This is a genomic window from Leucobacter komagatae (assembly GCF_000834055.1).
In the GTDB taxonomy this organism is placed as follows: domain Bacteria; phylum Actinomycetota; class Actinomycetes; order Actinomycetales; family Microbacteriaceae; genus Leucobacter; species Leucobacter komagatae_A.
Window position 1 is genome coordinate 1 of the sequence record NZ_JXSQ01000002.1, and the last position, 114,997, is coordinate 114,997.

Genomic DNA, 114,997 nt, shown 5'->3' on the forward strand with positions numbered 1-114,997 from the left:
GTGGCGGGCGACCGAGCGGCGGTTGGAGCGGCTCAAACGGCGGCTTCACCGGCGGCTGGGGCGGTGGCGGATCCATTGGCGGTGGATCGGGCGGCGGACGCCGCGGCGGGGGCGGCCGCTTTTAAAGCCGCAGCCGAACGAGACTTCGCGAACCCAACCGGGGGAGCGACAACACCTCCTCCGAGCTGATTCGGTGGAACATAAGGAAAGGAAGCCGACATGGCAAAGCAGTCCATCCTTGGCCGTATTACGCAGCTCGCCAAGGCAAACATTAACGCGCTCCTCGATTCCGCCGAGGATCCCGAAAAGATGCTCAACCAGATGGAACGCGACTACAAGAACAGCATCGTTGATGCTGAGAGCTCCGTCGCGCAAACCATCGGGAACCTTCGACTAATGGAGGCAGACCTTGTCGAAGACCAGAAGGCCATCGTCGAGTGGGGCAGCAAGGCGAGCGCCGCTTCGAAGCAGGCCGAGACGCTGCGCGCGTCCGGCGACACCGCTGGTGCGGACAAGTTCGACAGTCTCGCACGCGTCGCGCTCTCGAAGCAGATCGCGTTTGAGAAGGAAGTTGCTGCTGCCGAACCGAGCGTGAAGGCGCAGCAGCAGGTCGTCGACCAGCTCAAGGCTGGCCTGCAGACGATGCGGGAGAAGCTCGTGCAGCTGCAGGCGAAGCGCGACGAGCTCGTGTCACGTGGCAAGGTCGCCGACGCGCAGTCTCAGGTGCAGGACGCTGTCAAGAACCTCGATGTGCTCGACCCGACGAGCGAGCTCGGTCGTTTCGAGGAGAAGGTCAAGCGCCAGGAGGCGATGGTTCGCGGTCAGGCAGAGCTTGCGGCGTCAACGCTCGACGCACAGTTCAACGAGCTTGACGACCTCGGGTCGCTCAGCGAGGTCGACGCCAGGCTGCAGGCGCTGAAGTCGGGCGGCGCGGGCGCGTAACACACCTGCGTTTGCACAGATGGGCCGTCGGCTCACTGCGACCCGATAGAATTGCGGAGTCTACATATTGTCTCCGAAGGGAACCGCAGTGGCCGACGGCTTTTCACTGTTCACTGACCGTTCCGTTGTCGCCATGCGCGTCAACGGTGAACTCCGCGATCTCGCGTGGGAGGTTACTGACACAGACACAGTCGAGCCTGTCACGATCGACTCGGCTGACGGCCTGAACATCCTCCGCCACTCGGCCGCGCACGTGCTCGCACAGGCCGTGCAGCGCGTCAACCCTGAGGCGAAGCTCGGCATCGGCCCGCCCATCACCGACGGCTTCTACTACGACTTCGACACCGACGAGCCGTTCACCCCGGAAGATCTCAAGGCGCTCGAAAAAGAGATGCAGAAGATCGTCAAGCAGGGCCAGCGTTTCGTGCGCCGCGTCGTGGGAGACGACGAGGCGACCGCTGAACTTGCGAGCGAGCCATACAAGCTCGAACTCATCGGGCTCAAGGGCGGCGCTGATGCAGGCTCCGACAACGAGAGCGTTGAGGTTGGCGGCGCAGAACTCACGATTTACGACAACGTCGACCCGAAGTCGGGCGAGGTGATGTGGAGCGACCTCTGCCGCGGCCCGCACCTGCCAAACACGAAAATGATCGGCAACGGCTGGGCACTCATGCGCTCGAGTGGCGCGTACTGGCGCGGCAGTGAAGCAAACCCTATGCTCCAGCGCGTGTACGGCACCGCGTGGCCAACGAAGGACGAGCTGCGCGCTCACCAGACTCGCCTCGAGGAGGCAGCGAAGCGCGACCACCGGAAGCTTGGCGTCGAGCTCGACCTGTTTTCGTTCCCCGACGAAATCGGCTCTGGCCTCGCGGTGTTCCATCCGCGCGGCGGCATCATCCGCCACGAGATCGAGAGCTTCATGAGCTCCGAGCTCGTCAAGAACGGCTACGAGGTCGTGAACAGCCCCCACATCACGAAGGGCACGCTGTTCGAGACGAGCCAGCACCTCAACTGGTACAAGGATGGGATGTTCCCCGCCATGCACCTCGACGAGGTCAAGGACGCTGAGGGCAACGTCACGAAGCAGGGCCAGGACTACTACCTGAAGCCCATGAACTGCCCGTTCCACAACCTCATTTTCCGGGCACGCGCGCGCAGTTACCGCGAGCTGCCGCTGCGCCTCGCCGAGTTCGGCACCGTCTACCGCTACGAGAAGTCGGGCACCCTCTCAGGCCTCACCCGCGTGCGCGGCCTCACGCAGGACGACGCCCATATCTACGTCACCGATGAGCAGGTCAAGGACGAGCTCAAGCGTCAGCTCGAGTTCGTGTTTGCCACGCTCCGCGCGTACGGTCTCGACGACTTCTACCTTGAACTCTCGACGCGCGATCCCGAGAAGTCGGTCGGCACCGAGCAGCAGTGGGCGGACGCCGAGCAGACGCTCCGCGAGGTCGGGGAAGAGTCGGGCCTTGAGCTCGTCGCCGATCCGGGTGGAGCCGCGTTCTACGGCCCGAAAATCTCCGTGCAGGCGCGCGACGCGATCGGGCGCACCTGGCAGCTCTCGACCGTGCAGCTCGACTTCAACCAGCCCGAACTGTTCGAACTCGAGTACGCGGCAGCCGACGGCACGCGCAAGCAGCCGATCATGATCCACCGCGCGCTGCTCGGCTCAATCGAGCGGTTCTTCGCGATCCTGCTCGAGCACTACGCCGGCGCGTTCCCCGTCTGGCTCGCCCCCGAGCAGGTCGTCGGCATCCCCGTCGCCGCGGAATATGGCGACTACCTTGAGGAGATCTTCTCGCGGCTCCGTGCCGAGGGCGTTCGCGCGCACGTCGACCACTCAGACGACCGCATGCCGAAGAAGATCCGCACGCACACGAAGATGAAGGTCCCATTCCAGCTCATCGCTGGCGAGGAGGATCGCGCTGCAGGCGCCGTGAGCTTCCGCTTCCGCGACGGCACCCAGCTCAACGGGGTACCAGTCGACGAGGCTATCGCGCGCATCACCGCCGCGATCAAGAGCCACGAGCAGGTGTCGACGGCGTGGGCCGAGTGAGCACGCGGACGGAGTAACGAACGTGGTCCAGGTAACTGACGAGCAGGCCGAGGCGCCAGGCGAGCGTGGAACCGTTGGGCTGCCAAGTGAGCTGCAGCGCCTGTGGGTGCCGCACCGCATGGCATACGTCACGGATCATCACCAGGCCGATCACACCGACTGCCCGTTCTGCGAGGCCCCGAAGCACGACGACGAATCCTCGCTCATCGTGCACCGCGGCAAGACTGCGTATGTGCTGCTCAACCTGTTCCCCTACAACAGCGGGCACATGCTCGTCTGCCCATACCGGCACGTCGCAGGCTACGACGAGGCGACCGATGAGGAAGTCGCGGAGATCGCGGCGCTCACGCAGGCTGGGATGCGCGCGGCGCGCGCGGCGCTCAACTGCGGGGGCTTCAACCTTGGAATGAATCAGGGCGAGATCGCCGGAGCCGGTGTCGCCGCACACCTCCACCAACACATTGTGCCGCGGTGGGCGTCTGATTCGAACTTTTTCCCCATCATTGGGCAGACGAAAGCGATGCCGCAGTTGCTCGGCGAGGTACGTGACCTTGTCGCCGCAGCGTGGGCGGATCCTCCCGACGCGTAGCGGGCGTTGCCGTTCTGCGGCGGCGCACATCAGCATAGGATTCAGGACACACATCGAATGAGGAAGAAGGAGCAACCGTGTCAGGACACTCCAAGTGGGCAACCACTAAGCACAAGAAGGCAATTCTCGATTCGCGTCGCGCAAAGGCGTTCGCGAAGTACATCAAGGTCATCGAGGTAGCAGCCCGCATCGGTGGGCCCGACATGGCGGGTAACCCTGCCCTGTCCGAGGCCGTGCACAAGGCGAAGAAGAACTCGGTTCCCGGGGACAACATTGACCGCGCCATCAAGCGCGGCGCTGGCCTTACCGGTGAGTCGGTCGAGTACTTCACGACGATGTATGAAGCGTACGGCCCGAACGGCGTCGCGCTCATGGTCGAGTGCCTTACCGACAATAAGAACCGCGCCGCGGCAGAGGTCCGCACCGCGCTCAGCCGCAACGGTGCAACGCTCGCCGACCCGGGCAGCGTCGCGTACAACTTCGAGCGCAAGGGCGTCATCACCGTGCCTGCCGAGGGGACAACCGAGGACGACGTGCTGATGGCGGTGCTCGAAGCAGGTGCTGAGGAGGTCAAGCCAACCCCGAACGGCGAGGCCTTCGAGGTCATCACCGAGGCATCCGATCTGACAGCTGCACGCGGTGCGCTTGTTGATGCAGGCATCGACTACGACTCCGCAGAAGCTGAGTTCGTGCCGAACCTCAAGGTTGAGATTGACGCGGAAACCGCACGCAAGGTGTTCCGCATTATCGATTCCCTCGAGGACAGCGACGACGTGCAGAACGTCTACGCAAACTTCGACCTCACCGAGGAAGTCCAGGCTGAACTCGCAAACGACGAGTAGCCTTGCGCGTCATCGGGATTGACCCAGGGCTCACGCGTCTCGGCATCGGGATCGTGAGCTCTGAGGGCTCCCGCAAGCTCACCTTCGAGCACGTGGAGGTGCTGACGAGCCCGGCTGGTGCGGAACTCCCCGCGAGGCTGCACCAGCTCGGCTCCTCCCTCGAGCGCCTATTCGACGGCGAGAAACCTGACGCTATCGCCATCGAGCGGGTGTTCGCGCAGCAGAACCTTCCGAGCGTGATGGGCGTCGCTCAGATCAGCGGCGTTGTGATGTACCTCGCGCAGGCGCGCGGCATTCCCGTGGCGATGTATACGCCAAACGAGGTGAAGGCCTCGGTTACGGGTTACGGTGCCGCCGACAAGGCGCAGGTGACGAACATGGTGACGCGCCTGCTGGGGCTTGCTGCTCCGCCCAGGCCTGCAGATGCCGCGGACGCGCTCGCGCTCGCGATTGTGCACGCGTGGCATCTCGGGCGCGGTGGCGCTCCTGACCGTCAACGTGCGAGCGCAGCGCCGACGGGAGAGACCGCGGCTCAGCGCGCCTGGCGTGAGGCTGAACAGAAGGGCGGACGGCGTCGGAGTGGCCCGCGCGGCTAGTCGCAGCTGCGCTCAGGGAAGCGCCCATCCAGGCCAATGTCTGTCGCGTGGGCGATAATAGGTGAGTGCCCCTTTACCGCGAACAAGGCGTCGTGCTTCGTACCCAGAAGCTCGGTGAAGCCGACCGTATCGTGACGATGCTCACGAGCGGGCGCGGCCTGCTCCGCGCTGTTGCAAAAGGCGTCAGGCGCACCTCCTCCAAGTTTGGTGCCAGGCTCGAGCCCTTTATGGTCGCCGACCTCCAGTGCTACGAAGGGCGAACCCTCGACACGATCACGCAGGCGGTAACGCTCGGCTCGTACGGCCCCGCAATCAGCGCAGACTACGACCGGTATCGCTCCGGCAGCGTGATGGTAGAGACCGCGGAGCGACTCGCCGAGGGCGGGCCATCGCGCGAACTCTATGCGCTGCTCATCGGTGCACTGCGCACGCTCGCCGGCGGCAAGATTCCGCCCGAGCTTGTGCGCGACGGCTACCTGCTGCGCGCGCTGGCGAGCGCCGGGTGGACCCCGGGTTTCGAGGACTGTGTTCGCTGCGGCGCGCCGGGGCCACACACGGCCGTTGCCGTGCAGCTCGGCGGGGTCGTGTGCGACAACTGTCGGCCGGCTGGGTCTCCCAGGCTCGACGCGAGCAGTATTGCGCTGCTGCGCGCGCTGCTCGCCGGCGACTGGGGTGCGACGCTGGAGAGCACCGAGCGCGACAGAGGGCAGGCGGCTGGCATCGCCGCGGCGTACACGCAGTGGCACCTTGAGCGCGGCCTGCGCTCGTTTACCATGCCACGGCTCTAGAATCGTTCTCATGTCACTGGATCCGAACACCCTCGTTCCCGTCGATTGGACGGGGGAGCAGCCGCCAGCATTTCCCGGTCCGGCACCGAAGCATGTCGCGATCGTCATGGATGGCAACGGCCGCTGGGCGAACCAGCGCGGGCTGCCCCGCGTCGAGGGTCACCGAATGGGCGAGCAGGTGCTGCTCGACGTCGTCGCTGGCGCAATCCAGGCAGGCGTCACCCACCTGAGCGTGTACGCGTTCTCCACCGAGAACTGGCGGCGCTCCCCGGACGAGGTGCGCTTCCTTATGGGCTTCAACCGCGACGTGCTGCGCCGCCGCAGGGAGCAGCTCAACGCCTGGAACGTGCGTATGCGGTGGGCAGGGAGGCGCCCCCGCCTCTGGGGGTCGGTCATCAAGGAGCTGAAGACGGCCGAGGCCTACACAGCGAACAACACCGGGCTCACGCTCACGATGTGTGTGAACTACGGCGGGCGCAACGAGATCACCGATGCGATGCGCAAGATCGCGGTCGAGGTCGCCTCGGGCAGGCTCTCTCCCAACGGCATCTCTGAGCGCGTCATCGAACGTCACCTGTACGTCCCTGAGCTCCCCAACGTTGACCTGTTCGTGCGAAGCTCTGGCGAGCAGCGAACAAGTAACTTCATGCTCTGGCAGTCTGCGTACGCCGAGATGGTGTTCCTCGATCAGCTGTGGCCGGATTTCTCCAGGCGCGACCTGTGGGAGGCGATTCAGATCTTCCACGACCGCGACCGCCGCTTCGGTGGGGCCGTAGATACGCCAACGAGCAGGTGAGGCGGCGCACCGCCCGAAATCTGCGAGAATAGACCGGTCATGACTACTTCAACGCTTCCCGGATCTCGCCTGAAGATCGGCCCCCTCGAGCTCGACGTTCCCGTTGTGCTCGCTCCGATGGCAGGCATCACGAACACCGCGTTCCGCAGGCTCTGCCGCGAGTACGGTGCCGGCCTCTACGTTAGCGAGATGATCACGAGCCGTGCGCTCGTCGAACGCACCCCGGGCTCGCTCCGCCTGATTAAGCACCACGAGAGCGAGACGCCGCGCTCGATTCAGCTTTACGGTGTGGATCCGAAGACCGTCGCTGAGGCGGTGCGCTTCCTTGTCGATCAAGACCTCGCCGACCACATCGATTTGAACTTCGGTTGCCCCGTACCGAAGGTGACCCGCAAGGGTGGGGGAGCAGCGCTCCCATGGAAGAGCGACCTGTTCGAGGCGATCGTCGAGGGCGCCGTAAAGGCTGCCGGCGAGATTCCGCTCACCGTGAAGATGCGCAAGGGCATCGATGCGGATCACCTGACGTTCCTCGACGCGGCCCGCGCCGCCGAGGGCGCTGGCGTCGCGGCGATCGCGCTGCACGGCCGCACCGCGAACGAGTTTTACTCTGGGCACGCAGACTGGTCAGCGATCGCCGAACTCAAGCAGGCGATCACGAGCGTGCCGATCCTCGGCAACGGCGACATCTGGGCCGCTGACGACGCGATCCGCATGGTGCGCGAGACAGGCTGCGACGGCGTCGTAGTCGGGCGCGGCTGCCTCGGCAGGCCGTGGCTGTTCGGCGATCTCGCTGCGGCCTTCAAGGCGGAACAGGGCGAGCTCACGCAGGAACAGGCGACCGCAGCAATCGCGAAGCCTGGGCTCGGTTTCGTGATGGACGCGATGCGCCGCCACGCCGAACTGCTCGTCGAATTCTTCGACGGTGAGGAGGCGCGCGCCTGCCGCGACATCCGCAAGCACGTTGCCTGGTACTACAAGGGCTACGGCGTTGGCGGCGACACTCGCCGCGCGCTCGCGATGGTCGAGACACTTGAACAGCTCGACGAGATCTACGAGACGATGGATCGCTCGCTGCCATACCCCGGCGAGGGCGCCGAGGGGCAGCGCGGCCGCGCGGGCAGCCCCAAGCAGCCAAAGCTGCCTGACGGCTGGCTCGACTCCCGCGACAGCGCCCACATCGACTACGCGGAGCTCGCCGAGGCGGAGCGGGACGACTCAGGTGGATAACCGCACCGCAGAGCGCGTCGGATCGCAGCCAGCGCGCGGCGACTATGAGCCGCGCGACGTCGAACGCTTCGTGCCAGAGATCCACAGCGGAGTGCGCAGCGACTTCGAGCGCGACCGAGCGCGCGTCATCCACTCGTCCGGGCTGCGCAAGCTCGCGGCGAAGACGCAGGTGCTCAGCCCCACCGCCGGCATTGATTTCGCGCGCAACCGGCTCACGCACTCGCTCGAGGTCGCGCAGATCGGCCGTGAGCTCGCGGCCTCCCTCGGTCTCGACCGCGATGTCGTCGATGCAGCCTGCCTCACCCACGACCTCGGGCACCCGCCATTCGGGCACAACGGCGAGCGCGCGCTCGCCGAGTGGGCGAAGGACGCAGGCGGCTTCGAGGGCAACGCGCAGACGCTGCGCATTCTCACGAGGCTTGAAGCGAAACGGTTCACTGAGGACGGCGCGAGTGCCGGGCTCAACCTCACGCGCGCGACGCTCGACGCGAGCTGCAAGTACCCGTGGAGCCTCGAGGAGGCGCCGGAGGGCAGCGGCAAGTTCGGGTACTACCCCGACGACGCCGAGATCTTCCACTGGGTCCGTGAGGGCGCGCCCGCACGGGTGAAGTGCGCCGAGGCGCAGACGATGGATCTTTCCGACGACATCGCCTACTCCGTGCACGACTTCGAGGACGCGATCGTCAGCGACCACATCGATCCACTGATTCTGACGAGCCGCTCCGGCCACGATTCGCTCATCGCGGACGTCGCCGCCTGGGCAGGCGGATCCTTCACGACCGACGAACTCTCTGCGGCGTACGAGCGGATCGCGGCGACACCCAACTGGCTCACCAGGTGGGACGGCTCGCGCGGGCACCAGGCGCAGCTGAAGAACTTCACGAGCGACATGATCGGTCATTTCGCCAGAGCCGCGATCTCCGCGACGATGGCGGCTGCCGGGTCAACGCAGCTCACCCGGTACGGTGCGAGCCTCGTCGTGCCGCAACACATTCACGCCGAAATCGCGGTGCTCAAAGGCATCGTTGCGGCGTTCGTCATGGCCAGTGGCCGCAGGCAGCCAACGTACCGCAGGCAGCGCGAGCTCCTCAGCGAGCTACTCGAGACGCTGTGGGCGTCGCAGGACGCCGACCTGGAGCCGGCCTTCCAGGCCGACTTCGCTGCGGCGAGCGATGAGGCAGCCGCGCGGCGTGTCATCGTCGATCAGGTTGCCTCCCTCACAGATCAGTCGGCGATCGCGTGGCACAGGAGGCTCTGCGAGATCCCACTCGTGTGACGCGCCCGGCCTCGCCCTCGTACGGCGAGTAGACTGATCGCTATGGCGGGGCGGATTAAGGCGAGTGACGTCGAAGAGGTGAAGCGGCGTACAAACATCGCTGATCTCGTCGGCGACTACGTCGCGCTCAAGAACGCGGGTATCGACTCGATGAAGGGGCTCTGCCCGTTCCACGACGAGCGCAGCCCGAGCTTCCACGTACGCCCAACGCTCGGCTACTTCCACTGCTTCGGTTGCAGCGAGTCGGGCGACGCGATCAGCTTCGTGCAGAAGATGGATCACCTCTCGTTCGCAGAGGCCGTTGAGCGGCTCGCCTCCCGCATCAGCTACCAGCTCACCTACGAAGAGGGCTTCGAGCGTCGCGAGGAGGGCCCAAACCGGGCCCGGCTCCTCGCAGCGAACCAGGCGGCGAGCGACTTTTATCGCGGCCAGCTCATGGGCGAAGAAGCAACGACCGCACGCACGTTCCTGTCCCAGCGCGGCTTCGACGAGGCCTCATGGGAGCTGTTCGGTGTCGGTTACGCGCCGCGCGGCTGGGACGGCCTCACAAGCCACCTCAGGAAGCAGGGGTTCACTCCGCAGGAGCTCGTGCAGGCCGGCCTCGTTTCCGAGGGTCAGCGGGGCATCTACGACCGCTTCCGTGGGCGCGTCGTGTGGCCCATTCGCGACACGAGCGGCCAGACCCTCGGCTTCGGCGCCCGGAAGCTCTACGACGACGATAACGGCCCGAAATATCTCAACACGCCCGAGACGCCTGTCTACCACAAATCGAGAGTGCTCTACGGGCTCGACCTCGCAAAGAAGGCGATCTCCCGGGGCCGCAGGGCCGTCATTGTCGAGGGCTACACCGACGTCATGGCGTGCCATCTCGCCGGTATCGACGATGCAATCGCGACCTGTGGAACGGCGTTCGGCAAGGACCACATCTCCATGCTGCGCCGGGTCATGGGTGACGACGCCGCAGCAGAGGTCATCTTCACGTTCGACCCTGACGAGGCAGGCCAAAAGGCCGCCCTGCGCGCCTTCGGCGAGGAGCAGCGCTTCACCGCGCAAACGTACGCTGCTGTCGCGCCCGACGGTTACGATCCGGCAGATCTCCGCCTCCACAAGGGCGACGAAGCGGTGCGTGAACTGTTCGACAAGAAGGTGCCGCTGTTCGAGTTCGCGCTCAGGCAGGCAATCGCACGCTTCGACCTCAACTCGGTCGAGGGCCGGGTGTCTGCGCTGCGTCAGGCTGCGCCCATCGTCGCAGGCATCAAGGATTCTGGGATGCGCCCGGGATACACGCGCGAACTTGCGCGCATGCTCGGTCTGGAGCTGCGCGAGGTGCAGCACGCCGTTCGGAACACACAGCGCCAGCCAGCCCCAGAGCCCGAATACGCCCCGCAAGAGGCGCAACGCGAACCAGAGCCACCGAGGGTGTCGCTGTCAACGCTCAGGCGAGACCCAGCCGTATGGCTCGAGCGTGACGCGATCATGGCGATGATCCAGCAGGGTCCATCCGTTGGGTCCGAGCTGCTCTCCCAAGCGGTTACCGCGCAGGTGACCGAGCCGCACCTCAGGGTCGTGAGAGACGCCCTCCACACGGCGCTCCCAAGCCTTGAGGGCGGAGCGTGGGTGGAATCGATCCTTGAGGCGACCCCGCCGTCGCACCAGGGCCTCGTGCGAGAGCTCGCAATCGCATCGATGCCACAGCGCGATCCTGCCCTCCTCCCCGAATACGCGCGGGAGGTCGTCATTTCGCTACTCGACAGGGATCTCGTCTCACTCAAGCAGGAGCTGCTCGCGCGGATGCAGCGCATCGGTGACCCAATGAGCGAGCAATCGCGGCGCGTGCAAGAACAGCTCGCCGCCCTCGAACACGCCAGGCGGGGTCTGCGTCACGACTAGTAAGGTGAGTTTGTGGCACATCCAAACCTCGAGGCAGACCCAGTCCTTTACACCTCTGACCTGTCCCTCCGCTATCCAGCGCACGCGGGCGGCAGGGCCTTTCAGGCCATCGAGGGGGTATCGGTCGAAGTGCCGCGTGGGGGAGTGCTCGCCGTACTTGGCGAGAGCGGATCGGGAAAGTCAACGCTTACCCGCTACCTCGCCGGACGCAGCACCGAGGGCGACAAGAACGCGAAGATCAAGTCCGCCGGGGGAGACGCCCGCGCGCTCGACCTTCCGCTCGAGCGCCTCTCGCGCCGAAATCGGGCGAGACTGACGGCGTACATCGGTCACCTTGCGCAGGACGCGGGAGCGACCCTCACCCCAGAACTCAACGTCGGCGACGTGCTCTTCGAGCCCATCGTCGAGCGCGTACGGAACTTCGATAGGGAACCGCTCGGCGAGGTCATCGCGGAAATGATGGACATCGTCGCGTTGCCGCTCGCGAAGCTGCAGGAGTACCCGTTTGAGCTCTCCAAGGGGCAGCGCCAGCGTGTCGCGGTGATGCGTTCGCTCATGCTCGATCCGTGCGTGCTCATCGTCGACGAGCCAACGCTCGGCGTCGACGCGAACAATCGCCCGAAGATCGTTGAGCTCCTCAAGTGGTACCGGGAGCGCACGGGCGCCGCCATGGTGCTCGTGAGCCACGATATCGGCATGCTTGAGGCGCTCGCCGAGGAAGTCGTCGTGCTGCAGCAGGGGCGAGTCGTGGGACGTGGGGAGATCAACACGATCTTCCGGAACACCGAACACGACTACGTCAAACGGCTCGCTGACGCTCTCCGATCCACTGCGTACGACGAGATCGCTGAAGAATAGACTCGCCGTGCGCGCCTGATTTGCAACGCGGCTGAGAGGCTTGCTACGCTAGTCGAGTTGCTGCGGCAATGATCCCCTGTAGCTCAGCTGGCAGAGCGCTTGACTGTTAATCAGGATGTCGTTGGTTCGAGCCCAACCGGGGGAGCAATTGGCCCTTACTCTAGGAGTAAGGGCCTTTTTGTTTACCCACCTCATTTTCTTGGCGACAGGGAGTCAGCGATGACACATCACCACGGACAGATCATCAGCGTCGAGCCATACGGCACGCCCGAGGTGCACGAGACAGCGTGGCTCGCGCCCGGGTCAATCATCGTCGGCAACGTCACCATCGGCGCCGGTTCGAGCATCTGGTACAACGCCGTCGTTCGGGGCGACTCCGACGCCGTGCACATCGGCGAGCGAAGTAACGCCCAGGACGGTGTCGTCATACACACCTTCCGCGGTCAGCCGACCGTGATCGGCGACGACGTCTCCATGGGGCACAACGCGGTCGTCCACGGCGCGACGGTCGAGAACGGCTGCCTCATCGGTATGAGTGCGACAGTGCTCAACGAGGCTGTGGTCGGGGAGGGGTCGCTCGTCGCAGCGGGGGCCCTCGTGCCTCAGGGGATGGTGATCCCGCCACACTCACTCGTTGCGGGAGTGCCAGCAAGGATTGTCCGTGAGCTGCGCGAAGCCGATCGGGAGGCCGTGCGGGCGAACGCGGAGGTGTACCTCGAGTACACCGCGAACCACAGATCCGCCACAGCCTCCTAGTCGCAGCGCAGAACGGTGACGTCCGGCGCGCGCGACCCCGGTGTGACGCGCCGGGGGTTGCGGCCCGTTCGCGGCGACGGTGCGAAATGCAGTATGCTCGATGAGTCGCGTTCAGCGGCCGGTCCACCCCGGTGGTCCGGGGATGTAGCTCAATGGTAGAGCCTCAGTCTTCCAAACTGATTACGCGGGTTCGATTCCCGTCATCCCCTCGGCAAAACCCCTCGTCATCGACGAGGGGTTTTCTGTTGCCAATGGCTTGCCCTTGCGAGACGCGCCGACCATTCGCTGACACGCCGAAATAATTTGCTCGGGTCGCCCTCCCCGAGTAGTGTCCTCTATGCACCACCCCGGGGATGTAGCTCAATGGTAGAGCGTCGGTCTTCCAGACTGATGACGCTGGTTCGACTCCCGCCGTCCCCTCTCATGCAGGGCCCCCGCCACTCGGCGGGGGCCCTGCGCGTTTCGGGGGCACTATGTGCGTCAGGGCTCCTGTCTCTTGCTCCTGTCTCCTGCTTCAGGGGCACTGGCTGCCGCCCCGGGGAGCAGTGCGTGCGACGGTTAGCGACCCTCGGCGCCGGACCGCCGTGTGTGGATCGCCTGCGAAACGCCTCTACGCGCGTTCGCTCACGGGAAATTCCGCCGCGCAACTTTGGCGGTTTTATGCGGATTTGCCCCCAAAACACGGCCGGGATTCCGTCGGGTGTGCTGAAAGCCCGTGGTTTGGACTAGGATTGGTCAGGTTGCGCACTGGCGGCGCAATGCGAGACCGAGAGTCTCGGGGCGTAGCTCAGCTTGGCTAGAGCGCCCGCTTTGGGAGCGGGAGGTCGCAGGTTCGAATCCTGTCGCCCCGACCAGGGTCGTTTGGCCCGACACAGGCTGATTGCAGCATTATCCGACGATGAGAGGCCAAATTGCCGAAGACGAAAGCTGAGAAGCTCACACCGACCCGCACGAAGCTGACCGTTACCGTCACTCAGGACGAGCTTGCTCCCTACCTGAAGACCGCTTACAAGACGATCGCTGAGCAGGTTTCGATCCCCGGCTTCCGCAAGGGCAAGGCTCCAGCGCAGATCATCGACCAGCGCTTCGGCCGCGATTCAGTCATCTCAGAGGCAGTCAACGGCTCGCTCGACGACTTCTACCAGTCGGCAGTTGCCGAGGCTGGCGTTCGCCCCATGGGCCGCCCCTCCGCAGACATCGAAAAGATGCCAGAGGCTGCAGACACGAAGAGCGAACTCGTGCTCCTCTTCGAGGTCGAGGTTCGCCCCGACTTCACGCTCCCGAACTACGAGGGCCTCGAGCTCACCGTTGATGAGGCTGAGATTGACGAGAGCGCGATCGAAGCAGAGCTCACCAGCCTGCGCGAGCGCTTCGGCACCCTCATCACCGTTGATCGCCCGGCGAAGACCGGCGACTTCGTTGAGCTCGACCTCACCGCGAAGGTTGACGGCGTCGAGGTAGACCAGGCAAGCGGCGTTTCCTACGAGATCGGCGCAGGCAACCTGCTCGCCGGCACCGACGAAGCAGTCGAGACCCTCACCGCAGGTGAGACCACCAACTTCACCTCGCAGCTGCTCGGCGGCGAATACGAGGGCCAGGACGCTGAGGTTGAGCTCACCGTCACCGCCGTCAAGGAGCGCGAGCTTCCCGAGGCTGACGACGAGTTCGCGCAGCTTGCGAGCGAGTTCGACACGATCGCAGAGCTCCGCGAGAGCCTCAAGGAGCAGGTCTCGCAGGCCTCGGTCTTCGCGCAGGGCCGCCAGGCACGCGATCTCTTCACCGAGACGCTCATTGAGCAGGCAGACATCCCCATCTCGGAGGAGCTCGTCGAGGAAGAGGTGCACCGTCACCTCGAGGGCGAAGGCCGCCTCGAAGACGACGAGCACCGCGCAGAGGTGCGCGTTGCGAGCGAGAAGCAGATCCAGATGGAACTCCTCCTCGACGCGATCGCTGAGAACGAGAACGTCACGCCGACCCAGGCTGAGCTTTCGGACTACATCTACCAGTCGGCGCAGCAGTACGGCATGGAGCCCACGCAGTTCCTCCAGGCCATCAGCCAGGGCAACCAGCTCCAGGTCATCCTCGGAGAGGTCACCCGCAACAAGGCACTCGCAGTTGCGCTCGGCAAGACCAAGGTCGTTGACAAGGCAGGCAAGGCAGTCGACCTTGGCGCATTTGTCGCGGTAGACACCGACGAAGAGGGCGACGAGGCTGCTGAGGCAGTCGAGGAGAAGCCAAAGAAGAAGGCTCCGGCGAAGAAGGCAGCAGCTGCGGACGAGGCCGAGAAGCCCGCCGCGAAGAAGCCTGCGGCCAAGAAGGCTGCAGCAGCCGAAGCTGGCGACGCTGACGAGGAGGCCAAGAAGGCCGCTCGCTCCGCCGCAGCAAAGAAGGCAGCAGCCACTCGCGCAGCGAAGAAGGCAGCAGCAGAAGAGAAGTAACACTCTTCGCAAGTACGAAGGATCCCCGGCCAATTGCGGCCGGGGATCCTTCGTTTACAGCGAACTTCCGTGCCGCGCGCAACGCCCACGGCGAACACGCCAGCGGTAGCGTTTCGCAGTCGATACGCTCGAATCAAGCAACTTACGAATGGAGCGCCGAATGGCTGAACAGTCGCCCGTGAACAGCGTGTTCGACCGCCTGCTGAAAGACCGAATCATCTGGCTCGGTTCCGAAGTGCGCGACGACAACGCAAACGAGATCTGCGCAAAGATCTTGCTCCTCGCGGCAGAGGATCCCGAGGCCGATATCTTCCTGTATGTGAACTCGCCTGGCGGTTCCATTACAGCGGGTATGGCCATCTACGACACGATGAGCTTCGTGCCGAACGACATTGTCACCGTTGGAATCGGCATGGCCGCTTCGATGGGACAGTTCCTGCTCACCGCAGGCACCAAGGGCAAGCGCTACATCACGCCGAACGCGCGCGTGCTGCTGCACCAGCCGCACGGTGGCTTCGGTGGAACAGCGAGCGACATCCAGACGCAGGCGCAGCTCATCGTCTCGATGAAGAACCGCCTCGCCGAGATCACGGCACGCCAGACCGGCAAGACCGTCGAGCAGATCAATGAGGACGGGGACCGCGATCGCTGGTTCACCGCCGAAGAGGCACTCGAGTACGGCTTCGTCGATTTCATCAGGGAGACCGCAACTGACGTCGTCGGCGGCGGCGGCACGAGCAAGTAGTCGATAGGAAGACACGAAATGACGAATCTCTACATGCCACAGGGCGGATCCGCAGACCGGATGATGCCTGACTCCCGCTACGTGCTCCCCACGTTCGAGGAGCGGACTGCGTACGGGTTTAAGCGCCAGGATCCCTACGCGAAGCTGTTCGAAGACCGCATCATCTTCCTCGGTGTGCAGGTTGATGACGCCTCCGCTGACGATGTGATGGCGCAGCTGCTCGTCCTCGAGAGCCAGGATCCCGAGCGCGACATCACGATGTACATCAACTCGCCAGGTGGTTCATTCACCGCGATGACCGCGATCTACGACACGATGCAGTATGTGCGCCCGCACATTCAGACCGTCTGCCTCGGCCAGGCTGCGTCTGCAGCAGCTGTGCTGCTCGCCGGCGGCACTCCAGGCAAGCGTCTCGCGCTGCCGAACGCACGCGTGCTCATCCACCAGCCGTCGAGCGGTCAGGGTGGCCACGGCCAGGCTTCGGACATCGAGATCCAGGCTCGCGAGATCCAGCGCATGCGTGACTGGCTCGAGGAGACGCTCTCGAAGCACTCGAAGCGGTCCGTCGAGGAGATCAACAAGGACATCGACCGTGACAAGATCTTGAGCGCCCAGGAGGCGTTCGAGTACGGTCTGGTCGACCAGGTGCTGACGAGCCGCAAGAACCCGCAGCCCGTCATCGGACAGTAACAGCGCTCGGCTGAGCGGCCCGCTCTGTAACAGAGTGATCACAAGCTGGCGGCGCGCGGCCCGAAAGGGCGGCGCGCCGTCAGTCTTTGTCTCAGGTCGCCACTAGGCTCGGAAGCGTACACGCGACGCGAGGAGGTTTCGGAATGGCACGTATTGGCGAAAGCAGTGAAGTGCTGAAGTGCTCGTTCTGTGGGAAGTCGCAGAAGCAGGTCGCGCAGCTCATCGCTGGGCCGCAGATCTACATCTGTGATGAGTGCGTCGCGCTCTGCAACGAGATCATCGAGGAGCGGCTCTCCGAACACCAGCCAGCCGAGCCCAACGACTTCACGCTGCACAAGCCGCGAGAGATCGCAGGCTTCCTTGACCAGTACGTCATCGGCCAAGACCGCGCGAAGCAGTCGCTTGCCGTCGCCGTGTACAACCACTACAAGCGGGTCCGCGCTTCGACCGCGATCACCAGCGCAGAGTTTGCGACCGAACAGGTCGAAATTGCGAAGTCGAACATCATGATGATCGGGCCGACAGGGTGCGGGAAGACCTACCTCGCACAGTCGCTCGCCCGCCAGCTCGGGGTGCCGTTCGCCGTCGCCGACGCGACGGCGCTCACCGAAGCAGGTTACGTCGGTGAAGATGTTGAGAACATCCTCCTCAAGCTCTTGCAGGCAGCAGACTTCGACGTGCAGCGTGCAGAAACCGGCATCATCTACATCGACGAGATCGACAAGATCACGCGCAAGGCAGAAAACCCGTCGATCACCCGAGATGTCTCGGGGGAGGGCGTGCAGCAGGCGCTGCTCAAGATCCTCGAGGGGACAGTCGCCTCGATTCCACCCCAGGGCGGCCGCAAGCACCCGAATCAGGAGTTCATTCAGCTTGACACGACGAACGTACTGTTCATCGTGGCCGGCGCATTCTCCGGGCTCGAAGAGATCATCGCCCAGCGCCTCGGCAAGGGTGGCATCGGTTTCGGTACGCCCATGGGCAGCAAGCGCAACGAGTCCGAACTCTTCGCCGAGGTCCAGCCAGAGGACCTGCACCGCTTCGGGCTCATCCCCGAGTTCATCGGCAGGCTCCCGGTCATTGCGACCGTCGACCCGCTCGACACCGAGGCGCTGCAGCGCATTCTCACGGAGCCGAAGAACGCGCTCGTGAAGCAGTTTCAGCGCATGTTCGAGCTTGACGACGTCGAGCTCGAGTTTGAGGACGCAGCGCTCGAAGAGATCGCAAACCTCGCCGTTGCGAGGAAAACGGGAGCACGCGGACTTCGCTCAATCCTCGAAACGGTTCTCGGCGCTGCAATGTTCGATGTGCCATCAAACGACGACATCTCGAAGGTGATCGTCACGAGGGAAGCTGTGCTCGAACAGGAAGCGCCACTTATGGTCACGGCTGAGAGCGGGCGCGAGAGCGCGTAGCGATCGGCGCCGCGCTCTCGGCAGCGGCTACGGAACGAACGACGTAATGTCGTAGCTCAGCAGCCGTTCGTCACCCTCGCCCTGCAGCGTCACCGCAGCGACGACGAGCTCCGACGAAGTGAGCGTCGCAGACCGGCCACCATCGCCGGTCTCTTCGTCGTCGGAAACGGTGAACCCACCGCTCGTCACAACCTCATCCCAAACAGCGGCTGCTGCCGCGACATCGGGGACACGCAGCACGACAAACCAGCTGCCGTGACCCCGCGACCCTGCATCGTCAATAGTCGCAGAATCGGGAATTGCGAATCCTGAGGGAAAATCCTCAGGCAGCTCGGCAGATTTTGCGAATGCTTCGTCTGGGTTTTCTTCCTGCCAGCTTCCGCCTTCGGGCTCAACCTTCTCGGTGAGGTCGGTGCCTTCCGGGTTGACCGATCCAGGCTCGGGTGCGCAGCCGGCGAGCGGCGCGACGAGCAGTCCAAGCGCGAGCAGGCTCGCAGCTCCGCGAAGGTTCCGGTTCATCTCAGTTCAACCAATCGTCGTCGTCATCGTCGGATCCTGAATCACTCGCGTCTCCGCCGCCGAGCGGTCGCCCGTCGCCGCCGTGAGTTGCGCCTTCAGCTGGGTCGCTGCCGGCAGTGACCCCCCTGGTAGTGACGCTGCCATCGGCAGCAACGCTGAGGTCAGCGAGCTCCTCGCCTGCCCCGCCAGTGAGTTCTACCCGCGGGCGGCCCTCAAGCCAGGTAAGCGTCCACGATGCGCCGGAGGCTGCGCCTGCGTGCGAGCGCGCAGCGGCTTCCGCGGCGGCGATCGCTTCGTGCAGCACGCCGGGAACGGCTGGGTGTGGGGCGTACCCGAACTGCCAACGTGAGCCAAGCTGCATACCGTCTCCTTTGTGAGCACTCGTGAGCCCCGCGGTGGGGCGGTGCGGGGAGCTGGGGCGCCGGGGAAGACCCCGGGCGCCCCAGCACTCAGTCTGCCGTCTCTACGGTGATCTCCGCCACCCGAACATCGGCGACGTCAGCCTGCTCAATGCGGAGCTCCACAATGCGCCCCACATCGGCGAGGTCGCTCGCTGCAAGCTGCAGGCGCGCCGCATCGTCCGCCGGCGCGTGCACAACCGCGAGCGTCACTGCGGTTCGCATGGACACCTTCGCGTCCGTCTTCGCGCCACGAACACCGATCAGCGCCGTGCCAACGAGGTCAAGCAGCCCCGCGTCGGCGTCCTCGCCCGCGAGCTCGGTGAGCTCGGTCGCAACGGGCCAGGCTGCGCGGTGCACGGAACCCTCCTGGAACCACGACCACACCTCCTCGGTTGCGTAGGGGAGGAATGGTGCGAACAGCCGAACGAATGTCGACAGAGCCGAGCGCAGCGCCGTGACGGCGGAGGCCTGAATCTGGCCGGTGCCATTGTGGGCGCGCTCCTTGACGAGCTCGAGGTAGTCGTCGCAGAACGTCCAGAAGAACGACTCGGTGATCTCGAGGGCGCGCTGGTGATCGTACGTCTCGAAGGCGCGTGTCGCGTCACTCACGACGCCAGCGAGCGTCGCGAGCATGGAGCGATCGAGCGCTTCGGTGACGGTCCCCGCGCCGCTCGCATCAAACGACAGCGTGAACTTCGCAGCGTTGAGCAGCTTGATCGCGAGCCGGCGCCCGATCTTGATCTGCGTCGGGTTCTGCGGGTCGAACGAAGCGTCGGTCCCGAGCTTTGCTGAGGCAGCCCAGTAACGAACGGCGTCGGAGCCGTGCTGGTCGAGCATCCCGGCTGGAGTGACGACGTTGCCCTTCGACTTCGACATCTTCTTGCGGTCCGGGTCAAGGATCCAACCCGAGATGCCTGCGTGCTTCCAAGGAAGCGTGCCTGACTCGAGCTCCGAACGCAGCAGCGTCGTGAAGAGCCAGGTGCGGATGATGTCCTGGCCCTGCGGGCGCAGGTCGAACGGGTAGACGAGGTCGTACAGTTCCTCGTCGCGCTCCCAGCCGCCCGCGAGCTGCGGGGTGAGGGAGGAGGTCGCCCAGGTGTCCATCACGTCGACCTCGCCCTGGAAGCCGCCCGCGACGCCGCGCTGCTCTGCCGTGTACCCCGCAGGCACGTCGCTCGACGGGTCGACGGGGAGCTGATCCTCGCTCGGCACGATCGGCTGGTCGAACACGGGGTTGCCGTCTGCGTCGAGCGGGTACCAGACGGGGATCGGCACGCCGAAGAAGCGCTGCCGCGAGATGAGCCAGTCGCCTGCGAGGCCCTCTACCCAGTTCTCGTAGCGCACGCGCATGAAGTCGGGGTGCCAGGTGAGTTCCTTGCCGTGCGCGAGGAGCCGCTCACGGAGGCCCTCGTCGCGGGCGCCGTTCTTGATGTACCACTGTCGGGTGGAAACGATCTCGAGCGGCTTGTCGCCCTTTTCGAAGAACTTCACCGGGTGGTTGATCTTGCGGATCTCGCCAGTCAGCTCGCCTGAGGCCTGCAGCAGTTCGACCATTGTCTGCTTCGCGCTGAAAACAGTCTTGCCGGCAATCTGGGCGAAGGCTTCGCGCCCAGCGTCGGAAGCGATCACGTCAGGCGCCTCAGAGATGATGCGGCCGTCGAAGCCGAGGATCGCCCGGTTCGGGAGGTCGAGCTCGCGCCACCAGATGACGTCGGTCACGTCGCCGAAGGTGCAGACCATCGCGATGCCGGTGCCCTTGTCCTGCTGCGCGAGGTGGTGCGCGACGATGGGAACCTCGACGCCGAAGATCGGGGTGGTGACGGTTGAACCGAACAGCGGCTTGAAGCGCTCGTCGTCCGGGTGCGCGACGAGCGCGACACACGCTGCGAGCAGCTCGGGGCGTGTGGTGTCGATGAGGATATCGCCACCGCCGTCGGTGCGGTGGAAGGAGAGCGTGTGGTACGCGCTCGGCTGCTCGCGATCCTCGAGCTCGGCCTGCGCTACGGCGGTGCGGAACGTTACATCCCAGAGCGTCGGCGCCTGCGCCTGGTACGCCTCACCGCGCTCAATGTTGCGGAGGAACGCGAGCTGCGAGGCGCGGAGCGAGTCGGCCCCGATGGTGCGGTAGCTCTGCTTCCAGTCGACCGAGAGGCCGAGGGTGCGCCAGAGCGCCTCGAACTGCTTCTCGTCCTCTACCGTGAGCTTTTCGCACAGGTCGATGAAGTTGCGGCGTGAGATCGCAACCTGGTCGCCAGGCTTGATCGTCTTGCCGCTCGTACCGTCGTGCGGAGGCACAAAGTCGGGGTCGAAGGGCAGCGAAGGGTCGCATCGTACGCCGTAGTAGTTCTGGACGCGGCGCTCGGTTGGGAGGCCGTTGTCGTCCCACCCCATCGGGTAGAACACTCGCTTACCGTTCATGCGCTTGTAGCGCGCGACGGTGTCGGTGTGCGTGTAGGAAAAAACGTGGCCTACGTGGAGTGAACCCGAAGCGGTTGGTGGGGGAGTGTCGATGCTGTAGACATCGTCGCGACTGATTCCGTCACGCTCGAACGCGTAGGTGCCTGTTTCTTCCCAGATCGCCCCCCACTTTGATTCGAGTCCCTCGAGTGCCGGCTTGTCGGGGATCGCGCTCATTACGTGGGCTCCGTTTTCTCGACTGTCCGCGCTGTTGCGCGCACCCGTCGGGTTCGATGTGGACGGCACCGCGTAAGCGAGGAGATCGAAGATCGGCTCTGGTGCCTGAAGGTTTCCAGAAAGTCTATCGCGCTCCGTGAACCGAATACTGGATGTGTTGTGCACAACCTATATAGACTGCTGGTTATGGTCGATCGGGCGCGTGACATCGAGCGGCAGATGCTTGGAGCATTTGCGACCGTAGCGCGTCAGTGGGGCGCGACGCCGCTTGAGGGGACCATCGCTGAAGACGTCGGGCTCGCGATCGAGGACAGCGAGATTCGGATCCTGTACGTGCTTGGGGCGCGAACCGAAGAGATGCGGCCGGGGGACATAGCCGTGCAGCTTGGCGTCACGCGGCCAACCCTCTCAAAATCACTCACTCGGCTGCGCACCGCACGGCTGGTCGAGAGTTCCGTCGCCGACGACGACAGGCGCTCCGTGTTCGTCACCCTCACACCCGAGGGACGGGACGCGTATGCGAGGCTCGTTGACTTTGGGATGGACATGATCCGCGGGGCTTGTGCTGGGCTCTCCAGGCAGGAGCTCGAGATCATCAGGGGCTTCCTTGGCCGGTTCGCTGATCGGCTCGGCGGACCGCCCCCCGTCGTCTTCCCCGCCGTCGCGCGCTAGCTGCGCCGCCGCACGGCCTCGAGCACCGCGGCACGCCGGTCTGGGGGCGAGTGGCGCTGAAAAACGCTGCAACATTTCTTCGCCGGTGTTGCGTGACCTCTAGCATGGAGGTGCCGCGGGAACCAGCTCCCGGGGCGGGAGGGAAACACTATGACAGATCGTATTGGGGGCCTGCCGGATCGCATCCGCGTCGGCATCGTCGGCTACGGAAACCTCGGTCGCGGCGTAGAGACTTCGATCGGCCTGAACCCCGATCTTGAACTTGTCGGCGTATTCAGCCGGCGTGATCCGGCTTCCGTTGAGACCCTGCGGCCAGAGACCCCCGTGTACGCCCTCGACGACATCGCCTCATTCGCTGACCGCGTCGATGTCCTCGTGCTGTGCGGTGGATCGAAGAGCGACCTGCCAGAGCAGACCCCGCTACTTGCGAAGCAGTTCACCGTCGTCGACAGCTTCGACACGCACGCGAAGGTGCCGGAGCATTTTGCAGCGGTTGACGCTGCCGCGCAGGCTGGCGACAACGTTGCCATCATTTCCACTGGCTGGGACCCGGGCCTGTTCTCGCTGAACAGGCTCTTCGGCGAGGCGATCCTGCCACAGGGCGAGACGTACACCTTCTGGGGCCGGGGACTCAGCCAGGGGCATTCTGACGCCCTCCGGCGCATCGCGGGCGTTGCTGGCGCCGTGCAGTACACGCTGCCGTCGGAGACCGCCATCGAGCGGGTCCGCGCGGGCGAGAACCCCGAGCTCTCGACGCGTGAGAAGCACGTTCGTGAGTGCTTCGTCGTGCTTGAGGACGGCGCAGACGCCGAGGCGATCCGCGAGGAGATCGTCACGATGCCCGACTACTTTGAGCCCTACGACACCAACGTGCACTTTATTTCGGCCGACGAGCTCGCACGCGACCACGCTGGAATGCCGCACGGCGGCTTCGTGATCCGCTCGGGGGAGACCTCACCCGGGGTATCGCAGACGATCGAGTACCGCCTCGCGCTTGACTCGAACCCAGAGTTCACCTCGAGCGTGCTTGTCGCGTACGCCCGTGCCGCTGCGCGGCTCGCAGCGCGGGGCGAGCGTGGAGCGCTCACCCCGTTCGATGTCGCCCCCGGGCTGCTCTCGCCGAAGTCGCCCGAGCAGCTGCGCGCCGAGCTCCTTTAGCCCGAAGGCGCCCGTGCCCGGCCGGCCGGAGCATATGGTTTCTGCAGGAGTACACGGTTTCTTCGCGTAGATATCTTGTACTCCCGTCGAAACCATGGGCTCTCGCGGGCTCCAGACACAGCAGCGGCCCCTCCGAATACTCGGAGGGGCCGCTGCTGGTTACGCGGCGTGAGCTGCGGGAACCCTAGGCGATGAGCCCTGGGTACGCGTCAGCGTTGTCCTTGAGCCACTCCTGGACTGCGCCCTGGCCGTCGCCCTTGAACTCGTCACTCGTCACCAGGCTCTCCAGCGCTGCGTACGCGGCGTCGTCAAGCTTGATGTTCTTGATGTAGTCGGCTGCCTCGGGGAACTCCTCCGAGAAGCCGTCGGTGCCGAGGAAGTGGAGCGCCTCGGGCTCACCCATTGCGCCCTTCGGATCCTTCAGATCCTTGACCGGGTAGGCGTCGTTAGCCCAGAACGGGCGCCACAGCGTGACGACGACGTCCTCTTCCTTGTCGACCTTGTCCTGCAGCGTTGCGAGCATCGCTGCGGTCGATGAGGTCACGAGCTTGTACTCGCTGTCGAGGCCGTACTCGGGCATCATCGTGTCCTGGGTCTGCGCAGTGAGGCCAGCACCCGGCTCGATGCCGATGATCTCGCCACCGAAGCGGTCAGCCTGGCCCTTGAGATCCTCGATCGAGTTCACATCGGTCATGTACTCGGGAACCGCGATCGTGAGAACCGCTCCCTCGTAGTAGCCGCCGAGATCCTCGATCTGGTCCTCGTACTTGTCCATGTAGTCAGCGTGCGTGACCTCTGGCCACGCAGAGGGGTACATGTCGAAGTCGCCGCCGGCGAGGCCGGCGTAGAGCACGCCGGCTTCCGTGAGCTCGGTCATCTCGACGTTGTAGCCGAGCTTGCCGAGCTGATCCTCGAGCAGGTACGCGGTGCTCAGACCGTCAGTCCACGCGGGGAGGAAGCCGAGCGTGATGGTGCCCTTGTCGTCGCCCTCGTTCGTGTTGCCGGCGTCGGTGTCGCCGTTGGTTGCGCAGCCCGCGAGTGCGAGGCTGGCTGCGGCCGCGAGGCCAATGACTCCTGTGAGGTGTCGCTTGTTCATGTGTTCCTTTCGTCCGCGCTGCGGCGCGGGTTGGGGTGGGTCAGTTAAGTCTGTGTAGTGGCTTTAGCCGGGAACCGCGGTGCCCTGCTGCGCCCGTGCCCGACTGCGCTCGCGCAGCAAGCTCAGGGCCGAATCCTTGAACGACTTCGGCTCGCCGAGCGCCGCGGTGACGCGGTCGAGGAAGACCGCGAGGAAGACGACGGACAGGCCAGCCTCGACGCCCTGGCCGATGTTCATCGTCGAGATTGCCGAGACAACCTGCTTGCCGAGCCCGTCAGCGCCGGCCATGCCAGCAACGACGGCCATCGAGAGCGCGAGCATGATGACCTGGTTGATGCCGGCGAGAATGGTCGGCATCGCGAGTGGTAGCTGGATGCCGCGAAGGATCTTGCCAGGGGTGGATCCGAACGCGTGACCAGCCTCGACGACCTCGGAATCGACGCCGCGAATGCCGAGCTCGGTGAATCGCACGCCCGGTGGCAGCGAGAACAGCACGGTTGCGAACACGCCGGGAACAAAGCCGATGCCAAAGAAGACGACGGCTGGGATGAGGTAGACCATCGCCGGCATCGTCTGCATGAAGTCGAGGATCGGGCGTATTGCAGCGCTAAAGGTGTCGTTGCGCGCCGCAAGGATTCCGACGGGAACAGCGATCACGATTGCGACGAGCGCCGCGATGAGCGTGAGTGAGAGCGTGAGCATCGCGTTCTCCCACTGGCCCATGAACACGATGAGTAGCATCGTGATGGCCGTGCCGACCGCGAGCTGCCAGGAGCGCAGCAGCCAGGCGACGAGCGCTAGCGCAAGGATAAGCACCGGGTAGGGGACGGCGATGAGCGCGTCTGACAGGCCATCAACGAGAAACTTGATGACTGTCGTGATGAGCGAGAGTAGCCAATCGAAGGTGTCATTGAACCAGTCGAGGCCTGTGGATACCCAATCGCCAACGGGGATGCGGTAGTTCACGAGGCACTCCCCTCGGTCACGGTGAGGCCTTCGTCTGGAGCCGCATTCCCGTCGGTTGTCGCGTCGAGTGTCGCGGTGATGATCGCGCGCGGCACGTCGGGCGTCGGTTCGATGATGGGGATCTCCGTCGTCATAGTTGGCAGGTTCGCGAGCGAGGCGAGGAGCGTCACGCGCGGTACGACGCCGATGAGGCGGTCCTGCTCGTCCACGACCGCAACGGGCAGTGGGCTCTCAACCGAGAGCTCGAAGAGCTCAGCGATGTACTGTTCGGGCGTGACGATCGAGGGCGTTGGCTTGAGCGCGTCGTTGATGTTCGCGCTGCCCTCGCGCACGAGGCGGAGCATGTCCTTGTCGCGCACGACGCCGACGAGCTTGCGTCCGCTCGAAATCACGAAGCAAGCGGACGTTTGCATGTCGCGCATCGTGCGGAGCGCTGCGCGCGGACCCGCGGATGCTGGAACGACGGCGCGCGGTGGCTCCATAACGTCGCCAGCGGTGAGAACGCGGGCGCGATCGACGTCCTGCACAAACTGCGCAACGTAGTCGTTCGCCGGGTCAGTGAGGATGTCGTTCGGGGTGCCCAGCTGCACGATCTTGCCGTCACGCATCACAGCGATGCGGTCGCCGAGGAACATTGCCTCGTTGAGATCGTGTGTGATGAAGACGATCGTCTTTCCCAGCTCCTGCTGGAGTTCGACGAGCAGCTCCTGCATTTCGCGTCGAATGAGCGGGTCCAGTGCAGAGAACGCCTCATCCATGAGCAGGATCTGAGTGTCGGCGGCGAATGCTCGTGCGAGTCCGACACGCTGCTGCATGCCTCCTGAGAGCTCCGAAGGGAGGGAATCGGCCCAACCCTTCAGGCCGACACGGTCCAACCATCCGCGGGCCCGCTCGCGGCGTTCCTCGAGCGGTACTCCCTTGATCTCAAGGCCGTACGCGGCGTTATCAAGCACGCTGCGGTGCGGGAGAAGTGCGAAGTGTTGAAACACCATCGCCATCCGTTCGCGCCGCACCTCGCGGAGTTCCGCGGCGCTCATTCCAACGATCTCGTCGCCAAAGACGCTGATGGAGCCGTCTGTGGTGTCGCCAAGCCCGTTGAGCAGTCTGATGAGTGTTGATTTTCCGGAGCCGGAGAGCCCCATGACGACGAAGATCTCTCCGACCTTCACGTCAAAGCTCGCGTCGATGACGGCGGCTGTTCCGTGCTGTTTCACGTCGTCGCGCGACGCTCCGGCTTGGAGGCGCTTTACGGCCTCCTTCGGGCGGCGCCCGAAAACTTTATATGCGTGGTCGACGGACAGTGCGATGTTTGCGTTCGCCCGTTCGTCGGCCTCCGAGTCGACTGTGTGGTCGACTTTCGAGTCAAGCATGTTCCTCCTGTGCGGTGTCTCCGCGGGTTTTTTGGCGCTCTAAATGCAGCCTCGGTGAAGCGGCTGATGAACCGAGAACCCTTCTTCGACGGTAGCCCTCATTCATCATCGCGTGTTCACATGCAAATCACAGGAAAGTGCTCGAATCCTGCCACCATCAGGGATAAGGCCATTTTACGGTTGTTACCGATTCGTTACCCAATGGCGTGCAAAACACGCCCATAATGTTTTCTCGCCTCTGTTCGGCCTCCGGCGAGACGCGAGCGAAGAACTCGGATACACTGGTGGTATTGACTGTGATCCGGCTATCACCGGGGAGTTTTCGGAAGAACAGCGCAACGCGCTCAGTAGAACCGGACGGGTGGCCCGTTATAGCTGAATGAAGTGGTGTTGCCTTCGGGGAACGCAAGCCGGGTGGTACCGCGGGTTGTGAATCAATTCACACACTCGCCCCAGCGTGAGATTCGCGTGATGAGAAGGTACCGACACCCATGAGCTATCCGAAGCAGTCAACTGGGAACCAGCACTCGACCGGCGAGGCAGCAGCCCCCGGCGCAGCGTTTGGTGTGAACCCGTCTCCGCGGCTCCCCGAGGTCGAACAGCGCGTGCTGTCGTTCTGGGACGCGGACGACACGTTCCGCACCTCTATTTCGCAGCGCGAGGGTCGCGAGGAATGGGTATTCAACGACGGCCCCCCGTTCGCGAACGGCCTCCCGCACTACGGCCACCTGCTCACCGGCTACGCCAAGGATGTCTTCCCGCGGTTCCAGACCATGCGCGGTAAGAAAGTTGAACGCCGCTTTGGCTGGGACACCCACGGCCTCCCCGCGGAGCTCGAGGCGATGAAGCAGCTCGGCATCACCGAGAAGCGTGAGATCGAGGAAATGGGCGTCGCCGCCTTCAACGCGAAGGCGCGCGAGTCAGTGCTCGAGTACACGGAGGAGTGGGAAGAGTACGTCACGCGTCAGGCGCGCTGGGTCGATTTCGAGAACGACTACAAGACGCTCAACCTCGATTACATGGAGAGCGTCATCTGGGCGTTCAAGCAGCTGTACGACAAGGGTCTCGCCTACGAGGGTCAGCGGATCCTGCCCTACTGCTGGCGCGACGAGACCCCGCTGTCGAACCACGAGCTCCGCATGGACGACGACGTGTACCAGGAGCGCCAGGATCCCTCGGTCACCGTGACCTTCCCGTTCACCGGGGAGCGCGCGGAGGAGCTCGGTCTCGGTGGCGTCCGCGCCCTGGCGTGGACGACCACGCCGTGGACCCTGCCGACGAATGCCGCACTCGCGGTCGGCCCCGACATCACCTACGCCGTAGTACCTGCCGGGCCAGCTGGCGCCTCCGACGGGGGTGCCGCCGGCGAGGTGAGCTACCTCATCGCAGCGGATCTCGCTGGCAACTACGCCGCGGATCTCGGCTACGAGTCAGCGGATGCCCTGCGGGAGGCGATCACCTCGACCGTTGCCGGGGCAGAGCTGCTGGGCGTGCGCTACGCGCCGCTCTTTGATTACTTCGCCGACGCCGAGGTGTGGGGGACGGAGAACTACTGGCAGGTGCTCGTTGACGGCTACGTCACGACCACCGATGGTACGGGCATCGTCCACCAGTCGCCGGCATACGGTGAGGACGACCACCGGCTCACGACGGCAGCCGGCATGCCGACGATCGTCAGCCTCGATGAGGGCGGCAAGTTCATCGCTTCCGTCACCGACGTCGCCGGCCAGCTGTGGATGGACGCGAACCGGCCGCTCATCCGCATGCTCAAGGCATCGGATCGCCTGCTCCGCGAGCAGAGCTACCTGCACTCGTACCCGCACTGCTGGCGCTGCCGCAACCCGCTCATCTACCGGGCGGTGTCGAGCTGGTTCGTGCGCGTTACGGAATTCAAGGACCGCATGCTCGAGATCAACGAGCAGATCGACTGGGTGCCGGCGAATGTGAAGCACGGCCAGTTCGGCAAGTGGCTCGAGGGCGCGCGCGACTGGTCGATCAGCCGTAACCGCTACTGGGGCAGCCCGATCCCCGTCTGGCAGAGCGACAACCCCGAGTTCCCGCGCGAGGACGTTTACGGCTCCGTAGCGGAGCTCGAGGCCGACTTCGGCGAGCTGCCGCGTAACGAGGCCGGCGAGATCGACCTCCACCGCCCATACATCGACTCGCTCACGCGCCCGAACCCAGACGATCCGAGCGGTAAGTCGACGATGCGCCGCATCGAGGACGTGCTCGACGTCTGGTTCGACTCCGGCTCCATGCCGTTCGCCCAGGCCCACTACCCGTTCGAGAACGTCGAGTGGTTTGAGAAGAGCCAGCCAGCCGACTTCATCGTCGAGTACATCGGGCAGACCCGCGGCTGGTTCTACGTGCAGCACGTCCTCGCGACCGCGCTGTTCGACCGGCCAGCATTCAAGAGCGTCATCAGCCACGGCATCGTGCTCGGCTCCGACGGCAACAAGATGTCGAAGAGCCTGCAGAACTATCCAGACGTGAACGAGGTCTTCGACCGCGACGGCTCCGACGCGATGCGCTGGTTCCTCATGGCGTCGCCAGTCGTGCGCGGCGGCAACCTTGTCGTCACGGAGGAGGGCATCCGGGAGGGCGTGCGCCAGTTCCTGCTGCCGCTCTGGAGCAGCTGGTACTTCTTCAGCCTGTACGCGAACGCCGATGGCATCGAAGCGGAGCGCCGCGTCGACTCCAGCGACCCGCTCGACCGCTACATCCTCGCGAAGACGGGCACGCTCGTTCGCGAGGTCGGCGACCATCTCGAGGGTCTCGACACAACCTCCGCCGCTGAGAAGCTTCGCGGCTTCGTTGAGGTGCTCACGAACTGGTACGTGCGCCGCTCGCGGGACCGCTTCTGGGAGGGCACGGCTGGCGAAAACGGCAAGGCGAGCAACAAGCAGGCCTTCGACACGCTCTTCACTGTGCTTGAGACGCTCACCCGCGTCGCCGCACCGATGGCACCGCTCGTCACGGAGGAGATCTGGCGGGGCCTGACCGGAGGTCGCTCCGTGCACCTCGCGGACTGGCCGGACGCCTCCGAGTTCCCGGTGGACGACGAGCTTGTCGCCGCGATGGATGAGGTGCGGCAGATCACGTCGCAGGCGCTCGCGCTGCGAAAGGCGAACAAGCTGCGCGTGCGGCTCCCGCTCGCCGAGCTCACCGTCGTGACCTCGCGCCCCGCAGCGCTTGAGCCGTTCGCCGATATCCTGCGTGACGAGCTCAACGTGAAGCATGTGCGGCTCGTCGAGGAGACCGAGACGAGCGCGGCCGACAACGGTATCGTGCAGACCCTCGCGGTGAACGCCAGGGCAGCTGGTCCGCGCCTCGGCAAGCAGGTGCAGTTCGCGATCAAGGCAGCGAAGGCAGGCGACTGGAGCGAGGAGAACGGCGTCGTCGTAGCCGGCGGCATCGCCCTCGAGCCGCACGAGTACGAGCTCACACTGCAGGCCGGAAGCGGTGCGGGGGAGTCGGGCCCGGCAATCGCCCTCATCCAGGGCGGTGGCTTCGCGCTGCTTGAGACCGCGACTACGCCCGAGCTCGAAGCTGAGGGCGTCGCCCGCGACGCGATCCGCGGCATCCAGGAAGCACGCAAGAAGGCGGAGCTTGAGGTCAGCGACCGCATCGAGCTGCTCCTCACCGCGGCGCCGGAGCACGCCTCCGCACTCGAGACCCACGCTGAACTCATCAAGAGCGAGACGCTCGCAACTGCGCTCGAGGTGACGGCAGTAGCCGATCCACACGCGGCGTCGGCGGCACCAGGCGCCTTCTCCACGCTGAGCGCAGCCCTGGGCGGCGAGAAGGCACCCCTCGCCATCACCGTCGTGCACCCCAACGCAACAGCCAACACCGATTCGAACGGAGCCTCACTGTGAGCCTCAACCAGCTGAGCGCCGCGGGCCAAGGCCCTGCCCAGCGCGTCTACGAGGCGCTCCTTGCCCGCGTGGGTGAGGCGAACCCTCGCCCGCGGATCGAGCCGGTGCGCCGTCTCGCGGAACTCGCCGGATCACCGCAGCTGTCGTACCCGGTCATTCAGGTGGCCGGTACGAACGGCAAGACATCGACGAGCCGTGCGATCGAGTCCCTGCTCCGCGCCCACGGGCTGCGCACGGGGCTGTTCACGAGCCCGCACCTCGTCGACTTCACCGAGCGGTTCCAGCTCGACGGTTCACCCATTGATGCCGCGGCGCTCGCTGACGCGTGGGCAGAGCTTGGGCACCCACTCGCAGTTGTGGACGCTGAGCTCGAAGCCGCAGGCAACAGCAAGATCACGTTCTTTGAGGCGCTTGCCGTGCTTGCTTTCTCGGCCTTTGCCGATGCCCCCGTGGATGTCGCAGTCATCGAGGTTGGGATGGGAGGCGAGTGGGACGCGACGAACATTGTCAACGCACAGGTTGCGGTGTTCACGCCAATCGGGCTCGACCACGTCGAGCATCTCGGGCCAGACACCCAGACCATCGCGCACACGAAGTCGCTCATCATCAAGCAGGGTTCCACCGTGGTGAGCGCTGACCAGGATGTCGACGCGCTCGGCGAGATCGCCGATACCGCTGCCCAGTTTGGCGCACGGCTCTACGTGCAGGGCCGCGATTTTCACCTTGCGGAAGACAGGCTCGCAGTCGGCGGACGACAGCTCGACGTCGTTGGCATCACTGGCAACGCATACGATCCAGCGTTCGTTCCCCTCTACGGGCAGCACCAGGCTGAGAACACGACCCTTGCTATCGCCGCGGTCGAAGCATTCTTCGGCGGCGAGCGCCCCATCCCCGAGGAAGTGCTCGACGAGGGCCTCGCCCAGCTCACCTCTCCGGGACGGCTCCAGCTCATCGGCACCGACCCCATCGTCTATGTTGATGCTGCCCACAACCCGCACGGCGCCGAGGCGCTCGTGCGCGCGGTCACCGAGTCATTCTCGTTCGACGAGATTGCGCTCGTCACGGGCGTGCTCGAAGACAAAGACGCGCACGGGTTGCTGCAGACCCTCGCGCCAATCGCACACCAGGTATTCGTAACCGTCGTTGATTCGCCGCGGTCGCTCCCGGTCGATGAGCTTGCATCGATCGCGGAATCCGCAATCCCCGATACGCCGATCGAGGAACTCGCATCACTCCCGCTTGCGCTCGAGCGCGCGCGGAGCTGGGCGAGCGGTGCGGGTAACCGGGCAGTGCTCGTCGTAGGGTCAGTGCTGCTCGCAGGCGAGGCCATCACCCAGTCACGCTCCGAACGTTGGGGCACAGCTTGAGCGAGGGGAACAGCATGAGTAATCAGCCAGCCAACCGGCCAGGTGCTTCGAGCGGCAACGACGACGAAGAGCTTGTGCTGTCGCCGTCGGAGGCCGCAGCGCACGACTCGGCGATGCGCATCTCAGGCGCGCGCAGCGGTGAGCGATCAACGCGCAAGGCGCTCGCATCCATCGTGCTCGGCTTCGAGCTGATTATCGTCGTGCTCATTGGGCTCACGATCTTCGGCCTCGGCATTACCGATCCACGTTGGCTTGGCCTCGTCATCGGTGGTGTGCTCGCACTGTTGTGCGTCGTGTCGCTCGGCACGATCCGCTTCGGTGAGGTCGGCATCTGGCTGGGCTGGGTCACGCACGTACTCATGCTCGCGACCGCGTTCATTTTGCCAGCCGCGCTCTTCGTTGGCGCAATCTTCACCGCGTTGTGGATCTACTGCATCGTGCGCGGCGCGAAGATTGACCGCGACAATGCGGCGCTCTGGGCGCAGGGCGCCTAAGCCATAACCCATTCACCGTGTGTCACTACACTGGTGACCGCAGTACTCACATCTCATACAGGAGCATTCATGTCGACCGAGCAAACCCTCATCCTTGTTAAGCCTGACGGAGTCGCCCGCGGCCTGAGCGGGGAGATCCTCCGCCGCATCGAGGCGAAGGGCTACCGCGTCACCGGGCTGCGAATGCTCACACCAACGCGTGAGCTCCTCGCGGCGCACTATGAAGAGCACGAGGGCAAGCCGTTCTACGAGCCGCTCATCGAGTTCATGAGCTCGGGGCCGGTCGTCGCGGTGCGCGCTGAGGGCGAGCGCGTCATCGAGGGCTTCCGCTCGATCGCGGGCGCGACCGACCCGACCGTTGCCGCCCCGGGAACCATCCGTGGCGATCTCGGCCGTGACTGGGGTCTCGCCGTGCAGCAGAACCTCGTCCATGGCTCGGACTCAACGCTTTCAGCCGAGCGCGAGCTTGGCCTCTGGTTCAGCTAGCCAGCTGACCTGCGCTCCGCGCATCGGCGCTTGCGCACGGCGACGGCCCGTACCCCCGGTGGGGTGCGGGCCGTCGCCGTTGTGTACCGGGCGCGTGCCGGGCTCGCGTGGCCGGGTGCGTGCCGGGCCAGCAGAGCGCCCGTTCGCTAGGGTGGAGACGTGCTCCAGCTTCGCGGCGTCTACGACGCTCTCACCGCCGATCTAGGCAGGCAGGCGTGGTGGCCGGCCGATACCCCGTTCGAGATGATGCTCGGCGCAATCCTCGTGCAAAACACGCGCTGGCACAACGTCACCCTCGCAGTCCCGCGCCTGGAAGCTGCCGGGCTACTTGAGGCTGCGCGCTGGCGTGACGCGAGCGACGCGACGGTGCTGGAGGCGATCCACCCATGCGGATTCCACCGCGCGAAGCTGCGTTCGACACGGGCGCTCGCAGACTGGTACGTCGCAGAGGGCGAGGCTGAGCTGCAGCGCCCCGAAACGTCCGACGGCGCGCTACGGGAACGGCTCCTGACGCTACCGGGGGTCGGGCACGAGACCGCCGACGCGATCCTGCTGTACGCCTTCGACAGGCCCGTGTTCGTCTACGACGCGTACGCCAGGCGGATGCTCGAAGCGCTCTGGGGCGTGCCGAACCGCACGTATGTTGCCGCTGAGCGCGCGCACGCCGAGCGGGTCGCGGCCGCGGCGTTCAGCCTTGACGAGCAGCAGCAGCTCCACGCCCTCATCGACGAATACGGCAAACTCGTCGCCGGCGGCGAGCGCCGCTGGGAGCAACTCGCTGGCGTCTGAGGGGCTTACGGCTGAAGTAGGCGGGCCGGGCTCGCTGCCTGACCCGCCCACTCGTTCGCGCGTTAGAACGTGTCCGGGATGACCCGCACGGCGCCCTTGTCCGCCGACTGCGCGAACGCGGCGTAGGCCCGGAGCGCGTCTGACACGACCCGCTCGCGGTTCTTCGGGCGGTAACCGGTGCCCGCCTCCAGCGCCGCGCGGCGGCGCGCGAGCTCCTCCTCGCCTACCTCGAGCGTGAGCGCACGGGTTGGGATATCGATCGAGATGATGTCGCCGTCCTCGACGAGCGCGATCACGCCACCGCTCGCTGCCTCGGGGGAGACGTGCCCGATCGAGAGGCCCGACGTGCCGCCGGAGAAGCGGCCGTCGGTGATGAGCGCGCACTGCTTGCCGAGGCCGCGGCCCTTGAGGAACGATGTCGGGTAGAGCATTTCCTGCATACCTGGCCCGCCCTTCGGGCCCTCGTAGCGGATCACGACGACGTCGCCGGCAGCGACCTGCTTGTTGAGGATCTTCTCGACGGCCTCGTCCTGTGACTCGCACACAACGGCAGGCCCCGAGAACGTCCAGATCGACTCGTCGACGCCTGCGGTCTTCACGACCGCGCCGTCGACGGCGATGTTCCCGCGAAGCACCGCGAGGCCGCCGTCCTTCGAGTAGGCGTGCTCGACCGAGTGGATGCAGCCGTTCGCCTGATCGAGGTCGAGCTCGCGCCAGCGCTCGGACTGGGAGAACGCGGTCGACGAGCGCACACCGCCAGGGGCCGCGTGCCAGAGCTCGAACGCCTCATCGGAGGCCTTGCCGCCGCGCACGTCCCACTCGTCGAGCCACTCACCGAGCGTCTGCGAGTGCACCGTGTGCACGTTCTCGTCGAGCAGCCCGCCCCGCCGCAGCTCACCGAGCAGCGCCGGGATGCCGCCTGCGCGGTGCACGTCCTCCATGTAGTAGGTCTTGCCGTTCGCAACGTTGGGTGCGACCTTCGCGAGGCACGGCACACGGCGCGACACCTCGTCGATCTCGTCGAGCCCGAAATTCACGCCCGCCTCGTGCGCGGCGGCGAGGAGGTGGAGGATCGTGTTCGTCGATCCACCCATCGCGATGTCGAGCGCCATCGCGTTGCCGAACGCCTCCGGCGTCGCAATGTTGCGGGGGAGGACGCTGTAGTCATCGTCGTCGTAGTGACGGCGCGTGATGTCGACGATCGTCTTGCCCGCGTTCTCGTAGAGCGCCTTGCGTGCGGTGTGTGTTGCGAGCGTCGAGCCGTTGCCCGGCAGCGCGAGCCCCATGGCCTCGGTGAGGCAGTTCATCGAGTTCGCGGTGAACATGCCCGAGCACGAGCCGCACGTCGGGCAGGCCGACTCCTCGATCTTGAGCATGTCCTCGTCTGAAATCTCGTCGTTGACGGCGTCGGAGATCGCGTCGACGAGGTCGAGCGTGCGCACCATGCCGTTCGCGAGCACCGCACGCCCCGACTCCATCGGCCCGCCAGAGACGAACACGGTCGGGATGTTGAGTCGGAGCGCCGCGAGCAGCATGCCCGGGGTGATCTTGTCGCAGTTCGAGATGCAGATGAGCGCGTCAGCACAGTGAGCGTTCACCATGTACTCGACCGAGTCCGCGATGAGGTCGCGCGAGGGCAGCGAGTAGAGCATGCCGCCGTGGCCCATCGCGATGCCGTCGTCGACCGCGATCGTGTTGAACTCGCGTGGGATCCCGCCAGCCTCGAGGATCGCGTCGGAGACGATCCGCCCGACAGGCGCGAGGTGCGTGTGGCCAGGCACGAACTCGGTGAAGGAGTTCGCGACGGCGATGATGGGCTTGCGACCGAGATCGGCACCGTTGACGCCGGCGGCCCGCAGCAGTGCGCGGGCTCCTGCCATGTTGCGTCCGTGGGTGACCGTGAATGAGCGATAGGTGGGCATGGTACCCATTCAGCCACATCGCGCACGCGCGTAACAGAGACCGTTAGTACTAGTACTCACGGTACTATGAACGAGTGATCCGACCCCGTACCGCAAGAGGCGAGCAGCTTGGCGAGTTCCTCACCGCGCGACGGCGCGCACAGCTTCGAGCCGAACTCGGTCTGCCACCAGGAAGCAGGCGGAGCGAGCGCGGGCTAAGCCGAGAAGAAGTCGCCACGCTCGCTGGCATCAGCGTGAGCTGGTACACCTGGCTCGAGCAGGGCCGGGACATCAACGCATCGCAGCAGGTGCTTGGTGCAATCGCGAGGGTGCTGAAACTCACGGAGTCGGAGGTTGACTACGTGTTCGCGCTTGCCGGGCCCGGGCGGGAGGTCACCCCGCAGTTGCCGGACACGCCCCCTGAGCACCTCCTCAACCTCATCCGAGCCATGAGCTTTCCCGCCTTCATCCTCGCGAGCGATTGGACGATCGTCGGGTGGAATGCCGGCTACGAGTGGCTCTACGGGCCAATCGCGACGACCGCACCGGAAGAACGCAACCTGCTCCGGCTCATCTATCTCGACGGCAGGATCCGCGCGCTGCTTCCGAACTGGGAGCGAGACAGCAGGAATTTCCTTGCCGAGTTCCGCGCGGAGTCGGGCGTTCGTCTGAGCTCGGAGCGGCACAGCGCGCTCGTCGGGGCCCTCATCGAGCAGAGCGACGACTTTCGCGAGCAGTGGGCGGAGCACGCGGTAGGGAGATTCACCTCGCGGAAGCGAACCTTCGTCCACCCCGTAGCCGGTGAGCTGGTGTTCGAGCACCACCGCCTCGTCCCAAGCGATGCGTCCGAGCTGCACGTCGTCATCTACGCACCGGTCACCCAGGTGGATTGAGCGAGCAACACACCCAAGCGCGCAGCCCCGTGTGGCGGCGCTGTCGGTGGGTGCCGGTAGCGTTGTCGCATGACTTCACGCGCAGCAGCACACCTCACCGCAGCCGAAGCACGCAGAGTCGCCCTCGCCGCGCAGGGCTTCGCAAACGCTCCGAAGCTTCGAGTGCGCAGGCCGTTCGATGGCGCGCTCGACGCGCTGCACGTGCTGCAGATCGATTCGGTGAACGTCTTCGCGCGCAGCCACTACATGCCGGTGTTCTCCAGGCACGGCGGTTACACCACGGAGCAGCTCGACCGGTTGCTCTGGAACAGCGGTGAGTACACGGAGTACTGGGCGCATGAGGCGGCGTTCATCCCAGTTGCGGATCGGCGGCTGTTTGGGTGGCGCATGGCCGACAGGCGCGACAAGCAGCGCGCAACGGGCGCAACCGAACGGTTCGCCGGGGCGATGGACGCAGTGCGGGCACGGCTCGCTGATGCCGGCCCACAGTTCGTGCGGGAGCTCGAGGAAGGGCCGCGGGAAAAGCGCGGGCCCTGGTGGGATTGGAGCGACACCAAGCGGGCGGTCGAGATGCTCTTCGCAACCGGCGAGGTCGTCTCCGCCGGCCGCGAGGGCTTCCAGCGCCGCTACGCCCTCACCGCGGATGTGATCAGCGACGAGCACCTCGTCGAGGTGGATCGCGCGACGGCGCAGCTCGAGCTCGTCGCACGTGCCGCCAGGTCCCTTGGCGTCGGGACGCTCGCCGACCTTGCGGACTACCACAGGCTTCGGGCGACTGAGGCGCAGGTCGCCGTCGAGACGCTCGAGGAATCAGGGGAGTTGCTACCGGTGACGGTGGAGGGGTGGCAGACCCGCACGGGAAAGACTGAGCGGGCGTGGCTGCACCGAGACGCGCGCGTGCCTGGCAGGCTCGCACCCAACGCGCTGTTGACGCCGTTCGACCCCGTTGTCTGGTTCCGCCCGCGCGCCGAGCGCATGTTTGATTTCCACTACCGAATCGAGATCTACACGCCGAAGGAGCAGCGCCAGTTTGGCTACTACTGCCTGCCGTTGCTCGTCGGGGGGAAACTTGCCGGTCGCATCGACCTGAAGGCCGATCGGGCGGGGGAGGCGCTGCTCGTACAGGCCGCTTGGCGTGAGCCTGGGGCGCCGTCGCAGACCGCAGAGGTTGCCGCTGACCTCTTGCAGCAGGCTGCGAGGTGGCAGGGCCTGAACAGCATCGCATTCAGCGGCGTTGGCAATCTTGCGCTGCCGCCAACACTCGACGCATAACCACCAGGCGAAATGTCCCCGAACCCACCCTCCCGACTCAATCCCGGCACGCGGTAGTGCGCTGTGCGCGGTGAGCAGTCACATGTGCGAAGTGCTGGGCTGCACTGTCACTGTGTGGGTTGCCCGCCACCCTGCAAGAGCCAGATTTGCCCGTCTGGCGCGGGGTGTGCCCGCTGATTGAGTCGGTACCGACTCGCCTGTGTGAAGTTGTTCGAATGCTCAGGTTGCTGTTGTTGCCGCCGATGCCGCCGTTGACGTCGCCGCTCGGCTAGTTTGCGACGAGGTCGTTCGACCAGTTCGCCTGCTGGATGTGGGCGTCGAGCTCGCGGAGCTCACGGGCGATGTCGTCAGCCTTGCCCCGCAGCTCAGGCACCTGGAGCGCAGTGACCTGGCGCAGCTCTGAGCGCAGCTGGCGAAACACTCCCTGATCCTGAGCGGCGTCGGCCGCGTCGCTGAGGATCGCGTGGCGCAGCCGCAGGCTATCGCGGCGAGCAAGCGCATCGGTCATCGTGAGCGTCGTTGCTGGCTCGGCGCCGTTCTGCTGCCTGCGTCGTCCGCCGCCAGCTGTCTTCGGGGCGGCGACATCGAGCTCGATCCGAGAGTTGGTTGCGTTGATCGAGCGCACAAGTGCCTCGAGTTCGCCCACTGCCAACTCGACTTCGGTGAGCAGCTGGCTCGCGTCTTCCGCGGGCGTGTCACCCTCCTGATAGCGCGCGTTCGCGACGATTCGCGACCTGAGCTGAGCGATCCGCTTCTGCGTATCGCCGCGGAGCGCAAGCGCTTCTGCGAGTTTCACCAGTGATCCCACTCTCATTCCATACCCGGATAGGACGGCCAGATTATCACGGCGGAAGCCACTGAGAATGAGGGCGGCTCAGGGGCACTCGCTACGCGCAGCACCGCACGGAACAGCGGGGTATTCCGATGAGTGGTCAAGAAAAGTCAGTGTATTTTCTGTGGCGAGGCGTAGCCTGATGGTGGACGCAGTTGCCGGGAATCTCACCGGTGTGCGCCGCTACCGAATGGGAGAAGTGAAATGCGTGCAGTGACCTACGTAAAGAACAACACCGTTGAACTGCGGGACAAGCCTGTGCCGGAGATCGGTTCAGACGAGGTGCTCATCAAGGTCGGCGGGGCTGGGCTCTGCCACTCAGACATTACGATCATCGGCATGGGTGACGACAACCCACTTATTGGCGGAACGCTCGGACACGAGGTCGCAGGCACGGTCGACAAGATCGGTGCTGATGTCGCAGGGTGGAGCGCCGGAGATCGCGCAATCGTTTCGCTGATCCTCGCGTGCGGGCAGTGCCGGGAGTGCCTTGCCGGGCGCGACAACCAGTGCGAAGTCGTTGCCCCTCGCGACGGCCTCGCGCCACTTTCTCCAGGCATCGGCAGCCCGGGAGGAATGGCTGACTACATCGCGGTCAAAGCCCGCCACCTCGACCCCATCGGCGACCTCGACCCGGTCCACGCTGCACCGTTGGCCGATGCTGCGCTCACCCCGATGCACGCCATCAACTCCGTCCGCGACCGCATGTCGGGAGACGCGACCGTCGTGACGATCGGCCTTGGCGGCCTTGGCCACATGGCCCTGCAGATTCTCGCCGCAACGACGGGTGCGCGGATCATCGCGCTCGACACTGACCAGGCGAAGCTTAAATTCGCAGAGGCGCACGGCGCGGACCTTGCGATCCCGAGCGATGGCGACGCAGCGGCCCGCATTCTCGCCGAGACCGGCGGCCGTGGCGCGGACGTCGTGTTCGACTTTGTTGGGGTGCAGCCGACCGTGAACCTCGCGATCGCTGTGGTGCGCAACGGCGGCGCGATCCGCTTTGTTGGCCTCGGTGGCGGCAGCTTCCCGTACACCGCTGGCGCTGGTGACGGGCTGCCGTGGGGTGTCAACATCGAGCGCTCCTACGGCGGGACTCGCGCCGACATGCGCGAGGTTATCGCGCTCGCCGAGGCGGGGAAGATCGCGGTTGAGGTCGTGCGGTACGACCTAGACGATGCGCTCCAGGCATTCGACGACCTCCACAACGGCAAGATCGCCGGGCGCGCGGTGCTCGTACCGTAGCCCGCATGCGGACCGCAGCCACCGGCCTGGCTGCGATGCCGCACGGTCTCCGAGGTGGAACGAGGGCAGTGGTCACCGGGTGGTGATCGCTGCCCTCAGTTGGCTCACATGCCCGGAACGCGGCGCCGTCCCACGGCGCTCCGGTGAGCACTTGGTGGACGGGCGACGCTAGCCGGGGCGGGAACACTGCCGGCCATCGTCCCAGCGCTGCGGCAGGTGCACACGGCAGGTGCACACTGCAGGTGCACACGGCAGGGGCGACCCTCCACGCCGCAGGCGAACAAAGTTTCGAATACAGCGTCGAAAGGTTTATCCTAGAAACCATGGAGACAACCCGCACTGTCCGCCCCTTCGAGGTTGTGAGCGAGTACGAGCCGAGTGGCGATCAGCCGCAGGCGATCGAGGAACTCTCGAGACGCATCAACGCTGGTGACACTGACGTTGTGCTGCTTGGTGCAACCGGTACGGGCAAGTCCGCGACAACGGCCTGGCTCATCGAGGCGGTGCAGCGCCCCACGCTCGTGCTCGCACACAACAAGACGCTCGCGGCGCAGCTCGCGACCGAGTTCAGGCAGCTCTTCCCGAACAATGCCGTCGAGTACTTCGTCTCCTACTACGACTACTACCAGCCAGAGGCCTACGTGCCGCAGACCGACACCTTCATCGAGAAAGACTCGTCAGTGAACGCGGAGGTCGAGCGCCTCCGCCACTCGACGACGAACTCGCTGCTCAGTCGGCGCGACGTGATCGTCGTGTCGACCGTCTCCTGCATCTACGGCCTCGGCAAGCCCGAGGAGTACTACGAGGCGATGGTGCCACTCGTCGTCGGTGACCGGCTCGACCGCGACGTGCTGCTCAGGCGCTTCGTCGACATGCAGTATCAGCGCAACGACATCGAGTTCGTGCGCGGCAACTTCCGCGTGCGCGGCGACACGGTTGAGATCATCCCGATGTACGAGGAGCTCGCGATCCGCATCGAGTTCTTCGGCGACGAAATCGAGGCGCTCTACTATCTTCACCCGGTGACGGGCGACGTCGTCAAACAGGTCGACTCGGTGTCCGTGTTCCCCGGTTCGCACTACGTTGCGAGCCGCGAGGTGATGAACCGGGCGATGGGGCAGATCACCGACGAGCTCGATGTTCGCACGAGAGAACTCAAGGAGCAGAACAAGCTCGTTGAGGAGCAGCGGCTGCGCATGCGCACAACTTTTGACCTCGAGATGATGGAGCAGATCGGCTTCTGCTCGGGCATCGAGAACTACTCGATGCACATGGATGGCCGCAAGCCAGGCGAGGCCCCGCACTGCCTGCTCGACTACTTCCCGGACGACTTCCTTGTGGTGATCGATGAGTCACACGTGACGGTTCCGCAGATCGGTGCGATGTACGAGGGTGACTCCTCGCGCAAGCGCACGCTCGTGGATCACGGCTTCCGCCTGCCGAGCGCGCTCGACAACCGGCCGCTGAAGTTCGGCGAGTTCAAGGAGCGGGTCGGCCAGACCGTCTACCTCTCGGCCACCCCGGGCAAGTACGAAATGGGCATTGCTGACGGTGTCGTCGAGCAGATCATTCGCCCGACGGGCCTCATCGATCCCGAGATCGTCGTGAAGCCCTCCGAGGGGCAGATCGATGACCTCCTCGAGGAGGTGCGCACCCGCGTTGAGCGCGAGGAGCGAGTCCTCGTCACGACGCTCACCAAGAAGATGGCCGAACAGCTGACCACGTTCATGGAGGAGGCAGGCGTCAGGGTGCGCTATCTCCACTCCGACGTGGACACCCTGCGCCGCGTCGAGCTGCTCACCGAGCTCCGCGCCGGTGTGTACGACGTTCTGGTCGGCATCAACCTGCTGCGTGAGGGGCTCGACCTCCCTGAGGTCTCGCTCGTCGCGATCCTCGACGCCGACAAGGAGGGCTTCCTGCGCTCCGCCACGTCGCTCATCCAGACGATCGGCCGCGCCGCGCGTAACGTGTCGGGCGAGGTACACATGTACGCCGACCGGATCACTCCGTCGATGAAGCTCGCGATTGACGAGACAACGCGTCGACGCGAGATCCAGGTGGAGTACAACACGAAGCACGGGATCGATCCACCCCCCTCCGCAAACAAATCGGCGACATCACCGAGATGCTCAACCGCGAGGCTGCCGATACCGAGGACGTGCTCGCGAGTCGAGTCGCAAAGCACGCCCAAAAGGGTTCACCGCAGCGCGCGAAGGGTAAGGCTGCGTCGCGTGCAGGCGCGATCGGTGCCGAGGGTGCTGGCAAGCTCGAGGAGCTCATCAGCGATCTCACCTCGCAGATGCTGCTCGCGGCTGAAGAACTCAAGTTCGAGCTCGCTGCCCGGCTGCGCGACGAGGTGTCCGAGCTGAAGCGCGAGCTGCGCAGCATGGACGCCGCGGGCCACATCTAGGCCTGGTCCGGCGCGGATTCCGGCGCCCGACGGTCTCGCCTGGCGTCGAAACCCAGAGTTCGTGTCAGTTTGGGCTGAAAAATGGGGCGATAGGCCCCCTGCGCTGCCCAAAGTGACATGGAGTTGGCGGAGCGAGGCGGGTGGCCGCGACCGCCGCGCTGGCCGCGACCGCCGGCAGCGCTGGCTGGCCGCGCCCGCTGGTTCGGCCGAGCGTGGGGGAGGTCGACCCCGGCGCGCCGGGCTAGTCCTGTGGCAGCGCGGCGTAGAGGTCGATCGCGTTTCCGTCAGGATCCATGACGGTCGCGTAGCGCTGGCCCCAGAACGCGTCCCAGGGTTCGACACGTGCCCGGTGGCCTGCGGCCGTCAGGCGCGCGAACACCGCATCAACCTCTGCGGGGGACTCGGCCTGAAACGCGAAGGCGACGCGGTGGCTTCCGCTCGGTTCTACGTATGCCTTGTCGAAGCTCTTGATGGTTTCCAGCGTGTCCCAGCCGATGCGGATACCGCTCGGCAGCAGCACTTCCACGTGTGGCTCTCGCTCGGCGCCTTCGGGGATATCGAGTCCGAGCTCGCGGTAGAACGCAAGCGAGGCTGCAAGGTCGCTCGTGACGATGCCAAAGAAGTCGAGTGAGAGGGTCATGGGGAAATCATACGAGGCTGTGGGCGAGAGGGGGAGCGCCAGGTGTGCCCGGCGCGAGGTGTGCCCGCCGCCACGGCTGCCCGGCGCGGCGGACCGTCAGTGTCCGTTAGACCTGACCGATGGGCTCCCGCTTTTCGGCCTGGAAGCGATCCTCACGCCGACCGTATGCCCAGTACGGGGAGAGCGAGAGCTGTGTGCGATCGACTCCACGCTCGTCGGTGAAGTATGGCCGCAGCGCCTTCATCGCGCTGCGCTCACCGTGCACGAATACCTGCACTTGGCCGGGCAGCCACTCGGCTGCGCGCACCGCGTCCACAAGCACGGTTGAGGTGCCGGCTGCGGCTTCGCCCCGGAACAGCCAGGTGATCTCCACGCCCGCAGGCGCGACGAGGTCGAGCACGTCGGCGTGCCCTGAGACCTCGATGAAGGCCCTGCCGCGAGCACCTGCGGGCATCGCCTCGAGGGCGGAGGCGATAGCGGGGATCGCCGACTCGTCACCGCCGAGCAGGTGCCAGTCCGCATCAGGGTTGGGTGAATAGCCGCCACCGATGCCCCGAAGCACGACGGGGTCGCCCGGCTTCGCGGTGTCCGCCCACGGCCCAGCGAGTCCCTCATCGCCGTGGACAACGAACTCAATCCACACTTCGCCGGCGTCGAGGTCGATGCGGCGGATCGTGTACGTCCGGGTCGTTGGGAGTTGTTCGGCCGGAAGCTCAGCCCTGAGCGCGTCGAGGTCGTAGGGTGGCGTGAGGTTGGTTCCTGGCTGCTGGAAGAGCATCTTGCTGTACGCATCGGTGTGTTCGCGAGCTTCGATGAGTGCCATTCCCTCGCCGCCGGCGACGATGCGCACGAGGTGGGGTGTGAGTTGCACACGCTCCTTCACCGTGAGCAGAATCTGCGGTCGCGCAGGTCGACTCGGGGCGGTGGGGGCTGGTGCAGACATTTCATACCTCATTCATCAGATGATTCCGGGCCAACCTCAAGCCTGGCATACGGCCAGCGCGAGCGCCACCGGCAAGCCGGTAGCCGCTCCAGCCTTTTTAGAACACACGTTCGAATTCTGCTGCGGGAGACGCTAAGCTGGGGGAGTGACTTCACAGAGCAAAACACCGATCCGCTCCTCTGCTGCGCACGCCCACATTAGTGTGCAAGGCGCCAGGGTGCACAACCTCAAGAATGTCGACCTCTCGATTCCGCGTGACTCGCTTGTCGTATTCACCGGGCTCTCCGGCAGCGGCAAGTCGAGCCTTGCGTTCGACACCATTTTCGCCGAGGGGCAGCGCCGCTACGTCGAGTCGCTGAGTGCCTACGCGCGGCAGTTCCTCGGCCAGGTGGATCGCCCAGACGTCGACTTCATCGAGGGTTTGAGCCCTGCGGTGTCGATCGACCAGAAGTCGACGAACCGCAACCCCCGCTCGACGGTCGGCACGATCACCGAGATCTACGACTACATGCGCCTGCTGTGGGCCCGCATCGGCATCCCGCACTGCGCGGTGTGCGGTGAGCGGATCGAGTCGCAGACCGTGCAGCAGATCGCGGATCGGCTCATGCAGCTCGAGGAGCGCACCCGGTTCCAGGTACTCGCCCCGGTCGTGAGCAAGAAGAAGGGCGAGTTCGTCGACCTCTTCCAGGAGCTCGCTGCGAGCGGTTACTCGCGCGCGATCGTTGACGGTGAGCTGATCCAGCTCAGTGACCCGCCGAAGCTCAAGAAGCAGGTCAAGCACGACATTTCCGTCGTGATCGACCGCCTCGTCGCGTCGGCTGAGGGCCTCGGCCGCCTCACCGATTCGCTCGAGACCGCGCTGCGTCTTGCCGACGGCACGGTCGAGATCGACTTTGTTGATCGCGACCAGAAGGCAAGCGACCGGGTCCAGCTGTTCTCCGAGCACCTCTCGTGCCCGAACCAGCACCCTGTGCAGCTCACGGAAATCGAGCCGCGCACGTTCTCGTTCAACGCGCCATTCGGTGCGTGCCCTACCTGTTCTGGTCTCGGAACGAGCATGTCGGTCGATGAGGATCTCGTGCTCGGTGACCCCGAGCTCTCGATCAGCGAGGGCGTCATTATCCCCTGGACGAGCCAGGGCAAGAGCCTCTACCAGTACTACGAGAAGCTCCTCGTCGGACTGTCGAAAGACCTGGAGTTCTCACTAAAGACTCCTTGGGGTGAGCTCGACGACGAGGTTAAAGAGGCCGTGCTCCGCGGCAACGACTTCAAGGTCAACGTGCGCTGGAAGAACCGCTTCGGCCGTGAGGTCAAGTACACGAGCGGCTTCGAGGGTGTCATCCCGTTCATCGAGCGACAGTACGAGGAAGCGGAGAGCGACAACCGGCGAGAGCGCTGGAGCGAGTTCCTGCGCGAGGTTCCCTGCCACGTCTGCCAGGGCCAGCGCCTGAAGCCAGAAGTGCTCGCGGTGACCGTTGACGACGAGTCGATCGCGAGCGTCGGCGAGTTCAGCCTGCTCGACGCGAAGAACTTCTTCGACGGCGTAGAGCTCAGCGAGCGCGACGCGAAGATCGCCGCGCAGGTGCTCCGCGAGATCCGCCTCCGCTTTGACTTCCTCATCGAGGTCGGGCTCGGCTACCTCACGCTCGCGCGCGCCGCGGGAACGCTCTCCGGCGGCGAGGCGCAGCGCATCCGGCTCGCAACGCAGATCGGCTCCGGGCTCACCGGGGTGCTGTACGTGCTCGACGAGCCGTCGATCGGCCTCCACCAGCGCGACAACCGCCGCCTCATCGAGACCCTCGTGAAGCTCCGCGACCTCGGCAACACGCTCATCGTCGTCGAGCACGACGAAGAGACGATCGAGGCCGCCGACTGGCTCGTCGACATCGGGCCTGGCGCGGGCGTTGAGGGCGGCACAGTCGTGCACTCCGGGCTGTTGCCCGAGCTGCGCGCAAACACGAACTCCGTGACGGGCGACTACCTCGCCGGTCGCCGGGCGATCGAGACGCCGAAGGCGCGCAGGAAGCTCGACAAGGGCCGCGAGCTCAAGGTCGTCGGTGCGCGCTCAAACAACCTGCAGAACGTCGACGCGACGTTCCCGCTCGGCGTGATGACCGCGGTCACCGGCGTCTCGGGTTCGGGCAAGTCCACGCTCGTGAACGACGTGCTCTACCGGGTGCTCGCGAACCAGCTCAACGGCGCCCGCATGGTGCCTGGCAAGCACACTCGCGTCACCGGCCTCGAGCACCTCGACAAGGTTGTGCACGTCGACCAGGCGCCGATCGGCCGTACGCCGCGCTCGAACCCTGCGACATACACCGGCGTGTTCGACAAGATCCGTAACCTGTTCGCCGAGACGCAGGAGTCGAAGACGCGCGGCTACCTTGCCGGTCGCTTCAGCTTCAACGTCAAGGGCGGGCGCTGCGAGGCGTGCTCGGGCGATGGCACGCTGAAAATCGAGATGAACTTCCTGCCAGACGTGTACGTCGCCTGCGAGGTGTGCGGCGGCAGCCGGTACAACCGTGAGACGCTGCAGGTGCAGTACAAGGGTAAGAACATCGCCGAGGTGCTGCAGATGCCCATCGCAGAGGCCGAGAAGTTCTTCGAGCCGATCTCGTCGATCCACCGCTTCATGAAGACGCTCGTCGACGTCGGCCTCGGCTACGTGCGCCTCGGGCAGAGCGCGACGACGCTCTCGGGTGGCGAGGCGCAGCGCGTGAAGCTCGCGACCGAGCTGCAGAAGCGCTCGAATGGCCGCAGCATCTACGTGCTCGACGAGCCGACGACCGGCCTGCACTTCGAGGACGTGCGGAAGCTCTTGCTCGTGCTCAACGGCCTCGTGGACAAGGGCAACACGGTCATTACGATCGAGCACAACCTCGACGTGATCCGCAGCGCGGACTGGGTCATCGACCTTGGGCCGGAGGGCGGATCGGGCGGTGGCACCATCCTCACCGTCGGAACCCCCGAGCAGGTTGCGAAGCACGAGGGCAGCCACACGGGGCAGTTCCTCGCGGAGGCGCTCGCGAAGGCACCGGTCGCGAAGACGGCGACGAGGATCACGGCGACCGTTGCCGCCCCCACTGCCCCCGCTGCGAAGAAGCCTGCAGGCAAGAAAGCAGCAACCAAGAAGACAGCGGTGAAGAAGCCAGCGGCAAAGCAGGCCGCGGCGAAGAGTCCGGCTGAGACGAAGCAGACGAAGTCGCGGGTTAAGGCCCCCGAGCAGGCCTCAGCATGAGCACCAGAACTGCTGCGAGGATGGCCACGTGACCGAGGATCCACTGCGAAGTAGCCTAGGCGCCGGGGACGACCCCGGCGCCTCAGGCGTCTCCGGTGTACCTGAGGACCCGCGTGACGCGTTTAAGCCGGCGCAGGGGGAGATCCCGACGAGCCCTGGCGTGTACCGGTTCTCGGACAGGCACGGCAGGGTGCTTTACATTGGCAAGGCGAAGAATCTGCGGGCGCGCCTGTCGAACTACTTCCAACCGATGCACTCGCTCATGCCGCGCACGCGCCGCATGCTCTCGCTCGCCGCGAACGTCGACTGGACCGTCGTTGCGAGCGATACCGAGTCGCTCGTGTTGGAACACACGTGGATCACGGAGTACAAGCCGCCGTTCAACGTGCAGTTCAGGGACGACAAGACGTACCCGTACCTCGCTGTGACCCTCGCCGAGGACGCACCGCGCCTCATCATCACCCGCAACGAACGCATCAAGGGCGCAAAGTACTTCGGCCCGTACCCGAAGGTATGGGCGATACGCGAGACGGCGTCGCTGCTGCAGCAGGCCTTCCCGATTCGCACGTGCAATGACGCGGACTACAAGCGCGCAATGTCGAGCGGCAAGCCGTGTCTTGCCGGCCAGATCGGACGCTGCGCTGGGCCGTGCTCGTTCACGGTGACGCTGGAGGAGCATCGGGAGCGCGTGACGGAGCTCGTCGCCTTTCTCGCCGGTAACTACCAGGCGCAGTTCAGGCGACTGCAACGCGAGATGAAGGATGCCGCGAGCGAGCAGCGTTACGAGGACGCGGCCAGGCTCCGCGACCAGGTCGCAGCGGTGGAGCACGTGATGGAGAAGAACGCGATCGTGCTCGGTCACGAGGTTGATGTTGACGCGTTCGGGCTGCGCACGGACGAGCTCTCCGCCGCACTGCACCAGTTCATCATCCGCGGCGGCCGCGTGCGCGGCGAGCGGAGTTGGATCGTCGATGTTGAGCTCGACGACTCGCCCGGCAGGCTACTCGAGCAGGTCTTGCAAACTGCATACGAGGGCGGTCACGAGCCGCCCCCTGAGGTGCTCGTTCCAGAGTTGCCGGACGGGCTGGCAGCGCTCGAGGAGACCCTGTCAAAGCTGCGCCCCCGCAAGGGAAAGGTGCGCATTCGCACGCCCGAGCGCGGCGACAAGGCCCAGCTCATGGACCGGGCGAAGCTCAACGCTGGCGAGAATCTCATGCGATACAAGCTCAAGCGCGCAGCGGACATCACGTCTCGCACCGATGCGCTCGCGGAATTGCAGCACGCGCTCGGGATGTCGGAGGCGCCGCTGCGGATCGAGTGCATCGACGTTTCGCACCTGCAGGGCACGGGCGTTGTCGCCTCGCTCGTCGTATTCGAAGACGGCCTGCCTGCGAAGAGCGAGTACCGGAAATATCGGATCGAAGAAACCACGGACGACACGGACTCGATTTATCAGATTGTGTCGCGCAGAGCAGCACAGTTGAATGCGGCGCGGGCAGCGGGGGAGCGCCCAACCGGCGCCTACCGTGCGCGCCCGCAGCTCATCATCGTCGACGGTGGTGAGCCGCAGGTCAAGGCCGCAAACCGCGCCCTACGCGAGGCGGGCATCACCGATATCGCGCTGTGCGGTATCGCCAAGCGGCTCGAGGAGCTGTGGCTGCCTGAGGACCCGTTCCCCGTTGTGTTGCCACGCACGAGCGAGGCGCTGTTCCTCGTGCAGCGTGCACGCGATGAGGCACACCGGTTCGCAATCACCTTCCAGCGTAAGCGCAGGAGCGAAGCGATCGCCTCACAGCTCGCTGACGTGCCAGGCCTTGGCCCCAAGCGCGTGCAGCAGATGCTGAGACATTTTGGTTCGGCGGCGAGGCTGAGAGCGGCTTCGGTCGCGGAACTCGCTGCGGTGCCCGGGATCGGTGAGCGAACGGCAGAACAGATTCTCGGCCACCTTACCCGACTCCGAAAGAGCTCGCCTGACGCTAAGATTGTCGATGCGCAGACAGACACGGAACCAGAGGGAGCAGACGATGAATGAGGTCGTAAACGATCAGGAGATTCTGATCGTTACCGGTATGTCCGGAGCAGGCCGCAGCACCGTCGCGAACACCCTCGAGGATCTCGGCTGGTACGTGGTTGACAACCTGCCACTGTCGATGGTGAAAACCCTCGCCGATATGGCTGACAAGTCCGGCGGCGCGCTGCCGCGGATTGCGGCTGTTGTCGATGTCCGTGGCCGTGATCTGTTCGCTGACATTCAGGAAACGGTGAAGGAGCTCAGGCTCACCGCAACCGTTCGTGTCGTGTTTCTTGATGCGGCGGACGATATTCTCGTGCGCCGCTACGAGAGCGTCCGCAGGCCGCACCCCTTGCAGGTTGAGGCCGGTGGGCTGCTTGAGGGGATCAGGCTGGAGCGCGAGCGCTCGCAGGAGCTCCGCGCGACGAGTGACGTCGTAGTCGACACATCGAACTACAACGTCCATCAGCTCACGACGGCCACCCGAGAGATGTTCTCCTCGGATGACGTCGCAGGCCTCCAGCTCACCGTGATGAGCTTCGGCTTTAAGTACGGTGCCCCGACCGACGTGGATCTCATGGCAGACATGCGATTCATCCCGAATCCGTTTTGGGAACCAGAGCTTCGTCCGCTCACAGGCGTCGACCCGGCGGTGAAGGACTACGTCCTCAGCCGCGAGGGAGCCACAGAGTTCATCGACGCCTACGTCGCCGCACTCGCCCCGGTGTTTGCCGGATTCCAGCGTGAGAATAAGCGGCACGCATCGCTCGCCGTCGGATGTACCGGCGGAAAGCACCGCTCAGTGGCTGTTGCCCGCGAGCTCGCAGACCGGCTTGCCAGCCTGCCAGGCGTGAGCGTTCAGCTCCGCCATCGCGACCTCGGTCGCGAGTAAACACGGGGTGATTCTCACCCTTCCATCACTGGGGGTGACGTTCGCCCCCTTTCAACACCACGGGTGATTGTCACCCCGACATATTTGCTATTCACCTGTTTCGAAAGGAATATCTGTGCCGAGTACCGCCGATGTCATGAGCGAGCTGGTGAAGCTCCCCGTGCAACGGACCGGGGAGCGAATGGCGGAACTCGCCACGATCCTGCGCTTGTCTGGCGGCCTTCACACGATCAATGGGCGGATCGCCCTTGAAGCTGAGCTGCATACCCCGCAGACAGTGCAGCGTGTGCGTAAAGACCTCGCGGAGCTGTACGGCGTACGCGCCGAAGCCCGCCAGTTGCCACCAACCAGCGTGCGCCCAGGCGCACCGCAGTTCCTCGTCAGGGTGATCGACGGCGAGACGCTTGCGCGTCAGCTGGGTCTCCTTGATCACCGCAGGCGTCCGATTCGGGGCCTCCCGAACCGCGTCACGACCGGAGACGCCAAGGAGCTCGCGGCCGCACTGCGGGGCGCGTTCCTCGCCCGGGGCAAGATCACGCCTCCCGGCCGTACCGTCAGCCTTGAGGTCGTGTGCCCGAGCAGCGAGACGTCGATGGCGCTCGTGGGAGCGGCCAGCCGGATCGGCGTCGACGCCAAGAGTCGCGATATCCGTGGCGTCTCGAAGTTGCTTGTGCGCGACGGCGAGGCCATCGGCACGCTGCTCGGGCTCATGGGCGCTGACGAATCTCGTTCGGCCTGGGACAACCTGCGCAAGGCGCGCGAGACGCGCGCCACCGCGAACCGGCTCGTGAACTTTGATGACGCGAACCTGCGCCGCTCAGCGGAAGCATCGGTTGCTGCGTGTGCGCGCGTAGAGCGTGCGCTCGAGATTCTCGGCGACGAGGTCCCGGATCACCTGAACTACGCCGGCCAGCTGCGTCTTTCGCACCGCGAGGCGAGCCTCGATGAGTTGGGTGCGCGCGCGGACCCGCCGCTCACGAAGGACGCGATCGCCGGGCGGATCCGCCGCTTGCTTGCGATGGCGGACAAATCCGCCGAGGATCGCGGGATTCCCGGCACCGAGGCGAGCGTTCCTGAAGAACTCGTGTGACCTCACCTGTGAAACCCTCGCTGAGCCAAGAGCGAACACTCGGCTCAGCGGGGGTTCCCGCAATAGACTGAGTCAAAGAAACTCTGTGTTGCATAGCAGACCGCGTTCGGTCCGCTACGTGGCGCAGAGCAACACTGAAGAGAAATGGAGCTGCAATGACCGCATACTCACTCCCCGAACTGCCGTACGACTACGCTGCCCTCGAGCCGCACATCAGCGGCAAGATCATGCAGTTGCATCACGACAAGCACCACCAGGCCTACGTCACGGGCGCGAACACGGCGCTTGAGCAGCTCGCAGAGGCACGCGATTCGGGCAATCTCGGCCCGGTAAACAAGCTCGAGAAGGATCTCGCCTTCAACCTCGGCGGGCACATCAACCACACCATCTTCTGGAACAACATGTCGCCTGAGGGCGGCGGCAAGCCCGAGGGTGAGCTCGCGTCTGCGATCGACGAGTTCTTCGGCGATTTCGAGAAGTTCCAGGCGCACTTCACGGCGACAGCGCTCGGCGTGCAGGGCTCGGGCTGGGCTGTACTCGCCTGGGATACCCTCGGCCAGCGCGCGAACATCGTGCAGATGTTCGACCAGCAGGGCAACCTGCCGGCAGGCACCGTTCCGCTGCTCATGCTCGATTGCTGGGAGCACGCCTACTACCTCGATTACCTCAACGTTCGCGCTGACTACGTGAAGGCGTTCTGGAACATCGCGAACTGGCAGGATGTCGCGAAGCGCCTCGAGGTTGCGCGCGGCCAGAGCACTGGCTTGATCTAGTCCTCAGCCCGTACTCACCAGCCCACTTCTAAGGAACCATGCGCACACTCGACACGCTCGGCCCGCTCGCCTCACGAACAGTTATTGTTCGGAGCGACCTCAACGTCCCGCTCGCAACAACCGCGAACGGGGACACAGAGATCACCGATGACGGGCGTATCCGCGCCTCGCTCACGACGATCCGCGAGCTGCGGGCTAGCGGTGCGAAGGTCGTGGTGATTAGCCATCTCGGACGCCCGGAGGGCGCCCCGGATGAGCGGTATTCACTGCGTCCGGTAGCCGTGCGCATGTCCGAGCTGCTCGGAGCGGAGGTTGGCTTCGTCGACGAAACCGTCGGGGAGGCCGCCTCCGCTGCCGTTGCGGCGCTGGGCGATGGTGACGTACTCCTGCTCGAGAATCTCCGCTTCAACCCGGGCGAAACAAGCAAGGACGAGACCGAGCGTCGCGCATTCGCGTCGCAGCTCGCTGCGTTCGGTGATGCCTGCGTTTCTGACGGCTTCGGAGTCGTCCACAGGAAGCAGGCGAGCGTCTACGAACTCGCTCAGCTGCTGCCGAGCGCAGCGGGCCGACTCGTGGCCGCTGAGCTCGAGGTGCTCGAGCGCCTCACCGAGAAGGCTGAACGCCCGTACTCGGTAGTCCTCGGTGGCTCAAAGGTCTCCGACAAGCTTGGCGTGATCGCACACCTCATCGAGCGCGTCGACACGCTCCTCATCGGTGGCGGGATGGTCTTCACGTTCCTCGCCGCGCAGGGACACGCTGTCGGATCAAGCCTCCTCGAGGAGGACCAGCTCGACACGGTCCGCGGATACCTCGCAAGCGCAGCAGAGCGCGGCGTGCGGATCGTGCTCCCCACTGACATCGTTGTGGCGGCAGCCTTCGCGGCAGACGCCGACCACGAAGTAGTGCCGGCCGACGCGATCGAATCAAGCAGTTTCGGCGCTGCTGGCCTCGGGCTCGATATCGGCCCAGACTCGGCTGAAGCGTTCGCGGAGGTCATTCGCGCGTCGGCTACGGTTTTCTGGAACGGCCCCATGGGCGTGTTCGAGATGGCTGCCTTCGCGGAGGGGACGCGAACCGTTGCTGGCGCCCTGACCGACACCGACGGATTCACCGTCGTTGGCGGCGGCGACTCAGCCGCTGCTGTCCGCGCCCTCGGGTTCGCGGATGAAGACTTTGGCCACATCTCGACTGGCGGAGGCGCGAGCCTCGAATTCCTTGAAGGCAAATCGTTGCCAGGACTGGAGGTCCTCGTATGAATGACGCGGTAGCACAGGCGGCCCCCGCCCCAACTCCCATCGTGAAGCGCACGCCGCTCATCGCCGGGAACTGGAAGATGAACTTCGACCATCTGCAGGCGATCGCTTTCGTGCAGAAGCTCGCGTGGAGCCTCAAGGACGCACAGCACAACTACGGTGAGGTTGAGGTTGCGGTGTTCCCCCCGTTCACCGACCTCCGCTCCGTTCAGACGCTGCTCGCGGCAGACAAGCTTGCGGTCGCGCTCGGTGCGCAGGACGTTTCGCCCCACGCCGCTGGCGCCTACACCGGTGACATCTCCGCAGCCATGCTCCAGAAGCTCGACACGCAGTATGTCATCGTCGGCCACTCGGAGCGACGCGGCGGCCACAACGAGTCGGATGAGACGGTTGGGCTGAAGGCCAGCGCAGCGAGCGCGGCTGGGATGGTTCCCGTGATCTGCGTCGGAGAGACCGCCGAGGATCTCGAGGCGCACGGCGCCGCGGCGATTCCCGTGCAGCAGCTTGTCGCAGCGCTGTCCAAGCTTCCGGCAGACGCCGAAATTGTGGTCGCATACGAGCCCGTGTGGGCGATCGGCAGCGGTGACCCGGCAACACCTGCACAGGCAGAAGAGGTCGGCAGGGCGCTGCGCGACGTGCTGCGTGCGGAGCGCGGCGACGCGATCGCCGACAGCACCCGCATCCTCTACGGCGGATCAGTTGCGAGTCAGAACGTTGCCTCCTACCTCAAGCAGCCGAATCTTGACGGCGCGCTGGTTGGTGGCGCGAGCTTGAAGGTCGACGAGTTCAGCCGGATCGCACAGTTCACCAAGCACGTCACCGTTTAACCGACGCTGCGCTTCCCGGCCTGAGCGGGCCTTTTCGAGTCCGATTTCGCGGGCCGGGTAGCGAAGCGGGTATACTAGAGGCTGACTTACTGCGCCTCGCTGCGAAAGGCATCTATTTTGCTCGTACTGAAGATCGTTCTGATCTCGCTCCTCGTGCTCACGAGTATGCTGCTCATCCTGTTCGTCCTGCTTCACAAGGGACGCGGCGGTGGCCTCTCTGACATGTTCGGAGGCGGTGTCACGTCGAGCCTCGGGTCGTCCGGTGTCGCAGAGCGCAACCTCAACCGCCTCACAGTGATCGTTTCGCTCGTGTGGTTTTTCTCGATCGTGGGCATCGGCCTCGTCGATCGTTTCACGCTTATCTAGTATTTTTCGAAAGCAGGTCATCCGTGGCAGGCAGTAACGCCATTCGCGGTGCACGCGTCGGATCCGGCCCTATGGGCGAAATGGATCACGGCGTGCGCGCAGAGCGCAAGAAGATCTCGTACTGGGACGCTCTCGGAAACGAGACCGTACGCTACTTTGCTGCGGACGTCTCAGACGAGGACATCCCTGAGCAGATTGATTCTCCCTCGACCGGCCTCCCGGCTGGCCAGGACCAGAAGAACCCGCCTGAGCTCGCAAAGAACGAGCCATACAAGACGCACCTCGCTTACGTGAAGGAGCGCCGCACGCCAGAGGAAGCTGAAGAGCTGCTCGAGGCTGCACTACTGAAGCTGCGGCAGCGCCGCGGCACAGCGAAGCTTTCCGCGTAACACACGCGTGACAGAACGAAACCCCCGGGGAATTATCCCCGGGGGTTTCGTGCGTCCGCGCTGCGCCACCTACTGAAAGAAGGAACCCCGCGCTGGGCGTGTGCCCGGGCTCCCGCGTCGGCTAGTAGCGCGCGAGGAGCGCGCGGACGAAGTCAAGCGGTGCGTCGGTGACGACCGTCACGACCGGCCTGCCGCGGCCATCGAGCACTCGCGCGTCGCCAGCTGCCTGAGCTGCCATGAGTTCGCCAAAGCTCTGCTCAGCGCCTGGGATCGCGACGTCGCGATCAGTGGCGCCAACGAGCTGGAGGAACACGGCCTTGCTCGGGCCGCCCTTGTGAAACTGGCCCGTCGAGTGCAGGTATCGCGGGCCGTACCCGACAGACACCGGCGCCCCAAGATCGGCGTTCAGCGCGGCTCTGAGCTCCTCGAGGGCCGCGCCAAGCGCTGCGTCGGTCGAGTCCACGTAGGCCTGGATCGCGACGTAACCGCCGTTCGAAACCGTGGCGCGCAGCCGCTCGCACACCTCGGCGGGGGAGAGCTCCGGCTGCGCGCTCGGGGCGCCGAGAGACTCTCTGGTCGCAGCCTTCGCGGCCTCGACATCTGGTTGATTGAACGGGTCGACGCGGAGCAGGAAGCCGAGGGCGGCGGTTACGACCTGCCACAGGAGAAGCTGGGCACCGAGGTCTGCGATGACGGCGAGGCCAGCGTGCGCGGTCTGGAGCGCTGGCTCGGCCGTGGGGCCTGCGCCAGTGTCCTGCACTGCTGCTGCATCGTGCAGTGTGCTGTCGCGGCCGAAAGAGACGCTGAGCGAGGCGGGCGTCTCACGCTGGTGATCGCCGAGGGGGAGCGCGATCGGGAGAACGCCCCGCCCGTCCTTACCTGTCGATTCGGCGACGAGCTGCTCGATCCACAACCCGAGATCGGCTGGGAGGGAACCGTCGGGGCGAAGCTCAAGCAGGAAGCGTTCTGGAAGCCCAACGCTGATCGCCGCGGCGAGAATGAGCGCCGGGTTGCCTGCGACGCAGGCGGTGAGCGCTGTGCGAGCAGCGACGGCTTGCGCGAGGATGCCGCGCATGTCGGCGCCGGCGAGTACCGATGGGACGATACCGAACGCCGTGAGCGCGGAAAAACGGCCACCAACGTTCGGGTCGGCGAGGAACACCCGCTTGCCGCTCTCCGTTGCGGAGACGGCCAGAGCGGATGCGGGATCGGTGACGACAACGATCCGGTCAGCCGGATCGATGCCAGCCCCGATGAACGCCGCCTCGAATGCTGCGAGGTGACTCAGCGTCTCCACCGTGCCGCCGGACTTCGAGCTCACCACGACCGCAGTGCGGGAGAGGTCGCCCTCGAGTGCGGCACGCACCGTCGCGGGATGCGTTGAGTCGAGAACGGTCAGCGAGGGCGCGATCACGAGGGGGGCGAGACTTGATCCGCCCATCCCGCAGAGCACAAAGCGGTCGACGCCAGCCGCACCGAACTCGGCGGCGAGCACTTCAGCCTCGCTGATCACCGACTCGGCGGTTTCGGCAAAGTCCGTCCAGCCGAGCCGCACCGCGGCCTCAGGCTCGGCGGCTTCGCCCCACAGCGTCGCGTCCTTCGCAAACAGTCTCGTCGGAAACTCGGCGTCCAGCAGTGAGCCGAGCGCACCGGTGAAGGCTGCGCTGCGGCTCACACCGGACACCGTGATTGTCACTTTGCCGCCTGCAGAGCGCCTGTCACTGTGTTGAGCAAATCGTCCCAGGAAGCGACGAACTTCGAGAGACCCTCGAGTTCGAGCTTCTCGGTGACCTCGACGTAGTCGATGCCCTGCGCGTCGACCGCGTTGAGCACCTGGTTCGCCTCGACATAGCTGCCGGAAACCGCGTCGCCGTCGACCTCGCCGTGATCGGCGAGCGCGTTGAGCGTCGCCTCCGGCATGGTGTTCACGGTGTTCGGTGCGGCGAGCTCGGTGACGTACAGCGTGTCTGGGAGCGCAGGATCCTTCACCCCGGTCGAGGCCCACAGCGGACGCTGGGCGTTCGCCCCGAGCCCGATGAGCATGCGGGCCCGCTCGCTCGCGAACGACTGCTCGTAGACCTCGTAGGCCAGCCGCGCGTTTGCCACGCCCGCCTGGCTCTTGAGCTCGAGCGCCTCAGGCGTGCCGATCGCGGTGAGCCTGGCGTCGATCTCGGTGTCGACGCGCGACACGAAGAACGAGGCGACCGAGTGGATCTTCGAAATGTCAACGCCGGCAGCACGGGCCTGCTCGATTCCGGTGAGGTACGCGTTGATGACCTGACGGTAACGCTCGAGGGAGAAGATCAGTGTGACGTTGACACTGATGCCGGCGGCGATCGTCGCCGTGATGGCTTCGAGGCCCTCGACGGTGGCGGGGATCTTGATCATCGCGTTTTCACGGTCGACCTTCGCCCACAGCTCTTTCGCCTGCGCGATGGTGCCTGCGGTGTCGCGGGCGAGCCCTGGCTCGACCTCGATGGAAACCCGGCCGTCTTGACCTGCGGTCGCCGCGTACACGCCTGCGAAGATGTCGCAGGCGTCGGCGACATCCGCCGTGGTGAGCTCAGTGATGGTCTGGGCCGCGTCGAGGCCGCGTTTCGCGCACTCGGCAATCCGGTCGCCGTACCCGATGCCAGAGCCGATTGCGTTCTGGAAGATCGTCGGGTTCGTGGTCACTCCGACCACGTTGACCGTGTCAATGAGCTGCTGGAGCTGTCCGCTCTCGATGCGCGTACGGGAGAGGTCGTCGAGCCAGATGCTCACGCCTGTGGCAGAAAGCGCCGCTGTGCGTTCGTTCGTCATGTTTGCCTTTCGTTGCCAGCGGGTTACTGCGCGAGCGTTTCGCGGGCTGCCGCGATGACTGCCTCGGTCGTGATGCCGAACTTCTCGAACAGCACCTCGTAGCTTGCGGACGCACCGAAGTGCTCGATCGAGACCGAGCGACCGCGGTCGCCAACGAAGCGCTCCCAGCCGAGCGAGAGCCCCGCCTCGACGCTGACGCGTGCGGTGACGGCCTTCGGAAGCACGCTCTCGCGATACTCGTCGGACTGTTCGGCGAACCACTCGAGGGAGGGCGCCGATACGACGCGTGCACCGATGCCCTCGGCAGCGAGGCGTTCGCGCGCCTCAACGGCGAGCTGCACCTCTGAGCCGGTTGCGATGATCAGCAGATCGAGCGAATCGGTCGGGGTGTCCGCGAGCACGTATGCGCCGCGGCGCACGCCGTCGGCCGCTTCCTCGTGGGAGGCGAAGTCGCCGCCGCGGGGGAGTACCGGCACGTTCTGGCGAGTGAGGGCGATACCGGTCGGGCCGGCGTGGCGGGTGAGGATCTCGTGCCACGCAATCGACACCTCGTTGGCGTCGGCTGGGCGCACCATCGCGAGGTTCGGGATCGCGCGGAGCGTCGCGAGCTGCTCGATCGGCTGGTGGGTCGGACCGTCCTCGCCGAGCGCGATCGAATCGTGCGTCCAAACGAAGATGCTCGGCACGTTCATGAGCGCGGCGAGGCGAACTGCCGGGCGCATGTAGTCGCTGAAGATGAGGAAGGTGCCGCCGTAGCTGCGGGTGTTGCCGTGCAGCTGAATGCCGTTGAGGATGGATCCCATTGCGTGCTCGCGGATACCGAAGTGGAGCACGCGGCCGTACTGGTCACCGGTCCAGGTCGACGTCGAGTGGCTCGCAGGCACGAAGGATGCAGCGCCGGGGATCGTCGTGTTGTTCGAGCCAGCGAGGTCAGCCGAGCCGCCCCAGAGCTCGGGCATGATCGGGCCGAGGGCCGCGAGCACCTTCCCGCTTGCCGAGCGCGTCGCGACGGACTCGCCTGGCTCGAATACGGGGAGCGCCTCAAGCGCGCCGTCGGGGAGTTCCTGCGCCTCAACGCGGTCGAACAGTGCCTTGCGCTCGGGGTTCGCTTCGGCCCACGCGTCGAACGACTCCTGCCAGACCTTGCGCGCGGCCGCGCCACGATCCACAGCCTTGCGTGAGTGCTCAATGACCTCGGGGGCGACGCTGAAGTGCTCCTCGGGGTCGAATCCAAGTGCGGTCTTCAGGCCGGCGAGCTCCTCGCCGCCGAGCTTCGCGCCGTGGATGCCGCCGGTGTTCTGCTTACCGGGGGATGGCCAGCCGATGATGGTCTTGAGGATGATGAGCGAGGGCTTCGTCGTCTCCGCCTTCGCCTCCTCAATCGCAGCGTAGAGCTCGGCGATGTCCTCGACGTAGTTGCCGGTCTTCTTCCAGTCAACCTCGAGCACCTGCCAGCCGTAGGACTCGTAGCGCTGTGCGACGTCCTCGGAGAACGAAATGTCCGTGTCGTCCTCGATCGAAATCTGATTGGAGTCGTAAATGGCAATCAGGTTGCCGAGCTCCTGGTGGCCGGCGAGCGACGACGCCTCAGCGGTGACACCCTCCTGCAGATCGCCATCGCCGGCGATGACGTAGATGTTGTGGTCGAACGGGCTCGTGCCGGGAGCAGCCTCAGGGTCAAACAGGCCACGCTCGTAGCGCGCAGCGTATGCGAAGCCGACGGCAGATGCGAGGCCCTGTCCGAGCGGGCCGGTGGTGATCTCGACGCCGTCGGTGTGGCCGTACTCCGGGTGACCGGGGGTCTTCGAGCCCCAGGTGCGAAGCGCCTTGAGGTCGTCGAGTTCGAGGCCGTAGCCGCCGAGGTAGAGCTGCACGTACTGCGTGAGCGACGAGTGCCCAACCGAGAGGATGAATCGATCGCGGCCAAACCACTTCGCGTCGCTCGGGTCGTGGCGCAGTACCCGCTGATGCAGCAGATAGGCGACGGGGGCCAGGCTGATCGCAGTTCCCGGGTGGCCATTGCCAACCTTTTCAACAGCGTCTGCCGCGAGTACTCGTGCGGTATCTACCGCGCGATCGTCGAGCTCGCTCCAGTCCAGTCCGTTCGCCAATGGCCTGCCTTCCTCGCAACCAAAACACCAGCGCCCGCAGGCGCGATCAGTGCGCACTGTGCGCACTCCAGCCAATCCTACCGATAGGCAGGTACTATGAGGTCGATGTCCACGCAGATTTCTCCGCAGACCCAGAGTTCGGATCACCGGCCGAGGCGCTCACTGAGGCGTGTCGTCGCGGCCTATGTGTCGCTGACGAAGCCCCGTGTGATGGAGCTGTTGCTCGTCGTCACGGTGCCGGCGATGATCCTCGCCGAGGGCGGGCTCCCTGGCCTCTGGCTCGTGCTCGCCACGCTCATCGGCGGGGCAATGAGCGCTGGCTCCGCCGGCGCGTTCAACTGCTACATCGACCGCGACATGGACCGCAAGATGCAGCGCACGCAGGGCCGGCCGCTCGTCACTGGCGAGATTTCTGACCGTGGCGCGCTCGCCTTCGCGTGGATTCTTGGGGTGCTTTCCGTCGTCTGGCTCGCGGCAACGACGAACTGGCTGGCTGCGGCGCTGTCCGTCGCGGCGATCTTCTTCTACGTTGTTATCTACACGCTCGTGCTCAAGCGGCACAGCGAACAGAACATCATCTGGGGCGGCATCGCCGGCTGCTTCCCTGTGCTCATTGGCTGGGCTGCCGTCACGGGGTCGCTCGCCTGGCCTGCGTGGATCTTCTTCCTCGTCATCTTCCTCTGGACCCCAGCGCACTACTGGCCGCTCTCGATGCGGTACCGCGACGACTACGCGGCAGCCGGGGTGCCGATGCTTGGTGTCGTTCGCGGCCGAACCACCGTCGGGCTGCAGGTCATCCTCTACACGTGGGCAACGATTGCCGCGAGCCTCCTGCTCATCCCCGCTGCGCAAATGGGCTGGACCTACACGATCGGCTCGCTCATTGTCGGCGGGTACTTCATCATCGAGGCGCACAGCCTGTACTCGAGCGCGATCCGAGGCCAGGAGGGGAAGCCGATGCGGGTCTTCCACGGCTCAATCGCGTATCTCTCGGTGCTGTCGATCCTCATCGCTGTGGACCCGCTGCTGCCGTTCTAGCAGGGTGAGCGAGCGGGCCGCTCGCGCGCTCGCGTCGCGCAGCACAGCCATCTGCGACTGCTAAGGCTCGCGTGTTACCGTGTGGCATGACTGCCGGGGCCAGCACTAACAGCGGCGAACCGCTGCCTCCGATTTCGGGCTGGGACATCGTCACCAGGGGCTCGTTCGCCATCGAGCACTCCGGGGAAGAGCTCGTGGTGGACGTGGATTACTTCGACTTCTCGGAGCGGATCCGGCTGTACCGCGCAGGCCAGCTGCTCGAGACGCGCTCGTCGCCAGCGACGTTCAGTGTTGACGAGACCACACGCGTCGAGGCTGAGATGTCGCTCCTCGGGATGAAGCGCGTCGACCTCGTCGACACCTCGAGCGCAGAGCGCCTCCGGTTTCAGCCAAGATCCGGGACAGGAGAGGCCTGGCGAGCCGAGCTAGCGAATCGCTGGCCTAGACTCAACCGGGCGCTCGGGGTGGCGTCGTGGAGTGTGCTCGCGTTTTCGCTGCTCACGCAGCTGCCGGTCTACTTCAATATGACGGTCGGTCGACTCGTCGGTGCGGAGCTGCCGACCTTCGATTTTTTGGCCGGGGTGAACACCGCCCTGAGCGTCGCCGGGGTCATCGCGGCGCTTGATCGCGCGCTCCAGCTCAAATACAACAGGTGGCTTGACGACTAGCGTCAACGCCGCCATCCCTGCCTGCTGGCCGGACGGCGGCGTCGACGGCCGCTACTCGGCGTGCTCGGCGACGGGGCGCTTGAGGCGCAGCACAGAGACGGTCATCGTTGCGGCCGTGAGCGCGGCGAGCACCATGTGCACACCGACGACGACCGGGGGCAAGCCGTTTCGTGCCTGGTAGACGCCGACAAGGATCTGCACGACGAGGACAGCGAGCAGCGTAATCACCCAGCGCATGGGGCGCAGATGCTGCAGCGTTGCCCAGATGAGCATGACGGTAACGAGGCCGAACGCGGTGTACCCGGGCCACGCGTGGAGGTGGCTGAGAAGCGTCGCATCGAAGCCGTCGCGAACCACGTTCTCGTCTCCTGAGTGGGGGCCGTTCGCGGTGGTGATCACGCCCATGATGATGACAATGGCCATCACCAGGGTGGTGATGTGGGTGAGGATCGCGAAGCCCTTCGGAACCACGCGTTCGCGCGGCCCACCAACCTCATACATGCGGGTGAGGTACGTCGCTGCGATGCACACGATGATGAGCGACACGGTGTAGTGGAAACCGACGAGCGTGGCCGCGAGTTCCTCCCACACAATTACGCCACCGACGAACGCCTGCAGCAGCACGAGGCCGAGCACGACCCACGAAATGACGAACAGGTCGCGGCGCTCCGCCCTGATGCGCCAGCCAATGATGACGACCGCGAGCGCTGCGAGGAGCAGGGGGCCACTGATCGTGCGGTTCCCGAATTCGATGAGTGCGTGGTACGACAGTTCCTCAGTAGGCACGAGGGAGCCTGGCGTGCAGAGCGGCCAGTCGGTGCAGCCGAGGCCCGACCCGGTCAGGCGCACCGCACCGCCGGTTGCGATGATCAACACGTTCAGCACGAACGACGCCCAAGCGGCGAACGGCAGGAAGCGCGGTATCTGGGTTCGAGCGGGACGGGTAACGGTCACGCTGGTTGCGCCGGACACGAGATCTCCTTAACTTTTAAGCTCCCAGTGAAACACGCCAGTCTCGCCCGATTTCTAGCGAAAGCCTGTAGACTCGGAAGCTGTGGTTTAGTGCGGCAATTCGAAACATCTGACGATTCGCCAGACGCTCGGAAATGTCCGACGCCCAGACTACTGCACCATCGCAGGGAACCATCCGAGAGCACGTTGGGGATTTGGTTCTCGGTAGCGCGAAGAAGAGAGAGGGAATGATCATGCCTGAGGTACTGATCGACCGCCCCGAGCTCGAAGGCCTCGGCCAATACGAGTTCGGCTGGCACGATAGCGACACGGCCGGAGAGACGGCCAAACGCGGACTGAGCGAAGACGTTGTTCGCAATATCTCTGCGCTGAAAAACGAACCCGAATGGATGCTTGAACGCCGCCTCAAGGCGCTGCAAATCTTTGGTCGCAAGCCGATGCCGACGTGGGGCGCAGACCTCACCGACATCGATTTCGACAACATCAAGTACTTCGTGCGCTCGACGGAGAAGCAGGCAACGACCTGGGAAGAGCTCCCCGATGAGATCAAGGAAACGTACGAGCGCCTCGGCATTCCCGAGGCAGAGCGCCAGCGCCTCGTCGCCGGCGTCGCCGCTCAGTACGAATCCGAGGTGGTTTACCACCAGATCCGCGAAGATCTCGAGCAGCAGGGTGTCCTCTTCCTCGACACCGACACTGCGCTCAAGGAGCACCCGGAAATCTTCCAGGAGTACTTCGGCACCGTCATCCCGTCGGGTGATAACAAGTTTGCTGCGCTGAACACGGCCGTCTGGTCTGGCGGCTCGTTCGTCTACGTCCCGAAGGGCGTGCACGTTGAGATCCCGCTGCAGGCGTACTTCCGTATCAACACGGAAAACATGGGCCAGTTCGAGCGCACGCTCATCATCGCCGACGAGGACAGCTACGTCCACTACATCGAGGGCTGCACGGCTCCGATCTACAAGTCTGACTCGCTGCACTCGGCAGTCGTCGAGATCATCGTGAAGAAGAACGCTCGCGTTCGCTACACGACGATCCAGAACTGGTCGAACAACGTGTACAACCTCGTCACGAAGCGTGCGATCGCCGAAGAGGGCGCGACCATGGAGTGGGTCGATGGCAACATCGGGTCGAAGTTCACCATGAAGTACCCGTCGATCTTCCTCACGGGCGAGCACGCCAAAGGCGAGACGCTCTCCGTCGCGTTCGCAGGCCCCGGCCAGCACCAGGACACCGGCGCGAAGATGATCCACCTCGCTCCGCACACGAAGTCGTCGATCCTTGCGAAGTCGATCGCGCGCGGCGGTGGCCGCTCCGGTTACCGCGGTGAGGTTCGTATCGAGGCAAACGCCCACCACGCCGCGAACTCGGTGGTGTGTGACGCTCTCCTCGTCGACACGATCTCGCGCTCCGACACGTACCCGGCAATCGACATTCGCACCGACGACGCAACGCTCGCCCACGAGGCGACCGTCACGCGCGTCAGCGAAGAGCAGCTGTTCTACCTCATGAGCCGCGGCCTGTCAGAAGAAGAGTCGATGGCGATGATCGTCCGCGGCTTCATCGAGCCCATCGCTCGCGAACTCCCAATGGAGTACGCGCTCGAGCTGAACAAACTCATCGAGATGAGCATGGAAGGATCCGTCGGTTAACGATGACTACTCTGCAAACTGAACAGCACGGTGCCAAGGCGCACAGTGACGGCGATTGGGCGAACCGCCCGCCAGTACAGACCCGTTCTGACCGCCTGAAGTCTGCCGTCCTCGCCGACTTCCCCGCGGTGACCGGGCGTGAGGTGAACTGGAAGTACACTCCGGTTGCGAAGCTCACCGCCCTCACCGGGGGAGACCTCGAGGCCGCGACGTCTGCGCTGGAGATTTCCGAAGCCGAGGGTGTCGAGGTGAGTTCGGTCCCGATGGACTCCGAGCTCGTTGGCCGTGCCGGCCTCCCAGAGGACCAGGCCGCGGCGAACGCGTGGGGCCAGGTTGGTGCCGCGCAGCGGATCCTGCTCACGAGCCACGAGCGTCAGACGGTCACCGTGAAGCGCAGCGCGCTCACGAGCAACCCGACAGCCGCACACACGATCATCGAGGCTGCTCCGCAGTCTGATTCGGTTGTGATCTTCGAAAACACCGGTGATGCGAACCTCACCGAGACCGTCGAGATCGTCGTCGGTGACGGCGCGCACCTCAAGGTTGTGTCGATCCAGGAGTGGAACGAGGGCGCGATCCACCTCGCGACCCACAACGCGACCGTTGGTCGCGACGGCAACCTGCAGCACATCGTCGTCTCCCTCGGCGGCGCGATCGTGCGCGTGAACCCGTCGATCCACCTCGATGCGCAGGGCGCAAACGGCGAGGCATACGGCGCGTACTTCGCAGACGCAGGCCAGCACCTCGAGCACCAGGTCTACATCGATCACAACGCACCCAACACGCGCAGCCGCGTCGCCTACAAGGGCGCGCTGCAGGGCGAGGGTGCGCGCGCGGTGTGGATCGGCGACGTGCTCATTCGCCGCGTCGCAAGCGGCACCGACAGCTACGAAGAGAACCGCAACCTCACCCTCACCGAGGGCACGCGCGCTGACTCGATCCCGAACCTCGAGATCGAGACTGGCGACATCGAGGGTGCAGGCCACGCTTCGACGACCGGCCGCTTCGATGAGGAGCACATCTTCTACCTGCAGAGCCGTGGAATTTCCGAGGACGAAGCGCGCAAGCTCGTTGTCCGCGGGTTCCTGTTCGACGTCATCCAGCGCATCGGCAACGAGCAGATTGAGGAGCGGTTGCAGACTGCAATCGAGTCCGAGCTCGAGCAGAGCGTGCTCGCGTAATGACTCGACACAAGGCGATCGCACTGTCTGAACTCGTGCAAGACCAGGCCACTCGCGTTGTCCTCGACGGCGTTCCGATGGCGGTCGTGCTTGACGGCGAAGGGCAGGTGCACGCCATCGGCGACACCTGCACCCACGGGGAGATCAGCCTCTCCGAAGGGTTCGTTGACGGTGACACCCTCGAATGCTGGGCTCACGGCTCGGCGTTCTCGCTCTGCACTGGGCAGCCGCTGAACCTCCCGGCCTACGAGCCGGTCCCCGTTTACGTCGTCGAGATTGAAGACGGCGACATCTACATTGACCCCACTGTTACGAAAGAGATTGAACTATGAGCTCCGTTCTCGAGATCAAGGACCTGCACGTCAGCGTTGAGACTGACCAGGGCGCCAAGGAAATTCTCAAGGGCGTGAACCTCACCATCAAGCAGGGTGAGACCCACGCAATCATGGGCCCGAATGGCTCAGGCAAGTCGACCCTCGCGTACGCGATCGCCGGCCACCCCCGTTACGAGATCACGAGCGGCCAGCTCCTGCTCGACGGCGAAGACATCACCGAGCTCGGCCCGGACGAGCGCGCGCAGGCTGGCGTGTTCCTCGCGATGCAGTACCCGGTGGAGATCCCAGGCGTGACGAACGCAAACTTCCTCCGCACCGCGAAGACCGCGATCGACGGTGAAGCGCCCGCCATCCGCACCTGGATGGGCGAGGTTCGCGACGCAATGAAGAACCTCCGCATGGACGAGTCCTTCGCATCGCGTAACGTCAACGAGGGCTTCTCGGGTGGCGAGAAGAAGCGCAACGAGATCCTCCAGCTTGAGCTGCTCAAGCCGAAGTTTGCGGTACTCGACGAGACCGACTCTGGTCTCGATGTCGACGCACTGAAGATCGTCTCGGAGGGCGTGAACCGCGCCAAGGAGAACTCGGATCTCGGTGTCATGCTCATCACGCACTACACGCGCATCCTCCGCTACATCAAGCCGGACTTCGTGCACGTGTTCGTTGCGGGACGCATCGCTGAACAGGGTGGCCCGGAGCTCGCAGACCGCCTCGAGGCAGAGGGTTACGACCGCTTCCTCGTTGACGCGTAAGCCAGAGGGCGTAGGCTACTCGTATGAGTGAAGAGACAGCAACGGAGACTGGCACGGACGCCGCTGGCGCCGTAGCGACCGCCCCGGTCTCAATAGACCCTGACTTCCGTGAACAGGCAGTCGAGGCGTTGAAGAACGTCTCCGACCCGGAGCTCGGAGTGAACATTGTCGACCTCGGTCTCATTTATGACCTTGCGTACGATGAGGACAACGACGCGCTCGTCATTTCGATGACGCTTACGAGCGCCGGTTGCCCCCTCACCGACGTGATCGAGAACGACATCGCCGAGTCGCTTGATGGCCTCGTCGCCGCGTTCCGCATCAACTGGGTGTGGATGCCGCCGTGGACGCCTGCGCGCATCACGGATGACGGCCGCGAAATGATGCGGGCGCTCGGGTTCAGCATCTGACGCCTCACAGGGTGTGAGAACAGAGTTTCCCGCTGACAAGCGGAGGATTTGATATCTTGCGCCCGACTGGAACCGGGCGGCATGGCCATTGGGTCGTGCCGCCCGGTTTTCTGTTTCCGGGGACCAACCCGGGAGCGCCTTCGTGCGCGCTGGGGCAGATGTCCTCAGCGTTTCACCCTAGAATAGGTAGGTTGCCCTGAACGCAGGGGCTCTCCCGCTACGAAAGAGTGTGTTGCTGTGATTGTTGTCGAAGATCTCGCGATCGACGTGGGCGCAAGGCGCCTGATGGGCGAGGTCTCGTTCCGCGTGCACCCGGGAGACAAGATTGGTCTCGTCGGGCGAAACGGTGCGGGCAAGACGACGCTGACGCGCACCCTGTCGGGGGAGCTGCAGCCCGCCGAGGGCTCCATCCAAGTGACGGGGGAGCTCGGCTTCCTGCCCCAGGATCCGCGCACGGGGGATCCCGAGCAGATCGCGCGGCACCGCATTCTTGATGCGCGCGGCCTTGGCACGCTCAACAAGAACATGGCGAAGGCCTCCGAAGAGATGGGGTCTGACGACCCGAGGATCGCCGAGAAGGCGATGAAGCGCTTCGGCAACCTCACGGACAGGTTCCAGGCGCTCGGAGGCTACGCAGCCGAAGCAGAGGCCGCGTCGATCTCGAACAACCTCGGCTTGCCAGACCGCATCCTTGACCAGCCGCTGAAGACGCTTTCTGGCGGCCAGCGCCGCCGCATCGAGCTCGCGCGCATCCTGTTCTCTGACGCTGACACGATGATCCTCGATGAGCCGACCAACCACTTGGACGCCGATTCGATCGTCTGGCTGCGCGAGTTCTTGAAGGGTTACAAGGGCGGCGTCATCATCATCTCCCACGATATTGATCTCGTCGGAGATACCGTCAACCGCGTCTTCTACCTTGACGCGAACCGCCAGGTCATCGACGTCTACAACATGGGCTGGAAGCTGTACCAGCGCCAGCGCGCCGCCGACGAGGAGCGTCGCCGCAAGGAGCGCACCAACGTCGAGAAGAAGGCATCGCAGCTGAAGGATCAGGCTGCCCGCTTCGGTGCGAAGGCGTCGAAGGCCGCCGCCGCGCACCAGATGGTCGCCCGCGCGGAGCGGATGCTCTCGGGGCTCGAAGAGGTGCGCCAGGTGGATCGCGTCGCGAAGCTCCGCTTCCCGGACCCCGCGCCGTGTGGCAAGACGCCGATCATGGCGGAGGGGCTCTCGAAGTCTTACGGCTCACTCGAGATCTTCGCCGGCGTCGACCTCGCGATCGACCGTGGCTCGAAGGTTGTGATTCTCGGGCTGAACGGTGCGGGCAAGACGACCCTGCTGCGGATCCTTGCGGGCGTCGATAAGCCTGACACCGGCGACATCGTCGAAGGCCACGGCCTCAAGGTCGGCTATTACGCCCAGGAGCACGAGACGCTCGACGTGAAGGCGAGCGTGCTGCAGAACATGGTTTCTGTGTCGCGGCACCTCACCGAGACCGAGGCCCGCAAGGTGCTCGGCTCCTTCCTCTTCACGGGGGACGACGTGCTGAAGCCCGCAGGTGTGCTCTCCGGCGGCGAGAAGACGCGTCTCGCGCTCGCGAAGCTCGTGGTGTCGAGCGCGAACGTGCTGCTGCTCGATGAGCCGACGAACAACCTCGACCCGGCGAGCCGCCTGGAGATCCTCGACGCCCTCGCGCACTTCACCGGTGCCGTTGTGCTGGTCTCGCACGACCCTGGTGCCGTTGAGGCGCTGAACCCAGAGCGCGTACTCATCATGCCAGAGGGTACAGAGGATCACTGGTCCAAGGAGTACCTCGACCTCATCGAGCTCGCCTAACCACCGGGTTGTGGCGCGGCCGAGCAGGCGCTGCCTGCCGCGCTAGTTCGCTGAGCCCGGTTCACCGGCCCCTGCAGGGCCTGACGAGGCATCTTCTGCGTTGGGATCGGGATCGGCGTTGGGATCAGCGTCGGGATCGCCTGAGCGGGCGCCAGCGTCAGCCTCGCCAGCATCTGCGTCCCTCGTGTCAGAGCCGGCAGCGGGGTCGCGCGGTGAGAGCTGCGCGATGATGAAGGCGGCGCCGTCCTCCTGCATGCCGTTCTCGTAGTAGGCGACGTGACCCGACTCCTCCATCTCGAGCGTCGACTGGCAGATGAAGTCGTCCGCAACACAGTAGTCGCGAAGCCGATCATTGTAGGCGGAAAGGCTTTCGGGCGGGCGGGGGAGGAGACCGTTGATGTCCTCGGCAAAGTCGCCGTACCCCGTCGGGTCAGAACCTACGAACCGTGGGTTTCCGTACAGCACGACGGCGATGATCCGCTCAGCCGCCTCCGCGGTGAGCTCACCGACCTTTGTGCCGACAAGGCGGGTGTCTGGCGCGCCAAGTGCGTCGCCAACAATGAGGGCGCCCTGTGAGTAGCCGAGCAGCACGAACTGCTGTTCCGGGCACGCGGCAGCCTGAACGTTGAGCGTATCGATAAGCGTGCGTGCGCCGCCTGTCGCGCCAGCGAGCACCTCGGTGTCGGCAGGGTAGTTCAGATCCACCCGGCTGACCTCATCTGGCCGTGCCTCAGCCACCGCGCGCGCGACGGGACCGAGCAGCTGTTTCTTGCGGGGCTCGCCGGTGCCGCGGGCGGTGATCACGAGGTAATTGCTGCACTCGCGCGCCTCGACGACGGGCTCCGGGTGGGTCTCGGCATCGTACTCATCGATAGCCGCCGGGGGCGTTGGGTCTGTCGTGACCTCCCGCAACGACTCGAGCGATGCGGTCGGATCTGGTTCGGGGGCGCAGCCCGCGAGCAGCGCTACGCTGAGCACGACCCCGCAGAGTGCCCCGATTCGTTTGGGAAGCGGTGTGACGCGGTTACGCATCGAGCAACGCGTCCTCAACATCTGCGTCCGTTGGGCCGCGCCGGGCCTTTCGGGCACGAGACTTCTTCTCCATTGCGAGCACTTCGTCGCTCCCGGAGTTCAGGTTCTTGAACTCCTGCCTTGCGGCGATCCCAACCCCGATTCCCGCGATGATGATGAACACGTACCACTGCAGTGCGTACGACAGGTGCGGGCCCTCATCGCGCTCCGGCTTCGGGGGCAGGATCCCGTGCTCAGCCGTCGGGGATTCAGACACGAGCATTCCGTAGGTTTCAGAGTAAAGTTCACCCGTCACCCCGGTCACGCGCGCAATCTCCGGAACGTTGATGCTCGCGACGGTTCTGCCTGCGGAGCTCCGCCCGGCGACCTCCGGCTCGCTCGCGCGCAGCCGCACCACGACCTCCACGTTGCCGGTTGGGGGTGCTGGCACGGTGTCGAGCACGTCGTCGATGTCAGTCCCGCTCGCGACAACCCAGCCACGGTCGACGAAGAAGAGGCTGCCATCGGTGAGGCGGAACGGCACAATGATGTCTGCGCCGACGCCCTTGGGGCCTGGCCTGTTGCGGGAGAGCACTGCGGTGTCCTCGTAGCTGCCCTCGAGTGTTACCGTCAGCCACTTGTGCTCATCGACGTCGAAGTCCGCTGGCGTTGTGAGCGCATCGGCCAGGGGAGCGGGTGTCGCGTCGTAGTTCCTGTCGATGCGTGAGATCTCAGCACGCGCTTCGCCGCGGCGCTCGAACTGCCAGTTGCCGAGATAGACGCACGCGATCGCGAATACGACGAACAGGGCGAAGTACCCGATCCACCGGCGGGAGTACAGGAAGGACCAGCCAACCTTGCTCTCACTGTTGCTCATCGAGCTCTCCTACTGTGACGATTTCGAGCGGAAAACTTCGGTCGCTGAGAAACGAAGCGAGTACCTCGCGATGCTCATCGCATGCGAGCCATGTCTTCCTACGGTCAGGGGTGTGGATCTTGGGGTTGCGCCAGAGCAGCCCCCACGCGGCTGCGTCACGGCATCCGGCGCGCGAGCAGGTGTGGCGGTGCTCCATGGGGGCGCCGAGGTTGATCCCTCCGAGCGTCATGCGGTGTCCTCGTCCCGGCGAGTGTCCGTTCCGGTGCTCGCGCCGTGTGCGGCAGGCGGCTCAGCTTCCGAAGCGTCCGAGCTCGTCATCGGGTCGGCAGCTGGTGCCGGCCGAGCCGCTGCGCGGCGAACCGGTTCAACGTCGACAATGAGGAGCTCAGGGGAACTCTTCTCCTGCTGCGCGCCTGCCGGGTCATCGCCGGAGGAGAGCTCAAGTGGATCTGGCACCGCAACCTCCTCCTCGCCGCCGTACGCGACCGCATTTCCCACCATTACTGCGAACCACGGGAGCACGACCGATCCGATCGCTGGGATAATCAGCCACCATCCGCTCACCCAAAAGAGCGAGAGTACGCAGGCGACTCTGAGTGTCATCGCGATGAAGTACATCCGCATGCGATGAGCTCGATCCTCGGCGGGGTTCACCCCGGCCGAGGTCACCCTGTAGCTCGGCGTTTCGCCGCTCTTTTTTGGCATCGGCTCCCTCATTCAACGGCTCTAGTTTACGGCTTTGGGCGCCGCGCCGCCTGAGCGTCCCTCTGCAACCATATTTCTCAGTGTGGCACCGGGATTCGCTAGGCTGATTGGCATGAACGCAAGCATCACTCCCGGCACCGAATTCACCGCGCGTACCGTCCTCATTACCGGCGGCAACCGTGGCATCGGCTACGCCATCGCAGAACGCATGATTGCAGACGGCCATCGCGTCGCAGTGACCTCGCGCTCGGGGGAGGGCCCAGCAGGCGCGCTCACCGTCCGAGCCGAAATGACCGACTCGGCGTCGATCGACCGCGCGTTCAGCGAGGTCGAAGAGCAGCTCGGGGCCGTTGAGGTGCTCGTCGCAAACGCGGGCATCACCCGCGACACACTGCTGCTGCGCATGTCGGAGGAGGACTTCACCGAGGTCATCGACACGAACCTCACCGGCACCTTCCGCGTCGTCAAGCGCGCTTCGAAGGGGCTGCTCAAGCAGCGCTTTGGCCGAGTGATTCTTATCTCGTCCGTCGTTGGGCTGTACGGCTCGGCCGGTCAGATCAACTACTCCTCATCGAAGGCAGCCCTCGTCGGCTTCGCCCGCTCACTCACCCGCGAGCTCGGCAGCCGCGGGATCACGGCGAACGTCATTGCGCCGGGCTTCATCGACACCGATATGACGGCCGTGCTTCCCGAAGCGCAGCAGCAGCAATACCTCGCGTCGATCCCGGCCGCCCGCTTCGGGCAGGTTGCGGAGATCGCCGGGGTAGCATCGTTCCTCGCCGGCGAAGATGCAGGCTACATTTCGGGCGCGGTCATCCCCGTCGACGGCGGCCTTGGGATGGGCCACTAGCGCAGACGGTCACCGCATACGACAGCAGGCCGCCACGCCCGAGGGGAGTGGCGGCCTGCTGCGTACGATCGGCAGCGCTCCAGCTAGCTGAGCCTGTCGAGCAGCGCAATCGCGAGAGCAAGGTCGTCGGTGATTGAGACGTCGGCCTGCTCCGACACGATCGGTTTCGCGTTGAAGCCCACCCCAATAGCTGCGACCGCCATCATCCGCAGATCGTTGGCGCCGTCGCCAATGGCGATGGTCGCGCTGAGCGGGATTCCGCTCGCCTCAGCCCACTCCGCGAGCGCGACGGCCTTTGCTTCCGCGTCAATAACCGGGCCAACCGTGCGCCCTGTGAGTTCTCCGCCTTCGACCTCGAGCCGGTTTGCGCGCCAGAAGTCCAGCCCGAGATCCTCCGCGATCGGATCGAGCACCTCGTGGAATCCGCCAGAGACGACGCCAACCTTGCCTCCTCGCGCGTGGACGGCGGTGACGAGCTCCCGAATTCCGGCGGAGAGCCGAACCCGCCCGTACGCCTCAGCAAAAACGGTGTCCGGCGTGCCGCGGAGCGTCAAGACGCGCTCAGCAAGGCTCTCAGCGAAATCGAGTTCGCCGCGCATCGCCCGCTCAGTCACTTCCGCGACCAGTTCGCGGGTTCCCGCCGCGTCGGCGAGGAGCTCAATAACCTCATCTTGGATGGTCGTGGAATCGCAGTCGAGAACGACGAGTGGGGTAACGCTCATAGCCCCAGTCTAGAGATAGGCTTGAGTGTATGACGACCGTGCTGAGCCTCACTGACGCGAGCTACATCCGCAATCGCCGCCCGATCCTCGACACCGTGACGTGGCAGGTGGACGACAGTGAACGTTGGGTCATTCTCGGCCCGAACGGGGCGGGGAAGACGACGATCCTCAAGCTCGTCACGGCCAACGACTTCCCGACGACCGGCACCGTTGACGTGCTCGGCGAACGACTCGGCAAGGTGGACATTTTCGAGCTGCGCAACCGCCTTGGGTTCGTCTCTAGCGCCACCGCGCGACGTATTCCGCCGAATGAGCTCGTGCGTGACGTCGTACTCACGGCCGCCTACTCGGTTGAGGGGCGATGGAACGAGCAGTACGACGCGATCGACGTGCGCCAGGCCGATCGCGTGCTCGCCGAGTGGGACCTGCTCGAACTCGCCGACCAGGCGTTCGGAACGCTCAGCGATGGTGAGCGCAAGCGCGCACTCATTGCGAGGGCGGTCATGACCGACCCCGAACTCCTCCTCCTCGACGAGCCGAGCGCGAGCCTCGATCTCGGCGCGCGCGAACGCCTCCTGCAAATGCTTTCCGGCTTCGCCCAGTCGCAGTATTCGCCAGCAATGGTGATGGTGACCCATCACGTCGAGGAGATCCCGCCAGGGTTCACCCACCTACTGCTCGTGCGCGACGGCAAGATTCAGGCTGCCGGTCCGATTGCCGACACGCTCACCGCGGAGAACCTCGAGGCGACGTTCGGAATGCCGTTCGAACTCACCGTGAGCCGTGGTCGTTACGCCGCTACGGCACGCTCAACATCCGCTTAATCACAACCCCAGCCCGACACGCGGTTCGCAACACGCTAGAAACGGGCGCGCGAGCAGTTTGGATCTGCTAATATTGATCCTTGGTGCGGTGACGCCGCAAGACTTCTGCGTTCGGCCTTCCCGCCGAATCAGCGAGACGCAACAATATCGAAGGACAGTCATGAAGACCGAGATTCACCCCGAGTACAACGCCATCGTGTTCCGCGACCTTGCGTCGGGGGAGACCTTCCTCACGCGTTCGACCCTCACGAGCGAAAAGACCATCGAGCTTGACGGCGCCACCTACCCGGTGCTCGACGTCGAAATCTCCAGTGCTTCGCACCCGTTCTACACGGGCAAGCAGCGCATCATGGACTCGGCTGGTCGCGTCGAGAAGTTCAACCAGCGCTTCAAGGCCTTCGGCGCCTAAGCAGCTGCCGCAGTACACGTACTGCAACAAAGGGCGGGAGATCCATTTCGGATCTCCCGCCCTTTTGCTGTACCGGCGCCTGGCTCCTAGCCGCGCACAGGCCACCCGCCCTCAGCGACGAAGTTCGGGTCGCGAGCGCGTCGCATGTACTGCTGGAAGTTCTCAGCCTGCGCCTTCGCCCAAGTCACCTGAGCGGCGTGGATCTCATCGAGGTCGCCGGGAAGCGTTGCCGCGTACTTCCTTGCGAGGCACTGCATCACCTTTCCCGAGGCGATGGCGTCTTCCCCTGCATCGTGCGCGTTACCCAACTCGACGCCATAGTGTTCGGCGACCGCAACGAGGGTTCGCTTGCCCTTGCGGAACCGATCGAGTTGCTTGTCAATGATGAGCGGATCGAGCACCGGAGCGACATCAGCCTCGCGAACTCCGTACCTGCGCTGTTCTGCGCGCAGCAGTGAGAGGTCGTAGGGAGCGTTGTAGACAACCAGGGGGAGCCCGCGGTCAATCATTTGCGCGATCCGCTCCGTTATTTGCGCCACGCCGACGGCAGCGTCGATACCACTCGATCGAGCGATTTCGGTGGTGATGCCGTGCACGCGGACCGCGGCATCGGGGATCTCAACCCCCGGGTCGAGGAGCCAGTCGTAGCGCTCGGCTACCTCGCCGTTTTCACCGAGCAGGGCAAGCGTTGCGCTCACGATGCGTGCCGTGTCGGTCTCGACACCGGTTGTCTCGGTGTCGAAGACGGCCAGCTGAGCGGCCCAGAGGGGAAGTGCGTCGTTCACGGTGATCCTTTCGGTTACTTCGATAGTACCGATAGCCACCGACGCGAGCCCGTCGCGCAACATTGGGTGCGCTCGGCGCGTGCAGAGGAGTGACAGGCTGTGCCCGGTAGCATCGTCTCTGTGCCAGACCACGTGCCCACTCTCATCCCCACGCTCGGCATCGACACCCGCGACTGGGTGTACGGTGACCCCGCTGGGAGACCGATCGTGCTCGTTCACGGATTTCGCGGCGATCACCACGGACTCGAGGGCATCGCGGAGGCCCTTGCGGCGGCGCAGCCGTCGCTTGCGATCCACGTCCCAGATCTTCCCGGTTTCGGGTCGACGCCGGCTATTCCCGGGCGCGCCCACGACCTTGAAACCTTCGGGCAGTGGCTCGTCGCGTTTACCGAGAACGTCGCCCCGGACGGCGCGATCATTCTCGGGCACTCATTTGGGTCACTCGTGGTGAGCTCCGCGCTGCATCAGGGCGCGCGCGCAACGCGCGCGATCCTCATCAACCCGATCTCGGCCCCGGCGCTCGAAGGCCCCGAGGCGTTCCTCACTCGGCTCGCCATCCTGTACTACCGCACTGCGAACGCGCTTCCCGAGCGCGCTGCGCGATCCCTGCTCGGAAACCCGCTGATTGTGCGCGGGATGAGCGAGGTCATGGCGAAGACACACGACCGCGAATTGCGCGCCTGGATCCACGATCAGCACCGGAGGTATTTCTCGCGGTTCGCCGACTCTCGTTCGTTGCTCGATGCGTTCCGCGCGTCGGTGTCGCACACGGTGGCCGAGTTTGCGGCCGACTACGACATGCCAACGCTCGTGATCGCGGGGGATCGGGACGACATCACGCCGCTCGCGCGACAGCTCGATCTCACGCGGCTGCTTGGGGAACCCGAACTCATGATCCTGCCCGGTGTTGGCCACCTCGTTCACTACGAGGCCGTCGCTGATACGGTGTCGCGAATCGGCGAGTTTCTCGCTCCGGCGCTCAGCGCGTCGCAGGAGTCCAGCGCGTGAGGCTCGTCTCCATCGACGACCTCGCTGCACCCGAGCTCGTCGACTACACCCAGCTCACTGACGTTGCGCTGCGGCGGGTTCGTGAACCAGCTGAGGGGCTGTACATCGCCGAATCAGCGAAGGTCATCGAGCGCGCCCTTGCGAGCGGACACGTTCCGCGGTCCCTGCTGCTCATTGAAGAGTGGGTGCCGAAGCTGCAGCACATTCTCGAGCAGTACCCCGACGTTCCCGCTTTCGTCGGCCGCTCTGAGCAGCTTGAACAACTTACCGGCTTTCACCTGCACCGTGGCGCGCTCGCGTCGATGCACCGGCCAGCGCCGCTCGACCCGGGGGAGTTGCTCCGCCAGTCACGGCGCGTCGTAGTGCTCGAAGACCTGGCCGATCACACCAACGTCGGAGCGATCTTCCGATCCATCGCCGCGCTTGGCGCCGACGCTGTGCTGCTGAGCCCCGCCTGTGCGGACCCACTGTACCGCCGTTCGGTGCGGGTGAGCATGGGCGCCGTGCTCCAGGTTCCGTGGGCGCGACTGCCCGACTGGCGAGAGGCCGGCCCCCTCATCAGGGGAGCGGGCTACGACCTGGTCGCATTCGCGCTGCGCGACGACGCCGAGGATCTCGCCGACTTCGTAGATGAGCTCCCCGAGAAACTCGCCCTCATGTTCGGGTCTGAGGGGCAGGGGTTATCGCATCGGGCGCTCGCTTCCGCGACACGGTCGGTGGTGATCCCGATGGAGCACGGCGTCGATTCTTTGAACGTGTCGACCGCCGCGGCGCTCGCGCTGTGGGCTGTGCGCACAGGGGATTCACGGGCCGCGCGATCCGAAGCGAATTCTGCGCATGAGATGATTCAGCCAGGGGGAGGGGGAGCATGAGTATTCCTGTTGCATCAGACACGCACCGGCGACTGCGCGTGCTCTGGATTCTGCTGTTTTGGCTAGCCATTGGGGTTGGCGCCTATATTTTCGGCGTGCTCAGCTCCACGGGGCAAGCCGTCGAGGACAATCTGCTGTCGGCGTCGGAGTTCAACACGCGGCCGCCAGCGCCGCTGAGCCTCGTATCGCCCTTCGCGATCGCCGTTGCCCTCGTTGCGCTCGGTATGGTCGCGCTCTGGGTTCACGGCATCGCGCGGGCATTGCTCGTTACGCTGGTGCCGGCGGTCGCGATCGTCGCCTCCCAGCTGCTGAAATCAGAAGTGCTTGGCAGGCCAGATCTGCTGACGCTCGCGGCAGAGAATTCATTCCCTAGCGGGCATATGACGGTATTTGCTACGGTCGTCGGGGCAACAATCTTTGCTGTGCCCCGCCGCATTCGCGCCCTGGTTGCGCTGGCGGGCGGCGTGCTGCTCGGCGTCGTGAGCTGGCAGCTGCTTGGCTACGGATGGCATCGCCCAAGCGATGTTCTCGGTGCACTCGCGCTCGCCGTTGCCGGTTTCGCGTTCGTCACGATGTTTACGCGGCTCGACCGCGCACCGGGGGTGTGGTTCTTGCGGACCGTATCGCTCGGGCTCGCGCTCGTCGGCTGGGTAATGATCGCCGGCTCGATGGTGATGACACTCGTCGCCTGGCGGTCGGCGAGTGCAGAGCTGATGCTCAGTGCTGGGCAGTTCGGCACGATCGCGGTGTCGCTCCTCGCTGCTCACTCGCTGCTTCGCCTCGCAGTGCTGGCGCGTTCTCCCAAAGCGGGATAACTGGGGGATTGCGCGATAGCGGGATAGCGTTAGGGAATGCAGCCGTTTACCCTTCGTACGCCCGACTATCTGCTCGATGCACTCACGCTGAGCGATGCGCCTGCAATCGCGGAATACTGCAGCGACCCCATCTTCGAAGCGTTCATGTCAACGCCGTGGCCGTATACGCTCGCCGATGCTGAGCGTTTTGTGGGGGAGTACGTCCCGAGCGCGTGGGCGAACGACACCGAGTGGACGTGGGCGATTCGAGCGGCGTCCGGTGGGCCGGTGCTCGGCGTGATTGGGCTGCGGCTGCCAAGTGGGATGCTCGGATACTGGCTCGGCGCACCGCACCGCGGGCGTCGGATTATGTCAGCTGCGGTCGACGCGGTTGTGGCTGCGGCCTTCGAGCGGACGGCCGTCGCTGCGGTGCGCTGGGAGGCGGTTGTTGGGAATGTCGCATCTGCCCGCACCGTAGCGCGTGCCGGCTTCACGTACACCGGCGAACGTCCTGGCGCGGTTCTCGGGAGAGATGGCTCCCACGTCCAATCGTGGACCGCCCAGCTTTCCCGCACCGATTCCGCGACGCCGCAGCCAGGCTGGCCCATGTGAGTGTGTGCGTGTGCGTGTGGGGGTTGGTGCGTGTGTGCGCTTGAGCGATTGCGCGCCTGTGTGGCTGCGCGCGCATGCCTGCGCCCGTGGCTGAGGTTCTCGAGTGCCCGTGGCTGAGGTTCTCGAGTGCCCGTCGAACGACTTACCGTATATTGCGATAATCTATATTATGTCAGTTCGTGTATGTTGACCCCCGCTTGTGCGTGCGCGCACGCGCCACGCGCGTGCAGCCGATGCGCGTTTCTATCTCGCTGTCCGCCAGGCTGATGCTGCCGGCAGGGCGCGGAGTACCGCCCGCGAGGTAACGGGGGCAGATTTGCCGCGTTGTCGAGCGCGTTTGGGCGCGGCGCAATGGCACGAGTACTGGGGTGTGCGCTTCGCTGTTAATTGACACCAGTTGATGAACCCTGGTTCTCACTGCTGTCCCATAGGGATCGGTGGGGTTTACCCTCGAGTTATCGGGGGTCTGCGCTATGTGAATGCATTCTGATTTCCGATTGAGTGGAACAATGAGCATGACGCAACACCACATTGATTCCCGGCACATAGCGAGCGCGGGCCCATATGGTGCAGACCCCCAAGCTGAGGAGCACCAACCTATGAGCTACATTCGCCAGTGGAAGCGTCTCCCGGCGCGTGCAGGATTTCTGCTGGGCAGCTTCCCGCTTGCGGTGTTCGCCTTCGCGGTGCTCGCGACGCTTTTCTCCGCCGGCGTGGGTCTTGCGATTGTCGGCATCGGAATTGTCGTCCTGCAGTACGGGTTGCGGTTCGCCCGTGTCCGCGGCGACGCCTGGCGAGCCTGGGTGGTGCGTGCTGACGGACGCTCGATTCCGGCCCCGAGGCCCGACCTCACGAACCCACAAGCGAACGTCGGCGCCCGGCAGGCAGGCGCTACTCCCCTGCCTGCCGAACACCGCGTTCGCGCGTTCTTGCACCCGCTCACGGTGACAAGTGACTGGCGGGCGATGCTGCATCAGGGGCTACTGGGTTTCCTGCTCACCATGATCACTTGGACGCTCGCTGTCACGTGGGCGGCGTTTGCGGTAGTTGGGCCCCTCTATTGGTTGCTGTTGCTCGTTGTCCCCCGCGGGCAGGACAATATTGGCCTCTCCCAGCTGCTGTGGCCCGACCGCGTCGGGCCCGGACTTGAGTTTGCCCCCGATCAGGCAGACTCGATCCTCTACGCAATCCTTGGCGTGATTTTCCTGCTGACGCTTCCCGTCGTCTACCGTGGTCTCACCGCCCTTCACTGGTCGCTCGCCCGTGCGCTGCTCGGGGAAACTCCCGAAGAGTCCCTGCGGCGAGTGGTTGCCGTGCTTGAGTCATCACGCGGCGCGGCTGCTGCGGCGGAGAACCGGACGCTCGGTCAGCTCGAGCGTGACCTTCACGATGGGCCACAGCAGCGGCTCGTGAGATTGCAGATGGACCTCGCCACCGCCGAGCGGCGGCTTGCTGACGACCCTGACGCCGCCGCACGGCTCCTGGGTGAGGCCAGGGGAACTGCGCAGGATACGCTCGACGAGCTGCGTGCCCTCTCCCGGGGGTTCGCTCCCCCGATCCTCGGCGACCGCGGTATCGGCGCCGCGCTTGAAACCCTTGCGGCGAGGGGCCCCATGCCCATTGACCTTCAGGTCACCGCGACCGCGCAGCTCAGCCCGGAACTCGAGCGCAACCTTTATTTTGTCGCAGCAGAACTCGTCACGAATGCGGCGAAACACTCCGGCGCGCAGCGCGTTACGCTGCAGCTAAGGGACGGGGTGGCGGCACGCGATGCTGTTGCTGTAGCCGGCTCACCCTCCGTCGACAAGGTGGTGCTTGAGGTGAGCGATTCCGGTCGGGGTGGAATCATTCCGCTGCCTGGACACGGCCTCGCGGGGCTCACTGAACGGCTCCGTGGCATAGGCGGCACCCTCACCCTCTCAAGCCCTGCGGGCGGACCGAGCATTGTGACCGCCGTGGTGCCCGTATCCTTAGGGGAATGACTGACGAACGACGCCCAATCAGGGTTGCACTCGCGGAGGACTCCGTCCTGCTGCGCGAGGGACTGATCCGGCTTTTTGACGAGGCTGGCTACGAGACGGTTGCCGCCGTCGGTGATGCGACCGCGCTGTTCAGTGCGCTGGATGGTAGCGATGGTGTCGCCCCGGTTGTCGCAGACGTAGTCATCCTCGACGTTCGAATGCCTCCCGAGTATCGCGACGAGGGCGTGCGGGCAGGGATCGAGTTGCGGCGACGTGATCCACGCCGTGCGGTCTTGTTGCTCAGTCAATACGTTGAGGTGGTCTACGCTGCAGAGTTGCTTGCCTCCGGCGCCGAGGGTGTTGGCTACCTGCTCAAGGATCGTGTGGCCTCGCTTGAGGAGCTCAGTGACGCCGTAGAGCGTGTTGCCCGGGGTGGCACCGTGCTCGATCCGCAGGTGGTTCGGGAGCTCATGAGTCGGCGCTCCGATCCGATCTCACACCTCACCGGCCGGGAGACCGAGGTGCTCGCCGCAATGGCGGAGGGGCGCACGAACCAGGACATCGCCGCCGCCCTCGTCATCGGGCTTGGTGCCGTCGAGAAGCACATATCGTCGATCTTCCAGAAGCTGGCGCTTGAGGACGCGAGCAGCGGGCACCGGCGGGTGCTCGCGGTACTCGCTTGGCTGCAGCGGGGCTGAGCAGCGAGCACCAGAACCGGAAACGACTCCTGTGGGCAACGCCTATCGCCTAGAATGGTCACGTTCATTGGCAACGTCGACCCGGAGGACCCCATGTCGCGATCGGTACTCGGTGACAGGATCCGCAGGAGCAATCCGCGCCAAGTCGGTGCTTGGTTGGCGATTGCCTGGGGCGCGGTGACGGCCGGCGTGCTCGCGGGTAGAGCGCTCCAGGCCGCAGCGGGCGAGCGCGAATGGGAGGCACTCCCCCTCGATACGCTGCATTTTGCGCTCGCAAGTGGGGCCGCCGCCATCGCGGCCTGGTTGGCGAGTGCGCTCAGTGCTCGCGGCGGGCGTCGGGCTGGATCTAAGGCAGGCCGCTGAGGCGCCTCCGCGTGGGTCCACCTGCGGCGCGCCGAGCCCTGATCACGATACGGTAACAACAAAAAGCCCTGATCGTGGCGAGATTATGTCTACACTACTGGTGTAGTCCAGCGCTTTGCCTCTAGGTATTGGTGAGCCGTAGCAGTAGCTTAGGTCTGTAACCCCACGGCCGTCACTTTGACGGAGCAAAGGAGACACAGGGCACCATGCCAGATTCTGAACATCGCGGCCAGCGCACGCGCAAGATCATCGAGCCCGCTCCCCCGCCACTGCCACACCCGGGTCTACTTCCCGGCATCGGCGTTGAGCAGACAGGGCTTCGATTCCCCACAAACTGGCTGGTGCTCAGCGTCACGTTTACGCTCACCGTTGCGGTCATCGCCTGGGCCTTCATCGCGCCGGACAATCTCGCCGCGGTTGGCGCCTCCTCCCTGGCGTGGGTGACCGAGCACTTCAGCTGGATGTTTGGCGCACTCGCTATCGCCGTGGCACTGTTCATGCTCGTCGTCGGGTACGGCAGAACCGGCGGGATCCGGTTGGGTGCTGACGACGAGAAGCCTGAGTTCTCAACCGCGTCATGGGTATCGATGCTGTTCGCGGCAGGGCTCGGTATCGGGCTGCTGTTTTACGGGCCCCTCGAGCCGCTCACCTACTTCCTCGACCCACCACCCGGACTCGACATCACGGCCGGGACGGCGGAGGCGGCGCTGCCAGCGCTCGCGCAAACGGTGCTCCACTGGGGCCCGATCGCCTGGGCGTTTTACGCGCTCGTCGGCGGTGCGATCGCCTACAGTGCGTATCGGCGAGGCCGCGCCCCGCTCATTTCTGCCCTGTTTGAGCCGGTATTTCCCGGCAGCAGCCACCGGGTGCTCGGCAGGCTCATCGACGTTTTCGCGATCATCGTCACCCTCTTCGGTACAGCGGTGTCGCTCGGCATCGGGGCACTGCAGATCGAGAGTGGCTTCCGCATGGTCTCGGGTCTCGGGCCAATGGGCAACGCCTTCCTCGTCGGCGCGATCGCGATCCTCACGTCGCTGTTCATCGCCTCCGCAGTGTCGGGCGTGAAGCGGGGCATCCGCCGGCTCTCGAACCTCAACATGATCCTTACCGGCGCGCTCGGGCTCTTTGTGCTCGTAGCGGGGCCGACAGTGTTCATTCTCAATTACCTCCCCGCCTCTCTCGTAGAGTTCCTCGGCCAGCTTCCGACAATGCTCGCCAGAAACCCGAACCAGGGGCCGGAAACCGCGGAATTCCTTGCGACCTGGACGACGTACTACTGGGCGTGGTGGGTATCGTGGACACCGTTCGTCGGCATGTTCATCGCGAAGATCTCTCGCGGCCGCACGCTGCGCGAATTCGTCACCACTGTCGTGCTCGTACCGTCGGCGATCGTGATCGCATGGTTCGTCGTCTACGGCGGCACGGCGATCTCGATGACGCTCGGTGGTGGGGATCTCCAGACCGGCGGGTCTGGCGAGGAAGTACTCTTCCGCATCCTCGAGCGGCTTCCCTTCGCCATGATCACCTCGGTGATCGCGATGGTCGCTGTCGTTGTATTCTTCGTCACCGCTGCGGACTCTGCCTCGATCGTGATGGCCTCCATGTCGCAAGCTGGCAGACCCGAGCCGTCGAAATGGGTGACGATCCTCTGGGGTCTGCTCCTCAGCCTCATCGCAATTTCACTCCTGCTCGCTGGCGGGCGCAACGCCCTCTCCGGTCTGCAATCGCTGATGGTGGTGTCCGCCCTCCCCTTCGCGTTCGTCGTGATGGGCATCATGTTCGCCTGGGCAAAGGACCTGCGAACCGACCCGTACATCATCAGGCGCCAGTACGCACGGGCCGCGATCGCGCAGGGTGTGCGGCGGGGCATTGATGAGTACGGCGACGACTTTGTGTTCGGCACGAGCGAGGTGCCAGCCGATGAGGGCGCAGGAGCAGGCTTCGACAGCTCCGATCCCGCGCTCACGGATTGGTACGTCGACGCGACGACAGGACCCATCGAGCGGGTCACAGCGGAGGACGTGCAGCGCACGCTCGAACCGGGCAGGATCCAGCCAAAGGGCCCGGCCCGGCCAGAGAACATCGCCTCGGGCGACGCCTCACTCGTTGTCGGTGAGCAACAGCCAGGGCAGTCGCAGCCTCCGCGCTCACCGCAAGCGGAGCCCGCGGCAGCTCCGGAAGACGAGGATCCAACCGATCCAACCGATCCGCCGAAGGGTCGCCACGGCGGAGCCTAGCCCGCGCCCAATGCGGCCGGGGAAGTTCGCTCCCCGGCCGCGGGTTAGGCTTCGGCCTGGTCCTCGAGGTGTCGAGAGATCACCTCGAGGGTTTGCGCGTGTGCGTCTCTAGCGCTGTCGCCGGCGGTTCGCGCAACCGCGTGCACCAAGACCTCAGCGAATAGCATGAGTGACACGCGGGACGCCTGCTCGAGCTCCCGAAGGAACGTTGCTCCTGCCGGGGCGATCACGAGCGAAAGATCAGCGACCTCCGTCAGTGCGGAGGCGGCAAAAGCGGTGATCGCGATGACTCGAGCGCCAGCTGAGGCTGCGGCGGCGGCGGCGCCCAGCGTCGTGTCGTTTGCGCCAGATCCGCTCACCACAACGCAGACGTCACGCTCAGATAGGTTCCGGGCTGCGATCTGTTGCGCGAGCGAGTCCGCGACGAATTCCGCGTACCGACCGTGGGAGGTGAGCCGCATTGAGAGCGCAGAGGCGACCGGTGAAGATAGCCCATTTGCTACGACGAGCACTCTGCGTGCCCCGGCGATGCTCTGCACCGCGTCCGCGGTGATGCTGGGATCGAGCAGGCTGGAGAGAGTAGCAAGCGCCCGCACGGTACCGCTGATCTCAGCTTGCATCTCGTCGAGTACCCCCGCCGGCTCCCCGATCACTTCAGTACCAGCCGCGCTCGACACATAGGCGCTTGGGCGAACACTGAAACCCGCGCCGAGACCCTGGGCGCCAAGCTCGGATGCGAGGGCCACTCGCAGCTGCGGGTACCCGCGATACCCGAGTGACTGACACGCGCGCATCACGGTTGTTCTGCCCACGCCTGCTCGAGCGGCGACCTCCTGCGCGGACCATTCGATGGCCGCCTCGGGGCGTGCGAGCACGAGCTCGAGCACCTGCCACTCGCTGGGTTGGAGGGCGTGCCTGAGCGCCCGGGCGCGTGCGGAGGGTTGCGCCGTCGGCGCGAACGCTGCTTGGTTCCCCGGCACCGTGGCTGACGCGGTCGCGTCGTGGTGTCTACTGTGCTGCACGTGCTATCCTCCCCCGGGTGATGCGGCGGCGGATCGTGCCAGAGGCCCAGTCGACGAGCACCGTGACGACGATGACGACGATGAGCAGCACGCCGACCGTTGACCACTCCCTGTACTGCGTGTACGAGGTGAGCATGTCCCCGATTCCACCCACGCCGATGAGGCCGAGTACCGCTGACGAGCGGACATTGATCTCAAACCGGTAGAGCCAGAATGACCAGAATGCCGGGGCAGCCTGGGGCCACACACCCCACCTGAGCACCTCTGTTGTGGTCCCGCCAGCTGCGTGCGCCGCCTCAATAGGTCCGCGCGGCACGGCCTCGACGGACTCGTAGCCCCACTTGCCGAGGGTCCCAACACCGTTTACCGCAAGCGCAAGCGCGCCGGTAAAGGGCGTGAGTCCCGTAACAGAGAGAACGACGATCGCGATGATGATCTCCGGCACCGCCCGAATGAGCGAGAACAGCCCGCGCAAGAGCATGCGCAGCCATGTTGGGCCGAAGCCGCGTGCCGCGAGGAGGCTCAGCGGTGTCGCGATGAGGATCGAGAGGATCGTGCCTACCCAAGCCATCTCTAGGCTGCGCCAGGTCTGCCAGAGCGCCTCCGGCAATTTCTCCCAATTAGGTGCCGCGAACATGAGCCCGCCGTACCTCAGGAGTTCACCAGGCAGGTCGGCAAGCCGAGCCCAGTTGACGTCAATCGACCAGAACGCAAGGACCACGATGGCAGTGATGCCAAGCACTGCGATGGTTTTCCCTGGCTGGCGCCGCCTGACGGGGAGCGCAAAGCCCGCGCGCGCACTCACACGAGCCGCTTCCGCACGGCAGAGCTGACGGCGTCAATGGCGATAACGATGATGAGGATCTCCAAGATGATGAGGGACAGCTGGTCGTAGCGATAGAACGTGCGGACGGCATCGATAAGGAGGCCGAGGCCGCCAGCGCCCACCAGCCCAAGTACGGTCGACGCACGGACGTTGAGTTCGAAGGTGTACAGCGCCTGGTTTGCGAACGCTGGCCACGCGTCTGGCAGGGCCAGACTTCGGTTGATTTGCAGCTGCGTGCCGCCGACCGCCCGTCCCGCTTCGATGGGCCCGGGGTCGTTGGTGTCGATTGCTTCGGAGACCAACTTCACCAGAATGCCAACGTTGAAGAGCAGCAGCGCGAGCATGCCAGGCAACGCTCCTACGCCCACCATCGCAACGAGCACCGCAGCGTAGAGCAGGTCAGGGACAGCACGCACGACGTTGAGAATGCCCCTGAGGAGGGCTCTTCCAGGCGCGAACGGGTTTGTGCTGCGCGCCGCCCAGAAACTCAGCGGCAACGCGACAGCCGAACCGATGGCGGTTGCCACGACTGCCATTTGCAGCGTCTCGACGAGGGGGCGGATCGTGCGAGGGAAAAACGCCCAGTCTGGTTGGAGTAACCGCACGAGCTTGTCGGCCCCGTTGTGCCAATTCCGGGCGATCGCGCCAAAGTCCACGCCGATACCGATCACAGGGAGGCACATCGCGACGGTGACGACCACGACGAGAGTAAACACCAGCGGGCCCCGCGCACTCCCGCGCGGCTTCGGGGGCAGCGTCACTGGGGTCACTCGTCGGCCCGATCCGCTGGGTTCGCTGCGCTTTCCCCGCGGGGATCGAGCCCCTGCCCGAGGGGCGCAGGGACCCCGGAAAGCCGATCCGCAGCGTTCACGGAGCGGCCGTAGATCTGTTCGAAGTCGGCGTCGCTCGCGGAGGCCGCTGGCCCGTCGTAGACGACCTTCCCCGCACGCATACCGATGAGACGGACACCGTACTCCCTGGCAAGGTCGAGGAGGTGGAGGTTCACCAGCACGGTGATCCCACGCTCCTCGTTGATCCGCCTGAGGTCATTCATCACGCTGTGCGCAGTCGGTGGATCGAGGCTCGCGACAGGCTCGTCCGCGAGCACGACCTTCGGTTGCTGAGATAGCGCGCGAGCGATCGCGACCCGCTGCTGCTGCCCGCCAGAGAGGTCGGAGGCGCGGGAGTAGAGCTTCGGAAGGATCCCAACGCTATCGAGCGCGGCGTACGCGAGCTGCTTGTCTGCGTCGCGATAGCGACCGAGCAGTGTGCGCCACAGGGGTGTGTGGGCGAGGCGCCCAACAAGCACGTTCTGCAGCACCGATGCCCGGCCTGCGAGGTTGAATCCCTGAAACACCATGCCGATCTCGCCACGAATCGCACGTAGCGCCCGTGGCCCAGCGCCGCTCACGGAGCGATCCCCAACAGCCACGCTGCCAGAGGTCACAGGGACCAGGCCGTTAATTGTGCGGATAAGCGTCGATTTCCCCGAGCCAGACAGTCCGACAATCGCGACCATCGTTCCCGCTGGGATGTCGAGCGACACGTTGTCGAGGCCGAGGGTGCCATTGGGGTAACGCACGGTAACGGCATCGAGGGAAATCGCCCACGGGGTGGGGGCAGCCGATGCGGCCCCCACCCCGCTGTTGGTCGCTGCGCTCACTTGAGTCCGAGTGCCTGGGCCGCGCGTGCCACGACATCGAGCGAGTCGGGGTTTGCCGGTGCGAGCTTCGTGATGGAGTAAATGCTTTCGAGGATCGCTGAGCCCTCTGCGCTCTCCGAGTAGGCGGCAAGCGCGTCGGTAATCCGCTGCTGCAGTTCAGGTGAGAGTGAACTCGAAAGCGCAACGCCGTCGTTCGGGATCTCCTCGGTCATCGCGAACACGACGACCTTCTCGCCGACGTCCGGGATGTCCTTCGCGACGATGTCGCGGGCATCCCAGAAGCTGAAGCCGACCTCTGCGTCGCCGTTGTAGACCGCGAGCACCGCAGCATCGTTTGCGGTGACCGGGATCTGCTGAATATCTGTGTCGATATCAAACCCGGCCTCCTGCAGGGCGAGCATGGGATAGATGTACCCGGCGGGAGACCCTGGGCCCAACGCCGCAACCTTCGCACCCTTCATTTTGGCGATGCTTGCGAGGCCGGCAGGCCCCGTGAGCGCGTCAGCGCCGTTGCAGAACAGCTTGCCATCGCGCTCCACCGGAGTGTCCTCGCAGTACTTGTCTGGAATGTTCGTCATGAACTGCGCTGGATAGGTGATGTTGCCGTTGCGCTCGGTCTGCAGTACCGTCTCGGCGCCGTACATGTCGTTCGCCTGCCACAGCTGGAGCGAGGGCAGGAACCCGATCTGCGCTTGTCCGGCGCCCATCGCCTCGACTGCCGCTTGGTAGTCCTTGGACACCACACCGGTGACCTCGATGCCGAGCTCCTCGGTGAGGAACTCGGTGAGTGGAGCCGCGGTGTCAACGAGGCCGTCCTGGTCCTGCGACGGCACGAGGGCGAGCACGAGCGAACTCGGATCCTTCGATGCAGCTTCCTCACCCGTGGGCGAAGCGGCTTCGCCCGAAGTAGAGCAGCCGGCGAGAGTAACGGTCAGGGCCGCTCCGACTGCCGCAGTGCGGAGTGCGTTGGTGCGGAGTGCATTAGTGCGGAGGGATGAAATGCGCATGGGATTCCTTTGGTGTTGGGTGGAGAGCGGAGCGAGTTTGAGGAGGAGGGGTCTGTGAGCAGCGTGCGGAGCGATGCGCGCCGACTAGTGCGCCGGGTACGGCACGGCGTCAGTTGAAACGAAGGGGACGTGACCAGGGAGTCGCGCCTACGACATGGTCACTCGGCGATGAGCCAGCGCGCGATGTCCGGGAGGACGTCTGTGACGGTCGTCCCAGAGAAGTCGGGCGTAGCCCAGCTGGGCTGGTGGGCCCCGACGAGCGCCGTCGCGTGCCCGCGAGCGGATGCGGGCTCAAGGTCGTTTTCCCACACATCTCCGACGCTGAGCACGCGCTTGCCTGAGCCGAGGCCGTCGAGCAGGGTCGCCATCCCGGCGGGCTTTCCCGCATCCGTGATGATCGTGTCGAAGAGGCCTGCCAAGCCGAGCGTTTCGAGTGCTGTGTCGATCCGGATGTCTGGAGCATTCGTGATGAGTACCCGGTCAGCGTCCGCTCCCCGGAGAAACGCTTCGAGCCCAGACGGGGCGGCGATCGGGGCGTGCACCGTAGCGAGGAGATCACGGCTCTCGAGGTAGGCGCGAGAAAGCTCACGGTCAGTTAAGCCGTACTCGAGTGCGGCCTGACGGACGAGGTCGTAGCCGTCGACGTAACGGCTGAGTTCACCGCTGAGCATGCGTGCTACGTCGCTGAGCAGATCTTCCCCGGCGCCGGCCGCTGCGGCGACAGCCTGAGCGTAGGCGCGCACTGGCCCGTCGCCAAGCGACACGGTTCCGTCGAAGTCGAAGATCAACACTGGGAGAGCGCTCACGGTGGCCTTTCGGGTGGGAAACCGCCCACCGGTCGTGGACGCACTGTCCATACTGCGCAGCGGATATGGACAGAATGACCCCGCGCAGTAAACACCCCGTGAACGATTCCTGGCCGCTCGACGGACCCGCACCTCCCCGCCAAGTAGAATCGCTGCAATGTACGTGAAGATCTGCGGGCTGCGTGATCCCGCCACCGCTCGCCACGCCGTCAACGCCGCAGCTGACGCGATAGGCGTCGTCATGAGTGCCCCGAGCCCCCGCCACGCCTCCCCTGAACAGGCGGCTGCGGTCATCGCCGCGGCCCGCGAGGTGAACCCGGGAGTCGACACCGTACTCGTCGTTCGCGAGATGCCAGCGGTCGAAGCTGCGGAGACGGCCTTGCAACTCGGCTTTGACGTGCTGCAGCTCCACGGCGGATATACGGCCGAAGACTTCTCCGCAGCGGCAGCGATTCATCACCGAATTTGGCGGGCGGCGAGCCTCGCAACCGAACCCGGCCTCGTTGCCGGGAGTTATGGGGAGGAGCGTATCCTCGTCGACAGCGCAATTGCTGGTTCAGGCGAGCCGTGGGACCTCGGGCTCATCGAGACAGCTCAGCTCGGCACCGAGTGGCTGCTCGCCGGCGGGCTCAACCCAGACAACGTCGCAGCAGCGGTGGCAACCGCGCGACCGTGGGGTGTTGACGTCTCAAGCGGGATCGAATCAGCTCCAGGGGTGAAGGATCTCGATCGAATTTCGCGATTCATCGCAGCCGCGCGCGGCGAGTAACGGCTCAGGCCGCCCCGCCGCGCTGGTCGCGACTTAGCGCGCCCCTGCCGCCTGCGTCGCGTTCACCCACGACTCGAGCTTGGCCTCGGCCGCACCCGAATCGATGACGGACTCGGCGAGCTCGAACTTCTCACGCAACCGTGACAGGAGAGGTGTCTCCACTGTCTCTGGCCGAGCGGCGATGTCGTAGGCCACGAGCCCCGCAGCCGCGTTGAGGAGCACGATGTCGCGAACGGGCCCCTTCTCGCCGCCGAGGACACGCCGAACCACGTCTGCATTTTCTTCGGGAGTTCCACCAATAAGCGAAGAAATATCAGCACGTGGGATTCCGAGGTCGCGTGGTTCGAGATCGTGCTCGGTCAGTCCCCCGCGGCTCACTTCCCAAATTCGTGAGTGGCCAGTGGTTGTGAGCTCGTCAAGGCCATCATCGCCGCGGAAGACGAGCGCAGAGGCGCCGCGCAGGCGGAACACGCCGACAAAGATTGGGACTCGGTCAAGATCCGCGACACCGACAGCAGACGCCTCCGGCCGCACCGGGTTGCAGAGCGGGCCGAGAAAATTGAACACGGTCGGGATCCCGAGCTCAGCACGCGGCTCAGCTACGTGCTTGAACCCCTGCAAGAAGCGCGACGCGTGCACAAAGGCGATGCCAGCCTCATCAAACGAGCGAACGAGCTGTTCTGCATCGAGCTGCAGGTTGATGCCGAGCGAGGTAAATACGTCGGAGGAACCGGACAGGCTGCTCGCAGCCTTGTTACCGTGCTTCACGACGGGCGTGCCAGCCGCTGCAGCAACAATGGACGCCATCGACGAAATATTCACCGTTCCGAAGCGGTCTCCCCCCGTTCCCACAATGTCGAGGGACATAATGGGCAGTTTGATTGGCGATGCCTCGTCGAGGATGGCGTCCCTAAAACCGATTACCTCCTCGACGGAGACGCCCTTCGCCTGCAACGCTACGAGGAAGCCGCCGATCTGCGCGCCACTCGCCTCGCCCGTCATAAAGCGCGCCATCGCCCACTCGGCCTGCGAAACACTGAGGTCCTCTCGTGCGAGGAGGGTCGAAAGAATTGCTGGCCAAGTCCGATCTTCAGTCATGAGACAATCCTAGTGACGACACGCCGAACCCCGGGCGAAGTGGTCCATGAAGGTGAGCAAGCGGGGTAGGCTGTAACGGTATTTGGCACAGATTATTCGGCGCGCCGATGATCAGTGAAAATCCACACCAAACTTTCAGCCATAATGGAAGGGTGACAACGACCACTATGAATACCAAGTCAGCCGTGCCCGCGGTGAAGCGACCAAACGGAGTCGCCGTAGGCACGATCGTGTGGCTCGGCAGCGAGGTCATGTTCTTCGCTGGCCTGTTCGCGATCTACTTCACACTTCGGGCCATGAACCCCGACCTGTGGCTCGAACAGACCGCCAAGCACAACTTCACCTTTGCGGCGATTAACACGTCCATCCTTGTGCTCTCCTCGTTCACCGCCCAGGCGGGCGTGTTCGCGGCGGAGCGGATGCAGCCACGCCGCACCGGCTGGAGCCCGATGAAGTGGGGAACCGTTGAATGGTTCTTCCTCACGTTCTTCATGGGAGCCATCTTCGTCGCAGGCCAGTCGTACGAGTACGCAGTCTTCGTCTCTGAGGGCGTCACGCTCGCCAGCGACCCATACGGCTCTGCGTTCTACCTCACGACAGGCTTCCACGGAATCCACGTGACCCTTGGCCTCTTTGCCTTCCTCCTCGTGATCGGCCGCATTTACGCGGTCAAGAACTTCACCCACAAGGAGGAGACGACGGCCGTCGTCGTGTCGTACTACTGGCACTTCGTCGACATCGTCTGGATCATCCTCTTCTTCATCATCTACGTAATTAAGTAGAGTCAGGAGCAATAGACATCATGGCTCGTGCCAAGAAGAACTCCGCAAAGACTGGGCGTCGTCACCCACTTGCTACCGCCGCGTTGCTCGCGGTCGGTCTGGTCGTCACCGGTGCTGCATATGCTGGCATCAGCACAACCTCAGCAACGGCAGAGGTTGACCTCAACTCCCCCGCAGTGATCAAGGACGGCGAAAAGCTGTTCGCGGCCAACTGCGCAACGTGCCACGGCATGGGAGCAGAGGGAAGCGGAAGCGACGGCCCCTCGCTCATCGGCGTAGGAGCTGCATCCGTGCACTTCCAGGTCGGAACCGGCCGTATGCCGCTCGCCTTCCAGGGCCCACAGGGCATGGTGAAGCCGAAGCAGTTCACCGAAGAGCAGACGCTCCAGATGGCGGCATACGTCGCTTCTCTCGCCCCAGGGCCGGAGCTTCCCGATCCGCAGCTGCTCACCGGAGAGGGCGACGCCGCACGCGGCGGCGAGCTCTTCCGCATCAACTGCGCAATGTGCCACAACGTTGCAGGCGCCGGCGGCGCGCTCACCCAGGGCAAGTGGGCTCCCCCACTGACCGGTGTCGAGCCGACGCACATCTACAACGCGATGGTCACCGGGCCGCAGAACATGCCTGTCTTCAGCGATGCGAACATCACGCCTGAGCAGAAGGCCGACATCATCACGTACCTCAAGTACATCGAGGACAAGCCAGCCATCGGCGGCTTCTCGCTCGGCTCGATCGGTCCGGTTGCTGAGGGCCTGTTCATCTGGGTGATCGGCCTCGGCTCGATCGTCGCACTCACCGTTTGGGTCACCGCGAAGTCAAACTAGTCGGAAACGACTGAGTCAGACTCGCACAGCATCTACACTTTTCAGGAATCAAGGAGCAAAATGGCAGAGGAAGCGAAGAGCAGCGGCGGCGACAACGCCGTTGTTGCCGCCCAGAGCCACGGCGCTGATTTGTCCTCGGCAGGCGCCGCGGTCATCTCGAGTGACGCCGTGCAGAACCCGGGCCTTCCCCCGCACCGCAAGCGTGTGACGGAGCTGGATCCGAAGAAGGAAAAGAGCGCGGAACGCGTCGTCTACTCCCTCTTCTATCTCTCAATCGTTGGCAGCCTCGGCTCGGTGCTTGCCTACATGTTCTTCCCGATCGAGACTGGCGAGGAAGCGGCTATCCGCCTCCACACCATCTTCGTCGGGTCGGGCATGGCCCTCGCACTGCTTGCCCTCGGCATCGGTGCGGTCCACTGGGGCAAGGCGATCATGTCGGACGTCGAAGCGATCGACATGCGCCACCCAGCGCCAAGCGACGAGCCGACCCGCGAGGCGGCTGCAGAGGTATTCAAGGTTGCTGACGAGGAGTCGGGCTTCTCGCGCCGCAGCCTCGTGCGGAACAGCCTCCTCGGCGCACTCATCGCCTTCCCGCTTCCCGGCATCACGCTGCTGCGCAGCCTCGCTCCCCAGGACATTGATCCTGTAGAGGTGCTTCGCCACACGATGTGGGAGAAGGGCATCCGCCTGGCACGCGACAACGGTGGTCACCAGATCGGCGAAGCTATCCGCGCCGCTGACGTCACTATCGGATCCGTGTTCCACGTCGTGCCTGAGAACCTGGCCACGGCTAAGGACGTGCTCAACGAGAAGGCGAAGGCAATTGTTTTGCTCATCCGTCTCGATGAGAAGGATCTCAAGGAGCGCCCGGAGCGCAAGGACTGGTCGTACAACGGCATCGTTGCGTACTCCAAGGTCTGCACGCACGTCGGTTGCCCCGTTGCTCTGAATGAGCAGCACACGCACCACCTGCTCTGCCCGTGCCACCAGTCGCAGTTTGACGTTGCTGACGAGGCTAAGGTCATCTTCGGCCCGGCAAAGCGCCCGCTGCCCCAGCTTCCGATCACGGTTGACGCTGATGGCTACCTCATCGCGCGCAGCGACTTCACTGAACCTGTTGGTCCGAGCTACTGGGAGCGCCTCAAGTGAGCACCGTAACTGAAAAGCCGACTCAGCAGAGCGGTTCAAGCACCTTCACCGCTAAGGCGGCGAACTACATTGACGAGCGCACGAAGGTTGGCGTTGCCGTCAAGGAATTCGGGCGCAAGGTCTTCCCCGACCACTGGTCGTTCCTCCTCGGCGAGGTCGCGCTGTACAGCTTTGTCGTGATCCTGCTCTCGGGCACGTTCCTGACGCTGTTCTTCCAGGCAACGATGATCGAGGTCGTCTACGACGGCCCGTACGTTCCGATGAAGGGCATCGAGATGTCCGGCGCCATGGCGTCGACTGTCGACCTCTCGTTCTCCGTTCGCGGCGGTCTCCTGATGCGTCAGGTGCACCACTGGGCGGCGCTGCTGTTCGTTGCCTCCATCGGCCTGCACATGCTCCGCATCTTCTTCACCGGTGCGTTCCGCAAGCCGCGTGAGCTCAACTGGGTTATCGGATTCGTGCTCTTCATCCTCGCGATGGCAGAGGGCTTCACCGGCTACTCGCTCCCCGACGACGTGCTCTCGGGCAACGGCCTCCGCATCATCGACGGCCTGCTCAAGTCCTTCCCGGTCGTTGGCACCTGGCTCTCGTTCCTCTTCTTCGGTGGCGAGTTCCCCGGCGTTGACATTGTCGGCCGCCTGTACATGCTCCACATCATGGTGCTTCCGGCACTCGTGATCCTGTTTGTCGCACTGCACCTCGCGTTCGTGGTCATCCACAAGCACACGCAGTACCCTGGCCCCGGCAAGACCCAGCAGAACGTTGTTGGCTACCCGGTACTTCCCGCTTACGCGGCGAAGGCTGGCGGCTTCTTCTTCATCGTCTTCGGTGTCATCGTGCTCATCGCGACATTCTTCGGAATTAACGCGGTCTGGATGTACGGGCCTTACGACCCCTCCCCTGTTTCCGCTGGTACTCAGCCTGACTGGTACATCGGCTTTGCCGATGGCATGCTCCGACTGATTCCGCCGGGGTGGGAGACTGAGTGGTTCGGCTACACCTGGTCGTGGAACATGCTTGTTCCCGTGATCATCATGGGTGGCTTCATCGTTCTCGTCGCGATCTACCCCTTCATTGAGGCGTGGGTTACGGGCGACAAGCGCGAGCACCACATCCTTGACCGCCCGCGCAACGCGCCGACCCGTACCGCTATCGGTGCAGCCGGTGTCACGTTCTACGCGGTCATGTGGGCAGCAGCAAGCTCCGACCTCATGGCGACGCACTTCCAGCTGTCGATCGAAGGCGTTATCCACACGCTGCAGGCACTGCTCATCCTTGGCCCGATCATCGCCTACTTCCTGGCCAAGCGCATTTGCCTTGCCCTGCAGAAGAAGGACCGGTCGATCGCGCTGCACGGCTACGAGTCAGGTCGCATCGTTCGCCTTCCGGGCGGCGAGTACGTCGAGGTGCACAAGCCAGTCAGCGACTACGAGCGCTGGGAGCTTGTCAGCTACCACGACTACGCACCTGTCATGCTCCGTCCGAACGACGACGGCCGCATTCCCTTCGGGAAGCGTCTCCGTGCAGGATTCACCCGCTGGTTCTTCGAGGATCGCATCGTTCCTCCGACCCAGGCTGAGATCGAGCACGGCAAGGAGGAGGGCCACTAAGCCCCTCTCCCGCTGAGACTGAACCCCCTGCCAAGCACATGCTTGGCAGGGGGTTCTTTCGTTGCTAGACCCTCTACTCCTCCTCCAGGTGAGGTCGCTGCCGCTCCTCCGAGCGCTGGGTTCTCTCTGTCAGCGCGATTCGCCCGCGTCGCGCCAGATAGTCGACGCGACCGATGCGCTCGAAACCCGCGAGTCTAGAGAAGGGTGGCCTTCGGAGTACTCGGGTACTCAGGATTAGTCGGGTGGGTATGGGGCTGCTGACTGCACGTTTCCTTGGCATGTGTGGTTCCCGCGGGCTGCCAGCCGGCAGAAGCCAGAGTGTGTCGGTGTGGGGTTCTCACCTCGGCCAACCGCGTTCCGCGGCAGTGAGGGCGCCTCGGACGTCTCAGGGATCCCCACGTCGTACTCCTGGCACTGCTTGCTCGGGCACTGCTTGCTCGGGCACTGCTTGCCCTGGAACGGCTTGCTCTGGAACTGCTTGCTTCGGGCAGTGCTTGCTCCGGGCAGTGCTTACCCGAGACGATGCGGCAGCCCCCGAACGCAAGCCTGGGGCTTCCTGCCTCCCCCGCCCCAGCTCGATGGATGAACAGGACGCACCCCACCGGGCGCTCCCCTGCCGCGTTATTGAGGAAATCTGCAGAACCCATCGCGCAGACGCTTGCTCGGGTCCTATCTTCTGCAGATCGCAGAGATATCGCCGGCTGGAGGCTATGTCGCCGGCCCTAGGCAGGTCCTGAGGCTGCGCGAGGCATTCCCCAGATGAACCTCGCTGTGAGCAGAGATGTGCCTCACCGCGAGCAGAGATGTGCCTCACCGCGAGCAGAGATGTGCCTCACCGCGAGCAGAGATGAGCCTCGCTGCGAGCTGAGATGTGCCTCGCTGTGAGCAGCGGGCGCCCGTTGGGCGCCCCCTCCGGCGCCTCGGGCGCTCCCTGGGCTCCCCACGGGCGCTCCCCTGTCGCGTTATCGAGGAAATCTGCAGATCGTATCGCGCAGAGGCCCGTTCAGGGCCTATCTTCTGCAGATCGCAGAGATATCGCCGCGCGGGCACTGCATCGACGTTAGGTGCCCATCTGGCCGCACTGTGGCGGAGGCAGCTCGCAGCGCGCAGCGCCACCGCGGTGAGACCAGAGGCGTCCGGGCGCGGGCGAGGGGTCACCGGGCGCGGGCGAGAGGCTTCAGACAACTGAGCGCCGTCCGCCGGGAAGGCCGCGGCCTATTCGCTAGATTCCTGGCTTACCAGCAGCGTTGCCGCCTCGAGGAGCACCTCAGCGAGGGCGTTGCGTCCGAGTGTCGCATGGATCTCGGCAAGCAGCCCGGGGAGCTCGTCTGCGAGGCCTGGCTCTTGGGCGGCAGCGATTGCCTGATAGAGCAGCAGCAGGTGCTCGTCGGTGAGGGGTGCTGCCGAAGCTGGTGCGAGCGTCGTCTTGGTGCTGCGCACCGTTGAGAAGACTGTCTCGGCAATGGTCGCACTGCTCACAGCGTGCGGGGCGCCTCCTGCGACGCCAAGGAGTTCACGCACGCAGGCGATGAAGAGCTCGCGCTTGGAAGCGAAGTTCGCGTAGACGTTGGGTTGCGAAACGCCGGCGCGCTCCGCAATAGCGGATGTCTGCGCGCCGGCGTAACCGTGCAAACCGAATTCGACCGTGCCGGCGGCGATGAGGCCAGCACGATTCTCCCCGGGACGCCGTCGCGGGCGACGGGCCCCGGGTGCAGCGCTACTAGGTGCGCTGCTCACCGCTACTCCAGCTCGAGGAGCTTGCGGTAGTGCTCACCGACAGCTTCGAAGCCGCGGTGATTGTAAAACGAGCCGATGCGGGCCGTCGAAGCTGACAGCTGACGTACCCCTCGACCCATGCAGTAGTGCTCGTTGGCGGCGATAAGCCTGTCCCCTACGCCAACTCCGCGGGACTTCTCGTCGACGACGATCTCCTGCAGGTGTGCGGTGAGGCCCGGCGCGTGCAACAGCCGCGAAACGGTCATGAGCGAGTAGCCGGCGATGACGCCGTCTTCCTCGGCGACGAAGAGCACGTTGGTCTCTTGGTCGCGGCGGCGGAGCACATTGTCGTAAGCGACCTGGAAGTCGTCACGGCCGATGGGCTCGCGTCCGGTGGTGAACTGACGGGCCAGGCCGAGGAGCGCAGAAGCGTCCTCGGCCTGGCCGCGGCGGATAGTGATTGCCACGATGTCGAGTTACCTTGCGAAGTGTCCGCGGTAGTACTCGTACACCCAGCCGATGATGGCAACGATGCAGAGCGGGATCGACAGGAACGAAATCCAGAAGTTGAACCCGAGGCACAGGCCGAGCACGAACAGCGACGCGGCAAGCGCGAGCATGAACGGCCACCAGCTCCAGGGGCTGAATTCACCGATCTCGGGGTCTCCGTCGTCGATGTCCGAATCGTCGCGGTCCTCGATGAGGAGTCCACCCTGCTTGCGCTGAACGAGCATGAGGTAGACAGCGACGAACCCGCCAAGGAACGCGCCGCCGAAGATCGCAGTGGAGCCAGCCCACTCGATACGTTCGTGCGTAATCCAGTTCCACCCGGTGTAGACCGCGCCGAGAACGACGAAGTACACCGTGAGGATCCAGAAGATCACAATGTTTGACTTCATTAGTGAATACTCCCCTGGTTACTTCTGCTCGGCGAAATCGGGAACAGAGGCCGGCTTCGGCTGCTCGATACCACTCACCTCAGGGTGATTGAGATCGAAGGCAGGCGACTCGGTGCGGATGCGCGGAATCGACGTGAAGTTGTGGCGCGGCGGCGGGCAAGAAGTTGCCCACTCGAGCGAACGGCCGTAGCCCCACGGATCGTCGACGGTAACCTTCGGTGCGCGGCGTGCGGTGATGTACACGTTCAGGAGGAACGGGATCATCGAAGCGCCGAGGATGACAGCACCAACGGTTGACAGCTGGTTACCCCACGTGATGCCGTCCTCTGGCAGGTAGGTGTAGTAACGACGTGGCATAGCCATGACGCCGAGCCAGTGCTGCACGAGGAAGGTGGTGTGGAAGCCAACGAAGAGCACCCAGAAGTGGATCTTACCGAGACGCTCGTTGAGCATCTTGCCGGTCCACTTTGGCCACCAGAAGTAGAAGCCAGCGAACATCGCGAAGACAACCGTGCCGAACACAACGTAGTGGAAGTGAGCCACAACGAAGTAGGTGTCGGACAGGTGGAAGTCGAGTGCTGGCGATGCCAGGATCACGCCGGTGAGGCCACCGAAGACGAAGGTCACGAGGAAGCCAAGCGACCAAAGCATCGGAGTCTCAAACGTGATCGAGCCGCGCCACATGGTTCCAAGCCAGTTGAAGATCTTCACGCCGGTCGGAACCGCGATGAGCATCGTCATAAGGGCGAAGAACGGGAGCAGGACGGAGCCGGTCACGTACATGTGGTGAGCCCAGACGGTCATCGAGAGCGCAGCGATCGCGATCGTTGCGTAGATGAGCGTCTTGTAACCGAAGATCGGCTTGCGGCTGAACACCGGGAAGATCTCCGAGACGATGCCGAAGAACGGCAGCGCGATGATGTAGACCTCTGGGTGCCCGAAGAACCAGAAGAGGTGCTGCCAGAGAATTGCTCCGCCTTCACCGCTAAAGACCTGTGCGCCGAAGATGCGATCCGCTGCAAGTGCGAAGAACGCTGCCGCGAGGACCGGGAACACGAGGATCACGAGGAGCGAGGTCACGAGCGTGTTCCAGGTGAAGATGGACATACGCCACATCGTCATACCCGGTGCGCGCATCGTGATGATCGTCGTGATGAAGTTCACGCCACCCATGATCGTGCCGAAGCCTGCGATGCCGAGGCCAAGAACCCAGAGGTTTCCGCCGACACCTGGCGAGTAGGTCACGTCAGACAGCGGAGCGTATGCAAACCAGCCGAACGATGCTGCACCCTGCGGGGTGAGGAAGCCACCGACCGCGATGAGGGAGCCGAACGTGTAGAGCCAGAACGCGAATGCGTTGAGCCTCGGGAACGCCACGTCAGGAGCACCGATCTGCAGCGGCATCATGACGTTTGCGAACCCTGCGAACAGCGGGGTTGCAAACATGAGCAGCATGATGGTGCCGTGCATGGTGAACAGCTGGTTGTACTGCTCCTTGGTCGCGATGACCTCAAGGCCTGGAGCGAACAGCTGCGCGCGGATCAGGAGGGCCATAAGGCCACCAACTAGGAACCACACGAAGGAACTGATCAGATACATGTATCCGATCACCTTGTGATCCGTGGAGGTCATCCACGAAACGATGATATTACCCTTCTTCATCTCTATCTTCCCTCGCTAGTCGTTCTGGGCCTTGGCCTCGTCGCCGTGGAACGACTCGATGTTTGCATTCACTTCGTCCCCGACACGACCGGTCTTACCCTCGGCGCGGAGCGACTCGACGTACGCGTCGTACTCGGCTTGTTCGACCACCTGAAGCTCAAAGAGCATCATGGAGTGATCCTGACCACACAACTCAGCACACTTACCCATGAACGTGCCGGTTTCAGTCGGCGTGAAGCTCATGTAGTTGGTCTGGCCGGGGATCATGTCCTTCTTGTACAGGTACTCAACGACCCAGAAGGAGTGGATGACATCGCGGGTCTCGAGACGAATCTCCGTCGTCTTATCCACGGGCAGCATGAGGACCGGCATGGTCTCGGGGATAGCCGAGCCCTTGTCGTCGGTCTTCACCTGGACGCCCTGGAAGTACACGTCGTCGGAGATGTAGTTAAAGTCCCAAGCCCAGCGCTTGCCGTAGACCTCTACGACGTTCTCCGGGTTGTCGTAGCGAGCCTCGATCTTTGCCTGCTCCTGCGCGGTGAACGCGAAGAAGCCAAGCACGAGGATCACGGGGACAACCGTGAAGAAGGTCTCAATGGGCATGTTGTAGCGAAGCTGCACCGGAAGGCCGGTCTGGCCCTTGCGGCGGCGGTACGCGATGGTTGCCCAGATGATGAGGCCCCAGGTGATTGCACCAACACCCAGCAACACAATCCACGAGTTCACCCAGAGCGCAGTGATGCCCTCCGTGTGGTTCGTGGCATTAGTGGATCCCTCGGGGAGGAAGCCACGCTGCTGCTCGGGAGTACAGCCAGCGAGCAGAAGAGCCGCGCCAATGGCGACGGGGGCCGCAACCCATTTGTTTACACGATTGGAACGCACCGCATACCTTTCGAATTCTTACCGGTCATTGCCCACGCAGGCAGGCGAAACTGATGACTACCTGTTAGCTTAGCGCGAAGCTGAGCGTTCCCCGAACGCAAACGGGGTGTCGCGCGGAACAGGTCGAACATTCTTGCTTATGCGAAGCTGTCGCCGCAGGCGCAGCTACCCTCCGCATTTGGATTGTCTATGGTGAAGCCCTGCTTCTGGATGGTGTCTTCGAAGTCAATCGTCGCACCGGAGAGGTACGGGATGCTCATCTGGTCGACAACAACCTCAACGCCTTCGAAGTCAACGATCGCGTCGTTTTCGAGCTGGCGCTCGTCGAAGTAGAGCTGGTAAATGAGGCCAGAGCAGCCGCCCGGCTGTACCGCGATGCGCAGGCGAAGATCGTCACGGCCCTCCTGGTGCAACAGGCTGCGAACCTTGTCCTGAGCTGCGGAGCTCAGAGCGACCCCGTGCTCGCGTACTGCAGTGTCGTTACTCAATGCGTTCTCCTCTGCTCGTGGCTTCTGCCCACCGGCATCCACCCAATTACTGCCGCCCGTTAACGCTTGCTCGCTAACTCAGGCCCGTGTCTTCCGCCCGGATTTCACCCCAAAACGGTCGTGGGCCGAGGCTTTTTCTCGGTCCGAGGCCCAAATAATTGCTCTCAGGCCTGACGTCTCCAGTCTACGCCGGTTAGAGGCGATACGCTTGGTATCAAGAGTACGAACCCGTGCGGGTGTCTGATGAGAGGAAACCACAGGCGATAATGAGCGGTGGCAAGCGAGACGAGACAGCTGGATCGACCCAGGATGAGGCAGCTGAGGTTGAGGGCAAGGGACGCCCGACACCGTCGCGCCGCCAAGCACAGGCGGCCAAGGCGCAGCCCATCGTCGGGTCGCACGACAAGGAGCTGCGCAAGCAGCAGCGCCAGGCCCAGAGCGAAGCAAGGGATCGCGCACGCGCCGGCATGATGGCCGGTGACGAGCGCTTCCTCACGCAGCGCGACCGCGGCCCGCAGCGTCGATTTGTGCGCGACTACGTCGATGCGCGCTGGAGCGCTGGCGAGTTGCTCATTCCAGTGATGGTGATTTTCTTGGTCGTGGCAATGTTCCCCGGCTGGGTACAGGTATACGGCGTGTTCTTCGTGTGGGCATTCTTGCTCTTCGCGATTATCGACGCCGTGCTCCTCACCTTCACGCTGAAGAAGAAGCTTGGGCAGAAGTTCGGTGAGAACAACGTCCAGCCGGGGTTCAAGTGGTACGGCGCGATGCGCGCCATGCAGTTCCGCATGCTGCGCATGCCGAAGCCGCAGGTGAAGCGTGGGAAGTTCCCCGCGTAACACGCCACATCACGCAGCAACGCAGAAGGGGCCCGGATCACTCCGGGCCCCTTCTGCGTCTCGCGAGGTGAGATGCTGCGTCAGCTGCGCTGGCGCCATCCCGCCCGCCGCAGCCCGCGGTTGATATCGCGTGCCCACAGCGGCCCCTCGTAGATGAACGCGGTGAAGCCCTGCACGAGGGTCGCGCCTGCCGCGAGTCGCGCAAGCACGTCAGCGGCCGACGTCACTCCCCCAACCGCGATCACACAGAAATCTGCTGGAGCAGTCTGCCTGATCCGTTCGAGCACGGCAAGCGAACGGTCGGCGAGCGGCGCGCCTGAGAGCCCGCCTGCGCCCATCGCGGCAACCTCAGCGGCTTGCGCCGTGAGACCCTCTCGCGAAATCGTTGTGTTCGTTGCGATGATCCCGTCGAGCCCGAGTCGCACAGCGAGCGCCACGATCCCGTCGATCTGCTCGTCTTCCATGTCGGGAGCGATCTTCACGAGGAGCGGCGTCTCCCCAGCTGCGCGTTTGACCGCGGCAAGCAACGGCTCGAGGAGCTCGAGCTCTTGCAGTCCGCGCAGGCCGGGTGTGTTGGGCGAGCTGACGTTCACGGCAAGGTAGTCGGAGATCGGTGCGAGCCGTTCGGCGCTCCACACGTAGTCCCCGGTCGCGTCCGCGACGTCGGTTACGCGGCTCTTGCCGATATTCGCGCCGATCACGGGCCGGGTACGCTTCATCCGCGCGCGCTCGATGCGCGGCACTGCGGCAGCGGATCCCTCGTTGTTGAAGCCCATCCGGTTGATCAGGCCACGGTCGGGAACAAGCCGGAACATCCGCGGCTTCGGGTTGCCGTCTTGGGCGTGGCGCGTGACCGTTCCGACCTCAACGTGGCCAAACCCGAGCTCACCGAGCCCAAGGATCCCCGCGGCGTTCTTATCGAAGCCGGCCGCGAGACCGAACGGGCTCGGGAAATCCATGCCGAGGGCGTGCACCCGCAGCGACTCGTGCGGCTTGCACACGGCCCGGACGAGGCCGCCGAGCAGTGGAAGGGCACGGATCACCGTGAACGCGAGGTGATGCGCGCGCTCCGGATCCATGCGCTTCAGCACGGTGCTGAACAGCACCTTGTACGGGGTGACCGGTGCCGAGGACGGGCTCGCCGATGTAGCAGTTGGGGTCTGAGTCACGCGTGTCCCTACTTCTCGTTCGCAGTGTCGGTTTCGGCGCGGCCAGCAGCGGCGCCGCCCGAGGCCGCGCGCGCGTCGCGCAGTTCGCGCACTGCCGCCTCGAAGTCGTCGAGTGAGTCGAAGGATTGGTAGACGCTCGCGAAGCGCAGGTACGCCACCTCGTCGAGGTCACGCAGGTGGGGCAGAATGGCGACCCCAATATCGTTCGTGTCGAACTGCGCGACTCCCGTGAGCCGCAACGACTCCTCAACGCGTTGCGCGAGCAGGGCGAGATCCGCTTCCGTTACCGGGCGACCCTGGCACGCTTTACGCACGCCGACCATGACCTTCTCGCGGCTGAACGGTTCCACGACGCCTGAGCGTTTGATGACCGTGAGGCTCGCCGTTTCCGTGGTCGTGAAGCGCTTTCCGCACTCGGGGCACTGGCGACGCCTGCGGATGGACATACCGTCGTCTGCGGTTCGCGAATCGATCACGCGACTGTCTGGGTGGCGGCAAAAGGGGCAGTGCATCAGGAGCCTTCCTGTTCGAAGCGTGCGCTCACTGCCTCGCCGTGCGCTGGGAGGCCCTCGGCCCCGGCAAGCGCGAGCAAGGGGGCTTCGGTTGCGGCGAGAGCCGCTCGGTCGTACTGAATAATCTGCTGTGGGCGCAGGAACGTGTGCGCGCCGAGTCCGGAAGCGAACCGCGCTGTGCCACCTGTCGGGAGCACGTGGTTCGACCCGGCAAGGTAATCGCCAAGGCTGACTGGCGTGTACCCGCCGACGAAGATTGCGCCCGCGTCGGTGATTCCGGTGAGTACGCGTTCGTCGTCGCGGGTCTGAATTTCGAGGTGCTCTGGGCCGTACGCGTTCGATACGCGCACGGCGGTGTCGAGATCGTCGACGAGGATCACAGCGGACTGTTGGCCGCTGAGCGCTGTGCGGACCCGCTCTGCGTGAAGTGTTACCGCGGCGCGGGCGTCGACTTCGGCGAGCACGAGACCGGCGAACTCTGCTGAGTCGGTGACGAGCACCGATGCTGCTGCTTCGTCGTGTTCGGCCTGGCTGATGAGATCAGCCGCGACGAAGCTGGGGTCTGCTGAACCGTCGGCGATCACGAGGATCTCCGTGGTTCCGGCCTCTGAATCGATGCCAACAATGCCGCTCACGACGCGCTTCGCTGCGGCAACAAACACGTTGCCTGGGCCGGTGACGACGTCAACGGGTTCGAGCCCGATCTCCGGCACACCGTGAGCGAAGGCAGCGATGGCGCCCGCTCCGCCAATTGCGTAGACCTCGTCGATGCCGCAGAGCGCTGCCGCCCAGAGCACCGCCTGGTGCGGCAGTCCGCCGTTGTCCGCTTGCGCAGGCGAGGCGAGCGCGAGGCTCGGGACGCCGGCGACCTGTGCGGCGACCGCGTTCATGATCACTGAAGAGGGATAGGCTGCTTTGCCGCCTGGCGCGTAGAGGCCTACACGAGAGACCGGCTGCCAGCGCTGCGTGATGCGTGCGCCAGGGCCGATCTCGGTGGTCTTCTGCGCTGGGACCTGCGCGGCGGACCCGCTTCGCAGGCGGGCGATGAGCTCTGTGAGCGCCGATCGCACCTCGTCGGGACAGTCAGCGAGTGACGCGACAACGGCTGCCGCGTCGACGCGGAGCGAGTGCCCCTCGACGCGGTCGTACTCGAGCGCTTGCTCGCGCAGCGCTGCCTCCCCGCGCTCCGCGACGGCCGCGACGAGCGGCCGTACGCGCTCGACGGCAACGTCGGCCCCAAGCGCAGCTCGCGGGACGAGGGAGAGGAGGTCGCCACGGGTGAGCTCGCGGCCGCGGAGATCAGTGGTTCGCATCACCTGAGTAGTCTACCGAGATGGGAGATGCCACTCGCGCACGTGGGGCGAGGCCGCGCCTGCCGTTTCTGCGAGAATGGGCGTATGTGCCGCGCTAGATCCCCTCATCGTGCCTCGCCCCGTAGCCGGTGGATCGAGGGGCGGATCGAGCGGCGGATCGCTCTCGCTGCTGCCCGCAGCGGGGTGCACGCGTGACGCTTACACTTGGTCTGCTCGTCGTCCTCGTGACGGTTGTTGGCGCGGCGGCGCAGCGGATGGCTGGCCTCGGGTTCGCGCTGCTGGTCTCGCCGATCATGGTGCTGCTGCTCGGCGGACACTCCGGCGTACTGCTGGTGAACATCCTCGGGGTGGTTTCGAGCCTGCTCATCCTGCCTCGCGTGTGGCGCGCCGTTGACTGGGCAATGTTTCGGTGGCTCAGCGCCTTCGCAATCGTCGGTTCCGTCGTCGGCGCCTGGCTCGCCCAACGGCTCTCGGCAGACATTATGGCGGTGTCGGTCGGCACGATCGTGCTGCTCGCGCTCAGTCTTTCGGTCATATTCACGAGCGAGCGCTTCACGACGGAGGCGAAGGCCCCCCGAGCCGCAGCCGGGCTGCTATCCGGCTTGACGAACGCCCTCGCCGGCGTTGGGGGTCCGGCGGTGAGCGCGTACGCTGTCCTCACCCGCTGGCCGCAGGCGTCCTTCGCCGCGACGCTGCAGCCGTATTTCGTCGTCACTGGAGCCGCGACGATCGGCGCGAAACTGATCCTCGACCCGGCAGGGCTTCCAGCAGCCGATTGGTGGTTCTGGGCGATGCTGCTCGGCGCGATCGTTGGGGGCATTGCGCTCGGCGAGCGCCTCATGCGCTTCGTCACCACGACGGCGGTGCGCCGCTTTGTCATCATCATGGCATGCGCAGGGGCAGCGGCAACGCTCGCACGTGGCCTTATCGGCCTGCTCGCCTAGGGCGACAGCGCGCTACCCTGGCGCAACCTCGACCATGCCAAGCCAGGCGAGCTCACGTATCCCGGCGACGAGCGCTTCAGCTGCTGCGCTCGCATCAACTTCGAGCAGTGTCGCGAGCGCGTCGGCGATCTGGCGGAGCGTGAGTTCCCCGTCGCACACGCCTACCGCCGCGGCGAGGAGGGTGTCTGCGACTACCCTGCGCCCGATCGGCTGGGCGGTGACGAGGGTGATGGCGCTCGGAGATTCCTCACCGGGCGTGTAGCTGCGCTCCTCGGTGACGTTCGGGTCGCGTACCCAGCGCGCGGCGAGCACGGCGTCGTCGCTGAGTCGTGCGGCCGTGACGCCGGCGCCAAACGCTCGGCGCAGCGAAGCACCAAGACCCGTGGTCGCGAGCGCCCCTGTCGCCTGCTCGGCGTGGATGACGGACCGGTCAGCCGCGGGTGTTGCCTCTGGGTGTTGAGCTTCAGCCGTGCGGCGCAGGTGGATCGCGCCGAGCCCAACACTCACCACTCGGCGCGCGCCGAAGTCGTCGAGCCACGCGCCGAGGAGCGCGTCGAACTCTGGTTGGCCTGGCCGCGCACCGCCGTCGCGAGCCCACGTCTCTGCGTACTGCGCCGTGTCGACCCGGTCGCGCTCGATGACCCAGGCGTCGAGTGGCGACCCGCACGCGTTCGCGGCGTCGCGGATCCAGCTGCGCACGCGTTCGAGCCCGTGCCCTCCCCACTCGGTCTCCCAATTCGCTAGGCACACGAGGGACCCGCCGTCGGCGAGGTGTTGCGGTGCTGTGCGGATCACGTTCGCTGCGAGGTCGTCCCCGGTCATCCCGCCGTCCCGGTACTCGTACCGTGCGGCGTCAGCGTCTCCGCGCGGCGTGATCACGAACGGCGGGTTCGAGACGATGAGGCTGAAGTGGGTGCCGGCGACGGGTTCGAACAGGTTCCCCTCGCGGAAGTCGATTCGGTCGGCGAACCCATTGAGTTGCGCGTTCGCGCGTGCGAAGCTGAGCGCGCGCGCCGAAATGTCAGTCGCAACGATGTCTGGGATGTCGAGGTGTGCGAGGTACAGTGCGACGATGCCGCAGCCCGTCCCAAGGTCAAGGGCTGAGGCGACGCGCTCCGGCGGCACCTGAGCGAGGAGCGTGCGTGTTGCACCACCGACACCCATCACGTGATCGGGTCGTGCCGGCCCGCCGCGGAGCTCGTCGTCAAGGTCTGAGATGATCCACCATTGGAGCGTCTCGCGGCCCGCAGCAGGTTCCCCGGTCGCGATCTCGACGGCGTTGAGCGAGAGCGCGGCGCGCAGCTCGCCTGCCTGACCGTGTGTGACGAGTCCGAGCTCGGCCGCGCCAGCTGTGCCGAGCGAGGGCAGTGCCGCGTCGAGTGCTTCGCCTGGCACAGTCTCCCCCAGCAGAAACACGCTGGCGAGGGTTGCGAGCGCGCCGGGCTCACGCTGGGCAAGGACACGAAGCGCAGGCAGGAAAACGCCGCGTTGCCTGGCGCTCTCTGCGGTGTTGCCCCACATTGATGTGAGCGCTGCGCGCGAGTAGCCGGCGGCGTTGAGGTCGTCACGGAGCTGGGAAATGAGCACGGGATTCACGTGCCAAGCGTAGCGGCTCCCCGCCCTTCCGCTCCGCACAGGGAGGGCAGGACGGGGAGCGCTGGGTGTCAGTATGCGACGGTGAAACGTGCCCGATGGTGCGTTGGCGTCTCGATCTCGTCCACGATGGCGACCCCGAAGTCTGCGCCGCCGATTGCCGAAACGCCGTGCTCGTCGGTGAGGAGCACATCGCCGCCGATCCGGTATTCGCCGCGGTACTCCCCTGCGACCCACGGGCCAAAATCGCCTGCTGGGCTGACGAAGAACCAGTCGAGTGTGCCAGTGCGTGCTCTGAGGTCGTCGAGGACGCCAGCCATTTCTCTGGCCTCGGGCCTGAACTGCTCAGCGAAGTCTTCCGACTCGGCGAGGAGTGGCCCGCCGGGGGTTTGCTCGAGCGAGCCAGCGCCTCCGATGACGCCAAGCCGCACGCCGGCCTGCTCGGCCTGTGTCGCGAGCGCGGCGATCGCGGGCCGCACCTGCCCCGCCATGGAACCGCGCGGGGAGACCGCGACGATGACGACGTCTGCTCCGGCGATGAGCCGTTCGCGCACGTCGTCTTCGAGGATCGATCCTGTGCGGTAGGTGACGCCGGCGATCTGCGCCGCTGCCTCTGTCCGCGAGACGCTCGTCACCGCGTGCCCATTCACGGCCGCGGCCTCCGCAATGTGCGAGCCTGCGTAGCCCGAGCCGCCGAAAATTACGATCGAGGTCATCTGTGGAGTCCTTCCGTCCGAGTTCGCCCGCGGTTGCCTGAGCGCGTTTGTGCGCGGGCCAGCGGGGTGCTTCCGAGACTAGTCCCCCGGCCCGGAAGCACCTGGCATGTTCGGTACGGCGCTACGCGAATGCGCGGTCGTATGCCCCAACGGGGCTCGGCAGGACAGTGTCACCCGTGAGGAATCGATCGACCGATGCCGCAGCCGCGCGGCCCTCCGCGATGGCCCACACGATCAGTGACTGGCCGCGACCCGCGTCGCCAGCGACAAACACCCCCTGAACGTCGGTCGAGAAGTCGGCTGCGCGGGCGAAGCCGCCGCGCTCGTCCCGCGTGATGGGGAGCGCGCCGTCGGTGATGTCCTCCGGCCCGGTGAACCCCATCGCTACGAGCACGAGGTCGGCGTCAATGAGCCGTTCGGTGCCGGGAATCGGTGCCCGACCGGTCGGCGTGAAGCCTGTCTCCGCGACGCGGAGCGCGCTCACAGCCGATTCGCCAACGAATTCGACCGTTGAGGCGAGATAGCTGCGCTCACCGCCCTCTTCGTGGGAGCTTGATACCTCAAACAGCGTCGGATGCGTCGGCCACGGCTGCCCAGTCGGCCGGAGCGTTCCTGGCCGCTTGCCGATCGCGAGGCTCGTCACTGAGCGTGCGCCCTGCCTGTGCGCGGTTCCGACGCAGTCGGCACCGGTGTCGCCGCCGCCAATGACCACAACGTGTTTTCCCGCTGCGTCGAACGGCGCGGCGTCAAGCGCTCCGGCCTGCACCCGGTTCGCGGCGACGAGATACTCCATTGCAGGGAGCACGCCGGCAAGCTGCCGCCCTGGGAGGGAAAGCTCGCGCGGAACGGTCGCGCCCGTGGCGATGATGACGGCGTCGAAGCGCCGGCGGAGCTCGCCCCAGCTCATGTCGCGGCCGATCTCGATGCCGCATCGGAAGCGCGTGCCTTCCGCCCTGAGCTGCTCGATCCGCCTGATCACGAGCTCCTTCTCGAGCTTGAAGTCGGGGATGCCGAATCGCAGCAGGCCACCTGGCTCTTCGTCGCGCTCGTACACCGCGACCGTGTGCCCTGCCCGGGTGAGTTGCTGCGCTGCGGCGAGTCCGGCGGGCCCGGAGCCGACGACGGCGACCGTCTTGCCGGTGAGGCGGGCCGGCGGTTGCGGTGTCACCCAACCGCGCTCAAACGCCTCGTCGATGATGTGATTCTCGATCTGCTTGATCGTTACCGCCGGCTGGTTGATGCCGAGCACACATGCCGACTCGCACGGGGCAGGGCACGCGCGTCCCGTGAACTCGGGAAAGTTGTTCGTCTCGTGAAGCCGATCGATCGCTTCGCGGCTCCTCCCCCTGTGGGTGAGGTCGTTCCACTCGGGAATGAGGTTGCCGAGCGGGCACCCCTGGTGACAGAACGCGACACCGCAGTCCATGCAGCGTGACGCTTGCCGCTTCGTCACGGCCGCGTCGCCGCGCTCGACGACCTCGCTCCAGTCCATGAGGCGCAGCGCGACGGGACGCTTTGGCGCGAGCTCGCGCTCGCGGAGCTTGAGGAATCCGTGCGTATCAACCATGTGTAGCCTCCAAGATTTCCGTCCATACGACCTCGCCGTCCGGGTCGACACCCGAGGTGGCTGCCCGTTCGCGAATGTCGAGGACGCGCGAGTAACCGCGCGGAATGAGTCTGGTGAAGCGGGCGTAGGTTGCCGCCTCGTCTGTTGCGAATGCCGCGAGCAGCTCTGCCCCGACCGCAGAGCCGGTCTGCTCGACGTGCCGCACGAGCAGTGAGCGGATCTTCGCGACGAGCTCCTGCTCGACCTCCACAGCGATCTCGCCGCTGCCGAGGGGCTGGAGGAGGAGCGAGCCTGCGGCAAGCTCGGCCGCGTTCACGTGCTCGGGATCGAGGTCGAGGATGACGGCTTCGCCGCCGGACATGCCCGCACCGAAGTTGCGCCCCGTCGGCCCGAGCACGAGCGCGAATCCGCCAGTGAAGTACTCGAGCGCGTGGTCGCCAACTCCTTCGACCACCGCGGTCGCCCCGGAGCCGCGCACCAGGAAGCGCTCCCCGACAGAACCCGCGATCCACAGCGCACCGCTCGTCGCTCCGTACCCGATGACGTTGCCGGCGAGAACGTTCGTTGCGCCGCCTACGGCAGGCGCCTGTGTGTCGTGCGCGCGGATCGCGATCTCGCCGCCAGACAGCCCCTTGCCGACATAGTCGTTTGCGTCGCCAATGAGCCTGAGCGTGATCCCCGGCGGCAAGAACGCGCCGAGCGATTGGCCAGCAGAGCCTCGCAGCGTCACGTCGACCGTTTCGGGGGTGAGGCCAGCGGAGCCGAAGCGGCGCGTGACCTCGTGCCCGAGCATCGTTCCCACCGCGCGGTGGAGGTTGCGAATCGGGAGGTCGATCACCACGGGTTCACGCTCCTCGAGCGCGTCGCGGGCGAGCTCGATGAGGTGCACGTCGAAGTGCTCGCCGAGCTCATGATCCTGGTCGACGCCGTGGCGTCGTGGCTCCGTTTCTGCGAACACCGGCCCGCGAAGCACGCCGGAGAGGTCGAGGCCCTCCGCCTTCCAGTGCCGCACCGCCTCGTCGACGTCGAGCGCCGCAGTGTCGCCGACGGCCTCTGCGAGCGAGCGGTAGCCGAGGCTCGCGAGGATCTCGCGCACCTCCTCGGCGATGAACGTGAAGAAGTTCACGATGTGCGCCGCCTGGCCCGTGAACCGCTCGCGCAGCTCGGGGTTCTGCGTCGCGACGCCTACGGGGCAGGTGTCGAGGTGACAGACGCGCATCATGATGCAGCCGGACACGACGAGCGGGGCGGTTGCGAACCCGAACTCCTCGGCACCGAGGAGCGCGGCGATGACGACGTCCCTGCCGGTCTTCAGCTGCCCATCAGCCTGCACGACGACGCGCTCGCGCAGCCCGTTGAGCATGAGCGTCTGCTGCACCTCGGCGAGCCCGAGCTCCCACGGCGAGCCAGCGTGCTTGAGCGAGTTCATCGGGCTCGCGCCCGTTCCGCCGTCGTGGCCAGAGACGAGGATCACGTCGGAGAGCGCCTTCGCTACGCCAGCGGCCACCGGCCCGATACCGCTCTGCGCGACGAGCTTCGTCGAGATCCGAGCGGCAGGGTTCGCGCGCTTGAGGTCGAAGATGAGCTGCTTGAGATCCTCGATCGAGTAGATGTCGTGGTGCGGCGGGGGCGAGATGAGGCCGACGCCAGGGGTCGCGTGCCGTGTCCGCGCGATCCACGGGTACATCTTGCCTGGCGGGAGCTGGCCGCCCTCCCCCGGCTTCGCGCCCTGCGCGAGCTTGATTTGGATCTCGTCCGCGTGCGTGAGGTACATGCTCGTCACGCCGAAGCGGCCTGAGGCGACCTGCTTGATCGCGCTGCGCCGCTCCGGGTCGAGCAGACGATCCTCCGCCTCACCGCCCTCGCCGGTGTTTGAACGGCCGCCGAGCTGGTTCATCGCGATCGCGAGCGTCTCGTGCGCCTCCGGCGAGATCGAGCCGTAGCTCATGGCGCCAGTGGCGAAGCGCCGCACAATCTCCGACACCGGCTCCACCTCGGCCAGGTCGACTGGCTCCCGGTGCGGTGCGAATCGGAACAGGCCGCGGAGCGTCATGAGGCGTTCCTGCTGCTCGTTCACCCTCGCGGTGTATTCGGCGAAGATCTCGCGCTTGCCGGTGCGCGTCGCGTGCTGAAGCTTGAAGATCGTTTCCGGGTCGAACAGGTGCGGTTCCTCACCCCGGCGCCAGCGGTACTCGCCGCCCGTCTCGAGCTGCTTGTGCGCGAGCGGCGCTGAATCGTCCGGGTAGGCCGCTCGGTGCCGGGAGGCGACCTCGGCCGCGAGCACGTCGAGACCCACGCCACCAAGCCGGGACGCTGTGCCGGTGAAGTAGCGTGCGACGAGCTCGCGCGACAGGCCAATCGCCTCAAAGGTTTGCGCGCCGCAGTACGACGACACGGTTGAGATGCCCATCTTGCTCATGACCTTCAGAAGGCCCTTGCCGAGCGCGGTGATGAGCTTGGCGATCGCCGCCTCTTCGGTGAGGCCGGTGATCGAGCCGTCGCGCACGAGGAGGCCGACGGTTTCCATTGCGAGGTAGGGGTTCACCGCTGCTGCCCCGTATCCGATGAGCGCGGCGACGTGGTGGACCTCGCGCACATCGCCTGCCTCGGCAATGAGCGCGACCCGCATCCGCTCACCCTCACGTATGAGGTGGTGGTGCACTGCCGATACGGCGAGCAGCGTTGGGACGGGGGCAAGGTCCTTGTTCGAGTCGCGATCGGAGATGATGAGGAACTCCGCGCCCTCCCTAATCGCTGCGCTCGCCTCCCAGCACATCGCCTCGAGCCGGTCGGCGAGCCCCTTCGCGCCGAAGTCAACGGGGTAGAGGCCCCGGATCGTGACGGTGCGCTCGCGCTCAGGGTCATCGCCGAAGTGCTGGATCCGGGCGAGGGCGTCGTTGTCGATGACCGGGAAGTCGAGGATGACCTGCCGTGCGTGTTCAGTCGACTGGCTGAGGAGGTTCGCCTGCGGCCCTATTCCGGCGCGGAGACTCGTCACGAGCTCTTCTCGGAGCGCGTCGAGCGGTGGGTTCGTCACTTGTGCGAACTGCTGGATGAAGTAGTCGTGCAGGTGGCGCGGTCGTTCGGAGAGCACCGCAATCGGTGTGTCAGAGCCCATTGCCGCGAGGGGCTCTACGCCGTCGCGCGCCATCGGCGTGAGGATCAGCCGCAGCTCCTCCTCGGTGTAGCCGAAGGTGCGCTGCCGCCGACTGATGGACGCCGGCGGGTGCACGAGGTGCTCGCGCTCCGGCTCGTCCGCGAGGCGGATCCTGCCCTCTTCAAGCCAGTCACCCCACGGCGCGAGCGCAGCAAGGTCGCGCTTTACCTCACGATCGTCACGAATCTCGCCGCTGTCCAGGTGCACGGCGAGCATGCGGCCAGGGCGGAGCCTGCCGCGCGTGGCAACGAGTTCAGTGTCGATGTCGAGCACGCCAGTCTCGCTCGCAATGACGAGCAGGCCGTCCGTGGTGGTGAGGTAGCGTCCGGGGCGCAGGCCGTTCCTATCGAGGAGCGCGACGAGTTCGTTGCCGTCGGTCGCGATCATGGCGGCTGGGCCGTCCCACGGCTCCATGACGAGCGAGTGGTACTCGAGGAAGTCGACGAGCTCCGCGTCGAGGCCGGTGTGCGATTCCCACGCCTCTGGCACCATCATCGCGAGGGCGTGCGGGAGCGACCTGCCGCTCATGACGAGCAGCTCAAGCACCTCGTCGAAACTCGCCGAGTCGCTGCCGTCCGGTGAGCAGATCGGGAGGAGCTGCCGGATATCTCCGAGCGCGTCCGAGCTGAGTTGTGCCTCGCGCGCCCGCATCCAATTTCGGTTGCTGCGCACGGTGTTGATCTCGCCGTTGTGCGCGACGAGGCGGAGGGGCTGCGCGAGGTGCCACGAGGGGAAGGTGTTCGTCGAGTAGCGCGAGTGCACGATCGCGAAGCGGCTCTCGAAGCGCTCGTCGCTGAGATCCAGGTAGAAGGCAGGGAGCTGGAGGGTGGTGACCATGCCCTTGTAGACGATCGTGCGTGCGGAGAGCGATGGCAGGTAGGTGCCCGTCTCATGCTGAATCCGTTTGCGCGCCCTAAACGCCATCCGCTCGAGCTGTGCCGGGCCGCTCGCCGCGCCAGCGACGTCGGCGAGCACGAGCTGTTCGATCCGCGGCGCCGCCGCCTGCGCGCTCGCGCCGAGCACTGCTTCGTTGACGCTCACGGGCAGCCAGGCGACCACACGGAGGCCCTCCTCCGCCGCGATGGCGGCGATCCGATAGCGTGCCGCGCGGCGCTCGGTCGATGCCTGTGGCAGGAACACGAGCCCCGCTGCGTACTCCCCCGCTGGCGGGAGTGCTTCGCCCGCTGCGGTGCACTGCTCCCTGATCAGTCGATCGGGCAGTTCGCTGAGGATCCCGGCGCCGTCGCCAGTTCCAGCGTCTGATCCGACGGCGCCACGGTGCTCGAGGTTCTCGAGCGCCTCGAGCGCGAGGGCGACGATTCGGTGGCTCGCTTCGCTCCGGAGGGAGACGACGGATGCGAGCCCGCATGCGTCGTGCTCGTTCGCTGGATCGTACAGGCCGATGGCTGGCGGCAGCGCATTCGCTGCGGCACGTGCGGGGTCGATAGGCGTCGGCATCGACGTCCTTTCTCTCGGCGGGACGTCGGCGACCCGGGCGGGACGGCTGCTCTCATGGCGCCGACCCGGGGGCCGCACGCGGCGACAGCAACCGCGGGGTTTTTGAATCTAGCACTACTTTCTTCGACCAACACAATCGGCGAGCGCAGTTTCTGCACATATTGCGCGATATTCGCCATTCAGGGGTGCGATTATTCGGAAGGTTTGTGCGTCGACCGCACAGGACGGGCTCGAGCACAGTTCCCGGACAGCTCATGCGCAGGGGCCCGCTGGCGCTCGCACAGCAGGTCGGCCCGCACCTACACTGGACCGCACGGGGGCCGCGAGAGAGGTGCACACCAGTGAAGGCGCTGTTCATCACCGCTGACCTCGGCGGAAACCTGCCACCGACACTCGCGCTCGCGAACGCCCTCGCCAGGCGCGGTCTCGACATCGAGATCGCTGGCCTCCCACAGGGCCGGACACGCTTCACGCAGCGTCACTACCCGCCTTCGCTCGCGACGACCTCGGAGTACGGCGGAAGGGGCCTGCGGAAGACCAGCGGCATGGTGCGGCTCGTCGCGGGCCGTGGCGCGTCGCGCCTGAGCGCCGCGCTCGTCGCGCGCAGCCGACCAAACGTGGTCATCGTTGACTGTTTACTCGCTGCGCCGCTCAGGGGCGCTCTCGCGGGAGGCGCGAGGGTGGCAGTGCTCTTCCACTCGTTCGGCGGATTCTTCTACGGCAGGTTCGACCGCGGGGTGCCGGGGAGGGCGCTGTGGGCGCTCGGCCTTCGCCCGCGAACGCTCTGGCGTTCGGCCGCCGCCAGAATCGTGCTCGCCGACCCGGAGCTCGACCCGATGAGCGGCGTGCGCGAGATGCGCGACTTCACCTGGGTTGGCACGGCCGAGCAGGGAGCGGAACCCCTCGACAGGGGCACGCGCCCACGCGTGCTCGTCGCGCTCAGCTCAACCGACTGGCCGGGGATGCTCGGTGTGTACCGCCGCACCATCGCCGCACTCTCAACGCTGCCCGTTGACGCTGTGGTCACGACCGGCGGAGTTGACCTTGGCGGCGAGCTCACCGGGGCACCGAACGTCGAGGTGCGCGGCTGGGCGCCACACGAGGGGATGCTGCCAGCCATGGATCTCGTCATCGGACACGGCGGACACTCGACGACAATGCGGGCGCTCGCGCACGGCGTCCCCTTGCTGCTGCTGCCCATCAACCCGATATCAGACCAGCGGTTGATCGCTGACACGCTCGCCGCCGCAGGGCTCGCCACGGTGCTTTCGCGCTCAGCTGGGGCGGCCCGCATCCGCGAAGCCATTGCGACCACGCTCGCAGACACCGCGC

102 protein-coding genes, 4 tRNA genes and 1 pseudogene (1 of these 107 cut by a window edge) are annotated in these 114,997 nt (G+C 65.1%); 67 read left to right on the forward strand and 40 right to left on the reverse strand.

The window, feature by feature from the left end; genetic code table 11:
- Nucleotides 1-219: 219 nt before the first annotated feature.
- The 20 genes from SD72_RS01680 (at nt 220) to clpX (ending at nt 17,904) form a co-directional block, all read left to right on the forward strand.
- Nucleotides 220-942, forward strand: a complete 723-nt coding sequence (locus SD72_RS01680) for a PspA/IM30 family protein (protein ID WP_042542722.1) — start codon at nt 220-222, stop codon at nt 940-942.
- 88 nt (nt 943-1,030) lie between these two features.
- Nucleotides 1,031-2,998, forward strand: a complete 1,968-nt coding sequence (thrS, locus tag SD72_RS01685) for a threonine--tRNA ligase (protein WP_042542723.1) — start codon at nt 1,031-1,033, stop codon at nt 2,996-2,998.
- A gap of 22 nt (nt 2,999-3,020) precedes the next feature.
- On the forward strand, nt 3,021-3,587 hold the full coding sequence (locus SD72_RS01690; protein WP_042542724.1) for an HIT family protein: 567 nt from the start codon (nt 3,021-3,023) through the stop codon (nt 3,585-3,587).
- Nucleotides 3,588-3,664: 77 nt separating this feature from the next.
- Nucleotides 3,665-4,429, forward strand: coding sequence for a YebC/PmpR family DNA-binding transcriptional regulator (locus tag SD72_RS01695; protein ID WP_042542725.1), 765 nt, complete (start codon nt 3,665-3,667; stop codon nt 4,427-4,429).
- Between the two features lie 2 nt (nt 4,430-4,431).
- A complete protein-coding gene (gene ruvC / locus SD72_RS01700) occupies nt 4,432-5,025 on the forward strand; it encodes a crossover junction endodeoxyribonuclease RuvC (protein WP_042542726.1) in 594 nt (197 codons plus the stop codon).
- A gap of 65 nt (nt 5,026-5,090) precedes the next feature.
- Nucleotides 5,091-5,813, forward strand: coding sequence for a DNA repair protein RecO (gene recO, locus SD72_RS01705; RefSeq protein WP_042542727.1), 723 nt, complete (start codon nt 5,091-5,093; stop codon nt 5,811-5,813).
- A 10-nt stretch (nt 5,814-5,823) separates the two neighbouring features.
- Nucleotides 5,824-6,609, forward strand: coding sequence for an isoprenyl transferase (locus SD72_RS01710; RefSeq protein WP_042542728.1), 786 nt, complete (start codon nt 5,824-5,826; stop codon nt 6,607-6,609).
- A gap of 39 nt (nt 6,610-6,648) precedes the next feature.
- On the forward strand, nt 6,649-7,836 hold the full coding sequence (gene dusB / locus SD72_RS01715) for a tRNA dihydrouridine synthase DusB (RefSeq protein ID WP_042542729.1): 1,188 nt from the start codon (nt 6,649-6,651) through the stop codon (nt 7,834-7,836).
- Nucleotides 7,829-9,112 carry a deoxyguanosinetriphosphate triphosphohydrolase gene (locus SD72_RS01720; RefSeq protein ID WP_084766680.1) on the forward strand — a complete coding sequence of 428 codons (1,284 nt, stop codon included), beginning with the start codon at nt 7,829-7,831 and terminating at the stop codon, nt 9,110-9,112. Before dusB ends, SD72_RS01720 begins: the two co-directional genes overlap by 8 nt.
- Nucleotides 9,113-9,154: 42 nt before the next feature.
- A complete protein-coding gene (dnaG, locus tag SD72_RS01725) occupies nt 9,155-11,002 on the forward strand; it encodes a DNA primase (RefSeq protein ID WP_042542730.1) in 1,848 nt (615 codons plus the stop codon).
- Nucleotides 11,003-11,014: 12 nt separating this feature from the next.
- Nucleotides 11,015-11,860, forward strand: a complete 846-nt coding sequence (locus SD72_RS01730; protein ID WP_042542731.1) for an ATP-binding cassette domain-containing protein — start codon at nt 11,015-11,017, stop codon at nt 11,858-11,860.
- A 72-nt stretch (nt 11,861-11,932) separates the two neighbouring features.
- Nucleotides 11,933-12,005 (forward strand) — tRNA-Asn (locus SD72_RS01735).
- A 74-nt stretch (nt 12,006-12,079) separates the two neighbouring features.
- Nucleotides 12,080-12,616: a gamma carbonic anhydrase family protein gene (locus SD72_RS01740; RefSeq protein ID WP_042542732.1), complete on the forward strand. Its 537-nt coding sequence runs from the start codon at nt 12,080-12,082 to the stop codon at nt 12,614-12,616.
- 138 nt (nt 12,617-12,754) lie between these two features.
- Nucleotides 12,755-12,825 (forward strand) — tRNA-Gly (locus SD72_RS01745).
- Nucleotides 12,826-12,965: 140 nt separating this feature from the next.
- Nucleotides 12,966-13,036, forward strand: a tRNA-Gly gene (locus tag SD72_RS01750).
- Nucleotides 13,037-13,392: 356 nt separating this feature from the next.
- A tRNA-Pro gene (locus SD72_RS01755) sits at nt 13,393-13,470 on the forward strand.
- A gap of 57 nt (nt 13,471-13,527) precedes the next feature.
- The gene (gene tig, locus SD72_RS01760; RefSeq protein WP_042542733.1) at nt 13,528-15,054 is read left to right on the forward strand and encodes a trigger factor; all 1,527 of its coding nucleotides are present in this window, start codon (nt 13,528-13,530) and stop codon (nt 15,052-15,054) included.
- A 160-nt stretch (nt 15,055-15,214) separates the two neighbouring features.
- The gene (locus SD72_RS01765) at nt 15,215-15,799 is read left to right on the forward strand and encodes an ATP-dependent Clp protease proteolytic subunit (protein ID WP_042542734.1); all 585 of its coding nucleotides are present in this window, start codon (nt 15,215-15,217) and stop codon (nt 15,797-15,799) included.
- An 18-nt stretch (nt 15,800-15,817) separates the two neighbouring features.
- Nucleotides 15,818-16,489, forward strand: coding sequence for an ATP-dependent Clp protease proteolytic subunit (locus tag SD72_RS01770; protein ID WP_042542735.1), 672 nt, complete (start codon nt 15,818-15,820; stop codon nt 16,487-16,489).
- Between the two features lie 143 nt (nt 16,490-16,632).
- Nucleotides 16,633-17,904, forward strand: a complete 1,272-nt coding sequence (clpX, locus tag SD72_RS01775; protein WP_042542736.1) for an ATP-dependent Clp protease ATP-binding subunit ClpX — start codon at nt 16,633-16,635, stop codon at nt 17,902-17,904.
- Nucleotides 17,905-17,931: 27 nt separating this feature from the next.
- Here the strand turns inward: clpX and SD72_RS01780 are convergent, their stop codons facing one another.
- From SD72_RS01780 to valS, 3 genes are all read right to left on the reverse strand, one after another.
- The gene (locus SD72_RS01780; RefSeq protein ID WP_042542737.1) at nt 17,932-18,423 is read right to left on the reverse strand and encodes a hypothetical protein; all 492 of its coding nucleotides are present in this window, start codon (nt 18,421-18,423) and stop codon (nt 17,932-17,934) included.
- 1 nt (nt 18,424) lies between these two features.
- Complete coding sequence (locus SD72_RS01785; RefSeq protein ID WP_042542738.1) at nt 18,425-18,784, reverse strand: hypothetical protein; 360 nt, start codon at nt 18,782-18,784, stop codon at nt 18,425-18,427.
- Between the two features lie 88 nt (nt 18,785-18,872).
- Nucleotides 18,873-21,458, reverse strand: coding sequence for a valine--tRNA ligase (gene valS / locus SD72_RS01790; protein WP_042542739.1), 2,586 nt, complete (start codon nt 21,456-21,458; stop codon nt 18,873-18,875).
- 186 nt (nt 21,459-21,644) lie between these two features.
- Here valS and SD72_RS01795 point away from each other — a divergent pair, with 186 nt between their 5' ends.
- Both SD72_RS01795 and SD72_RS01800 read left to right on the forward strand, forming a co-directional pair.
- Nucleotides 21,645-22,130, forward strand: coding sequence for a MarR family winged helix-turn-helix transcriptional regulator (locus tag SD72_RS01795; RefSeq protein ID WP_042542740.1), 486 nt, complete (start codon nt 21,645-21,647; stop codon nt 22,128-22,130).
- Between the two features lie 150 nt (nt 22,131-22,280).
- Nucleotides 22,281-23,288 carry a diaminopimelate dehydrogenase gene (locus SD72_RS01800; protein ID WP_042542741.1) on the forward strand — a complete coding sequence of 336 codons (1,008 nt, stop codon included), beginning with the start codon at nt 22,281-22,283 and terminating at the stop codon, nt 23,286-23,288.
- Between the two features lie 184 nt (nt 23,289-23,472).
- Here the strand turns inward: SD72_RS01800 and SD72_RS01805 are convergent, their stop codons facing one another.
- The 3 genes from SD72_RS01805 to SD72_RS01815 form a co-directional block, all read right to left on the reverse strand.
- Nucleotides 23,473-24,384, reverse strand: a complete 912-nt coding sequence (locus SD72_RS01805; protein WP_042542742.1) for a glycine betaine ABC transporter substrate-binding protein — start codon at nt 24,382-24,384, stop codon at nt 23,473-23,475.
- Between the two features lie 63 nt (nt 24,385-24,447).
- A complete protein-coding gene (locus SD72_RS01810; protein ID WP_042542743.1) occupies nt 24,448-25,350 on the reverse strand; it encodes an ABC transporter permease in 903 nt (300 codons plus the stop codon).
- Nucleotides 25,347-26,720 (reverse strand): quaternary amine ABC transporter ATP-binding protein, encoded by a 1,374-nt coding sequence (locus SD72_RS01815; RefSeq protein WP_084766681.1) that lies wholly within the window; start codon nt 26,718-26,720, stop codon nt 25,347-25,349. Before SD72_RS01815 ends, SD72_RS01810 begins: the two co-directional genes overlap by 4 nt.
- A gap of 491 nt (nt 26,721-27,211) precedes the next feature.
- On the opposite strand from SD72_RS01815, the gene ileS reads away from it, so the two are divergent.
- The 5 genes from ileS (at nt 27,212) to SD72_RS01840 (ending at nt 33,734) form a co-directional block, all read left to right on the forward strand.
- A complete protein-coding gene (gene ileS, locus SD72_RS01820) occupies nt 27,212-30,598 on the forward strand; it encodes an isoleucine--tRNA ligase (protein WP_042542744.1) in 3,387 nt (1,128 codons plus the stop codon).
- The gene (locus SD72_RS01825; RefSeq protein ID WP_232299608.1) at nt 30,595-31,965 is read left to right on the forward strand and encodes a bifunctional folylpolyglutamate synthase/dihydrofolate synthase; all 1,371 of its coding nucleotides are present in this window, start codon (nt 30,595-30,597) and stop codon (nt 31,963-31,965) included. The genes ileS and SD72_RS01825 overlap by 4 nt, the downstream gene beginning before the upstream one ends.
- A gap of 14 nt (nt 31,966-31,979) precedes the next feature.
- Nucleotides 31,980-32,459 (forward strand): DUF4233 domain-containing protein, encoded by a 480-nt coding sequence (locus SD72_RS01830; protein ID WP_052492385.1) that lies wholly within the window; start codon nt 31,980-31,982, stop codon nt 32,457-32,459.
- 69 nt (nt 32,460-32,528) lie between these two features.
- Nucleotides 32,529-32,945, forward strand: a complete 417-nt coding sequence (gene ndk, locus SD72_RS01835) for a nucleoside-diphosphate kinase (protein ID WP_042542745.1) — start codon at nt 32,529-32,531, stop codon at nt 32,943-32,945.
- Nucleotides 32,946-33,104: 159 nt separating this feature from the next.
- Nucleotides 33,105-33,734, forward strand: a complete 630-nt coding sequence (locus SD72_RS01840; protein ID WP_042542746.1) for an endonuclease III domain-containing protein — start codon at nt 33,105-33,107, stop codon at nt 33,732-33,734.
- 62 nt (nt 33,735-33,796) lie between these two features.
- On the opposite strand, the gene ilvD is transcribed toward SD72_RS01840, so the two are convergent.
- Complete coding sequence (gene ilvD / locus SD72_RS01845; protein ID WP_042542747.1) at nt 33,797-35,656, reverse strand: dihydroxy-acid dehydratase; 1,860 nt, start codon at nt 35,654-35,656, stop codon at nt 33,797-33,799.
- A 74-nt stretch (nt 35,657-35,730) separates the two neighbouring features.
- Between ilvD and SD72_RS01850 the strand changes: the two genes are divergently transcribed.
- Together SD72_RS01850 and SD72_RS01855 are read left to right on the forward strand one after the other, a co-directional pair.
- Nucleotides 35,731-36,528 carry a helix-turn-helix transcriptional regulator gene (locus tag SD72_RS01850; RefSeq protein ID WP_232299609.1) on the forward strand — a complete coding sequence of 266 codons (798 nt, stop codon included), beginning with the start codon at nt 35,731-35,733 and terminating at the stop codon, nt 36,526-36,528.
- A gap of 69 nt (nt 36,529-36,597) precedes the next feature.
- Entirely contained in the window at nt 36,598-37,800 is a 1,203-nt protein-coding gene (locus SD72_RS01855) for a winged helix-turn-helix domain-containing protein (protein ID WP_042542748.1), read from the forward strand.
- Nucleotides 37,801-38,068: 268 nt separating this feature from the next.
- Here SD72_RS01855 and SD72_RS01860 read toward each other — a convergent pair whose 3' ends face one another.
- Nucleotides 38,069-38,596 (reverse strand): DIP1984 family protein, encoded by a 528-nt coding sequence (locus SD72_RS01860; RefSeq protein ID WP_042542910.1) that lies wholly within the window; start codon nt 38,594-38,596, stop codon nt 38,069-38,071.
- 240 nt (nt 38,597-38,836) lie between these two features.
- Here SD72_RS01860 and SD72_RS01865 point away from each other — a divergent pair, with 240 nt between their 5' ends.
- Together SD72_RS01865 and uvrB are read left to right on the forward strand one after the other, a co-directional pair.
- Nucleotides 38,837-39,877 carry an NAD(P)-dependent alcohol dehydrogenase gene (locus tag SD72_RS01865; protein ID WP_042542749.1) on the forward strand — a complete coding sequence of 347 codons (1,041 nt, stop codon included), beginning with the start codon at nt 38,837-38,839 and terminating at the stop codon, nt 39,875-39,877.
- 323 nt (nt 39,878-40,200) lie between these two features.
- Nucleotides 40,201-42,287 (forward strand): annotated as a pseudogene (uvrB, locus tag SD72_RS01870) (excinuclease ABC subunit UvrB).
- Nucleotides 42,288-42,528: 241 nt separating this feature from the next.
- On the opposite strand, the gene SD72_RS01875 reads toward uvrB, so the two are convergent.
- Together SD72_RS01875 and SD72_RS01880 are read right to left on the reverse strand one after the other, a co-directional pair.
- On the reverse strand, nt 42,529-42,927 hold the full coding sequence (locus SD72_RS01875; protein WP_042542750.1) for a VOC family protein: 399 nt from the start codon (nt 42,925-42,927) through the stop codon (nt 42,529-42,531).
- Nucleotides 42,928-43,033: 106 nt separating this feature from the next.
- Complete coding sequence (locus tag SD72_RS01880) at nt 43,034-43,870, reverse strand: siderophore-interacting protein (RefSeq protein ID WP_042542751.1); 837 nt, start codon at nt 43,868-43,870, stop codon at nt 43,034-43,036.
- Nucleotides 43,871-44,015: 145 nt separating this feature from the next.
- Between SD72_RS01880 and uvrA the strand changes: the two genes are divergently transcribed.
- The 9 genes from uvrA (at nt 44,016) to SD72_RS01925 (ending at nt 54,709) form a co-directional block, all read left to right on the forward strand.
- A complete protein-coding gene (gene uvrA / locus SD72_RS01885) occupies nt 44,016-47,108 on the forward strand; it encodes an excinuclease ABC subunit UvrA (RefSeq protein WP_084766682.1) in 3,093 nt (1,030 codons plus the stop codon).
- 28 nt (nt 47,109-47,136) lie between these two features.
- Nucleotides 47,137-49,140 carry an excinuclease ABC subunit UvrC gene (uvrC, locus tag SD72_RS01890; RefSeq protein ID WP_269745555.1) on the forward strand — a complete coding sequence of 668 codons (2,004 nt, stop codon included), beginning with the start codon at nt 47,137-47,139 and terminating at the stop codon, nt 49,138-49,140.
- On the forward strand, nt 49,133-50,011 hold the full coding sequence (rapZ, locus tag SD72_RS01895) for an RNase adapter RapZ (RefSeq protein ID WP_042542752.1): 879 nt from the start codon (nt 49,133-49,135) through the stop codon (nt 50,009-50,011). The genes uvrC and rapZ overlap by 8 nt, the downstream gene beginning before the upstream one ends.
- A 115-nt stretch (nt 50,012-50,126) precedes the next feature.
- Nucleotides 50,127-51,101 (forward strand): DNA-binding protein WhiA, encoded by a 975-nt coding sequence (whiA, locus tag SD72_RS01900; RefSeq protein ID WP_157000410.1) that lies wholly within the window; start codon nt 50,127-50,129, stop codon nt 51,099-51,101.
- Between the two features lie 155 nt (nt 51,102-51,256).
- Nucleotides 51,257-51,874, forward strand: coding sequence for a superoxide dismutase (locus tag SD72_RS01905; protein ID WP_042542754.1), 618 nt, complete (start codon nt 51,257-51,259; stop codon nt 51,872-51,874).
- A gap of 38 nt (nt 51,875-51,912) precedes the next feature.
- Nucleotides 51,913-53,130 (forward strand): phosphoglycerate kinase, encoded by a 1,218-nt coding sequence (locus tag SD72_RS01910; protein WP_042542755.1) that lies wholly within the window; start codon nt 51,913-51,915, stop codon nt 53,128-53,130.
- Nucleotides 53,127-53,954 (forward strand): triose-phosphate isomerase, encoded by an 828-nt coding sequence (gene tpiA / locus SD72_RS01915; RefSeq protein WP_042542756.1) that lies wholly within the window; start codon nt 53,127-53,129, stop codon nt 53,952-53,954. The genes SD72_RS01910 and tpiA overlap by 4 nt, the downstream gene beginning before the upstream one ends.
- A gap of 117 nt (nt 53,955-54,071) precedes the next feature.
- Nucleotides 54,072-54,320 carry a preprotein translocase subunit SecG gene (secG, locus tag SD72_RS01920; protein ID WP_042542757.1) on the forward strand — a complete coding sequence of 83 codons (249 nt, stop codon included), beginning with the start codon at nt 54,072-54,074 and terminating at the stop codon, nt 54,318-54,320.
- A 23-nt stretch (nt 54,321-54,343) separates the two neighbouring features.
- Complete coding sequence (locus tag SD72_RS01925) at nt 54,344-54,709, forward strand: RNA polymerase-binding protein RbpA (protein ID WP_084766683.1); 366 nt, start codon at nt 54,344-54,346, stop codon at nt 54,707-54,709.
- Between the two features lie 121 nt (nt 54,710-54,830).
- Here SD72_RS01925 and SD72_RS01930 read toward each other — a convergent pair whose 3' ends face one another.
- Genes SD72_RS01930 through tkt form a run of 3 tightly spaced genes read right to left on the reverse strand, consistent with a single transcriptional unit; the run spans nt 54,831 to nt 59,622 of the window.
- Nucleotides 54,831-56,405: a hypothetical protein gene (locus SD72_RS01930; protein ID WP_052492386.1), complete on the reverse strand. Its 1,575-nt coding sequence runs from the start codon at nt 56,403-56,405 to the stop codon at nt 54,831-54,833.
- Nucleotides 56,402-57,511 carry a transaldolase gene (tal, locus tag SD72_RS01935; RefSeq protein ID WP_042542759.1) on the reverse strand — a complete coding sequence of 370 codons (1,110 nt, stop codon included), beginning with the start codon at nt 57,509-57,511 and terminating at the stop codon, nt 56,402-56,404. The genes SD72_RS01930 and tal overlap by 4 nt, the downstream gene beginning before the upstream one ends.
- Before the next feature lie 23 nt (nt 57,512-57,534).
- Nucleotides 57,535-59,622, reverse strand: a complete 2,088-nt coding sequence (gene tkt, locus SD72_RS01940; RefSeq protein ID WP_042542760.1) for a transketolase — start codon at nt 59,620-59,622, stop codon at nt 57,535-57,537.
- Nucleotides 59,623-59,727: 105 nt separating this feature from the next.
- Between tkt and SD72_RS01945 the strand changes: the two genes are divergently transcribed.
- Both SD72_RS01945 and SD72_RS01950 read left to right on the forward strand, forming a co-directional pair.
- On the forward strand, nt 59,728-60,660 hold the full coding sequence (locus SD72_RS01945; protein WP_042542761.1) for a heme o synthase: 933 nt from the start codon (nt 59,728-59,730) through the stop codon (nt 60,658-60,660).
- An 86-nt stretch (nt 60,661-60,746) separates the two neighbouring features.
- Nucleotides 60,747-61,328, forward strand: coding sequence for a hypothetical protein (locus SD72_RS01950; protein ID WP_042542762.1), 582 nt, complete (start codon nt 60,747-60,749; stop codon nt 61,326-61,328).
- A gap of 51 nt (nt 61,329-61,379) precedes the next feature.
- Here SD72_RS01950 and SD72_RS01955 read toward each other — a convergent pair whose 3' ends face one another.
- The gene (locus SD72_RS01955) at nt 61,380-62,300 is read right to left on the reverse strand and encodes a COX15/CtaA family protein (protein ID WP_042542763.1); all 921 of its coding nucleotides are present in this window, start codon (nt 62,298-62,300) and stop codon (nt 61,380-61,382) included.
- A gap of 233 nt (nt 62,301-62,533) precedes the next feature.
- On the opposite strand from SD72_RS01955, the gene sufB reads away from it, so the two are divergent.
- From sufB to SD72_RS01985, 6 genes are all read left to right on the forward strand, one after another.
- Entirely contained in the window at nt 62,534-63,952 is a 1,419-nt protein-coding gene (gene sufB, locus SD72_RS01960; RefSeq protein WP_042542914.1) for a Fe-S cluster assembly protein SufB, read from the forward strand.
- Nucleotides 63,953-63,954: 2 nt separating this feature from the next.
- The gene (sufD, locus tag SD72_RS01965) at nt 63,955-65,133 is read left to right on the forward strand and encodes a Fe-S cluster assembly protein SufD (RefSeq protein ID WP_042542764.1); all 1,179 of its coding nucleotides are present in this window, start codon (nt 63,955-63,957) and stop codon (nt 65,131-65,133) included.
- The gene (locus tag SD72_RS01970) at nt 65,133-65,465 is read left to right on the forward strand and encodes a non-heme iron oxygenase ferredoxin subunit (RefSeq protein ID WP_042542765.1); all 333 of its coding nucleotides are present in this window, start codon (nt 65,133-65,135) and stop codon (nt 65,463-65,465) included. Before sufD ends, SD72_RS01970 begins: the two co-directional genes overlap by 1 nt.
- Nucleotides 65,462-66,220 carry a Fe-S cluster assembly ATPase SufC gene (sufC, locus tag SD72_RS01975; protein ID WP_042542766.1) on the forward strand — a complete coding sequence of 253 codons (759 nt, stop codon included), beginning with the start codon at nt 65,462-65,464 and terminating at the stop codon, nt 66,218-66,220. Before SD72_RS01970 ends, sufC begins: the two co-directional genes overlap by 4 nt.
- A gap of 23 nt (nt 66,221-66,243) precedes the next feature.
- Nucleotides 66,244-66,630: a metal-sulfur cluster assembly factor gene (locus SD72_RS01980; protein WP_232299610.1), complete on the forward strand. Its 387-nt coding sequence runs from the start codon at nt 66,244-66,246 to the stop codon at nt 66,628-66,630.
- Between the two features lie 237 nt (nt 66,631-66,867).
- Nucleotides 66,868-68,466, forward strand: coding sequence for an ABC-F family ATP-binding cassette domain-containing protein (locus SD72_RS01985; RefSeq protein WP_042542767.1), 1,599 nt, complete (start codon nt 66,868-66,870; stop codon nt 68,464-68,466).
- 42 nt (nt 68,467-68,508) lie between these two features.
- Here SD72_RS01985 and SD72_RS01990 read toward each other — a convergent pair whose 3' ends face one another.
- From SD72_RS01990 to SD72_RS02005, 4 genes are read right to left on the reverse strand one after another with little or no spacing between them, the layout of a single operon-like run.
- Nucleotides 68,509-69,498, reverse strand: a complete 990-nt coding sequence (locus SD72_RS01990) for a cutinase family protein (RefSeq protein ID WP_084766684.1) — start codon at nt 69,496-69,498, stop codon at nt 68,509-68,511.
- Complete coding sequence (locus tag SD72_RS01995) at nt 69,491-70,354, reverse strand: SURF1 family cytochrome oxidase biogenesis protein (RefSeq protein WP_042542768.1); 864 nt, start codon at nt 70,352-70,354, stop codon at nt 69,491-69,493. Before SD72_RS01995 ends, SD72_RS01990 begins: the two co-directional genes overlap by 8 nt.
- On the reverse strand, nt 70,341-70,583 hold the full coding sequence (locus SD72_RS02000) for a hypothetical protein (RefSeq protein ID WP_042542769.1): 243 nt from the start codon (nt 70,581-70,583) through the stop codon (nt 70,341-70,343). The genes SD72_RS01995 and SD72_RS02000 overlap by 14 nt, the downstream gene beginning before the upstream one ends.
- Complete coding sequence (locus SD72_RS02005; protein ID WP_232299611.1) at nt 70,580-71,059, reverse strand: DUF3099 domain-containing protein; 480 nt, start codon at nt 71,057-71,059, stop codon at nt 70,580-70,582. Before SD72_RS02005 ends, SD72_RS02000 begins: the two co-directional genes overlap by 4 nt.
- Nucleotides 71,060-71,171: 112 nt before the next feature.
- On the opposite strand from SD72_RS02005, the gene fabG reads away from it, so the two are divergent.
- On the forward strand, nt 71,172-71,909 hold the full coding sequence (fabG, locus tag SD72_RS02010; RefSeq protein ID WP_042542770.1) for a 3-oxoacyl-ACP reductase FabG: 738 nt from the start codon (nt 71,172-71,174) through the stop codon (nt 71,907-71,909).
- 83 nt (nt 71,910-71,992) lie between these two features.
- Here the strand turns inward: fabG and serB are convergent, their stop codons facing one another.
- Nucleotides 71,993-72,631, reverse strand: a complete 639-nt coding sequence (gene serB, locus SD72_RS02015; RefSeq protein ID WP_042542771.1) for a phosphoserine phosphatase SerB — start codon at nt 72,629-72,631, stop codon at nt 71,993-71,995.
- Nucleotides 72,632-72,660: 29 nt separating this feature from the next.
- Here serB and SD72_RS02020 point away from each other — a divergent pair, with 29 nt between their 5' ends.
- Together SD72_RS02020 and SD72_RS02025 are read left to right on the forward strand one after the other, a co-directional pair.
- The gene (locus tag SD72_RS02020; RefSeq protein ID WP_042542772.1) at nt 72,661-73,455 is read left to right on the forward strand and encodes an ABC transporter ATP-binding protein; all 795 of its coding nucleotides are present in this window, start codon (nt 72,661-72,663) and stop codon (nt 73,453-73,455) included.
- Between the two features lie 160 nt (nt 73,456-73,615).
- Nucleotides 73,616-73,864, forward strand: a complete 249-nt coding sequence (locus SD72_RS02025) for a type B 50S ribosomal protein L31 (protein ID WP_042542773.1) — start codon at nt 73,616-73,618, stop codon at nt 73,862-73,864.
- Nucleotides 73,865-73,950: 86 nt separating this feature from the next.
- On the opposite strand, the gene SD72_RS02030 is transcribed toward SD72_RS02025, so the two are convergent.
- Nucleotides 73,951-74,649, reverse strand: a complete 699-nt coding sequence (locus tag SD72_RS02030) for an exonuclease domain-containing protein (protein WP_042542918.1) — start codon at nt 74,647-74,649, stop codon at nt 73,951-73,953.
- 99 nt (nt 74,650-74,748) lie between these two features.
- Between SD72_RS02030 and SD72_RS02035 the strand changes: the two genes are divergently transcribed.
- The 8 genes from SD72_RS02035 to SD72_RS02070 all read left to right on the forward strand — a co-directional run bounded on the left by SD72_RS02035 (nt 74,749) and on the right by SD72_RS02070 (nt 83,194).
- Nucleotides 74,749-75,657, forward strand: coding sequence for an alpha/beta fold hydrolase (locus tag SD72_RS02035; protein WP_052492388.1), 909 nt, complete (start codon nt 74,749-74,751; stop codon nt 75,655-75,657).
- Nucleotides 75,654-76,529 (forward strand): TrmH family RNA methyltransferase, encoded by an 876-nt coding sequence (locus tag SD72_RS02040; RefSeq protein WP_042542774.1) that lies wholly within the window; start codon nt 75,654-75,656, stop codon nt 76,527-76,529. The genes SD72_RS02035 and SD72_RS02040 overlap by 4 nt, the downstream gene beginning before the upstream one ends.
- A complete protein-coding gene (locus SD72_RS02045; RefSeq protein WP_042542775.1) occupies nt 76,526-77,344 on the forward strand; it encodes a phosphatase PAP2 family protein in 819 nt (272 codons plus the stop codon). The genes SD72_RS02040 and SD72_RS02045 overlap by 4 nt, the downstream gene beginning before the upstream one ends.
- 36 nt (nt 77,345-77,380) lie before the next feature.
- Nucleotides 77,381-77,935 carry a GNAT family N-acetyltransferase gene (locus SD72_RS02050; protein WP_042542776.1) on the forward strand — a complete coding sequence of 185 codons (555 nt, stop codon included), beginning with the start codon at nt 77,381-77,383 and terminating at the stop codon, nt 77,933-77,935.
- Between the two features lie 599 nt (nt 77,936-78,534).
- On the forward strand, nt 78,535-79,917 hold the full coding sequence (locus tag SD72_RS02055; RefSeq protein ID WP_042542777.1) for a sensor histidine kinase: 1,383 nt from the start codon (nt 78,535-78,537) through the stop codon (nt 79,915-79,917).
- Nucleotides 79,914-80,594 (forward strand): response regulator, encoded by a 681-nt coding sequence (locus SD72_RS02060; protein WP_042542778.1) that lies wholly within the window; start codon nt 79,914-79,916, stop codon nt 80,592-80,594. The genes SD72_RS02055 and SD72_RS02060 overlap by 4 nt, the downstream gene beginning before the upstream one ends.
- A 54-nt stretch (nt 80,595-80,648) precedes the next feature.
- Nucleotides 80,649-80,957, forward strand: a complete 309-nt coding sequence (locus SD72_RS02065; RefSeq protein ID WP_042542779.1) for a hypothetical protein — start codon at nt 80,649-80,651, stop codon at nt 80,955-80,957.
- A 206-nt stretch (nt 80,958-81,163) separates the two neighbouring features.
- Entirely contained in the window at nt 81,164-83,194 is a 2,031-nt protein-coding gene (locus SD72_RS02070) for a BCCT family transporter (protein WP_084766686.1), read from the forward strand.
- A gap of 44 nt (nt 83,195-83,238) precedes the next feature.
- On the opposite strand, the gene SD72_RS02075 is transcribed toward SD72_RS02070, so the two are convergent.
- The 6 genes from SD72_RS02075 to SD72_RS02100 all read right to left on the reverse strand — a co-directional run bounded on the left by SD72_RS02075 (nt 83,239) and on the right by SD72_RS02100 (nt 88,518).
- Nucleotides 83,239-84,216 (reverse strand): MurR/RpiR family transcriptional regulator, encoded by a 978-nt coding sequence (locus SD72_RS02075; protein ID WP_232299612.1) that lies wholly within the window; start codon nt 84,214-84,216, stop codon nt 83,239-83,241.
- The gene (phnE, locus tag SD72_RS02080; protein ID WP_042542780.1) at nt 84,203-85,021 is read right to left on the reverse strand and encodes a phosphonate ABC transporter, permease protein PhnE; all 819 of its coding nucleotides are present in this window, start codon (nt 85,019-85,021) and stop codon (nt 84,203-84,205) included. The genes SD72_RS02075 and phnE (SD72_RS02080) overlap by 14 nt, the downstream gene beginning before the upstream one ends.
- Complete coding sequence (gene phnE, locus SD72_RS02085) at nt 85,018-85,812, reverse strand: phosphonate ABC transporter, permease protein PhnE (RefSeq protein ID WP_042542781.1); 795 nt, start codon at nt 85,810-85,812, stop codon at nt 85,018-85,020. Before phnE (SD72_RS02085) ends, phnE (SD72_RS02080) begins: the two co-directional genes overlap by 4 nt.
- Entirely contained in the window at nt 85,809-86,705 is an 897-nt protein-coding gene (gene phnC / locus SD72_RS02090) for a phosphonate ABC transporter ATP-binding protein (RefSeq protein WP_084766687.1), read from the reverse strand. Before phnC ends, phnE (SD72_RS02085) begins: the two co-directional genes overlap by 4 nt.
- Nucleotides 86,702-87,712, reverse strand: a complete 1,011-nt coding sequence (gene phnD, locus SD72_RS02095; protein ID WP_042542782.1) for a phosphate/phosphite/phosphonate ABC transporter substrate-binding protein — start codon at nt 87,710-87,712, stop codon at nt 86,702-86,704. Before phnD ends, phnC begins: the two co-directional genes overlap by 4 nt.
- Before the next feature lie 158 nt (nt 87,713-87,870).
- On the reverse strand, nt 87,871-88,518 hold the full coding sequence (locus SD72_RS02100; protein WP_042542783.1) for an HAD family hydrolase: 648 nt from the start codon (nt 88,516-88,518) through the stop codon (nt 87,871-87,873).
- Nucleotides 88,519-88,675: 157 nt separating this feature from the next.
- On the opposite strand from SD72_RS02100, the gene SD72_RS02105 reads away from it, so the two are divergent.
- Entirely contained in the window at nt 88,676-89,287 is a 612-nt protein-coding gene (locus tag SD72_RS02105; RefSeq protein ID WP_042542784.1) for a phosphoribosylanthranilate isomerase, read from the forward strand.
- Between the two features lie 33 nt (nt 89,288-89,320).
- Here the strand turns inward: SD72_RS02105 and trpD are convergent, their stop codons facing one another.
- Entirely contained in the window at nt 89,321-90,385 is a 1,065-nt protein-coding gene (gene trpD, locus SD72_RS02110; RefSeq protein ID WP_042542785.1) for an anthranilate phosphoribosyltransferase, read from the reverse strand.
- Between the two features lie 167 nt (nt 90,386-90,552).
- Here trpD and ctaE point away from each other — a divergent pair, with 167 nt between their 5' ends.
- The 4 genes from ctaE to qcrB are packed head-to-tail and all read left to right on the forward strand — an operon-like array spanning nt 90,553 to nt 94,750.
- Nucleotides 90,553-91,167: an aa3-type cytochrome oxidase subunit III gene (gene ctaE / locus SD72_RS02115; protein WP_042542786.1), complete on the forward strand. Its 615-nt coding sequence runs from the start codon at nt 90,553-90,555 to the stop codon at nt 91,165-91,167.
- A 20-nt stretch (nt 91,168-91,187) separates the two neighbouring features.
- Nucleotides 91,188-91,991 (forward strand): cytochrome bc1 complex diheme cytochrome c subunit, encoded by an 804-nt coding sequence (gene qcrC, locus SD72_RS02120; RefSeq protein WP_042542787.1) that lies wholly within the window; start codon nt 91,188-91,190, stop codon nt 91,989-91,991.
- Between the two features lie 60 nt (nt 91,992-92,051).
- On the forward strand, nt 92,052-93,140 hold the full coding sequence (qcrA, locus tag SD72_RS02125; RefSeq protein WP_042542788.1) for a cytochrome bc1 complex Rieske iron-sulfur subunit: 1,089 nt from the start codon (nt 92,052-92,054) through the stop codon (nt 93,138-93,140).
- Complete coding sequence (gene qcrB / locus SD72_RS02130; RefSeq protein ID WP_042542789.1) at nt 93,137-94,750, forward strand: cytochrome bc1 complex cytochrome b subunit; 1,614 nt, start codon at nt 93,137-93,139, stop codon at nt 94,748-94,750. Before qcrA ends, qcrB begins: the two co-directional genes overlap by 4 nt.
- A 1,215-nt stretch (nt 94,751-95,965) precedes the next feature.
- Here qcrB and SD72_RS16730 read toward each other — a convergent pair.
- The 6 genes from SD72_RS16730 to SD72_RS02160 form a co-directional block, all read right to left on the reverse strand.
- Nucleotides 95,966-96,487 carry a helix-turn-helix domain-containing protein gene (locus SD72_RS16730; RefSeq protein ID WP_084766688.1) on the reverse strand — a complete coding sequence of 174 codons (522 nt, stop codon included), beginning with the start codon at nt 96,485-96,487 and terminating at the stop codon, nt 95,966-95,968.
- Between the two features lie 2 nt (nt 96,488-96,489).
- A complete protein-coding gene (locus tag SD72_RS02140) occupies nt 96,490-96,933 on the reverse strand; it encodes a GNAT family N-acetyltransferase (protein WP_042542790.1) in 444 nt (147 codons plus the stop codon).
- A 9-nt stretch (nt 96,934-96,942) separates the two neighbouring features.
- On the reverse strand, nt 96,943-97,365 hold the full coding sequence (gene ctaF, locus SD72_RS02145) for an aa3-type cytochrome oxidase subunit IV (protein WP_042542791.1): 423 nt from the start codon (nt 97,363-97,365) through the stop codon (nt 96,943-96,945).
- 18 nt (nt 97,366-97,383) lie between these two features.
- Nucleotides 97,384-99,027, reverse strand: coding sequence for an aa3-type cytochrome oxidase subunit I (gene ctaD, locus SD72_RS02150; protein WP_042542792.1), 1,644 nt, complete (start codon nt 99,025-99,027; stop codon nt 97,384-97,386).
- A gap of 15 nt (nt 99,028-99,042) precedes the next feature.
- The gene (ctaC, locus tag SD72_RS02155) at nt 99,043-99,909 is read right to left on the reverse strand and encodes an aa3-type cytochrome oxidase subunit II (RefSeq protein ID WP_042542793.1); all 867 of its coding nucleotides are present in this window, start codon (nt 99,907-99,909) and stop codon (nt 99,043-99,045) included.
- Between the two features lie 137 nt (nt 99,910-100,046).
- A complete protein-coding gene (locus tag SD72_RS02160; RefSeq protein ID WP_042542924.1) occupies nt 100,047-100,397 on the reverse strand; it encodes a HesB/IscA family protein in 351 nt (116 codons plus the stop codon).
- A 266-nt stretch (nt 100,398-100,663) separates the two neighbouring features.
- On the opposite strand from SD72_RS02160, the gene SD72_RS02165 reads away from it, so the two are divergent.
- On the forward strand, nt 100,664-101,236 hold the full coding sequence (locus SD72_RS02165; protein WP_042542794.1) for a DUF3043 domain-containing protein: 573 nt from the start codon (nt 100,664-100,666) through the stop codon (nt 101,234-101,236).
- A gap of 80 nt (nt 101,237-101,316) precedes the next feature.
- Here SD72_RS02165 and SD72_RS02170 read toward each other — a convergent pair whose 3' ends face one another.
- From SD72_RS02170 to hisD, 3 genes are read right to left on the reverse strand one after another with little or no spacing between them, the layout of a single operon-like run.
- Entirely contained in the window at nt 101,317-102,405 is a 1,089-nt protein-coding gene (locus SD72_RS02170; RefSeq protein ID WP_269745557.1) for a quinone-dependent dihydroorotate dehydrogenase, read from the reverse strand.
- 8 nt (nt 102,406-102,413) lie between these two features.
- On the reverse strand, nt 102,414-102,917 hold the full coding sequence (nrdR, locus tag SD72_RS02175) for a transcriptional regulator NrdR (RefSeq protein WP_042542795.1): 504 nt from the start codon (nt 102,915-102,917) through the stop codon (nt 102,414-102,416).
- Entirely contained in the window at nt 102,917-104,230 is a 1,314-nt protein-coding gene (gene hisD / locus SD72_RS02180) for a histidinol dehydrogenase (RefSeq protein ID WP_042542796.1), read from the reverse strand. Before hisD ends, nrdR begins: the two co-directional genes overlap by 1 nt.
- Before the next feature lie 191 nt (nt 104,231-104,421).
- On the opposite strand from hisD, the gene SD72_RS02185 reads away from it, so the two are divergent.
- A complete protein-coding gene (locus SD72_RS02185; protein WP_042542797.1) occupies nt 104,422-105,174 on the forward strand; it encodes a sulfite exporter TauE/SafE family protein in 753 nt (250 codons plus the stop codon).
- A 12-nt stretch (nt 105,175-105,186) separates the two neighbouring features.
- On the opposite strand, the gene SD72_RS02190 is transcribed toward SD72_RS02185, so the two are convergent.
- The 4 genes from SD72_RS02190 to gltB form a co-directional block, all read right to left on the reverse strand.
- Nucleotides 105,187-106,770 (reverse strand): DUF7059 domain-containing protein, encoded by a 1,584-nt coding sequence (locus SD72_RS02190; RefSeq protein WP_042542798.1) that lies wholly within the window; start codon nt 106,768-106,770, stop codon nt 105,187-105,189.
- A 68-nt stretch (nt 106,771-106,838) separates the two neighbouring features.
- Nucleotides 106,839-107,483 carry an NAD(P)-dependent oxidoreductase gene (locus SD72_RS02195; RefSeq protein ID WP_042542799.1) on the reverse strand — a complete coding sequence of 215 codons (645 nt, stop codon included), beginning with the start codon at nt 107,481-107,483 and terminating at the stop codon, nt 106,839-106,841.
- 121 nt (nt 107,484-107,604) lie between these two features.
- On the reverse strand, nt 107,605-109,050 hold the full coding sequence (locus tag SD72_RS02200; protein WP_042542800.1) for a glutamate synthase subunit beta: 1,446 nt from the start codon (nt 109,048-109,050) through the stop codon (nt 107,605-107,607).
- Entirely contained in the window at nt 109,043-113,665 is a 4,623-nt protein-coding gene (gene gltB, locus SD72_RS02205) for a glutamate synthase large subunit (protein ID WP_042542801.1), read from the reverse strand. Before gltB ends, SD72_RS02200 begins: the two co-directional genes overlap by 8 nt.
- Nucleotides 113,666-114,006: 341 nt before the next feature.
- Here gltB and SD72_RS16735 point away from each other — a divergent pair, with 341 nt between their 5' ends.
- Nucleotides 114,007-114,997: the 5' portion of a glycosyltransferase gene (locus tag SD72_RS16735; RefSeq protein WP_052492390.1), read on the forward strand. 104 nt of this gene lie beyond the right edge of the window; 991 of the gene's 1,095 nt are visible here — the first part of the coding sequence; its start codon is at nt 114,007-114,009; the stop codon falls past the right edge of the window.

What these genes read in the sequence shown, in the direction of transcription:
- SD72_RS01680 (WP_042542722.1), top strand. Translation starts at nt 220, where the DNA reads ATGGCAAAGCAGTCCATCCTTGGCCGTATTACGCAGCTCGCCAAGGCA.
- SD72_RS01710 (WP_042542728.1), top strand. Translation starts at nt 5,824, where the DNA reads ATGTCACTGGATCCGAACACCCTCGTTCCCGTCGATTGGACGGGGGAG.
- dusB (WP_042542729.1), top strand. Translation starts at nt 6,649, where the DNA reads ATGACTACTTCAACGCTTCCCGGATCTCGCCTGAAGATCGGCCCCCTC.
- dnaG (WP_042542730.1), top strand. Translation starts at nt 9,155, where the DNA reads ATGGCGGGGCGGATTAAGGCGAGTGACGTCGAAGAGGTGAAGCGGCGT.
- SD72_RS01740 (WP_042542732.1), top strand. Translation starts at nt 12,080, where the DNA reads ATGACACATCACCACGGACAGATCATCAGCGTCGAGCCATACGGCACG.
- SD72_RS01765 (WP_042542734.1), top strand. Translation starts at nt 15,215, where the DNA reads ATGGCTGAACAGTCGCCCGTGAACAGCGTGTTCGACCGCCTGCTGAAA.
- SD72_RS01770 (WP_042542735.1), top strand. Translation starts at nt 15,818, where the DNA reads ATGACGAATCTCTACATGCCACAGGGCGGATCCGCAGACCGGATGATG.
- clpX (WP_042542736.1), top strand. Translation starts at nt 16,633, where the DNA reads ATGGCACGTATTGGCGAAAGCAGTGAAGTGCTGAAGTGCTCGTTCTGT.
- SD72_RS01780 (WP_042542737.1), bottom strand. Translation starts at nt 18,423, where the DNA reads ATGAACCGGAACCTTCGCGGAGCTGCGAGCCTGCTCGCGCTTGGACTG.
- SD72_RS01785 (WP_042542738.1), bottom strand. Translation starts at nt 18,784, where the DNA reads ATGCAGCTTGGCTCACGTTGGCAGTTCGGGTACGCCCCACACCCAGCC.
- valS (WP_042542739.1), bottom strand. Translation starts at nt 21,458, where the DNA reads ATGAGCGCGATCCCCGACAAGCCGGCACTCGAGGGACTCGAATCAAAG.
- SD72_RS01795 (WP_042542740.1), top strand. Translation starts at nt 21,645, where the DNA reads ATGGTCGATCGGGCGCGTGACATCGAGCGGCAGATGCTTGGAGCATTT.
- SD72_RS01800 (WP_042542741.1), top strand. Translation starts at nt 22,281, where the DNA reads ATGACAGATCGTATTGGGGGCCTGCCGGATCGCATCCGCGTCGGCATC.
- SD72_RS01805 (WP_042542742.1), bottom strand. Translation starts at nt 24,384, where the DNA reads ATGAACAAGCGACACCTCACAGGAGTCATTGGCCTCGCGGCCGCAGCC.
- SD72_RS01815 (WP_084766681.1), bottom strand. Translation starts at nt 26,720, where the DNA reads ATGCTTGACTCGAAAGTCGACCACACAGTCGACTCGGAGGCCGACGAA.
- ileS (WP_042542744.1), top strand. Translation starts at nt 27,212, where the DNA reads ATGAGCTATCCGAAGCAGTCAACTGGGAACCAGCACTCGACCGGCGAG.
- SD72_RS01830 (WP_052492385.1), top strand. Translation starts at nt 31,980, where the DNA reads ATGAGTAATCAGCCAGCCAACCGGCCAGGTGCTTCGAGCGGCAACGAC.
- ndk (WP_042542745.1), top strand. Translation starts at nt 32,529, where the DNA reads ATGTCGACCGAGCAAACCCTCATCCTTGTTAAGCCTGACGGAGTCGCC.
- ilvD (WP_042542747.1), bottom strand. Translation starts at nt 35,656, where the DNA reads ATGCCCACCTATCGCTCATTCACGGTCACCCACGGACGCAACATGGCA.
- SD72_RS01855 (WP_042542748.1), top strand. Translation starts at nt 36,598, where the DNA reads ATGACTTCACGCGCAGCAGCACACCTCACCGCAGCCGAAGCACGCAGA.
- SD72_RS01865 (WP_042542749.1), top strand. Translation starts at nt 38,837, where the DNA reads ATGCGTGCAGTGACCTACGTAAAGAACAACACCGTTGAACTGCGGGAC.
- SD72_RS01875 (WP_042542750.1), bottom strand. Translation starts at nt 42,927, where the DNA reads ATGACCCTCTCACTCGACTTCTTTGGCATCGTCACGAGCGACCTTGCA.
- SD72_RS01880 (WP_042542751.1), bottom strand. Translation starts at nt 43,870, where the DNA reads ATGTCTGCACCAGCCCCCACCGCCCCGAGTCGACCTGCGCGACCGCAG.
- rapZ (WP_042542752.1), top strand. Translation starts at nt 49,133, where the DNA reads ATGAATGAGGTCGTAAACGATCAGGAGATTCTGATCGTTACCGGTATG.
- SD72_RS01905 (WP_042542754.1), top strand. Translation starts at nt 51,257, where the DNA reads ATGACCGCATACTCACTCCCCGAACTGCCGTACGACTACGCTGCCCTC.
- SD72_RS01910 (WP_042542755.1), top strand. Translation starts at nt 51,913, where the DNA reads ATGCGCACACTCGACACGCTCGGCCCGCTCGCCTCACGAACAGTTATT.
- tpiA (WP_042542756.1), top strand. Translation starts at nt 53,127, where the DNA reads ATGAATGACGCGGTAGCACAGGCGGCCCCCGCCCCAACTCCCATCGTG.
- tal (WP_042542759.1), bottom strand. Translation starts at nt 57,511, where the DNA reads ATGACGAACGAACGCACAGCGGCGCTTTCTGCCACAGGCGTGAGCATC.
- SD72_RS01945 (WP_042542761.1), top strand. Translation starts at nt 59,728, where the DNA reads ATGTCCACGCAGATTTCTCCGCAGACCCAGAGTTCGGATCACCGGCCG.
- SD72_RS01950 (WP_042542762.1), top strand. Translation starts at nt 60,747, where the DNA reads ATGACTGCCGGGGCCAGCACTAACAGCGGCGAACCGCTGCCTCCGATT.
- sufB (WP_042542914.1), top strand. Translation starts at nt 62,534, where the DNA reads ATGCCTGAGGTACTGATCGACCGCCCCGAGCTCGAAGGCCTCGGCCAA.
- sufD (WP_042542764.1), top strand. Translation starts at nt 63,955, where the DNA reads ATGACTACTCTGCAAACTGAACAGCACGGTGCCAAGGCGCACAGTGAC.
- SD72_RS01970 (WP_042542765.1), top strand. Translation starts at nt 65,133, where the DNA reads ATGACTCGACACAAGGCGATCGCACTGTCTGAACTCGTGCAAGACCAG.
- sufC (WP_042542766.1), top strand. Translation starts at nt 65,462, where the DNA reads ATGAGCTCCGTTCTCGAGATCAAGGACCTGCACGTCAGCGTTGAGACT.
- SD72_RS01980 (WP_232299610.1), top strand. Translation starts at nt 66,244, where the DNA reads ATGAGTGAAGAGACAGCAACGGAGACTGGCACGGACGCCGCTGGCGCC.
- SD72_RS01990 (WP_084766684.1), bottom strand. Translation starts at nt 69,498, where the DNA reads ATGCGTAACCGCGTCACACCGCTTCCCAAACGAATCGGGGCACTCTGC.
- SD72_RS01995 (WP_042542768.1), bottom strand. Translation starts at nt 70,354, where the DNA reads ATGAGCAACAGTGAGAGCAAGGTTGGCTGGTCCTTCCTGTACTCCCGC.
- SD72_RS02000 (WP_042542769.1), bottom strand. Translation starts at nt 70,583, where the DNA reads ATGACGCTCGGAGGGATCAACCTCGGCGCCCCCATGGAGCACCGCCAC.
- SD72_RS02005 (WP_232299611.1), bottom strand. Translation starts at nt 71,059, where the DNA reads ATGCCAAAAAAGAGCGGCGAAACGCCGAGCTACAGGGTGACCTCGGCC.
- fabG (WP_042542770.1), top strand. Translation starts at nt 71,172, where the DNA reads ATGAACGCAAGCATCACTCCCGGCACCGAATTCACCGCGCGTACCGTC.
- serB (WP_042542771.1), bottom strand. Translation starts at nt 72,631, where the DNA reads ATGAGCGTTACCCCACTCGTCGTTCTCGACTGCGATTCCACGACCATC.
- SD72_RS02020 (WP_042542772.1), top strand. Translation starts at nt 72,661, where the DNA reads ATGACGACCGTGCTGAGCCTCACTGACGCGAGCTACATCCGCAATCGC.
- SD72_RS02025 (WP_042542773.1), top strand. Translation starts at nt 73,616, where the DNA reads ATGAAGACCGAGATTCACCCCGAGTACAACGCCATCGTGTTCCGCGAC.
- SD72_RS02045 (WP_042542775.1), top strand. Translation starts at nt 76,526, where the DNA reads ATGAGTATTCCTGTTGCATCAGACACGCACCGGCGACTGCGCGTGCTC.
- SD72_RS02050 (WP_042542776.1), top strand. Translation starts at nt 77,381, where the DNA reads ATGCAGCCGTTTACCCTTCGTACGCCCGACTATCTGCTCGATGCACTC.
- SD72_RS02055 (WP_042542777.1), top strand. Translation starts at nt 78,535, where the DNA reads ATGAGCTACATTCGCCAGTGGAAGCGTCTCCCGGCGCGTGCAGGATTT.
- SD72_RS02060 (WP_042542778.1), top strand. Translation starts at nt 79,914, where the DNA reads ATGACTGACGAACGACGCCCAATCAGGGTTGCACTCGCGGAGGACTCC.
- SD72_RS02065 (WP_042542779.1), top strand. Translation starts at nt 80,649, where the DNA reads ATGGTCACGTTCATTGGCAACGTCGACCCGGAGGACCCCATGTCGCGA.
- SD72_RS02070 (WP_084766686.1), top strand. Translation starts at nt 81,164, where the DNA reads ATGCCAGATTCTGAACATCGCGGCCAGCGCACGCGCAAGATCATCGAG.
- phnD (WP_042542782.1), bottom strand. Translation starts at nt 87,712, where the DNA reads ATGCGCATTTCATCCCTCCGCACTAATGCACTCCGCACCAACGCACTC.
- SD72_RS02105 (WP_042542784.1), top strand. Translation starts at nt 88,676, where the DNA reads ATGTACGTGAAGATCTGCGGGCTGCGTGATCCCGCCACCGCTCGCCAC.
- trpD (WP_042542785.1), bottom strand. Translation starts at nt 90,385, where the DNA reads ATGACTGAAGATCGGACTTGGCCAGCAATTCTTTCGACCCTCCTCGCA.
- ctaE (WP_042542786.1), top strand. Translation starts at nt 90,553, where the DNA reads ATGAATACCAAGTCAGCCGTGCCCGCGGTGAAGCGACCAAACGGAGTC.
- qcrC (WP_042542787.1), top strand. Translation starts at nt 91,188, where the DNA reads ATGGCTCGTGCCAAGAAGAACTCCGCAAAGACTGGGCGTCGTCACCCA.
- qcrA (WP_042542788.1), top strand. Translation starts at nt 92,052, where the DNA reads ATGGCAGAGGAAGCGAAGAGCAGCGGCGGCGACAACGCCGTTGTTGCC.
- ctaF (WP_042542791.1), bottom strand. Translation starts at nt 97,365, where the DNA reads ATGAAGTCAAACATTGTGATCTTCTGGATCCTCACGGTGTACTTCGTC.
- ctaD (WP_042542792.1), bottom strand. Translation starts at nt 99,027, where the DNA reads ATGAAGAAGGGTAATATCATCGTTTCGTGGATGACCTCCACGGATCAC.
- SD72_RS02165 (WP_042542794.1), top strand. Translation starts at nt 100,664, where the DNA reads ATGAGCGGTGGCAAGCGAGACGAGACAGCTGGATCGACCCAGGATGAG.
- nrdR (WP_042542795.1), bottom strand. Translation starts at nt 102,917, where the DNA reads ATGCACTGCCCCTTTTGCCGCCACCCAGACAGTCGCGTGATCGATTCG.
- hisD (WP_042542796.1), bottom strand. Translation starts at nt 104,230, where the DNA reads ATGCGAACCACTGATCTCCGCGGCCGCGAGCTCACCCGTGGCGACCTC.
- SD72_RS02195 (WP_042542799.1), bottom strand. Translation starts at nt 107,483, where the DNA reads ATGACCTCGATCGTAATTTTCGGCGGCTCGGGCTACGCAGGCTCGCAC.
- SD72_RS02200 (WP_042542800.1), bottom strand. Translation starts at nt 109,050, where the DNA reads ATGGTTGATACGCACGGATTCCTCAAGCTCCGCGAGCGCGAGCTCGCG.
- gltB (WP_042542801.1), bottom strand. Translation starts at nt 113,665, where the DNA reads ATGCCGACGCCTATCGACCCCGCACGTGCCGCAGCGAATGCGCTGCCG.